Annotated in this window: 134 protein-coding genes, 1 tRNA gene, 1 other RNA gene and 11 pseudogenes (2 of these 147 running past the window's edge); 78 read left to right on the plus strand and 69 right to left on the minus strand. The window is 33.1% G+C overall.

The genetic code is table 11. The features are described 5' to 3' along the window. Nucleotides 1–418, minus strand: the 5' portion of a protein-coding gene (atpH, locus tag AAHN00_RS02750) for an ATP synthase F1 subunit delta (RefSeq protein WP_342272051.1). 134 nt of this gene lie to the left of the window's left edge; only the first 418 of its 552 coding nucleotides appear in the window; the start codon lies at nt 416–418; its stop codon lies beyond the left edge, outside the window. Between the two features lie 346 nt (nt 419–764). Between atpH and AAHN00_RS02755 the strand changes: the two genes are divergently transcribed. Then, the gene (locus tag AAHN00_RS02755; RefSeq protein WP_342272052.1) at nt 765–965 is read left to right on the plus strand and encodes a hypothetical protein; all 201 of its coding nucleotides are present in this window, start codon (nt 765–767) and stop codon (nt 963–965) included. A gap of 212 nt (nt 966–1,177) precedes the next feature. Here the strand turns inward: AAHN00_RS02755 and lpdA are convergent, their stop codons facing one another. Together lpdA and AAHN00_RS02765 are read right to left on the minus strand one after the other, a co-directional pair. Further along, complete coding sequence (gene lpdA, locus AAHN00_RS02760) at nt 1,178–2,566, minus strand: dihydrolipoyl dehydrogenase (protein WP_342272053.1); 1,389 nt, start codon at nt 2,564–2,566, stop codon at nt 1,178–1,180. A 60-nt stretch (nt 2,567–2,626) separates the two neighbouring features. Continuing rightward, nucleotides 2,627–3,595: a Fic family protein gene (locus tag AAHN00_RS02765; RefSeq protein ID WP_342272054.1), complete on the minus strand. Its 969-nt coding sequence runs from the start codon at nt 3,593–3,595 to the stop codon at nt 2,627–2,629. 58 nt (nt 3,596–3,653) lie between these two features. Between AAHN00_RS02765 and AAHN00_RS02770 the strand changes: the two genes are divergently transcribed. Continuing rightward, nucleotides 3,654–4,346: a SprT family zinc-dependent metalloprotease gene (locus tag AAHN00_RS02770; protein WP_342272055.1), complete on the plus strand. Its 693-nt coding sequence runs from the start codon at nt 3,654–3,656 to the stop codon at nt 4,344–4,346. Here the strand turns inward: AAHN00_RS02770 and rpe are convergent. Beyond that, complete coding sequence (gene rpe, locus AAHN00_RS02775; protein ID WP_342272056.1) at nt 4,335–4,985, minus strand: ribulose-phosphate 3-epimerase; 651 nt, start codon at nt 4,983–4,985, stop codon at nt 4,335–4,337. The genes AAHN00_RS02770 and rpe overlap by 12 nt on opposite strands. Next, entirely contained in the window at nt 4,972–5,106 is a 135-nt protein-coding gene (locus tag AAHN00_RS02780) for a hypothetical protein (RefSeq protein ID WP_341751776.1), read from the minus strand. Before AAHN00_RS02780 ends, rpe begins: the two co-directional genes overlap by 14 nt. Nucleotides 5,107–5,262: 156 nt before the next feature. Here AAHN00_RS02780 and AAHN00_RS02785 point away from each other — a divergent pair, with 156 nt between their 5' ends. The 13 genes from AAHN00_RS02785 to AAHN00_RS02845 all read left to right on the plus strand — a co-directional run bounded on the left by AAHN00_RS02785 (nt 5,263) and on the right by AAHN00_RS02845 (nt 17,767). Further along, a complete protein-coding gene (locus AAHN00_RS02785; protein ID WP_342272057.1) occupies nt 5,263–6,807 on the plus strand; it encodes an acyl-CoA carboxylase subunit beta in 1,545 nt (514 codons plus the stop codon). A gap of 21 nt (nt 6,808–6,828) precedes the next feature. Continuing rightward, a complete protein-coding gene (locus tag AAHN00_RS02790; RefSeq protein ID WP_342272058.1) occupies nt 6,829–8,826 on the plus strand; it encodes an acetyl/propionyl/methylcrotonyl-CoA carboxylase subunit alpha in 1,998 nt (665 codons plus the stop codon). 175 nt (nt 8,827–9,001) lie between these two features. Next, the gene (locus tag AAHN00_RS02795) at nt 9,002–9,178 is read left to right on the plus strand and encodes a hypothetical protein (protein ID WP_342272059.1); all 177 of its coding nucleotides are present in this window, start codon (nt 9,002–9,004) and stop codon (nt 9,176–9,178) included. Further along, nucleotides 9,150–10,997 carry a PAS domain-containing sensor histidine kinase gene (locus AAHN00_RS02800; RefSeq protein ID WP_342272726.1) on the plus strand — a complete coding sequence of 616 codons (1,848 nt, stop codon included), beginning with the start codon at nt 9,150–9,152 and terminating at the stop codon, nt 10,995–10,997. Before AAHN00_RS02795 ends, AAHN00_RS02800 begins: the two co-directional genes overlap by 29 nt. A 321-nt stretch (nt 10,998–11,318) precedes the next feature. Continuing rightward, the gene (locus AAHN00_RS02805) at nt 11,319–12,686 is read left to right on the plus strand and encodes an IS5 family transposase (protein ID WP_342272060.1); all 1,368 of its coding nucleotides are present in this window, start codon (nt 11,319–11,321) and stop codon (nt 12,684–12,686) included. 303 nt (nt 12,687–12,989) lie between these two features. Continuing rightward, a complete protein-coding gene (locus AAHN00_RS02810; RefSeq protein ID WP_342272061.1) occupies nt 12,990–13,169 on the plus strand; it encodes a hypothetical protein in 180 nt (59 codons plus the stop codon). 36 nt (nt 13,170–13,205) lie between these two features. Further along, nucleotides 13,206–13,688: a transposase gene (locus AAHN00_RS02815; protein ID WP_342272062.1), complete on the plus strand. Its 483-nt coding sequence runs from the start codon at nt 13,206–13,208 to the stop codon at nt 13,686–13,688. Beyond that, complete coding sequence (locus AAHN00_RS02820) at nt 13,655–14,413, plus strand: hypothetical protein (protein WP_342272063.1); 759 nt, start codon at nt 13,655–13,657, stop codon at nt 14,411–14,413. Before AAHN00_RS02815 ends, AAHN00_RS02820 begins: the two co-directional genes overlap by 34 nt. After that, nucleotides 14,389–14,568, plus strand: coding sequence for a hypothetical protein (locus AAHN00_RS02825; protein ID WP_342272064.1), 180 nt, complete (start codon nt 14,389–14,391; stop codon nt 14,566–14,568). Before AAHN00_RS02820 ends, AAHN00_RS02825 begins: the two co-directional genes overlap by 25 nt. Before the next feature lie 343 nt (nt 14,569–14,911). Then, a complete protein-coding gene (locus AAHN00_RS02830; protein ID WP_342272065.1) occupies nt 14,912–15,529 on the plus strand; it encodes a hypothetical protein in 618 nt (205 codons plus the stop codon). Between the two features lie 58 nt (nt 15,530–15,587). After that, a complete protein-coding gene (locus AAHN00_RS02835; protein ID WP_342272066.1) occupies nt 15,588–16,466 on the plus strand; it encodes an IS256 family transposase in 879 nt (292 codons plus the stop codon). A 76-nt stretch (nt 16,467–16,542) separates the two neighbouring features. Continuing rightward, complete coding sequence (locus AAHN00_RS02840; RefSeq protein ID WP_342272067.1) at nt 16,543–17,433, plus strand: IS982 family transposase; 891 nt, start codon at nt 16,543–16,545, stop codon at nt 17,431–17,433. Then, nucleotides 17,420–17,767 carry a transposase gene (locus AAHN00_RS02845; protein WP_342272068.1) on the plus strand — a complete coding sequence of 116 codons (348 nt, stop codon included), beginning with the start codon at nt 17,420–17,422 and terminating at the stop codon, nt 17,765–17,767. The genes AAHN00_RS02840 and AAHN00_RS02845 overlap by 14 nt, the downstream gene beginning before the upstream one ends. A gap of 3 nt (nt 17,768–17,770) precedes the next feature. Here the strand turns inward: AAHN00_RS02845 and AAHN00_RS02850 are convergent, their stop codons facing one another. The 5 genes from AAHN00_RS02850 to rpsU all read right to left on the minus strand — a co-directional run bounded on the left by AAHN00_RS02850 (nt 17,771) and on the right by rpsU (nt 24,997). After that, a complete protein-coding gene (locus AAHN00_RS02850) occupies nt 17,771–17,938 on the minus strand; it encodes a hypothetical protein (protein ID WP_342272069.1) in 168 nt (55 codons plus the stop codon). A gap of 582 nt (nt 17,939–18,520) precedes the next feature. After that, a complete protein-coding gene (locus tag AAHN00_RS02855) occupies nt 18,521–20,401 on the minus strand; it encodes a Sca4 family protein (protein WP_342272070.1) in 1,881 nt (626 codons plus the stop codon). Nucleotides 20,402–20,473: 72 nt separating this feature from the next. After that, nucleotides 20,474–22,768, minus strand: coding sequence for a hypothetical protein (locus AAHN00_RS02860; protein ID WP_342272071.1), 2,295 nt, complete (start codon nt 22,766–22,768; stop codon nt 20,474–20,476). A 649-nt stretch (nt 22,769–23,417) separates the two neighbouring features. Continuing rightward, nucleotides 23,418–24,458, minus strand: coding sequence for a hypothetical protein (locus AAHN00_RS02870; RefSeq protein ID WP_342272072.1), 1,041 nt, complete (start codon nt 24,456–24,458; stop codon nt 23,418–23,420). 338 nt (nt 24,459–24,796) lie between these two features. Beyond that, nucleotides 24,797–24,997 (minus strand): 30S ribosomal protein S21, encoded by a 201-nt coding sequence (gene rpsU / locus AAHN00_RS02875; RefSeq protein ID WP_341748434.1) that lies wholly within the window; start codon nt 24,995–24,997, stop codon nt 24,797–24,799. A 93-nt stretch (nt 24,998–25,090) separates the two neighbouring features. Between rpsU and AAHN00_RS02880 the strand changes: the two genes are divergently transcribed. From AAHN00_RS02880 to AAHN00_RS02905, 6 genes and pseudogenes are all read left to right on the plus strand, one after another. After that, entirely contained in the window at nt 25,091–25,720 is a 630-nt protein-coding gene (locus AAHN00_RS02880; RefSeq protein WP_342272727.1) for a COQ9 family protein, read from the plus strand. Nucleotides 25,721–25,734: 14 nt separating this feature from the next. After that, entirely contained in the window at nt 25,735–29,058 is a 3,324-nt protein-coding gene (ileS, locus tag AAHN00_RS02885; protein WP_410521406.1) for an isoleucine--tRNA ligase, read from the plus strand. A gap of 150 nt (nt 29,059–29,208) precedes the next feature. Beyond that, nucleotides 29,209–29,526: pseudogene (locus AAHN00_RS02890) on the plus strand (Rpn family recombination-promoting nuclease/putative transposase); the annotation flags it as partial. A gap of 119 nt (nt 29,527–29,645) precedes the next feature. Next, nucleotides 29,646–30,077 carry an IS200/IS605 family transposase gene (gene tnpA / locus AAHN00_RS02895; protein WP_250310729.1) on the plus strand — a complete coding sequence of 144 codons (432 nt, stop codon included), beginning with the start codon at nt 29,646–29,648 and terminating at the stop codon, nt 30,075–30,077. Nucleotides 30,078–30,139: 62 nt separating this feature from the next. Further along, the gene (locus AAHN00_RS02900; RefSeq protein ID WP_410521472.1) at nt 30,140–30,403 is read left to right on the plus strand and encodes an Rpn family recombination-promoting nuclease/putative transposase; all 264 of its coding nucleotides are present in this window, start codon (nt 30,140–30,142) and stop codon (nt 30,401–30,403) included. A gap of 318 nt (nt 30,404–30,721) precedes the next feature. Continuing rightward, nucleotides 30,722–31,063: pseudogene (locus tag AAHN00_RS02905) on the plus strand (transposase); the annotation flags it as partial. A gap of 178 nt (nt 31,064–31,241) precedes the next feature. Here the strand turns inward: AAHN00_RS02905 and AAHN00_RS02910 are convergent. From AAHN00_RS02910 to queA, 7 genes and pseudogenes are all read right to left on the minus strand, one after another. Continuing rightward, entirely contained in the window at nt 31,242–31,439 is a 198-nt protein-coding gene (locus tag AAHN00_RS02910) for a hypothetical protein (RefSeq protein WP_342271377.1), read from the minus strand. A 129-nt stretch (nt 31,440–31,568) separates the two neighbouring features. Continuing rightward, a complete protein-coding gene (locus tag AAHN00_RS02915) occupies nt 31,569–32,411 on the minus strand; it encodes a transposase (protein WP_342272729.1) in 843 nt (280 codons plus the stop codon). 79 nt (nt 32,412–32,490) lie between these two features. After that, nucleotides 32,491–33,192 (minus strand): annotated as a pseudogene (locus AAHN00_RS02920) (IS982 family transposase); the annotation flags it as partial. A 232-nt stretch (nt 33,193–33,424) separates the two neighbouring features. Next, on the minus strand, nt 33,425–33,556 hold the full coding sequence (locus tag AAHN00_RS02925; protein ID WP_342272074.1) for a hypothetical protein: 132 nt from the start codon (nt 33,554–33,556) through the stop codon (nt 33,425–33,427). Between the two features lie 322 nt (nt 33,557–33,878). Next, entirely contained in the window at nt 33,879–34,697 is an 819-nt protein-coding gene (locus AAHN00_RS02930) for a transposase (RefSeq protein WP_342272730.1), read from the minus strand. Between the two features lie 65 nt (nt 34,698–34,762). After that, entirely contained in the window at nt 34,763–35,200 is a 438-nt protein-coding gene (locus AAHN00_RS02935) for a transposase (RefSeq protein WP_342270975.1), read from the minus strand. A 335-nt stretch (nt 35,201–35,535) separates the two neighbouring features. After that, nucleotides 35,536–36,586, minus strand: a pseudogene (queA, locus tag AAHN00_RS14980) (tRNA preQ1(34) S-adenosylmethionine ribosyltransferase-isomerase QueA). 167 nt (nt 36,587–36,753) lie between these two features. Between queA and AAHN00_RS02955 the strand changes: the two are divergent. The 4 genes from AAHN00_RS02955 (at nt 36,754) to AAHN00_RS02970 (ending at nt 38,501) form a co-directional block, all read left to right on the plus strand. Further along, nucleotides 36,754–37,146, plus strand: coding sequence for a hypothetical protein (locus tag AAHN00_RS02955; RefSeq protein ID WP_342272076.1), 393 nt, complete (start codon nt 36,754–36,756; stop codon nt 37,144–37,146). Beyond that, on the plus strand, nt 37,146–37,499 hold the full coding sequence (locus tag AAHN00_RS02960) for a hypothetical protein (RefSeq protein ID WP_342272077.1): 354 nt from the start codon (nt 37,146–37,148) through the stop codon (nt 37,497–37,499). The genes AAHN00_RS02955 and AAHN00_RS02960 overlap by 1 nt, the downstream gene beginning before the upstream one ends. Nucleotides 37,500–37,776: 277 nt before the next feature. Then, nucleotides 37,777–38,010 (plus strand): hypothetical protein, encoded by a 234-nt coding sequence (locus tag AAHN00_RS02965; RefSeq protein WP_250310741.1) that lies wholly within the window; start codon nt 37,777–37,779, stop codon nt 38,008–38,010. Nucleotides 38,011–38,225: 215 nt separating this feature from the next. Beyond that, a complete protein-coding gene (locus AAHN00_RS02970) occupies nt 38,226–38,501 on the plus strand; it encodes a hypothetical protein (RefSeq protein WP_342272078.1) in 276 nt (91 codons plus the stop codon). A 321-nt stretch (nt 38,502–38,822) separates the two neighbouring features. Here the strand turns inward: AAHN00_RS02970 and tnpB (AAHN00_RS14985) are convergent, their stop codons facing one another. Together tnpB (AAHN00_RS14985) and AAHN00_RS02980 are read right to left on the minus strand one after the other, a co-directional pair. Continuing rightward, nucleotides 38,823–39,011 (minus strand): IS66 family insertion sequence element accessory protein TnpB, encoded by a 189-nt coding sequence (gene tnpB / locus AAHN00_RS14985; RefSeq protein ID WP_342271559.1) that lies wholly within the window; start codon nt 39,009–39,011, stop codon nt 38,823–38,825. Continuing rightward, nucleotides 38,999–39,424: a hypothetical protein gene (locus AAHN00_RS02980; RefSeq protein WP_342271013.1), complete on the minus strand. Its 426-nt coding sequence runs from the start codon at nt 39,422–39,424 to the stop codon at nt 38,999–39,001. Before AAHN00_RS02980 ends, tnpB (AAHN00_RS14985) begins: the two co-directional genes overlap by 13 nt. A 64-nt stretch (nt 39,425–39,488) precedes the next feature. Between AAHN00_RS02980 and AAHN00_RS02985 the strand changes: the two genes are divergently transcribed. Further along, a complete protein-coding gene (locus AAHN00_RS02985) occupies nt 39,489–39,764 on the plus strand; it encodes a hypothetical protein (protein WP_342272079.1) in 276 nt (91 codons plus the stop codon). On the opposite strand, the gene AAHN00_RS02990 is transcribed toward AAHN00_RS02985, so the two are convergent. The 6 genes from AAHN00_RS02990 to rnpB form a co-directional block, all read right to left on the minus strand. Further along, nucleotides 39,740–39,937, minus strand: a complete 198-nt coding sequence (locus AAHN00_RS02990; protein ID WP_342272080.1) for a hypothetical protein — start codon at nt 39,935–39,937, stop codon at nt 39,740–39,742. The two genes, AAHN00_RS02985 and AAHN00_RS02990, sit on opposite strands and share 25 nt — an antisense overlap. A 168-nt stretch (nt 39,938–40,105) precedes the next feature. Beyond that, complete coding sequence (locus tag AAHN00_RS02995; RefSeq protein WP_342271031.1) at nt 40,106–41,428, minus strand: IS5 family transposase; 1,323 nt, start codon at nt 41,426–41,428, stop codon at nt 40,106–40,108. A gap of 221 nt (nt 41,429–41,649) precedes the next feature. After that, a complete protein-coding gene (locus tag AAHN00_RS03000; RefSeq protein WP_342272081.1) occupies nt 41,650–42,864 on the minus strand; it encodes an IS256 family transposase in 1,215 nt (404 codons plus the stop codon). A gap of 212 nt (nt 42,865–43,076) precedes the next feature. Beyond that, nucleotides 43,077–45,767 carry a DNA topoisomerase (ATP-hydrolyzing) subunit A gene (gyrA, locus tag AAHN00_RS03005; RefSeq protein WP_342272082.1) on the minus strand — a complete coding sequence of 897 codons (2,691 nt, stop codon included), beginning with the start codon at nt 45,765–45,767 and terminating at the stop codon, nt 43,077–43,079. 315 nt (nt 45,768–46,082) lie between these two features. Then, the gene (locus tag AAHN00_RS03010) at nt 46,083–47,393 is read right to left on the minus strand and encodes a hypothetical protein (protein WP_342272083.1); all 1,311 of its coding nucleotides are present in this window, start codon (nt 47,391–47,393) and stop codon (nt 46,083–46,085) included. Between the two features lie 93 nt (nt 47,394–47,486). Then, an RNA gene (rnpB, locus tag AAHN00_RS03015) (RNase P RNA component class A) lies at nt 47,487–47,888 on the minus strand. A gap of 112 nt (nt 47,889–48,000) precedes the next feature. Here rnpB and AAHN00_RS03020 point away from each other — a divergent pair. The 3 genes from AAHN00_RS03020 to AAHN00_RS03030 all read left to right on the plus strand — a co-directional run bounded on the left by AAHN00_RS03020 (nt 48,001) and on the right by AAHN00_RS03030 (nt 50,146). After that, nucleotides 48,001–48,183 (plus strand): hypothetical protein, encoded by a 183-nt coding sequence (locus AAHN00_RS03020; RefSeq protein WP_342272084.1) that lies wholly within the window; start codon nt 48,001–48,003, stop codon nt 48,181–48,183. A 317-nt stretch (nt 48,184–48,500) separates the two neighbouring features. After that, nucleotides 48,501–48,734 (plus strand): hypothetical protein, encoded by a 234-nt coding sequence (locus AAHN00_RS03025; protein WP_250310741.1) that lies wholly within the window; start codon nt 48,501–48,503, stop codon nt 48,732–48,734. Nucleotides 48,735–48,949: 215 nt separating this feature from the next. Then, complete coding sequence (locus tag AAHN00_RS03030; RefSeq protein ID WP_342270935.1) at nt 48,950–50,146, plus strand: IS66 family transposase; 1,197 nt, start codon at nt 48,950–48,952, stop codon at nt 50,144–50,146. Here the strand turns inward: AAHN00_RS03030 and tnpB (AAHN00_RS03035) are convergent. The 5 genes from tnpB (AAHN00_RS03035) to AAHN00_RS03055 all read right to left on the minus strand — a co-directional run bounded on the left by tnpB (AAHN00_RS03035) (nt 50,143) and on the right by AAHN00_RS03055 (nt 52,517). After that, nucleotides 50,143–50,496, minus strand: a complete 354-nt coding sequence (gene tnpB, locus AAHN00_RS03035) for an IS66 family insertion sequence element accessory protein TnpB (protein WP_341752109.1) — start codon at nt 50,494–50,496, stop codon at nt 50,143–50,145. The genes AAHN00_RS03030 and tnpB (AAHN00_RS03035) overlap by 4 nt on opposite strands. Continuing rightward, on the minus strand, nt 50,484–50,909 hold the full coding sequence (locus AAHN00_RS03040; protein WP_342272085.1) for a hypothetical protein: 426 nt from the start codon (nt 50,907–50,909) through the stop codon (nt 50,484–50,486). The genes tnpB (AAHN00_RS03035) and AAHN00_RS03040 overlap by 13 nt, the downstream gene beginning before the upstream one ends. Before the next feature lie 44 nt (nt 50,910–50,953). Beyond that, the gene (locus AAHN00_RS03045) at nt 50,954–51,265 is read right to left on the minus strand and encodes a transposase (protein WP_342272556.1); all 312 of its coding nucleotides are present in this window, start codon (nt 51,263–51,265) and stop codon (nt 50,954–50,956) included. 6 nt (nt 51,266–51,271) lie between these two features. Next, complete coding sequence (locus AAHN00_RS03050) at nt 51,272–52,162, minus strand: IS982 family transposase (protein ID WP_342270939.1); 891 nt, start codon at nt 52,160–52,162, stop codon at nt 51,272–51,274. A gap of 76 nt (nt 52,163–52,238) precedes the next feature. Next, nucleotides 52,239–52,517 carry a transposase gene (locus AAHN00_RS03055; protein WP_410521407.1) on the minus strand — a complete coding sequence of 93 codons (279 nt, stop codon included), beginning with the start codon at nt 52,515–52,517 and terminating at the stop codon, nt 52,239–52,241. 99 nt (nt 52,518–52,616) lie between these two features. Here AAHN00_RS03055 and AAHN00_RS03060 point away from each other — a divergent pair, with 99 nt between their 5' ends. Further along, nucleotides 52,617–52,814 carry a hypothetical protein gene (locus AAHN00_RS03060; protein WP_342272086.1) on the plus strand — a complete coding sequence of 66 codons (198 nt, stop codon included), beginning with the start codon at nt 52,617–52,619 and terminating at the stop codon, nt 52,812–52,814. Here the strand turns inward: AAHN00_RS03060 and AAHN00_RS03065 are convergent. Genes AAHN00_RS03065 through AAHN00_RS03075 form a run of 3 tightly spaced genes read right to left on the minus strand, consistent with a single transcriptional unit; the run spans nt 52,780 to nt 55,120 of the window. Next, entirely contained in the window at nt 52,780–53,760 is a 981-nt protein-coding gene (locus AAHN00_RS03065; protein ID WP_342271025.1) for a transposase, read from the minus strand. The two genes, AAHN00_RS03060 and AAHN00_RS03065, sit on opposite strands and share 35 nt — an antisense overlap. A 22-nt stretch (nt 53,761–53,782) precedes the next feature. Then, nucleotides 53,783–54,091, minus strand: coding sequence for a hypothetical protein (locus AAHN00_RS03070; protein WP_342272087.1), 309 nt, complete (start codon nt 54,089–54,091; stop codon nt 53,783–53,785). A gap of 48 nt (nt 54,092–54,139) precedes the next feature. Next, nucleotides 54,140–55,120, minus strand: a complete 981-nt coding sequence (locus AAHN00_RS03075) for a transposase (protein WP_342272088.1) — start codon at nt 55,118–55,120, stop codon at nt 54,140–54,142. Nucleotides 55,121–55,366: 246 nt separating this feature from the next. Between AAHN00_RS03075 and AAHN00_RS03080 the strand changes: the two genes are divergently transcribed. From AAHN00_RS03080 to dnaJ, 3 genes are all read left to right on the plus strand, one after another. Further along, the gene (locus AAHN00_RS03080; protein ID WP_342272089.1) at nt 55,367–55,804 is read left to right on the plus strand and encodes a hypothetical protein; all 438 of its coding nucleotides are present in this window, start codon (nt 55,367–55,369) and stop codon (nt 55,802–55,804) included. Nucleotides 55,805–55,903: 99 nt separating this feature from the next. Next, entirely contained in the window at nt 55,904–57,793 is a 1,890-nt protein-coding gene (gene dnaK / locus AAHN00_RS03085) for a molecular chaperone DnaK (RefSeq protein WP_342272090.1), read from the plus strand. A gap of 259 nt (nt 57,794–58,052) precedes the next feature. After that, on the plus strand, nt 58,053–59,180 hold the full coding sequence (gene dnaJ / locus AAHN00_RS03090) for a molecular chaperone DnaJ (RefSeq protein WP_342272091.1): 1,128 nt from the start codon (nt 58,053–58,055) through the stop codon (nt 59,178–59,180). A gap of 36 nt (nt 59,181–59,216) precedes the next feature. Here dnaJ and AAHN00_RS03095 read toward each other — a convergent pair whose 3' ends face one another. Beyond that, nucleotides 59,217–59,915 (minus strand): RlmE family RNA methyltransferase, encoded by a 699-nt coding sequence (locus AAHN00_RS03095; protein ID WP_341751850.1) that lies wholly within the window; start codon nt 59,913–59,915, stop codon nt 59,217–59,219. Next, entirely contained in the window at nt 59,905–60,390 is a 486-nt protein-coding gene (gene nusB, locus AAHN00_RS03100) for a transcription antitermination factor NusB (RefSeq protein WP_342272092.1), read from the minus strand. The genes AAHN00_RS03095 and nusB overlap by 11 nt, the downstream gene beginning before the upstream one ends. Nucleotides 60,391–60,476: 86 nt before the next feature. Here nusB and rseP point away from each other — a divergent pair, with 86 nt between their 5' ends. The 7 genes and pseudogenes from rseP to AAHN00_RS03135 all read left to right on the plus strand — a co-directional run. Then, entirely contained in the window at nt 60,477–61,544 is a 1,068-nt protein-coding gene (gene rseP, locus AAHN00_RS03105; protein WP_342272093.1) for an RIP metalloprotease RseP, read from the plus strand. An 8-nt stretch (nt 61,545–61,552) separates the two neighbouring features. Continuing rightward, nucleotides 61,553–63,901: an outer membrane protein assembly factor BamA gene (gene bamA, locus AAHN00_RS03110; protein WP_342272094.1), complete on the plus strand. Its 2,349-nt coding sequence runs from the start codon at nt 61,553–61,555 to the stop codon at nt 63,899–63,901. 81 nt (nt 63,902–63,982) lie between these two features. Next, the gene (locus AAHN00_RS03115; RefSeq protein WP_342272095.1) at nt 63,983–64,747 is read left to right on the plus strand and encodes an outer membrane protein assembly factor BamD; all 765 of its coding nucleotides are present in this window, start codon (nt 63,983–63,985) and stop codon (nt 64,745–64,747) included. 103 nt (nt 64,748–64,850) lie between these two features. After that, nucleotides 64,851–65,177, plus strand: a complete 327-nt coding sequence (locus tag AAHN00_RS14990; RefSeq protein WP_410521408.1) for a hypothetical protein — start codon at nt 64,851–64,853, stop codon at nt 65,175–65,177. Nucleotides 65,178–65,276: 99 nt separating this feature from the next. Then, complete coding sequence (locus tag AAHN00_RS03125) at nt 65,277–65,726, plus strand: helix-turn-helix domain-containing protein (protein WP_342272096.1); 450 nt, start codon at nt 65,277–65,279, stop codon at nt 65,724–65,726. Further along, nucleotides 65,720–66,280, plus strand: a complete 561-nt coding sequence (locus tag AAHN00_RS03130; RefSeq protein ID WP_342270961.1) for an IS630 family transposase — start codon at nt 65,720–65,722, stop codon at nt 66,278–66,280. The genes AAHN00_RS03125 and AAHN00_RS03130 overlap by 7 nt, the downstream gene beginning before the upstream one ends. Before the next feature lie 129 nt (nt 66,281–66,409). Next, nucleotides 66,410–67,324: pseudogene (locus AAHN00_RS03135) on the plus strand (DNA repair protein RecN); the annotation flags it as partial. 12 nt (nt 67,325–67,336) lie between these two features. Here the strand turns inward: AAHN00_RS03135 and rplS are convergent. Next, nucleotides 67,337–67,762, minus strand: coding sequence for a 50S ribosomal protein L19 (gene rplS, locus AAHN00_RS03140; protein ID WP_342259594.1), 426 nt, complete (start codon nt 67,760–67,762; stop codon nt 67,337–67,339). Nucleotides 67,763–67,895: 133 nt separating this feature from the next. Between rplS and AAHN00_RS03145 the strand changes: the two genes are divergently transcribed. Further along, nucleotides 67,896–68,039, plus strand: coding sequence for a hypothetical protein (locus AAHN00_RS03145; protein ID WP_342271733.1), 144 nt, complete (start codon nt 67,896–67,898; stop codon nt 68,037–68,039). A gap of 103 nt (nt 68,040–68,142) precedes the next feature. Further along, nucleotides 68,143–68,319 carry a hypothetical protein gene (locus AAHN00_RS03150; RefSeq protein ID WP_342272098.1) on the plus strand — a complete coding sequence of 59 codons (177 nt, stop codon included), beginning with the start codon at nt 68,143–68,145 and terminating at the stop codon, nt 68,317–68,319. Here AAHN00_RS03150 and trmD read toward each other — a convergent pair. Beyond that, entirely contained in the window at nt 68,243–68,986 is a 744-nt protein-coding gene (gene trmD, locus AAHN00_RS03155) for a tRNA (guanosine(37)-N1)-methyltransferase TrmD (protein ID WP_342272099.1), read from the minus strand. The two genes, AAHN00_RS03150 and trmD, sit on opposite strands and share 77 nt — an antisense overlap. Nucleotides 68,987–69,104: 118 nt before the next feature. On the opposite strand from trmD, the gene AAHN00_RS03160 reads away from it, so the two are divergent. The 5 genes from AAHN00_RS03160 (at nt 69,105) to AAHN00_RS03180 (ending at nt 71,700) form a co-directional block, all read left to right on the plus strand. Further along, a tRNA-Pro gene (locus AAHN00_RS03160) sits at nt 69,105–69,181 on the plus strand. Between the two features lie 103 nt (nt 69,182–69,284). After that, the gene (locus AAHN00_RS03165) at nt 69,285–69,662 is read left to right on the plus strand and encodes a hypothetical protein (RefSeq protein ID WP_342272100.1); all 378 of its coding nucleotides are present in this window, start codon (nt 69,285–69,287) and stop codon (nt 69,660–69,662) included. A 154-nt stretch (nt 69,663–69,816) separates the two neighbouring features. Further along, entirely contained in the window at nt 69,817–70,824 is a 1,008-nt protein-coding gene (gene obgE, locus AAHN00_RS03170; protein ID WP_342272101.1) for a GTPase ObgE, read from the plus strand. 176 nt (nt 70,825–71,000) lie between these two features. After that, nucleotides 71,001–71,225, plus strand: coding sequence for a hypothetical protein (locus AAHN00_RS03175; RefSeq protein ID WP_342272006.1), 225 nt, complete (start codon nt 71,001–71,003; stop codon nt 71,223–71,225). A 109-nt stretch (nt 71,226–71,334) separates the two neighbouring features. Beyond that, entirely contained in the window at nt 71,335–71,700 is a 366-nt protein-coding gene (locus AAHN00_RS03180; protein WP_342272102.1) for a hypothetical protein, read from the plus strand. Nucleotides 71,701–72,204: 504 nt separating this feature from the next. Here the strand turns inward: AAHN00_RS03180 and fdxA are convergent. The 7 genes from fdxA to lnt all read right to left on the minus strand — a co-directional run bounded on the left by fdxA (nt 72,205) and on the right by lnt (nt 77,087). Next, nucleotides 72,205–72,525, minus strand: a complete 321-nt coding sequence (gene fdxA, locus AAHN00_RS03185) for a ferredoxin FdxA (protein WP_341751859.1) — start codon at nt 72,523–72,525, stop codon at nt 72,205–72,207. Beyond that, nucleotides 72,522–73,223, minus strand: a complete 702-nt coding sequence (locus AAHN00_RS03190; protein ID WP_342272103.1) for a heme ABC transporter permease — start codon at nt 73,221–73,223, stop codon at nt 72,522–72,524. The genes fdxA and AAHN00_RS03190 overlap by 4 nt, the downstream gene beginning before the upstream one ends. Next, nucleotides 73,208–74,074, minus strand: a complete 867-nt coding sequence (locus tag AAHN00_RS03195) for a metal ABC transporter substrate-binding protein (protein WP_342272104.1) — start codon at nt 74,072–74,074, stop codon at nt 73,208–73,210. Before AAHN00_RS03195 ends, AAHN00_RS03190 begins: the two co-directional genes overlap by 16 nt. Nucleotides 74,075–74,128: 54 nt before the next feature. Next, a complete protein-coding gene (locus AAHN00_RS03200) occupies nt 74,129–74,407 on the minus strand; it encodes a hypothetical protein (protein ID WP_342272105.1) in 279 nt (92 codons plus the stop codon). 13 nt (nt 74,408–74,420) lie between these two features. Further along, nucleotides 74,421–74,684, minus strand: coding sequence for a hypothetical protein (locus tag AAHN00_RS03205; RefSeq protein WP_341755757.1), 264 nt, complete (start codon nt 74,682–74,684; stop codon nt 74,421–74,423). 158 nt (nt 74,685–74,842) lie between these two features. Next, entirely contained in the window at nt 74,843–75,550 is a 708-nt protein-coding gene (locus AAHN00_RS03210; RefSeq protein ID WP_342270905.1) for an IS6 family transposase, read from the minus strand. A gap of 13 nt (nt 75,551–75,563) precedes the next feature. Next, the gene (gene lnt / locus AAHN00_RS03215) at nt 75,564–77,087 is read right to left on the minus strand and encodes an apolipoprotein N-acyltransferase (RefSeq protein ID WP_342272106.1); all 1,524 of its coding nucleotides are present in this window, start codon (nt 77,085–77,087) and stop codon (nt 75,564–75,566) included. Between the two features lie 158 nt (nt 77,088–77,245). On the opposite strand from lnt, the gene AAHN00_RS03220 reads away from it, so the two are divergent. Together AAHN00_RS03220 and AAHN00_RS03225 are read left to right on the plus strand one after the other, a co-directional pair. Next, on the plus strand, nt 77,246–77,464 hold the full coding sequence (locus AAHN00_RS03220) for a hypothetical protein (RefSeq protein ID WP_342272107.1): 219 nt from the start codon (nt 77,246–77,248) through the stop codon (nt 77,462–77,464). Further along, on the plus strand, nt 77,419–78,228 hold the full coding sequence (locus AAHN00_RS03225) for an enoyl-ACP reductase (protein WP_342272108.1): 810 nt from the start codon (nt 77,419–77,421) through the stop codon (nt 78,226–78,228). The genes AAHN00_RS03220 and AAHN00_RS03225 overlap by 46 nt, the downstream gene beginning before the upstream one ends. A 202-nt stretch (nt 78,229–78,430) precedes the next feature. Here the strand turns inward: AAHN00_RS03225 and AAHN00_RS03230 are convergent, their stop codons facing one another. Further along, entirely contained in the window at nt 78,431–78,868 is a 438-nt protein-coding gene (locus AAHN00_RS03230) for a DUF2163 domain-containing protein (protein ID WP_342272109.1), read from the minus strand. Nucleotides 78,869–78,930: 62 nt separating this feature from the next. Here AAHN00_RS03230 and AAHN00_RS03235 point away from each other — a divergent pair, with 62 nt between their 5' ends. After that, the gene (locus AAHN00_RS03235; RefSeq protein WP_342270912.1) at nt 78,931–80,115 is read left to right on the plus strand and encodes an IS3 family transposase; all 1,185 of its coding nucleotides are present in this window, start codon (nt 78,931–78,933) and stop codon (nt 80,113–80,115) included. Between the two features lie 50 nt (nt 80,116–80,165). Here the strand turns inward: AAHN00_RS03235 and AAHN00_RS03240 are convergent, their stop codons facing one another. From AAHN00_RS03240 to AAHN00_RS03260, 5 genes and pseudogenes are all read right to left on the minus strand, one after another. Then, a complete protein-coding gene (locus tag AAHN00_RS03240; protein WP_342272110.1) occupies nt 80,166–80,567 on the minus strand; it encodes a hypothetical protein in 402 nt (133 codons plus the stop codon). A 247-nt stretch (nt 80,568–80,814) separates the two neighbouring features. Then, on the minus strand, nt 80,815–81,411 hold the full coding sequence (locus tag AAHN00_RS03245; protein WP_342272111.1) for a TIGR02217 family protein: 597 nt from the start codon (nt 81,409–81,411) through the stop codon (nt 80,815–80,817). A 263-nt stretch (nt 81,412–81,674) separates the two neighbouring features. Continuing rightward, nucleotides 81,675–81,956, minus strand: a complete 282-nt coding sequence (locus tag AAHN00_RS03250; protein WP_342259582.1) for a nucleotidyltransferase domain-containing protein — start codon at nt 81,954–81,956, stop codon at nt 81,675–81,677. After that, a complete protein-coding gene (locus tag AAHN00_RS03255; RefSeq protein ID WP_342272112.1) occupies nt 81,953–82,339 on the minus strand; it encodes an HI0074 family nucleotidyltransferase substrate-binding subunit in 387 nt (128 codons plus the stop codon). The genes AAHN00_RS03250 and AAHN00_RS03255 overlap by 4 nt, the downstream gene beginning before the upstream one ends. A gap of 309 nt (nt 82,340–82,648) precedes the next feature. Further along, nucleotides 82,649–82,852, minus strand: a pseudogene (locus AAHN00_RS03260) (transposase); the annotation flags it as partial. A gap of 113 nt (nt 82,853–82,965) precedes the next feature. Here AAHN00_RS03260 and AAHN00_RS03265 point away from each other — a divergent pair. Beyond that, nucleotides 82,966–83,415: a helix-turn-helix domain-containing protein gene (locus AAHN00_RS03265; RefSeq protein ID WP_342271056.1), complete on the plus strand. Its 450-nt coding sequence runs from the start codon at nt 82,966–82,968 to the stop codon at nt 83,413–83,415. Beyond that, the gene (locus tag AAHN00_RS03270) at nt 83,409–83,969 is read left to right on the plus strand and encodes an IS630 family transposase (RefSeq protein ID WP_342270961.1); all 561 of its coding nucleotides are present in this window, start codon (nt 83,409–83,411) and stop codon (nt 83,967–83,969) included. The genes AAHN00_RS03265 and AAHN00_RS03270 overlap by 7 nt, the downstream gene beginning before the upstream one ends. A 13-nt stretch (nt 83,970–83,982) precedes the next feature. On the opposite strand, the pseudogene tnpA (AAHN00_RS03275) reads toward AAHN00_RS03270, so the two are convergent. Then, nucleotides 83,983–84,243: pseudogene (tnpA, locus tag AAHN00_RS03275) on the minus strand (IS200/IS605 family transposase); the annotation flags it as partial. Then, a complete protein-coding gene (locus AAHN00_RS03280) occupies nt 84,215–84,358 on the minus strand; it encodes a hypothetical protein (RefSeq protein WP_342272113.1) in 144 nt (47 codons plus the stop codon). The pseudogene tnpA (AAHN00_RS03275) and the gene AAHN00_RS03280, both read right to left, overlap by 29 nt. Nucleotides 84,359–84,399: 41 nt before the next feature. On the opposite strand from AAHN00_RS03280, the gene AAHN00_RS03285 reads away from it, so the two are divergent. The 5 genes from AAHN00_RS03285 (at nt 84,400) to AAHN00_RS03305 (ending at nt 90,295) form a co-directional block, all read left to right on the plus strand. After that, nucleotides 84,400–85,107, plus strand: coding sequence for an IS6 family transposase (locus AAHN00_RS03285; protein WP_342272114.1), 708 nt, complete (start codon nt 84,400–84,402; stop codon nt 85,105–85,107). Between the two features lie 171 nt (nt 85,108–85,278). Next, nucleotides 85,279–87,855, plus strand: coding sequence for an ATP-dependent chaperone ClpB (clpB, locus tag AAHN00_RS03290; RefSeq protein ID WP_342272115.1), 2,577 nt, complete (start codon nt 85,279–85,281; stop codon nt 87,853–87,855). Between the two features lie 12 nt (nt 87,856–87,867). Continuing rightward, nucleotides 87,868–88,896 (plus strand): mitochondrial fission ELM1 family protein, encoded by a 1,029-nt coding sequence (locus tag AAHN00_RS03295; RefSeq protein WP_342272116.1) that lies wholly within the window; start codon nt 87,868–87,870, stop codon nt 88,894–88,896. After that, entirely contained in the window at nt 88,896–89,678 is a 783-nt protein-coding gene (locus AAHN00_RS03300; RefSeq protein ID WP_410521426.1) for a TatD family hydrolase, read from the plus strand. Before AAHN00_RS03295 ends, AAHN00_RS03300 begins: the two co-directional genes overlap by 1 nt. Nucleotides 89,679–89,695: 17 nt before the next feature. After that, nucleotides 89,696–90,295 (plus strand): FAD-dependent oxidoreductase, encoded by a 600-nt coding sequence (locus AAHN00_RS03305; RefSeq protein WP_342272118.1) that lies wholly within the window; start codon nt 89,696–89,698, stop codon nt 90,293–90,295. Here AAHN00_RS03305 and AAHN00_RS03310 read toward each other — a convergent pair. The 5 genes from AAHN00_RS03310 to AAHN00_RS03330 form a co-directional block, all read right to left on the minus strand. Beyond that, nucleotides 90,241–90,471, minus strand: coding sequence for a hypothetical protein (locus AAHN00_RS03310; protein ID WP_342272119.1), 231 nt, complete (start codon nt 90,469–90,471; stop codon nt 90,241–90,243). The two genes, AAHN00_RS03305 and AAHN00_RS03310, sit on opposite strands and share 55 nt — an antisense overlap. Nucleotides 90,472–90,507: 36 nt before the next feature. Then, entirely contained in the window at nt 90,508–90,651 is a 144-nt protein-coding gene (locus AAHN00_RS03315) for a hypothetical protein (protein WP_342271455.1), read from the minus strand. 170 nt (nt 90,652–90,821) lie between these two features. After that, the gene (locus AAHN00_RS03320) at nt 90,822–90,980 is read right to left on the minus strand and encodes a hypothetical protein (protein WP_342272012.1); all 159 of its coding nucleotides are present in this window, start codon (nt 90,978–90,980) and stop codon (nt 90,822–90,824) included. Nucleotides 90,981–91,067: 87 nt separating this feature from the next. Next, entirely contained in the window at nt 91,068–91,901 is an 834-nt protein-coding gene (locus AAHN00_RS03325; RefSeq protein ID WP_342272120.1) for an IS982 family transposase, read from the minus strand. A gap of 113 nt (nt 91,902–92,014) precedes the next feature. Then, nucleotides 92,015–92,722 (minus strand): IS6 family transposase, encoded by a 708-nt coding sequence (locus tag AAHN00_RS03330; protein ID WP_342272121.1) that lies wholly within the window; start codon nt 92,720–92,722, stop codon nt 92,015–92,017. Nucleotides 92,723–92,813: 91 nt separating this feature from the next. On the opposite strand from AAHN00_RS03330, the pseudogene AAHN00_RS03335 reads away from it, so the two are divergent. Both AAHN00_RS03335 and AAHN00_RS03340 read left to right on the plus strand, forming a co-directional pair. Then, a pseudogene (locus tag AAHN00_RS03335) lies at nt 92,814–93,035 on the plus strand (DDE-type integrase/transposase/recombinase); the annotation flags it as partial. A gap of 149 nt (nt 93,036–93,184) precedes the next feature. Then, a complete protein-coding gene (locus AAHN00_RS03340; protein ID WP_342272122.1) occupies nt 93,185–94,084 on the plus strand; it encodes an Rpn family recombination-promoting nuclease/putative transposase in 900 nt (299 codons plus the stop codon). Nucleotides 94,085–94,103: 19 nt separating this feature from the next. On the opposite strand, the gene AAHN00_RS03345 is transcribed toward AAHN00_RS03340, so the two are convergent. Beyond that, the gene (locus AAHN00_RS03345) at nt 94,104–95,078 is read right to left on the minus strand and encodes an IS110 family transposase (protein WP_342271057.1); all 975 of its coding nucleotides are present in this window, start codon (nt 95,076–95,078) and stop codon (nt 94,104–94,106) included. A gap of 430 nt (nt 95,079–95,508) precedes the next feature. Here AAHN00_RS03345 and AAHN00_RS03350 point away from each other — a divergent pair. Beyond that, nucleotides 95,509–95,796: pseudogene (locus tag AAHN00_RS03350) on the plus strand (IS6 family transposase); the annotation flags it as partial. On the opposite strand, the gene AAHN00_RS03355 reads toward AAHN00_RS03350, so the two are convergent. Then, complete coding sequence (locus AAHN00_RS03355) at nt 95,776–95,949, minus strand: hypothetical protein (protein ID WP_342271197.1); 174 nt, start codon at nt 95,947–95,949, stop codon at nt 95,776–95,778. The pseudogene AAHN00_RS03350 and the gene AAHN00_RS03355 sit on opposite strands and share 21 nt — an antisense overlap. Before the next feature lie 99 nt (nt 95,950–96,048). Between AAHN00_RS03355 and AAHN00_RS03360 the strand changes: the two genes are divergently transcribed. Next, nucleotides 96,049–96,477, plus strand: coding sequence for an IS6 family transposase (locus AAHN00_RS03360; protein ID WP_410521409.1), 429 nt, complete (start codon nt 96,049–96,051; stop codon nt 96,475–96,477). A gap of 131 nt (nt 96,478–96,608) precedes the next feature. Here AAHN00_RS03360 and AAHN00_RS03365 read toward each other — a convergent pair whose 3' ends face one another. The 3 genes from AAHN00_RS03365 to AAHN00_RS03375 all read right to left on the minus strand — a co-directional run bounded on the left by AAHN00_RS03365 (nt 96,609) and on the right by AAHN00_RS03375 (nt 98,331). Continuing rightward, entirely contained in the window at nt 96,609–96,857 is a 249-nt protein-coding gene (locus AAHN00_RS03365) for a hypothetical protein (protein WP_342272123.1), read from the minus strand. Nucleotides 96,858–97,009: 152 nt separating this feature from the next. Then, nucleotides 97,010–97,927: a transposase gene (locus AAHN00_RS03370; protein WP_342272124.1), complete on the minus strand. Its 918-nt coding sequence runs from the start codon at nt 97,925–97,927 to the stop codon at nt 97,010–97,012. Beyond that, the gene (locus AAHN00_RS03375; RefSeq protein ID WP_342272125.1) at nt 97,894–98,331 is read right to left on the minus strand and encodes a transposase; all 438 of its coding nucleotides are present in this window, start codon (nt 98,329–98,331) and stop codon (nt 97,894–97,896) included. Before AAHN00_RS03375 ends, AAHN00_RS03370 begins: the two co-directional genes overlap by 34 nt. Nucleotides 98,332–98,646: 315 nt before the next feature. Here AAHN00_RS03375 and AAHN00_RS03380 point away from each other — a divergent pair, with 315 nt between their 5' ends. The 6 genes from AAHN00_RS03380 (at nt 98,647) to AAHN00_RS03405 (ending at nt 103,142) form a co-directional block, all read left to right on the plus strand. Then, nucleotides 98,647–99,261, plus strand: coding sequence for a 50S ribosomal protein L25/general stress protein Ctc (locus AAHN00_RS03380; protein ID WP_342272126.1), 615 nt, complete (start codon nt 98,647–98,649; stop codon nt 99,259–99,261). 379 nt (nt 99,262–99,640) lie between these two features. Then, complete coding sequence (gene pth / locus AAHN00_RS03385; protein WP_342272127.1) at nt 99,641–100,222, plus strand: aminoacyl-tRNA hydrolase; 582 nt, start codon at nt 99,641–99,643, stop codon at nt 100,220–100,222. Nucleotides 100,223–100,284: 62 nt separating this feature from the next. After that, complete coding sequence (locus tag AAHN00_RS03390; RefSeq protein WP_342272128.1) at nt 100,285–100,650, plus strand: GNAT family N-acetyltransferase; 366 nt, start codon at nt 100,285–100,287, stop codon at nt 100,648–100,650. Then, on the plus strand, nt 100,647–101,744 hold the full coding sequence (gene ychF / locus AAHN00_RS03395; RefSeq protein WP_342272129.1) for a redox-regulated ATPase YchF: 1,098 nt from the start codon (nt 100,647–100,649) through the stop codon (nt 101,742–101,744). The genes AAHN00_RS03390 and ychF overlap by 4 nt, the downstream gene beginning before the upstream one ends. A gap of 9 nt (nt 101,745–101,753) precedes the next feature. Further along, complete coding sequence (locus AAHN00_RS03400) at nt 101,754–102,422, plus strand: glutathione S-transferase family protein (RefSeq protein ID WP_342272130.1); 669 nt, start codon at nt 101,754–101,756, stop codon at nt 102,420–102,422. Nucleotides 102,423–102,488: 66 nt separating this feature from the next. After that, nucleotides 102,489–103,142 (plus strand): hypothetical protein, encoded by a 654-nt coding sequence (locus tag AAHN00_RS03405; RefSeq protein ID WP_342272131.1) that lies wholly within the window; start codon nt 102,489–102,491, stop codon nt 103,140–103,142. Between the two features lie 12 nt (nt 103,143–103,154). Here the strand turns inward: AAHN00_RS03405 and AAHN00_RS03410 are convergent, their stop codons facing one another. Then, nucleotides 103,155–104,135, minus strand: coding sequence for a uracil-DNA glycosylase family protein (locus AAHN00_RS03410; protein ID WP_342272132.1), 981 nt, complete (start codon nt 104,133–104,135; stop codon nt 103,155–103,157). 30 nt (nt 104,136–104,165) lie between these two features. On the opposite strand from AAHN00_RS03410, the gene AAHN00_RS03415 reads away from it, so the two are divergent. The 8 genes and pseudogenes from AAHN00_RS03415 to AAHN00_RS03455 all read left to right on the plus strand — a co-directional run bounded on the left by AAHN00_RS03415 (nt 104,166) and on the right by AAHN00_RS03455 (nt 109,518). Further along, on the plus strand, nt 104,166–105,104 hold the full coding sequence (locus tag AAHN00_RS03415) for an RluA family pseudouridine synthase (protein WP_342272133.1): 939 nt from the start codon (nt 104,166–104,168) through the stop codon (nt 105,102–105,104). After that, nucleotides 105,101–105,964 (plus strand): peptide chain release factor N(5)-glutamine methyltransferase, encoded by an 864-nt coding sequence (prmC, locus tag AAHN00_RS03420; protein ID WP_342272134.1) that lies wholly within the window; start codon nt 105,101–105,103, stop codon nt 105,962–105,964. The genes AAHN00_RS03415 and prmC overlap by 4 nt, the downstream gene beginning before the upstream one ends. A gap of 425 nt (nt 105,965–106,389) precedes the next feature. Further along, on the plus strand, nt 106,390–106,566 hold the full coding sequence (locus AAHN00_RS03430) for a hypothetical protein (RefSeq protein WP_342272135.1): 177 nt from the start codon (nt 106,390–106,392) through the stop codon (nt 106,564–106,566). A 75-nt stretch (nt 106,567–106,641) separates the two neighbouring features. Further along, nucleotides 106,642–107,508, plus strand: coding sequence for an IS3 family transposase (locus tag AAHN00_RS03435; RefSeq protein ID WP_342272136.1), 867 nt, complete (start codon nt 106,642–106,644; stop codon nt 107,506–107,508). A gap of 103 nt (nt 107,509–107,611) precedes the next feature. After that, complete coding sequence (locus tag AAHN00_RS03440) at nt 107,612–107,842, plus strand: hypothetical protein (RefSeq protein ID WP_342272137.1); 231 nt, start codon at nt 107,612–107,614, stop codon at nt 107,840–107,842. Then, a pseudogene (locus AAHN00_RS03445) lies at nt 107,767–108,087 on the plus strand (transposase); the annotation flags it as partial. The gene AAHN00_RS03440 and the pseudogene AAHN00_RS03445, both read left to right, overlap by 76 nt. 12 nt (nt 108,088–108,099) lie before the next feature. Continuing rightward, nucleotides 108,100–108,966 carry an IS982 family transposase gene (locus AAHN00_RS03450; protein ID WP_342272138.1) on the plus strand — a complete coding sequence of 289 codons (867 nt, stop codon included), beginning with the start codon at nt 108,100–108,102 and terminating at the stop codon, nt 108,964–108,966. Nucleotides 108,967–109,056: 90 nt separating this feature from the next. Beyond that, nucleotides 109,057–109,518 (plus strand): DNA polymerase III subunit chi, encoded by a 462-nt coding sequence (locus tag AAHN00_RS03455; protein WP_342272139.1) that lies wholly within the window; start codon nt 109,057–109,059, stop codon nt 109,516–109,518. 383 nt (nt 109,519–109,901) lie between these two features. Here the strand turns inward: AAHN00_RS03455 and AAHN00_RS03460 are convergent, their stop codons facing one another. Next, on the minus strand, nt 109,902–110,132 hold the full coding sequence (locus tag AAHN00_RS03460) for a hypothetical protein (protein WP_342272736.1): 231 nt from the start codon (nt 110,130–110,132) through the stop codon (nt 109,902–109,904). A gap of 287 nt (nt 110,133–110,419) precedes the next feature. Between AAHN00_RS03460 and AAHN00_RS03465 the strand changes: the two genes are divergently transcribed. The 3 genes from AAHN00_RS03465 to AAHN00_RS03475 all read left to right on the plus strand — a co-directional run bounded on the left by AAHN00_RS03465 (nt 110,420) and on the right by AAHN00_RS03475 (nt 112,045). Then, nucleotides 110,420–110,653, plus strand: coding sequence for a hypothetical protein (locus tag AAHN00_RS03465; RefSeq protein WP_250310741.1), 234 nt, complete (start codon nt 110,420–110,422; stop codon nt 110,651–110,653). Between the two features lie 215 nt (nt 110,654–110,868). After that, the gene (locus AAHN00_RS03470) at nt 110,869–111,234 is read left to right on the plus strand and encodes a hypothetical protein (protein ID WP_342272140.1); all 366 of its coding nucleotides are present in this window, start codon (nt 110,869–110,871) and stop codon (nt 111,232–111,234) included. 28 nt (nt 111,235–111,262) lie between these two features. Further along, a complete protein-coding gene (locus AAHN00_RS03475) occupies nt 111,263–112,045 on the plus strand; it encodes an IS66 family transposase (RefSeq protein WP_342272557.1) in 783 nt (260 codons plus the stop codon). On the opposite strand, the gene tnpB (AAHN00_RS03480) is transcribed toward AAHN00_RS03475, so the two are convergent. The 5 genes and pseudogenes from tnpB (AAHN00_RS03480) to AAHN00_RS03500 form a co-directional block, all read right to left on the minus strand. Next, nucleotides 112,042–112,395: an IS66 family insertion sequence element accessory protein TnpB gene (gene tnpB / locus AAHN00_RS03480; protein WP_341752109.1), complete on the minus strand. Its 354-nt coding sequence runs from the start codon at nt 112,393–112,395 to the stop codon at nt 112,042–112,044. The genes AAHN00_RS03475 and tnpB (AAHN00_RS03480) overlap by 4 nt on opposite strands. Then, a complete protein-coding gene (locus tag AAHN00_RS03485) occupies nt 112,383–112,808 on the minus strand; it encodes a hypothetical protein (protein WP_342271013.1) in 426 nt (141 codons plus the stop codon). Before AAHN00_RS03485 ends, tnpB (AAHN00_RS03480) begins: the two co-directional genes overlap by 13 nt. Nucleotides 112,809–112,976: 168 nt before the next feature. Continuing rightward, a pseudogene (locus tag AAHN00_RS03490) lies at nt 112,977–113,657 on the minus strand (IS256 family transposase); the annotation flags it as partial. 195 nt (nt 113,658–113,852) lie between these two features. Next, nucleotides 113,853–114,500: a transposase gene (locus AAHN00_RS03495; protein ID WP_342270936.1), complete on the minus strand. Its 648-nt coding sequence runs from the start codon at nt 114,498–114,500 to the stop codon at nt 113,853–113,855. 176 nt (nt 114,501–114,676) lie between these two features. Further along, nucleotides 114,677–114,880, minus strand: the 3' end of a protein-coding gene (locus AAHN00_RS03500) for an IS5 family transposase (RefSeq protein ID WP_342271031.1). It continues 1,119 nt past the right edge of the window; the window shows 204 of its 1,323 coding nt (coding positions 1,120–1,323); the start codon falls outside the window, past its right edge; the stop codon is at nt 114,677–114,679.

A 114,880-nucleotide genomic window follows, 5' to 3' on the forward strand; every position in this document is an offset into this window, starting at 1 on the left:
CAACCTTCTGCTGAAACTCATCTGCTAAATATTTTGTTAACCATTCTTTCTCTCTAGTTTGCAAAGATTTAGAAGAAGTTACTTTTACCATTTTAATATTTCTGCTGTTATTAAGTAGTTGTTGGTATAATACTATTATGTTTGATAAAATAGGCATACGTGAATGCCTTAGTAATATTAACAAAAACCGCTTAACTATAGATTCGATATTAAAGGTTTCTGTAATTAACTCAATTATTTTACATTTGTCAATATCCTTTACTATCGGAGAAAATATAACAGCCTTGATTTGCGGATTATCCTCGATAAATTGATTAATAATGGTAATCTGCTGTAATATTTTATCTTCCAAGCTACTTGCCAATGCATTATCAAATAAAGCAGAAGTATAGTTACGTACTAATTTATTGTTCATCATTATGTTTTTATATCCATAAAATTCTATAATCTTAGCGTCTTATACTCAGGTAGAACTTCAAGAATTGGCGTTCCCGCGACCAAATATCCCCGCTTCCTAGTTACTCATGTACGCTACGCTGCTCGACTTTGCTACTGCCTAGCTCTTCTTGAAATTATACTATCGTCTACCAACTCTTCATTTACGAGCAGTATATATATGATCCGTTTTTATTATGCTAAAACTAAATCAAACAATAGTTAACCACTCTGCACTGCAAGTGCAGAGCTTAATATTACGGCATGAATGCCTAATGTATGTACTAACTTAAAAGTTAGAAACTATTTGTATATGGCTCATTTAGAAAGTGTCACAACACAAAAAGAATATATCTGTGAAGTGTAAGATTTTGTTAAAAAATATCTGTATGATTCATTCTTATCTTTTCTTGATAAGATATTTAAAATTTATGTTGAAACGACGCACTGCAAGTGCGGGGTTTTTCTCCCAAAGTGGGACAATAAACCACATACAGCCAAGAAAACAAGCCATGCACGATTGCCCATAATACAGAATGGTTTATATTAAATGAAATAGCCATAGCAAGTGCCGCACCAAATGACACGCCATGCTGCATAACAATGCTTATTCTCCTCCTTGGTGGATAAACTCCATAATCTTCACGGTTCATTTTACTCATTTTTTTTCCTCATATTAATTCTAGGACAATTTATAACATAATTTATGCTTACCACTAAGTAACAAAAAGAATTTTTTTAATTATATATGAATAGCTCTACCATAAGCCTGCAATACTGACTCACCCATCATTTCAGATAAAGTTGGATGAGGGAAAATAGTATTGATTAAATCAAGCTCTGTACCTTCCATAGTTCTAGCAATCACATAACCTTGAATTAGTTCAGTAACCTCTTCGCCTATCAAATGGGCTCCTAACAATTCACCAGTCTTTACATCAAAAATCGTTTTAATCATCCCTTCAGTACAACCATCAACCAAGGCTTTACCATTAGCGATAGATGGGAATCTGCCAATTTTTACTTGGTAACCAGCTTTTTTCGCTTGTTCTTCAGTAAGTCCTACACTAGCAATCTGCGGTGAGGAATAAGTACAGCCTGGAATATTACGTTTTTCTATAGGATGAGCTTTAAGCCCTGCAATAGTTTCTACAGCAATAATACCTTCATGACTTGCTTTGTGGGCAAGCCATGGTGCTGATGTGACATCGCCTATTGCATAAATTCCCTGTTCATCAGTTTGCATAAACTGATTGGTAATAATATGACCTCTATCTATTTTGATATTAGTTTTTTCTAGATTAAGATTTTCCGTATTGCCAACTACACCAACTGCCATCAGCAAAGTTTCAGCTTGTATCTTGTGATTCTTGCCTTCTATCTCAACTTCAATCGTGATATGATCTTGTGTTTGGCTATGATTTAACAATTTGCTATTAGTATGAATTTTTATACCCTTTTTTTCAAAAGTTTTTCGTGCCATTAAAGAAATTTCTTCATCTTCAGCCTGTAATATCCTATTTTGCACTTCAATTACAGTGACATTTGTTCCTAAAGCATTATAAAATGAAGCAAATTCTATACCAATCGCTCCTGATCCAACGATAATCATAGATTTTGGTAATTTATCAAGAACCATAGCCTCTTTGGAGGTAATAACTTGCTTGCCATCCGGCTCAAATCCATCTAAGATTCTAGACCTTGCACCTGTTGCAATTATTATGTCCTTTGCTTTAATCAAAATTTTTTGACCATTATTATTGATCTCTACTACCTTGCCTGTTCCTAGGCTAGCCGTGCCATCAATTATCGTAACCTTATTTTTTTTTAGCAGAGATTTAATACCAGATGTTAACTGCGTCGATATATCTCTAGAACGCTGTACTATTTTTTTTAGGTCAAAACTTGCTTCACCTACTATAATACCATAATCTTTAGCATGTTTAATTTTTTGAAATAATTCAGCTGATTTAAGCAATGCTTTTGTTGGTATACAACCCCAATTTAAGCAAACTCCCCCTAAATGCTCCTTCTCAATCAACACAACTTTTTTATTTAGTTGTGCGGCCCTAATTGCAGCCACGTAACCACCTGGTCCACCACCAATAATCGCAAGATCATAATTTTCCATTAATATATCCACTCATTCTTTCTAGATTTCTTTTATAACTTAATTTAACGGAAGAGTCTATTATTGAAATTTATAACAAGTTTGATTTTTTATACCTTTATGAGTTAGGATACCTTCCTTAACCCCAAAGATTAGATCACGACTGGCCGACGCAGAAGAAATATCCTTATGTAACAGAATATAATCTTTCCTTGAAAACCAACTATTTGGTAATTTTATTTTAGCAAATTCTAACCTAGACTTAGGAGTTTTGACTTGCGATACTACATTATTAACATATAGTTGCAGAGCTCTTAGTATCTGTGTTGCCATAAATTCAATGAATAAGGTAGACTCCCCTACTTTATCACACTCAGCTAAAACGTCATAGTACTCACTTTGTTCGTTTTTTATTAGTACCTCTACCGAAATATATTTAAAAATTGGATTTGCTTTCATTAATAATAATTGTTGCCATAACCTACCCATTCGTCCATTACCATCTGAGAAAGGATGGATAAATTCTAGCTCATAATGAAATACGCAAGCTTTAATTAGCCACGGAATATCCTTATTTTCTTTTATGAACTGAAATAATTTATCAATTAATAATGGAACACGATTAGCTTTAGGAGCTATATGAGCTATTTGATTGCCTTTAAATATGCCAACTCCGCTGGCTCGAAAATAGCCATTATCAACTATTAACTCTTGCATCAATAATCTATGTGCCTCTAATAAACAATCTATTGATAATGGATTTAATTTATGTAAATTATTGTATAATTTAATGGCATTGTTAACTTCAATAATATCATTTTTAGGACCTAGCACCGGTTTTCCATCAATTATATCGGTTATTTGGTCTAAACTTAAACTATTGCCTTCAATTGCTAAAGAAGAATGGATAGTCTTTATTTGGTTACTTTTTCTAAGTTTTACTGCAGGCAAAGAAAGATTAGCTCCGGATAGAATACCAAGCTCATATGCAATATCTTGTAGTAATGTAAGTATTTTATTACTTACTTGAAAAGGTGGTTTTTTACTCATAAAATGATAGTATCATATGATACTATCATTGGCTATAAAATAATATTAGATTTCAAACATGAAACATCAGCAGATTACTTTAGATAAACTAGGGTCTGATATTAACATTCCAGTAAGATATAGTACTAAAGCTAAACGAATTAGCATTAGAATAAACCACAAAGGAGCTGAATTAGTTTTACCTAATAAAAATTTTAATACAGGATATAAATTTTTGTTAGAAAAAGAATCTTGGGTTAGGCAAAAACTGCAAAAATTCTTAAACAAGCCCCCCTTTGATTATAACACAATAACAGTCTTTGACGAAGTATATTCGTTATTAAATATTGATGCAGATTATAAAAAAGTACAAATCACGGATGATGTTATTCAGATATATTCTTTACCCTCACAACACAAAAGTACTTTAGTAAGGTTTTTAAAAGATATGTTGTTACTAGAAACCACAAAACTGGCTACTATTCTAGCAAAAGAACATAATATAAACTTTACTAAAATTAAAATTATGAATAATAAGGGCAAATGGGGAAGCTGCTCTAGTAAGGCTGTACTTGCTTGTAATTGGCGTCTTATTTTTGCTCCAAAAAAAATATTAAAATACTTAGTGACCCATGAAATATGTCATATAATTGAAATGAATCACAGTCCTCGTTTTTGGAATTTAGTAGCAAGACTTTATCCTGACTATAAGTTGGCTAGATTATGGCTTAAGGAACATGGCAATACTCTCCATCAATATTTAATGTCTTAGTAAGTCTATTTGTTTTTGATAATCTTTTGATTGGAAAATAAAATTACCTGATACTAAAATATCAGCTCCAGCTTTTATACAGTTCTTACCGGTAACATCATTTATTCCTCCATCTACAGAAAGCAATATATTTTTGCTAGAATTTTTAATTTTTTCCGAAATAATTTTGACTTTCTCTAGCTGATTCTCTATAAACTTTTGGCTAGAAAAACCGGGGTTTACGGTCATTGCTAGAATTATATCTACTTTATCAATAATATAATCTATAGAATTTGGGCTTGTAGAGGGAAGTAATGCCACCCCAGCTTTTAACCCTAAATTTTGAATAGTACTTAAAGTTCTGTCAAGATGGATAGTGGTTTCAGGATGGATAGTGATAATATCCGCTCCGCTACTGGCATACTCTTTAATCGAATATTCTGGGTTATTAATCATTAAATGTACGTCAAATGGTAATGTAGTGTGAGGTCTTAAAGCTTTTATTATAGGAGGTCCAAATGTTAAGTTAGGTACAAAATGTCCATCCATAACGTCTATATGGATCATATCAGTGCCAGCTTCTTCCAAAGAACTGATTTCTTTTTGCAAATTAGCAAAATCTGCTGACAGTAACGAAGGTGCGATCTTAATTATTTTCACTTTTGTTTTTATCCTCAATATGAACTTTTTGGCTATTTTTTCTTCTTGCTATATTCTGTTTTAAAGCACTAGACAGTTTTTGAAATTTACTCTCACTAAATTTACTCCCACTATTTTGCAATTTCTGCTGCTTTTCCTTTGTTATAAAACCCTTCCTATAAACTTGTTTAAGTTTTTCACTGCATTCTATAACTATTCAAATAAATTTCTACTATCTTTTCGACATTTTATTATTATACTACAGGTTATGATTTTATAATGAACTAGTATAGCCATAATGAATCAACATATTGTAAACTCTCCTGAATCACTTGATGAAAAACGTAATAATGCCCGTCAAGGTGGGGGAGGAGAGAGAATCGCCTTACAACATAAAAAAGGTAAGCTTACTGCAAGAGAAAGAATAGAAGTATTGCTAGATCCTGAGAGTTTTGAAGAAACAGGAATGTTTGTTGAACATAGATGCAGTAATTTTGGCATGAACGACAAAAAATTTCTTGGGGACGGTATAATAACTGGACATGGCACCATAAATGGTAGATTGGTTTTTGTGTATAGCCAAGATTTTACGGTATTCGGTGGATCCCTTGGTGAGTATCATGCTAAAAAAATATGTTCCCTACTCGATTCTGCTCTGGCGGTAGGAGCCCCAGTTATTGGGATAAATGATTCGGGAGGAGCAAGAATCCAAGAGGGAGTCGATGCTCTCGCTGGTTATGGTGAATTATTCCAACGCAATGTAATTGCTTCCGGTATTATTCCACAAATCACCTTAATTATGGGACCTTGTGCTGGTGGTGCTGTTTATTCTCCCGCCTTAACAGATTTCATATTCATGGTTAAAAATACTTCTTATATGTTTGTAACAGGACCAGACGTAGTTAAAACTGTTACAGGTGAAGAAGTAAGCCAAGAACAACTTGGCGGAGCAAAAATGCATACTACAAAGAGTGGTGTTGCTGACCTTGCTTTTAAAAATGATATAGAGCTACTTCTAGAAACTAGAAGGTTTTTTAATTTTTTACCTCTATCAAATCGTAGTCCCCTACCACATCGTCGTACCGAAGACCCAGCTGATCGGGTTGATATGTCCCTAAACACCTTAGTCCCAAGCATTCCGAACAAAGCTTATGACATGAAAGAATTAATTGAGCGTATTGTTGATGAAGGAGAATTTTTTGAGCTGCAACCAGATTTTGCTAGAAACATTATAATCGGCTTTGGTTATATGGAAGGAAGACCTATAGGATTTGTTGCGAATCAACCATTACATTTAGCTGGCTGTTTGGATATTAACGCATCAAGAAAGGCAGCAAGGTTTGTTCGTTTTTGTGATGCGTTTAATATCCCAATAGTAACTTTAGTTGATGTACCAGGTTTTTTACCTGGCACTGATCAAGAGCATAACGGAATTATTAAACATGGAGCAAAATTGTTATATGCGTACGCTGAAGCAACTGTACCAAAAATTACTATAATTACTAGGAAAGCTTATGGTGGAGCTTATATAGTTATGAACTCAAAACATCTTCGTGGTGATGTGCATTACGCGTGGTTCAACTCAGAAATTGCAGTACTTGGAGCTGAAGGAGCTGCTGAAATAATATTTAAAGAAGAATGCAAAGATACAGAATCAAAAAAACGAAAAATCCAAGAGTATAAAGATACTGTTACTTCTCCTTTCACTGCAGCATCTAGAGGATACTTAGACGATATTATAAAGCCTCAAAATACTAGATGGCGTATATGTAAAGCACTAAACTTTCTTCAAAACAAAAAAATACAATTACCATGGAAGAAGCATGATAACTTACCACTTTAGTATACTTAAGCACGAGATTTTATGACTAAACCATTATTTGATAAAATTTTAATCGCCAATCGTGGTGAAATAGCTTTGAGAATAATGCAAACCCTAAAGAAGATGAGTATTAAATCAGTTGCCGTATATTCTGAAGCAGATACACATTCAATGCATGTACAATATGCTGATGAAGCTTATTACATCGGCAATTCTCCTGCCACTGAGAGCTATTTGTCAATTAAAAATATTGTAAATGCTATTAGAGCAAGTGGTGCTTCAGCAGTACATCCAGGATATGGATTTTTATCAGAAAATTCAAATTTTGCAAATATCTTAAAAAGGGAAGGAGTTGCCTTAATAGGTCCCAATGCTTCTGCTATTAAGAAAATGGGTGATAAAATTGAAGCAAAAAAAATCGCTATGGAAGCAGGAGTCAGCACTGTCCCTGGCTATATTGGTACTATCAGCAACATAAATCAGGCCATAGAAATTGCAGAAAAAATAGGTTTCCCTGTTATAGTTAAGGCAACAGCTGGCGGTGGTGGTCGTGGAATGAGAGTAGTAAAAAACTCTGAAGAAATGGCTAATGCCTTTGAATCAGCTAAGCTTGAGGCAGTAAATAATTTTAGCGATGGTAGATTATTCATTGAAAAATTGATTCAGTCCCCTAGGCATATTGAAATACAATTATTAGCTGATCAGTATGGTAACAGTGTTTGTCTTGGTGAGCGAGAATGTTCAATTCAACGTTATCATCAAAAAGTGATTGAAGAAGCCCCAAGCTCCTTTATTACTGAGGAAATACGGCAAAAAATGTATAAAGAGACCATAGCTTTATCTAGCAAGGTAGGTTATTACTCAGCCGGGACAGTTGAATTTATAGTTGATTTAGATAAGAATTTTTATTTCCTTGAGATGAATACTAGGTTACAAGTTGAGCATCCAGTAACTGAACTGATCACTGGTATTGACATAGTAGAAGAGATGATAAAAATTGCTGCTGGTGAAAAATTATCATTTTCTCAAGAAGATATAAAATTAAAAGGGCATGCGTTTGAATCTAGAATTTGTGCAGAAAACCCCATGCGTGGATTTCTGTCGTCTAGCGGTAGAATTACTGAATATTCAGAACCGCCAAAGAATGCTAACATTCGTGTGGATACTGGTTTCGGACTTGGAGGGGAAGTCAGTATGTTTTATGATTCAATGATTGCAAAGCTTTGTACTTACGGAGAGACTAGAGAACAAGCTATTGAGGTTATGCGTTCTGCTTTAAGTGCTTACATAATACAAGGTATTTCTCATAATATTAGTTTCTTAGAAGCAGTAATATCACATCCTCGTTTTATAGCAGGTGATATAAATACTGCATTTATAGAAGAAGAATATCCAGATGGTTTTTCTGGAGCAAGCTTAACTTCTGAAATCACTAAAATATTCCTAGCTACAGCCATTTTTGTTTATATTGCGGAGCAAAAACGTGCTTCGTTAATTTCTGGTCAAATAGTCGATCAAACTAATAAAATCGGTACTAGATGGGTTGTATCAATTGATGATAAACTATTTCCAGTTTTAATTAAATCAGTAGATTATGGTTATAATATAAGACAAGAAAATGATAGAATTTATATCCGTAGTAACTGGAACTTAGGTAGTAGACTTTTTTCCTGTATTGTAAATGGTAGAAAAGCCAATGTAAAAATTGGCAATATCTTAACAGGTTATATGTTATCACATTCAGGTATTACTGTTAAAGCCTATGTCCGTTCTCCACGGATGTCTGAACTAGAAGCGTTGATGATTACAAAAAATATCCAAGAAGAGCAAACAGAGCTGCATGCCCCGCTTGCAGGACAAATTATTGCAATTAAGGTTCAAGAAGGTTGTAAGGTAGTTATTGGTCAAGAGATTATGGTTTTAACTGCTATGAAAATGGAAAATATACTTGTTGCTGAACGTAATGGGAAAATTGCTAAAATCTTAGTTAATGAGAAAGATCAGGTGGTTAGTGGGCAGGTGTTACTTGAATTTGCTTAGGTTTAAACTAGATATAATAATAGCTTAAAAATTAATTGTAACTAGCATACTCAAATGATTTTGAATAGTTAACCACTCTGCACTGCAAGTGCAGAGCTTAATATTACGGCATGAATGCCTCATGTATGTACTAACTTAAAAGTTAGAAACTATTTGTGTATGGCTCATTTAGAAAGTGTCACAACACAAAAAGAATATATCTGTGAAGTGTAAGATTTTGTTAAAAAATATCTTATCTTATCTTTTCTTGATAAGATATTTAAAATTTATGTTGAAACGACGCACTGCAAGTGCGGGGTTTTTCTCCCAAAGTGGGACAAAAAATGTTGAATTACTTTTATCGAGATCTTAAAAAATATTGTAGTAGCGGTAAATTAATATTTGTTCTAATAATTGTAGCCATTATATTGGCTTGCTCGACTTATTATGTGATTTCAATTGAGTCGAAATCTCTTGGTCCAGACCCAAGTAGAGTTATAGGGCTTATATTAGTAGATCTTGCTGTATTCTTACTTTTAGGCATTTTATTAGCTCGTAAATTTTTACGAGATTTTATTGATAAAGGTGAAAGGGAGACGTCTTCGAAATTACAAAATCGTATCATTATTGCCTTTAGCTTAATTGCTACAATCCCAACCATTATTGTTTCAGTCTTTTCAGCATATTTTTTTAATTTTGGCATTCAATCTTGGTTCGATAAAAAGATTTCTGCTGTGCTTGATCAGTCGATAATAGTCGCCGAATCTTATATAGACGAACATAAACTGCAGTTACGAGAAACAGCATTATCTGTCGCTGATGATTTAACTGAGATGTATTATAATCTAATACATAATCCCCTTTCATTTAATGAAGCATTAAATACTGAAGTTGAGATGCGTTCTCTTGATGAAGCTATAGTTTTTCATAGACCTACTAATACTGTTATTGCTAATACATTCTTAAGTTTCGCAATTTCATTTGCTACTATTCCAGCTCATTTAATGAAAAGAGCTGAGCTAGGAGAAATTGTTGAGATAAAATCTGATCCTAAAAAGATTCGAATGCTTACAAAACTTAAAGATCATAATGATATATATTTGTTGGTAGGTAGATTGATTGATGCTAAAATTATTGATCATATTAATAAAACTAACGGTGCAGCTGAAGAATATTATCGTCTTAAAAAACATATATCCAGTATGCAGATCAAATTTTCTATAGTATTTATTTTTATTGCTTTATTACTGCTATTAGCTGCAATAAGCTGGGGGATGATTTTTGCTACAAAGATAGTAAAGCCTATTCGGAAATTAGTGATTGCTACTGAAAAGGTTAAAAATGGTGACTTAACTATTCAAGTACCAGAAGACCTTGTTAATAAAGATGAAATAAGCGTTTTATCCTCAGCTTTTAATAGGATGATTAAACAAATTGACCATCAACAAAGAGATCTAGTTATAGCTCAGCGTGCACTTGCTTGGTCTGACGTAGCAAGAAAAGTAGCTCACGAGATTAAGAATCCTTTGACACCTATTCATCTTGCCTCCGAAAGATTACTTAGGAAATTTAGTAATCAAGTTGAAGATAAGACAGAGTTCAACAAATACATACAGATGATTGTACGTCATACTGACGATATTAAGAAAATTGTCTCTGAATTCGTTAATTTTGCAAGACTACCAGCCCCAATATTTATGGATTGCGATCTAGTAATTCTTATAAAGAATATGGTTGAATCACGAAAATTAATTAATGATAAAATATTATATAAATTCATCACAACTGATCAACACATAGATTTTATCTGTGATACAACTCAAATTAATCAGATTATGGTTAATTTATTAAAAAATGCCGAAGAATCTATAGGGCTTACTAGATTTCAACAAGGTGTTATTGCTGTTTCTATAACCAAGTCTAACCATCAGATCACTATTACAGTAAATGACAATGGAGTAGGATTTCAAGCAAATTTAATTGATAGGGCTACAGAACCCTATATAACAACTAGATCTAAAGGAACTGGTTTAGGACTAGCCATTATCAAAAAAATAGCACAAGATCATTGTGCAACACTAGAGTTAGCAAACAAGTACGAGGGGGGAGCGATTGTCAACATAACATTCAACCTTGATGAATTAAAATTAAAGATCAATAATTCGAAGTCGATAAATCACATTTTCACTTAATATTCTTTCCTTACTTTACCTCTTTCTTGGCAACTCTCTTATATTTAAAGTCATGCTTTATAACAATATACTTAATCTGTAATCGTGATTTTTATCACATATTAGTAAATCTCTCTTTAAAAATAAAATTATAAATACAGTTTTTACTTTCCCTCTCTATGACAATTGCATTAACATTAATTAATCTTTAATAAATAAATTAACTGATAGGTAGTTAACCACTCTGCACTGCAAGTGCAGAGCTTAATATTACGGCATGAATGCCTCATGTATGTACTAACTTAAAAGTTAGAAACTATTTGTGTATGGCTCATTTAGAAAGTGTCACAACACAAAAAGAATATATCTGTGAAGTGTAAGATTTTGTTAAAAAATATCTGTATGATTCATTCTTATCTTTTCTTGATAAGATATTTAAAATTTATGTTGAAACGACGCACTGCAAGTGCGGGGTTTTTCTCCCAAAGTGGGACAATAAATTGGTCTGGTCTAGAAGAATGGTTATCAAAAAATGTTTCTATTAAGAGATTTGGTAGAAATAGAAAATGTCATAGAGTGATGCTTGGTGTAACGATGCTACAAGCAATGTATAATTTTTCAGATTCATTAGCAGAGGAAGAACTAAAAGAAAACATGTATTGGCAATATTTCTGTGGGTGGGAATATATAGAAACAGATATAGCGATGTCGGAAACTAGCATAAGAAGATTTCGTAATTTATTAGGTGAATCTGGATATAACGAGATATTAGCAGAGTTGATAAGAGTTGGAATAAGAACTAACACAATTAAAAAAAAAGATTTGGAATTGATAATTGCTGATACAACGGTACAAATTAAGAATATCAAGCACCCACATGATGTTTATTTAATGGATAAAGCTAGGCTTAGTATTGTGAAGCTTTGCCAAAGTTTGGGTATAAGTTTAAACGAAACCTACGCTAGAACCTATAAGCGAGATATAATAAAGCTCTGGAAGTATAAAGAGCATAGCAAAGCCAAGAAGCGTTGGAAAATAATGAAGCATTTAAAAACGTTACTTGGTCGTTTGGTTAGAATATGTGAGCGTGAGATAAAAAATCAGAAATTAAACTTATCTATCAGAGATCAAGAAGTATTGAAAAAAGTAAAACAAATACATAGCCAATCTGTTTTAAAAAGAGAAGAGAAAAAGCAATACAAAGAACAGAATAAAATATTGTATAGTTTTCATGCCCCTGAGGTAGAGTGTATAGGGAAGGGAAAACGAAACAAGCCATATGAGTTTGGCAATAAAGTTGCGGTAGTAGTCAGTGGTCGTAGAAATTTTGTACTGTCAGCAAAATCGTTTCATAATAATCCTTATGATGGTCATACATTGCAGCAGAGTTTTGAAGCGGTAGAAAATGTAACTGGAATAAAGATAAAAAAATCGTTTGTTGATCTTGGTTATACTGGCAGCAATGTTAAAGAGAAGAGTAAGGTATATACCCCAAAAACTCGGAAAAAGTTATTGAAAGAAGACAAGTGTATGATCAGGAGACGCAGTGCTATAGAACCAATAATAGGGCATTTGAAACAATATGGCAGGATGGGCAGAAACTTCTTGAAGGGTGTGATAGGAGATGTGATCAATCCAATAATCTCTGCTATAGGTTTGAATTTACGATGTATTGCCAATCATTTACACATCATGCCTAACTCTACATAAAAAAATTATCATTAAAAAACTTGCTAAACGATTAAAAAAAATCGTTAACAATAAGCTCATGTAAAAATTTTACTAAAACAGAAATTTTTCAATAAAATTGAAAACAATTTTTAATTTTAGTGCAAATATTAGAATTTTTTTTGTAAAAATTTTATTCAATCATAGATTATGGGGGGCTTTAAATAGTCTCCCCGTCAAAAGTCTAGAAGGATAATATATAATATGCTTAGCAGATAAAAATATATAGAGAATCCATAAGAAAAAGCTATAATATTGGCAAAAAACTTAAGGATTATCTGATTAATGCCGATAGAAAATATAACAAAGTTGCAAAGACAAGGACAACTTTTTGGTTACAAACTGACCGAAGAATTAAACCACAATAATAAATTATATAAATTAAGATCATTAGTTAACCACTCTGCACTGCAAGTGCAGAGCTTAATATTACGGCATGAATGCCTCATGTATGTACTAACTTAAAAGTTAGAAACTATTTGTGTATGGCTCATTTAGAAAGTGTCACAACACAAAAAGAATATATCTGTGAAGTGTAAGATTTTGTTAAAAAATATCTGTATGATTCATTCTTATCTTTTCTTGATAAGATATTTAAAATTTATGTTGAAACGACGCACTGCAAGTGCGGGGTTTTTCTCCCAAAGTGGGACAATAAATTGGTCTAGTTTAGAGGAATGGTTGTCAGCAAATGTTGATATTAAGAAATTTGGTAGGAATCGCAGATGTCACCGCCTGTTACTTGGGGTGACTATGCTGCAAGCGATGTATAACCTGTCAGATGCAGCGACTGAGGAAGAGTTAAGAGAGAACGTATATTGGCAGTATTTTTGTGGTTGGGAATATTTGCAGAAAGATGCTGAAATATCAGAAGATAGTATCCGTCGGTTTCGTACTATATTAGGAGAAGATGGCTACAATGAGATATTAAAGGAGCTGATAAGAATCGGATGCAAAGCAGGTGTAGTAAAAAAAAAGACTTAGCATCGATAATAGTTGATACTACTGTACAAATTAAGAATATTAAGTATCCCCATGATGTGTACTTGATGGATAAGGCAAGAATAGAGCTAGTAAAGCTATGTCATGCCTTAGGCATCAAGTTAAATGAAACATATGCCAAGCAATATAAAAGAGATATATTAAAATTATGGAAATATAAGGATAATAGTAAAGCCAAGAAGCGTAAGAAAATAATGAGGCATTTAAAAGTATTACTGGGTCGTTTAGTTAGGATATGTCAGCGAGAAATAGCTAAAGCAAAGTTAAGTTTATCGGCAAGACAACAAGAAATACTGAATAAGATAAAAAAGATACAAGTACAATCTATATTGAGTAAAGCAGAAAAAGAACAATATAAAGAAGAGAATAAAATATTATATAGTTTTCATGCACCGGAGGTAGAGTGCATTGGTAAAGGGAAATTAAACAAGCCATACGAGTTTGGTAATAAGGTTTCGATAGCAGTAAGTGGTCGGGGTAACTTTGTATTAGGGACAAAATATTTTCATGGCAATCCATATGATGGGCATACATTATCGGAGACTGTAGAGATTGTAAAAGAATTAACAGGAGTTGAAGTAGCAAGAACCTTTGTTGACTCAGGTTACAAGGGGAATAATTTTAAGGAGAAGGGCAAAGTAGCCCATATTGCAAGAAGAAACTATCGTCAGATGATAAGGCAATGCTCAAGAGACGGAGTGCCATAGAACCGATAATAGGGCATCTTAAAAGTTATGGTAGAGTTGGCAGAAACTACCTGAAAGGGGTAATAGGAGATGTCATTAATCCGTTAATTTCCGCTGTAGGATTGAACTTACGGTGTATTGCGAATCATTTACTCAAAACAAATTTTTCTACATAGAAATTAGTCAGTAAAAAAATAATCAAATAATTACAAAATCGTTAATAAATCATCATGCAAAAATTCTCTAAAAATCATCTTTTTGTACCAAAAATTTAAATCAAAAAAATTAAACTCTCAAATTTTATACAAGAATTTTTGGCTAAGGTATTAAATTTTGAATTTTTCTTAATTTTTAGCACTTTTGACGGGGAGACTAAATATTTTTGGCGGACGGACTAGCAATAATTTTGCAAGCTTATAAATGCGTTCTATTATAAAAATAATTTATTTGCTTTTTAGTGCTATTCTATCACCGAATTATATTCGGCACTTTGTAAATTGCAACATTTTTTAGCATATTTTGCCAAAGTGGCACTTCATCGCACGTTCCCTAACACTCCGCCCATTAGCACCATTCGATCCACAATATTATTCAAGAAGATCATCAGATACCTCAAATCTTGATTCTAGTGATGAATCCTTAGATAGTAAACTAGATGACGAAGAATCTAAACCGCCAAGATTATATAGAAGATATTCTTCAACTCTTCCTATATTACAATCTCAAGCTCTAGAAATAGATAGAACTCAAAATGAAACATCTGATCAAGATGTTGCATCCTCTCAAAATAGTACTGAAGTAGCAGTAGTAACATTTCCCCTACCAATAACTCAAGAACAATCTTCAACAATGCACGCAGTAGTTGAGCAAGTTGTAATATACAATGTGGACAATAAACAAGGGGTAAACGAAAACAACTTAGAGCTACATGAATATTATAATCCACCGAAACTTCATAAAACTAAAAGGCAGAAAAGGAGTATAGCTGTACATGATATATTCGATGAAGATAATCTTGGATTAGAAGAATTATTTAAAGAAGAGGCTGTGCCAATAGTAGCTTATGAGCAACTTCTTGAGGCTGAACATGATGCAGATGAACATCTTGTAGCTGATCATCAGGCTCTGTACAAATAAGTGTGTAAATTTTTCAAAGGTTATATAAAAATATAATATAACAAAAGGAGAAATTATAATGCACCAAAAACAAAATGAAGCAATGAATCAAGCGATAGATTTATTAATAAATAATGATACAGATATATCAACATTACTTAAAGAGGATGGTTTATTAAAACAATTAACCAAACGGCTTGTAGAGAAGGCATTGCAGTCAGAGATGAATAATCATTTAGGATATGATAAATATTGTCATACTGATAGTGATAATGTTCGTAATGGTAGGAATGTAAAGAATCTAGTAACAAATAATGGAGTTGTAGAGATTGAGGTTCCAAGGGATAGAAGTAGTACATTTGAACCTGCATTAATTCCGAAGCGTCAAAGACGTATTGAAGGATTTGATGATAAAATAATATCATTATACGCTAAAGGAATGAGCTTATCTGATATTAAGATTCAAATGCAAGAATTGTATGGAGCTGACGTTAGCGAAAGTTTGATAAGTCAAATTACTGATGATGTAATTGAGGATGTCAAGATATGGCAAAGCCGACCATTGGATCGAGTATATGCTATAGTATTTTTTGACTGTTTAGTAGTAAAAGTACGTCAAGATAAACGAATTATCAATAAGTCTGTATATGTAGCATTAGGTATTGATTTATCTGGAAGGAAGGATATTTTAGGATTGTGGATCAGTGAAAATGAAGGAGCGAAATTTTGGCTTGGTAATTTTACTGAGATGAAGAACAGAGGTATGCAAGACATGCTTATTGCTTGCAGTGATAATTTAACCGGTATGTCTGAGGCAATAGAAGCAGTTTTTCCGAAAACCGAACATCAATTATGTATTGTACATCAGATTAGAAATAGTTTAAAATATGTATCATATAAAGACCGAAAAGAATTAGCGGCTGATTTAAAGCCTATATATAACCTGAGTTTGACGTAAGAAAGAACATTTGAAAATTAAGAAGGGAGGGATTATAAAGTTCTCTAATAATAATGACAAAATTGGAGAATATATTATGATCCCTCTTACGGAGATTTTCTGCTTAATTGATGATTTTTGCAAGCATTTTGATACGGAGCGAAATAAATATATATTACTAAATCCTAACCGTAAGCGTAAAGTGGGCTGCAGTATAGGACTCTCAGAGATTATTACTATTATAGTAATGTTTCACTTGAGTCACTACCGTACCTTTAAAGATTTTTATTTATGCTGCCTATGCCAAAGTTATAGAAAGGAATTTCCAAAACTTGTGAGCTATAGTCGTTTTGTTCAGTTAATGCCAATGAGCTTCATGCCCATGGTGTTACTGCTAAAAAGCCTAACAGGAAAACAAACTGGTCAATATTATATCGACTCTACTAAACTTCCTGCTTGCCATAATTTAAGAATTAATAGACATAAAGTATTCAAAGACATAGCAAAAAGAGGTAAGACTTCCACTGGGTGGTTCTTTGGCTGTAAGCTACATATTGTCATTAACAGTTGCGGAGAGATTATGAGTTTTTCTTTAACTCCTGGAAATGTCGATGATAGAGCAGTGGTGGAAAATTTAGTAGATAAATTACAAGGCTGGCTTTTTGGTGATCGTGGGTATATCAGTAAAAAACTCACTCAATCCCTTGCTAATCAAGGTTTAGAACTAATAACAAAAATTAAAAGTAATATGAAAGAAAGAATAATAGATCCTATTAAAAAGCAGTTTTTAAATAAAAGGCACATTATTGAAACCATTAATGATCAATTGAAAAACCTTTTTCATATAGACCATACAAGGCATAGATCTGTTATGAATTTTCAAACTAATGTATTAGCTGGGCTACTTGCCTATGTTTTCAAACCTAATAAAATTTCTGTAGCTTTTGGAAAATTAAACAATCTCAACCTTCATCTTGCATCAAACTGAGGTTATATATACTGCTAGCACAGAGGAAGAAGCACATCTTGCTTTAGAATCTTTTGAAGCTAAATGGAGTAAACAGTATCCACAAATTGCTAAATCTTGGTATGTTCATTGGGAAAATTTAATGGTTTTTCTAGGATACCCTGAGGCGATAAGGAAAGTAATATACACAACTAATAGTGTAGAATCTATCAATAGCCAATTACGTAAGGTTACTAAGAATAAACGGGTTTTTCCAAATGATAATGCCGTTTTTAAGACCTTGTATTTGGCAATTGATTATATGACCAAGAAATGGGTTAGAGTCTTTCTAATTAAGTGTGTAAATTTTTCATAGGGCTTAAATTCTACCTTCAAATTTTATTGTCCCACTTTGGGAGAAAAACCCCGCACTTGCAGTGCGTCGTTTCAACATAAATTTTAAATATCTTATCAAGAAAAGATAAGATAAGATATTTTTTAACAAAATCTTACACTTCACAGATATATTCTTTTTGTGTTGTGACACTTTCTAAATGAGCCATACACAAATAGTTTCTAACTTTTAAGTTAGTACATACATGAGGCATTCATGCCGTAATATTAAGCTCTGCACTTGCAGTGCAGAGTGGTTAACTAATAAATCTATCGCTTGATTCATTGCTTCATTTTGTTTTTGGTGCATTATAATTTCTCCTTTTGTTATATTATATTTTTATATAACCTTTGAAAAATTTACACACTTATTTGTACAGAGCCGGAATTGATTTCAGTAAACGCATTTTAGTAAGAAATATTTCAATTATTCCTAAGGTACACTTTAAACTAGATCAGACTGTTCTACTAAATAATTCAACCGACATCATTAATTTTACTAGCATAGAACACAATACTCAAACAGTAGCTATCACAAAATCTCTAAGACCATCTCCAAAGAATGTTATGTACACTTTAGGAGGTTGTATAAACATGCAATCTGTATCAGCACTTGAATTAGGTGCTGGTTACGATTATAGTTTAAAGAAAAGTTTTACTACCCACTCTTTCTATGTTAATGGATCAGTGAAATTTTAATATAAGTTGCTAATTATTATATAATTAGCAACTTTCGTTAAGGATTTCTACTACCACCTACATTTCGGTTAGGTTTTTTATGAGCAAGTCCTTTCATATCTAGAGAACCATCTAGAGCAGGGGTGGCATTAGCATCATGTAATAGCTGAGACGCATCCTTAAAAAGAGGGTCAGCTGTTACACGATCAGGTTGCAACCCGTGAACAGCAGCTGAATTTACCCTAATATTACCTTGGGCATTTTTAACTATTCCTACATATTCTCCTTTGTTTTTAAGGACTTCTTGCTCAAGTTGCTCAAGAGTGCTTTTATCTACTGGTAAAGTATAAGTTTTACCCTTACGTTTCAAATATAAAGGTGACTTATTGTCATCAGAACAAGAAAATATTTCTGTAGGTTTGGTTAGATGCACCAACTTGCCATTCTTATAGTGAGCAGTCAAATATACAGCATCTTCTTTACCAATATTACGTCCATTTGTATCTTGCACTGCAAAAGACATATGACATGCCCCCTGCATATCTATAGATAACGGTATATTTACCATACGAGCATTTTTAATTTCTTCTCCCTCTCTAGTTTTATATTTAGCATTTTTGTCATCATGACTTACATCATAACTCAATGTTGTTTCATTTATTGTCACAACATCCTTACCGTTTTGCTGCAAACTAAAGCTTTTACCTGATTCTTTTTCTTGCCATGCAATATCTTTATATTCAGCTGCAAATTTTTTATGAATATCTGTATAGCCTCTTTGTTCAATATTTTCTATCTCTCGTAGTACTTCTGAGTCCCGAAATGCTTTGGATAATCCATCAACATTTTCTTGGGCAAATTGAGCAAAACTGCTTGTAGATTGCAAAGAAAATTTATTAACAATTGGCTGAACTTGGTCTCTTGACAACTCCTTAAAAGCTTGCAATATTTTATCATCGTCATAAACATTACCCTTAGTCTTATCCTGAACTAATACTTTATCTACAGACACGCCACTATCCATCACTGGTCTATACTCTGCACCTACTGATTGATACAATTTTTGCCTATTATCTGTTTGGCTATCAACTGCTCTAAACTCTTTAGTAATAGTCTCTGTTTCCGTACCTATTGACTTACCAGCTATATTATCCGTTTGAATCCCAACTTCGTATGCTTCTGGCTTAATTTGCAACTTTTCCAATTGACTTAGAAGTGCGGCATTTTGCCTTGCAAGAGCAGCTATCCTAATATCCTTATCTCTAAGCTCTGTTACCCTAGCCTGTTCATCTTCTTGGATTCTTTGGGCATGTTCCTTAGCAACCTCCAACCTCCCCCAAAGTTCATCTATATCCCCTTTTTGTTTTGTTACTAAAGCAGTATACTTTAATTCTTCTGCTGCACTAAGTGTTTCTGGCTGATTTTTTGTATCTTTTTTTATTTTTTCTAACTGAGATTTTAACCCCTCATTCTCGTCGGTTACTTTATTTAGCTGAGTTTTAAAGTTTTTATTTTGGTCATCAGAAATAAGTTTATCCAACGTTAGGTCTTCTTGAACTTCGGTTAATTCTTTTTGAATTTTCTTTAGCTCTGCCTGTTGTTTTTTGTATTCTGCCTCTAAATAATTATACTCTAAATCTTTTTTTCCACTAAGTGTTTCTAACTGTTTTCTTTCATTTTCTATTTTTTCTAACTGAGTTTTTAAACTATTATTCTCATTGGTTAACCCACCTACCTGATCTTGTAAATTTTTAGCCTGCTCGCTTTCTTTTCCATGCAATTTTTCAGCTTCAAGCAATTTCTCATTAGTACTGGTTAATTCTTCTTTCGTCCTTTGTAGCTCTGCCTGTTTTTCTCGCTGCTCTGATTTTAGTTGTAATAATTCCTCGTTTATTGTTTGCAATTCTACTGCAGCTGCCTCTGATTGTCCTTTAAGCATTGCTTCATAGACCAATCGTGCTGCCTGTAAGTCGAGAGTTGCTGATTCTTTTTCTTTAGTAAGTCCTGCTATTCAACTTTCTGCCCCTTCTCTTGTTTCTTCTAGCTCAATCTTTAGTTGACTTTGAGCCTTGCTTAACTCCTCTACCTGATCTTGTAGTTTTTTAGCCTGCTCGCTTTCTTTTCCATGCAATTTTTCAGCTTCAAGCAATTTCTCATTAGTACTGGTTAATTCTTCTTTCGTCCTTTGTAGCTCTATCTGTTTTTCTTGCTGCTCTAATCTTAGTTGAGATAATTTCTCGTTTATTGTTTGCAATTCTACTGCAGCTGCCTCTGATTGTCCTTTAAGCATTGCTTCATAGACCAATCGTGCTGCCTGTAAGTCGAGAGTTGCTGATTCTTTTTCTTTAGTAAGTCCTGCTATTCGACTTTCTGCCCCTTCTCTTGTTTCTTTTAAGTTAGTTGTTAATTGATGCTGAGCCTCGGTTAATTCCTCTACCTGATCTTGTAAAATTTTAGCCTGCTCACTTTCTTTTCCATGCAATTTTTCAGCTTCAAGCAATTTCTTACTAGTACTGGTTAATTCTTCTTTTGTTCTATCTAGCTCTGCCTGTTTTTCTTGCTGCTCTAATCTTAGTTGAGATAATTCCTCGTTTATTGTTCGCAATTCTACTGCAGCTGCCTCTGATTGTTCTTTAAGCATTGCTGCATAATTTTCTTTTGCTACCTGTAATTCCGAATTGGCGGCTTTTTTTGCTTCAGTAAGAGCCTTTATCTGACTTTCCTTCTCCTCTCTTGTTTCTTTTAACTCAGTCGTTAATTGATGCTGAGTCTTGCTTAATTCCTTTACCTCATCTTGTAGTTTTTTAGCCTGCTCACTTTCTACACCATATTTTTGCTCAGCTGCCTTTAGGCTTTCTTGAACAGTTATTAATTCTTGTTGTGTTGCATCTAGCTCATTCCGACTCTTTTGCAATTCTTCTTTAGCTAGTTCCGATTGTCTATTAAGTTCCTTCATATTTTCTTGCACTATCTGTAACTGGCTATCCGCTAAAGTTTTTTCTGCAATATTTGCCGCTAATTGCTCGATTACATTTTTCTCTGTCTCTTCTAACTTAGCTCTTAAATTATCATTTTCACTGGTTAACTTATCTATCTGATCTGACAAAGATCCATCTGATTCACTTAGCTCCTGTAGTTCATCTGCCCAATTTTTCTCATTAGTAGGCATACTAAATTGTTTCTGCTCTTTTTCTCCTTTCAGACCTATAATCTCGTCTTGGAGGTCATCTATTAATTTTTGATGTGCTTGTATTTCTTGCTTTGTAGACAATTGTAGCTGTGTTAATTGCTGGTCTAAATTATCTGCTCTTTCTTTTTCAACACTAGTCAGTTCTTTTTGCTGTTTTATCAGTTCATTAATCTCAATTTGACGTTTCAGTGACGCTTCAACATCATTAGCTCTTTCTTGTAATATAGGATAATGACTGACGGAATCTTCTTGTTGTTGTTTTGCACTGGATAGAGGGGGGTAAGATTTTTGTTCCAATTGCTTTAATTCTTCAAACAACTGCTCTTCTTTTTGCTTGCTTTGCTCAATGATTTGAGTTTTTTGCTCTATTTGACCTTGGATTGTCTTTATTTCTTTTTCCTGGAGTATTATATTCTCATATTGTTTTGCTAGTATAGGATCTTGTTCTATCTCCGCTTGCCGCTCCTTAAACAATTGTTGTAGTATTGGCTGAGCATCAACTGCCAAATTATCAGCTAAATCTTTCTTTTGTAACTCCTTTTGTTGCTCGATTAAATTTCTATCTCTTTTTTCTAAATTCTGCATACTGGCATTAAGCTCGGTCATAAGCTGCAAATTTTTCTCAAGTAACTCTTTTTTGTCATCTTCTTTAAGTAATTCACTTCCTTCAAGAAATTTAGCAAATGCCTCTTTGTGTTCAATGCTCCTATGAGAAGTATCTTGTCCATCTTCACGTAAAAACTGCTCAAACTCTTGGCATATCTTAAGATTTAATGCAATATTTTCATATTGCTGCTTGATCAGTTCTAACTCTAAATCTATAAATTCATTTTGTTCTTGAACTGCTTGTATTATTGCGTCTGCTGATTGAGCAGCTAGGTGTCCTTTTATTTTTTCCTGCTGTTTCCAAAGTTTTCCCAACAATTCTGATGCATCATTATCTTCTTGCTGCAAATCCTCTCTTAGAGTATCTAATGCTTTTTGCTTGTCTTGAATATCTTTTTGTAAACCTTTAAGGTCTGTATCAGCTTTTTCAAATATACCCTGTTCAGTTTTCACCTTTTCTTTAAGTTGTTTTATTGCGGATAAAATTTCTTCTGATTCTGGTAATGACATTTTATTTACCCATAGTTTAAATTATCTAAATTAATCTTATAAAATTATTTGAGTATAACTATAACTTCAAAAGTTGTTAAAAACAACTTTTAGAAGTAAAATCTTTAGATTATTGGAAATTCTCTATCAGGAGTTTCGCACTTTATATATAGTGCTCGTAAATGAAGAGTTGGTAGACGATAGTATATGCCACAAAGTATATATCTCCTTAGCTATATTCTCACTAGCAGAATAATACTTAGCTCGCATATTATTAGGTATATTAGGTAAATGAAGATGCATATTCTCATCAATAATTGATACTCTTCCTTCATTAAACTCGTTTTTTATAGTCACCTTTTTGGTTAAAACCCCCAGCTTCAGCTGGGAAAGACTTCAGTCCTTGTTCTAATATTTCAATTCACTATAACTTGAATATATGATATTTTAATATACATGAAGAGCTTGCTCTTATGTATATTAAAATATCATATATGACAGATTATAACAAGACTAGCCACACTGTATTTTACCATCGCTTTCATGTTGTTTGGATCACTAAATATCGCTACAAAGTATTGCAAGGGTAACTTATAAGAATTAGGATCAGAGAGATAGCCCAGGCATTAGTAATATCTCTTTAGAGTAATAGCGACTTCCAGTCTAGATATCAACCCACCAGCTTCAGCTGGTTGTTATTGAGATGTCTTTTATGGGTTTCGTTCATTGTGGAGTTATAATACACCGTAACAGTTTTAGCAGGTAACATATCTACGGTTTCCGAGATCATAGAAGTAGACTCACCTGGTACTATAATCAAACTATGCTTGTTATATAAAACAGCTCCAAGAATAGCCTTATACATACTTGGTTGTCCTTTCTTAAAGTCAAATAATTTAAAGGGTACTCGATTCTCTTGTAAAACCCTTTGGAAACTTGATGTCACCATGTCCATTATACTATCTTTTTCATGTACACTAAGTTCTTTATTGTTTTGACAATCATATTTTCCTGTACGTGGTCCATTGGATACTAATACGAAATAATTATTTTTTAATGCAAGATTACTAACATATTCGGCTAACTTCTCGGCTTCTTTATTTGTGTAGCAATGATATGTACCATTTTCCGGGACATCCCCTGCTAAAATCACCGCTAAATATTTATCAAAGGAAGAGAACATTGATTTAAATGCACCATATTCTGATTCAATATCAGAGACCTGCATATTATGAGCTACCCCATTAGTAGTAATTAGTATAGTGTTCACGCCAGTAAGCTTAACATTATGCTTATCTAATGCATGGTTAGGCAATGCTATTATGTCTGCACCAAAAAAATTATCACGTTTTTCTTGAACAAGTTGCTTGTGTGAGAAAGTGCCATTATCTAATAATTGGTGAGAAAGATGTACTGCGATAATCTTTTTTGCCAGTTCAGGATCTGATTTTAATTTAGTTATTGATTCTATGCCGTAATAACCAACTGAAACTATAATGGCAAGATTTTTGTTACTGCTAATTTGATCCTTAACGGTTTCTAATTGAGATTTATCGTATTCCTCAACATTCAGCATAACAGACTTGCTTTTAAAGTATTTCTCCCTTTCTCTTGCTACTCCTAGAAATTGACTACGATCCCCAACAAAAGCTTTATCGCTTATAATATACAAATTAGCACTCTTTGTTTCAGCTGCGTGAGTATGCATCATAAAAGATGATATTATTAAAACTATAAAAAAAATATAGCAAAAATATGTTCTAATAATCATAATATCTCAAATATTAGACTTGATTGCAGGAAAGAAACGATGTAACCACGGCAACACGATGTCATTTACCACGTAAATTACTAGTATACTCAGGTAGAACTTCAAGAATTGGCGTTGTCGTGTCTAAAGATCGAAGCTGCTCACGTACTAATGTACGCTACGCCGCTCGACTTTGCTACTGCCTAGCTCTTCTTGAAGTTATACTATCGTCTACCAACTCTTCATTTACGAGCAGTATACAACCCCTGCGTAAACAGGGGGGTAAAAAATAATAACCATCAGCCTTCCATCAGTTGTTTACGAGCAACTTTTCTTTTCCTTCTTTCTGTTTCTTGATCTTTACGAACACGTTTTACTGAAGGAGGTTCATAGAAACGCGACATTTTCATTGAACGAAAAACAAGCTCTCTTTGCATTTTTCTTTTCAAATTTTTAATTGCTTGTTCACCATTCCCAGCATGAACATTTACTAGTATCACTTTTAATTACCCCCTTTTAGCATATTAGACTATTGAATGATAGTAACATTATCTATATACTAGGTTTATATGTCAAGATTAAAAGATGCATTTATGACTATTGAAGAGAAATATCATAGTTTAAAAGTACAATTTGTACAAACTTTACCAAAGCTACTAGCTTTTAATCAGTGGAATAATAAATTATTAGCAGATACCGAGGAAGAATGTGGGTTTGTTAAAGGATATTGTCATATAATCTTTCCGGGTGGCATAAGGGAAATAGTTGATTTCTTTGAAAATTGGCAAGACCAGAATATGCTTGATTTGCTATCTCAACAAGAAACTCCGATTAAAATAAGGGATAAAATTGATTTAGCTTTAAGAATTAGAATAAAAGATTGTACACCTAAACTTATACATTTGAAGAATCGCAGTTATTTTACCACACCATCAAACAGCATATTCGCAACAAAAATAGCTTTTCGTACATGTGACTTAATTTGGCGTTATGTAGGTGATAAGTCTATAGATTATAATTATTATACTAAGAGAGGTCTGTTACTCAGTGTTTATATAACTTCAATACTTTATTATATTCAAGATGAGTCGGAAAATAATGTAGATACTGATCAATATATTACTAAATCCTTATCCAATATTATAACTATGACCTCTAATTTTAAGAATATGTTAAAGTTACCAAACCCTGTCGATATACCAATTATTCGACTATTTTTATAATCAATATTACAAACATGACTAAAAAATACTACCCCGATATTCAATCTAATGTTGATTTTCCAACAGTGGAAAAAAAGATTCTAGCTTATTGGCAGAAGCACAATATTTTCCAAAAAACTATAGATGCTAGACCATCAATAAATAATGGGCAAAATAATGAGTTTGTATTTTATGATGGCCCGCCCTTTGCTAATGGATTACCACATTATGGACATTTGCTAACTGGTTTCATCAAAGATGTGTATGCACGTTATCAAACCAGTAAAGGCAAAAGAGTTGAGCGACGCTTTGGTTGGGATTGTCATGGACTACCTGCCGAGATGCAAGCAGAAAAGGAGTTGGGTATTTCTGGTAGAACTGCCATCATCAATTTTGGTATTGATAAATTTAACGAGCATTGTAGATCATCGGTCATGAAATATGCTGATCAGTGGCAGGAATATGTCAATAGGCAAGCAAGATGGGTAGATTTCAATAATTCCTATAAAACCATGGATAAAGCCTTTATGGAATCTGTTTTGTGGGCTTTTAAAGAGTTATACAAAAAAGGACTTCTCTATGAATCGATGAGGGTAATGCCTTATTCTTGGGCATGTGAGACACCTTTATCTAATTTTGAGACTAGGCTAGATAATTCATATAGAGAAAGAACTGATAAGGCGGTTACGGTAAGTTTTGTACTTAATGAGAAATTGCCAAGTTCTGTACCCTATAATGAGTATAGAATGCTGGCATGGACTACGACGCCATGGACTTTGCCGGCTAATTTAGCATTAGCCCTTGGAGAAAATATTGAATATGCTTTAGTGCCAAATGGTCAGGTTTGTTATATTTTGGCTAAATTTGCTTTGGAAAAATATTCCAAAGAATTAGGGCTTAGTGCTGACACAAATTATGATATAATTGAAGGTAAGTGCCTATTAAACCTGAATCTTACTTACCGACCATTATTCGATTATTTTTCCAACCATCCTGGTAGTTTCAAAGTTCTCTCCGGAGATTTTGTAGTTGAAGGAGATGGCACCGGTATCGTCCATATGGCTCCCGGCTTTGGTGAAGACGATCAGATTCTTTGTCAATCTCAAGGAATAGAACTCGTTTGTCCTGTAGATAATGCTGGAAAATACACCAAAGAAATCTATGACTTTGTTGGTTTACAAGTATTTGATGCTAATGATCAAATTATTATTAAGCTAAAAAATCAGGGTAATTGGCTTAAAACCGAGCAATATATTCATAATTATCCGCATTGTTGGCGTACTGATACCCCTCTTATATACAAAGCAGTTCCTTCTTGGTATGTAAAAGTTACCGAATTTAAAGACAGAATGGTTGAATTAAACCAACAAATTAACTGGATACCCTTGCATATCAGGGATAATCTATTTGGCAAATGGTTAGAAAATGCTAGAGATTGGTCAATTAGTCGCAATAGATTTTGGGGGACGCCTCTACCAGTATGGAAATCGGATGATCCGGCTTATCCAAGAATTGATGTATATGGGTCAATAGAGGAGCTAGAGAAAGATTTTGGAGTGACAATCGTTGATTTACATAGACCTTTTATTGATCAGCTAACTAGAAAAAATCCAGACGATCCAACCGGTAAATCAATGATGGTTAGACTAGAAGATGTTTTTGATTGTTGGTTTGAAAGCGGCTCTATGCCTTATGGACAAGCACATTACCCATTTGAAAATAAAGAGTGGTTTGAAGGACATTTTCCTGCTGACTTTATAGTGGAATATTCAGCACAAACACGTGGTTGGTTCTATACTCTGATGGTATTGTCAACTGCTTTATTTGACCAACCACCTTTTTTAAATTGTATTTGTCATGGAGTTATATTAGATAGCACCGGACAAAAATTATCAAAGCGTCTTAATAATTATGCTGATCCATTAGAATTATTTGATAAATATGGTTCTGACGCTCTAAGAGTCACCATGCTCTCTACCAATATAGTTAAAGGTCAGGAATTATTGATCGATAAAGATGGAAAAATGGTTTATGAGAGCCTACGTTTATTTATCAAACCCATTTGGAATGCCTACCACTTCTTTACTTTGTATGCTAATAGCGATCAGATCAAAGCTGAGCTAGACTTTAATTCTCAAAATGTGCTAGATCGTTATATTTTATCAAAACTAAAAATATCAGTACAAAAAATTCAGCATGGGTTAGATAATTTTGACAGTCAAATAGCTTATAGTAGCATTGCCGATTTTTTTGAAGTATTAAATAATTGGTATATTAGAAGAAGTAGGAATCGTTTCTGGAAAAGTGAAAAAGATCAAGATAAGAAAAACGCTTATAATACCTTGTATACTTGTCTTGAAATAATGTCTATTGCTCAATCCAGTTTATTGCCATTAATTTCTGAGGAAATTTATTTGGGACTCACAGGGCTAGAACAGAAAAGTGATAGTAGACTTTCTGCAAAAGTCGCTTATGCTGAGGGATTTGAAGGAGACGCGGAACGCAGAACCGCAGCGTACTCTAATGTACGTGAGGATTCGAGTACCGCATCGACGTACAAATCACCAGCAGAAGTAGAGTTTTGTAGAAAGTCTAGTGTTCATTTAGCAGATTTTCCTATACTTGATACGATAGAAGTCGATTATGATTTGGTCAGCACTATGGATCAAATATTAGATATTTGTAGTAATGCTTTATTCATTAGAAGTAGTGAAAATATTCGGACTCGACAACCACTGAGCAGCTTAACAATCATTAGCAACAATAATGAATTATTGATAAAATTTGAAGAATTGATTAAAGATGAGATCAATGTTAAAAAAGTAATTTATAGAGATGATGTAGAAAATTATGCTGATCATAAATTATCGATTAACTTTCCTAATTTAGGCAAGCGTCTACCTCATAAAGTCAAAGATATCATAATAGCTTCTAAAAATCATCAATGGCAGCTTACCTCTGAGCATCTAATAATAGCAGGAGAGCAACTGAATAAAGACGAGTTCTCTCTAGTCTTACAACCTAAAAATGTTAAAGGTACAAAATCTTTAGCCAATAATCATGGACTAATATTGCTAGATTTAGACATAACAAAAGAATTATACGAAGAAGGTATAGCAAGAGATTTGGTACGCTTTATTCAACAAGCAAGAAAAGATGCCAATTTTGCTATAAGTGACAGAATCTTTCTAGAAATTATTGGTGAACCAGATTTTATGCTAATAGTCCAGCAGCACAGTCAATTTATTCTCGAACAAACCTTAAGTGAATTTGCTAGCAATTTTACGCCAGAATATATGACTAATATTGAATTAAATTCAGACATAATAAATATAAGGGTAGCAAGAGTTTCTAAGTAACCTCAAATATAGTCAATTCAGGAGAATTGGATAGCAAGAACGATGGAGCGAAGCCTATAGATAATAGGCGAGTGATCGAAGACGACGTCACTAAATTCTCATCAATGAACTATATAGAACTTGTAAGATTTGTTAAAATAGGTAAGGAAAATGGCTGGACGCTTAAAGCATGATCAAATCTTTCGTAAAGCTATGGAAAATCCACTAGTAGCACATGAATCTTTTGATGCCCATTTACCTAAACATATTAAGGATTTAGTAGATTTCACTAGCCTAGAAATGGACAATACAACTTTTGTTGAACCAAATTTAAGAGATACTATCTCAGACGTGTTGTTTTATACTAAATTTGGTAAGCAAGATGGTTATCTGTACCTGCTCGTCGAGCATCAAAGCAGCCCTGATCATTTCATGGCTTTCCGTCTCTTCAAATATATGATGAATATTTGTGACAGATATTTAACTCAATGATAGGTAAGCCACTAGTTTGACTAGTGAGACCATCAAGGCTTGGCCTTTAGATTTAGTATAAAATAAAAAGTTATCATATATAACTTCTTTGGCTTGACGGTCAAAGGAGAAAATATATGACAACATACGAAAGTTTAAATCATTCTAAATGGGATTGCAAATATCATATTGTGTTTATTCCAAAGTGTCGTAAAAAAGAATTGTACGGGAAGGTTAGAAAATATCTTGGGAACGTATTCCATGAGTTAGCTTTTCAACGTGGGAGCAAGATCATAGAGGGGCATATGGTACAAGATCATGTGCATATGCTCATCAAGATTCCTCCTAAATATTCTGTAGCTGAAGTAATAGGCTATATCAAGGGGAAAAGTGCTATAGCCGTTGCTAGGCAGTTTGGTGGACGAAAACGTAATTTTAATGGAGAAAAGTTGTGGGCTAGAGGTTATGCGGTCTCAACTGTAGGATTTGAAGAGAATCAGATCAAACACTACATTAAGAATCAAGAGCAACTTGATAGTTTAGGCTCTGACGAATCAGGAGAATTTTAATTAACAATGGCAGCCCTTTGGGCTGCTCATAACCGTCAAGCCCCTCGCTTTGCGAGGGCGTTCTGACTGAGAATCCTAAAACCAAAACTTTACCGTTAGTCTATCCGTTAATATTTTTTAACGGCACAAGAAAATATAATGTGTCTCGTAATTTGTGGAGTTTATTTGACAATAGTAAATTAATTAGGGATATTTGGGCAAATGATTATCAACTAGTAAATGTGCATGATATTGCTGATGAGGAACTGAAAAAAAGAGTGTGGTCAGGCATTCTCGAATTTTTTATGAAACATCTCAATAACAACCAGCTGAAGCTGGTGGGTTGATATCTAGACTGGAAGTCGCTATTACTCTAAAGAGATATTACTAATGCCTGTGCTGTCTCTCTGATCCTAATTCTTATAAGTTACCCTGCAATACTTTTGTAGCGATATTTAGTGATCCAAACAACATGAAAGCGATGGTAAAATACAGTGTGGCTAGTCTTGTTATAATCTGTCATATATGATATTTTAATATACATAAGAGCTTGCTCTTATGTATATTAAAATATCATATATTCAAGTTATAGTGAATTGAAATATTAGAACAAGGACTGAAGTCTTTCCCAGCTGAAGCTGGGGGTTTTAACCAAAAAGGTGACTATAAAAAAACGTAATCTATTAAAGAAATGGCAGGAAATAGCCAATATTTTACCTGAATTTACCAAAGTGACTATAGGTTATAACTATATTGAAATGATTCTTTCTTACACTTTGACAAAAATAGATCAATCGGATAAAATAGAGTTGGAGAAATTATTAACCAGTAAGTTAAATCAACAAACAGGTACAAAACTTATGGGTAGTTTAGCACAACATTGGGAACAAATAGGTGAAGCTAGAGGTGAAGCTAGATTAGTAAAAACGATGATAAAAAGTGGTAGTTCTATTGAAGAAATCTCTAGAATGACCAAATTATCTAGTCCGTCCGCCAAAAATATTTAAAGCCCCCCATAATCTATGATTGAATAAAATTTTTACAAAAAAAATTCTAATATTTGCACTAAAATTAAAAATTGTTTTCAATTTTATTGAAAAATTTCTGTTTTAGTAAAATTTTTACATGAGCTTATTGTTAACGATTTTTTTTAATCGTTTAGCAAGTTTTTTAATGATAATTTTTTTATGTAGAGTTAGGCATGATGTGTAAATGATTGGCAATACATCGTAAATTCAAACCTATAGCAGAGATTATTGGATTGATCACATCTCCTATCACACCCTTCAAGAAGTTTCTGCCCATCCTGCCATATTGTTTCAAATGCCCTATTATTGGTTCTATAGCACTGCGTCTCCTGATCATACACTTGTCTTCTTTCAATAACTTTTTCCGAGTTTTTGGGGTATATACCTTACTCTTCTCTTTAACATTGCTGCCAGTATAACCAAGATCAACAAACGATTTTTTTATCTTTATTCCAGTTACATTTTCTACCGCTTCAAAACTCTGCTACAATGTATGACCATCATAAGGATTATTATGAAACGATTTTGCTGACAGTACAAAATTTCTACGACCACTGACTACTACCGCAACTTTATTGCCAAACTCATATGGCTTGTTTCGTTTTCCCTTCCCTATACACTCTACCTCAGGGGCATGAAAACTATACAATATTTTATTCTGTTCTTTGTATTGCTTTTTCTCTTCTCTTTTTAAAACAGATTGGCTATGTATTTGTTTTACTTTTTTCAATACTTCTTGATCTCTGATAGATAAGTTTAATTTCTGATTTTTTATCTCACGCTCACATATTCTAACCAAACGACCAAGTAACGTTTTTAAATGCTTCATTATTTTCCAACGCTTCTTGGCTTTGCTATGCTCTTTATACTTCCAGAGCTTTATTATATCTCGCTTATAGGTTCTAGCGTAGGTTTCGTTTAAACTTATACCCAAACTTTGGCAAAGCTTCACAATACTAAGCCTAGCTTTATCCATTAAATAAACATCATGTGGGTGCTTGATATTCTTAATTTGTACCGTTGTATCAGCAATTATCAATTCCAAATCTTTTTTTTTAATTGTGTTAGTTCTTATTCCAACTCTTATCAACTCTGCTAATATCTCGTTATATCCAGATTCACCTAATAAATTACGAAATCTTCTTATGCTAGTTTCCGACATCGCTATATCTGTTTCTATATATTCCCACCCACAGAAATATTGCCAATACATGTTTTCTTTTAGTTCTTCCTCTGCTAATGAATCTGAAAAATTATACATTGCTTGTAGCATCGTTACACCAAGCATCACTCTATGACATTTTCTATTTCTACCAAATCTCTTAATAGAAACATTTTTTGATAACCATTCTTCTAGACCAGACTAATTTATTAATTCTCTTAATTTATATAACCCTAGTTGCCAATTAATTTGGTATATCAAAAAGTTCTATAGGCAGCAAAGTTTTGATAGAAGGTTTGTTTTCTAGCAACTGATAATTGATTAGGCAGGATAGCATATGACTAAATGCATTTGTAACTGATCTATGTCTAGAATGCTCCAATTTATCAAGAAATTTAAGTTTGCCTATTACGGTTTCTATCAAAGTTCTTTTGAGCAACATAACCTTATCTGTAATAGGGAGTAATATATTTTTCATATTCTTTTTAACCCGAGTAATAAGTTGGATGCCTTTGTCATGCAAATCATCAAATAATTCTTTAGATATATAACCGCGATCGCCAAAAACTTTGCCATATATACCAGATATCATTCCTTTAAGCCCTTTCCTATCATCCTTATTACCACTGCTGAAAGATACCTTTATCAGATTACCTTCGGTATCTATGATTAAATGTAACTTTAGTCCATAAAACCACCCCTTAGTGGTTTTTCCTCTTGCCGCTATTCCTTTAAAAACCTTATGTGAACTTATACGATAATTCTTACATACGGCTATACCTGTAGCATCTACAAAAGACAGACCTGTGCATTCAGCAAGCAAATGATTCAGTAATATTGCTAAATAAGGCATACTTCTACCTATCAATTTAGTAAAATGTTCATAGCTAACAAGTTTAAAATCTTCTGTATAATTATGTAAGATTACTTGTTTGTAATAATGCTTAAAACAATCACAATATGAATCATATTAACCAATTAATATGGTTACTACTTCGCTTATTGATAAATAATTACTTACACCAGGTTTAAATTTACTACTATTAATTGTAGGCAAATTATTTTCCAAATTCTTTATAAAATCGTCGACAAAACAGTAAATTGCGGTAAAATCTTTTTTCATAGGTTATTTTGTTATTGGTTGAAAAAGATAAAATAACCTATGTCCCTTTTAAAATCTACCTTTCATCTCTCCTATTTAATTGGCAACTGGGGTTATATAGCTTATTATTTGAGTTTAATTCTTCTTTTAATTTATAACCAAAAAGTTTTCCTTGTTTTTGTGATTTGATAATATTTTCTATTGGCATATTGACTGAAATCCATAAGGTTTATTAGCATATTTTAACATTTTCTTATGGATTTCTTTATTATTTTCTGCCATTAAACCCTATTATCTATAAGACTTATAGAGTTTTGCCGGACAGACTATCTAGTCTCCCCGTCAAAAGTGCTAAAAATTAAGAAAAATTCAAAATTTAATACCTTAGCCAAAAATTTTTGTATAAAATTTGAGAGTTTAATTTTTTTGATTTAAATTTTTGGTACAAAAAGATGATTTTTAGAGAATTTTTGCATGATGATTTATTAACGATTTTGTAATTATTTGATTATTTTTTTACTGACTAATTTCTATGTAGAAAAATTTGTTTTGAGTAAATGATTCGCAATACACCGTAAGTTCAATCCTACAGCGGAAATTAACGGATTAATGACATCTCCTATTACCCCTTTCAGGTAGTTTCTGCCAACTCTACCATAACTTTTAAGATGCCCTATTATCGGTTCTATGGCACTCCGTCTCTTGAGCATTGCCTTATCATCTGACGATAGTTTCTTCTTGCAATATGGGCTATACACTTTGCCCTTCTCCTTAAAATTATTCCCCTTGTAACCTGAGTCAACAAAGGTTCTTGCTACTTCAACTCCTGTTAATTCTTTTACAATCTCTATAGTCTCCGATAATGTATGCCCATCATATGGATTGCCATGAAAAGATTTTGTCCCTAATACAAAGTTACCCCGACCACTTACTGCTATCGAAACCTTATTACCAAACTCGTATGGCTTGTTTAATTTCCCTTTACCAATGCACTCTACCTCCGGTGCATGAAAACTATATAATATTTTATTCTCTTCTTTATATTGTTCTTTTTCTGCTTTACTCAATATAGATTGTACTTGTATCTTTTTTATCTTATTCAGTATTTCTTGTTGTCTTGCCGATAAACTTAACTTTGCTTTAGCTATTTCTCGCTGACATATCCTAACTAAACGACCCAGTAATACTTTTAAATGCCTCATTATTTTCTTATGCTTCTTGGCTTTACTATTATCCTTATATTTCCATAATTTTAATATATCTCTTTTATATTGCTTGGCATATGTTTCATTTAACTTGATGCCTAAGGCATGACATAGCTTTACTAGCTCTATTCTTGCCTTATCCATCAAGTACACATCATGGGGATACTTAATATTCTTAATTTGTACAGTAGTATCAACTATTATCGATGCTAAGTCTTTTTTTTTACTACACCTGCTTTACATCCGATTCTTATCAGCTCCTTTAATATCTCATTGTAGCCATCTTCTCCTAATATAGTACGAAACCGACGGATACTAGCTTCTGATATTTCAGCATCTTTCTGCAAATATTCCCAACCACAAAAATACTGCCAATATACGTTCTCTCTTAACTCTTCCTCAGTCGCTGCATCTGACAGGTTATACATCGCTTGCAGCATAGTCACCCCAAGTAACAGGCGGTGACATCTGCGATTCCTACCAAATTTCTTAATATCAACATTTGCTGACAACCATTCCTCTAAACTAGACCAATTTATTAATGATCTTAATTTATATAATTTATTATTGTGGTTTAATTCTTCGGTCAGTTTGTAACCAAAAAGTTGTCCTTGTCTTTGCAACTTTGTTATATTTTCTATCGGCATTAATCAGATAATCCTTAAGTTTTTTGCCAATATTATAGCTTTTTCTTATGGATTCTCTATATATTTTTATCTGCTAAGCATATTATATATTATCCTTCTAGACTTTTGACGGGGAGACTATATAGCAATAATGTGGCAAAATCTAATGTAGCTGGTTAGGAATAACAATTATATTTATTATCGTAGATATTTACGATAACAAACCTTTAAGCAGTTGGTCTGAATATTGCTATATGAATAGAAAAGCGGCATATTTTGTATTTTTACCATGGATAGTTCTTAATGCTTTTAAAGCCTTAAGAATTCTTTGTAAGAAAGATAAGAATTAATAATTCTTATCTTTCTTCTAGCTTTCTATAAAGAAGCATCGCATCACCATAACTAAAAAACCGCATTCTCGTATCTATAGCATATTTGTAGATATCAGTTATTTCCTTATAACCAGCAAAGGCACAAACTAACATGAATAATGTTGATTTTGGTAAATGGAAATTGGTAACTAACATATCAACAATTTGAAATTTAAATCTCGGTCTAGTTAACCACTCTGCACTGCAAGTGCAGAGCTTAATATTACGGCATGAATGCCTAATGTATGTACTAACTTAAAAGTTAGAAACTATTTGTGTATGGCTCATTTAGAAAGTGTCACAACACAAAAAGAATATATCTGTGAAGTGTAAGATTTTGTTAAAAAATATCCTATCTTTTCTTGATAAGATATTTAAAATTTATGTTGAAACGACGCACTGCAAGTGCGGGGTTTTTCTCCCAAAGTGGGACAATAAAAGCAGTTTCAATATTTTTTGCTTTAATTAATGCAAGTAATTCATCAGAGAAATGTAGCCCTGCAGTTGGGGAGGCTACTGCTCCAGGTTTTTTACTATAGACTGTTTGATATCTATTATTATCCTCTAGTAAATTTTCGTGCCTCTTTATATAAGGAGGTAGCGGGATTTCACCATATTTCTCTAGAAATTCAAAAACTGAAATATTATCTAGAACAAACGTGACTTCAACCTGTCCCATCCCAAGTTTTTTACTTATAATAATCTTATTACCAGCAAAATCAAACTGATCTTCAATATCAAGTCTTTTGGACGGCTTGGCAAAGCCATGCCAATAATTATCACTTATTGGCTTATTTAGGTATAAATCGATCTTTTTTCCATCTTTATTCAATAGCAATTTGGCTTTAATAACTTTAGTATCATTAAATACCATTAAATCACCAGGGCATAGATAGTCAATTATATCATAAAACTTGGTCTGCACTAAGTTTTTGTTTGGTGCTACTGCCAATAAATTAGAGTTCTCTCGTTTTTTTTCTGGTTTCTGAGCGATTAACTCAGTCGGTAAGGTAAAATCAAAATCAGATAATTTCATTGTACCTCTCATATAAATTTGGGGGCGATTATGTTTTAATATAATCTGCTCGTCAATGATTATTTCACAAATCCCTTGTGTTACTGTAATATTAGCTAGACAATTATAGGTTTCTTTTCTACTATTCTATACCAATTATTATATTTTAACCTATTAAAACAGGTTCTATGTGCTTATCTAAGGTTAAAATACTTATAGCAAAGGTGCTATTTGTAATATCTGCATTAGGGACTGTAATTATTATACCAATTACGGTATATGGAACTGGTGATTCCTCTAGGCATAAGGCTGTAGAACTTTTTAATACTCCATTGGTTATTAATGAAAAACGAGCATTGGAACAGTTTAAAAAACATTTGGGTGTTAACCGACCCAATTCTTACCTAACTAATGCGGCTAAATTTTTTCGTAAAAAAACACAAGGGCAAAATGAATTCGAACTAGAAGAGCTGAATGTTGAATTTACTTCCTCTGAATTTTATGATGATATAGCCCCTGATGAACCTTATGTGAATATAGAAAAAATAAAAAGAATACAACCGATGGACAACAACCAATAGTGCCAGTAACTAATGTACCACAACAAGCAGGATTAGAAGGAGTTGGATCAGGATATAATCCTGCCCCACTTCTATTTCCTAATAATGGAGTACCGCCAGCAAGGGGAGATGGAGCTGTTGGAGTAGCACCAGCAGGGGAAGATGGAGCTGTTGAAGTACTGCCAGCAAGGGGAGATGGAGCTGCTGGGGCAGCAGCTCCAGCAAGGAGAGATGGAGCTGTTGGAACAGTACCAGAAGGGGAAGATGGAGATGCTGGAACAGTACCAGCAAGGCGAGATAGAGCTGCTGGAACAGCACCAGCAAGGGGAGATGCAGCTGCTAGAGCAACGTATACTTGCAGCAAAACTGCGTAACACTATCTAATTTTTTTGCTAGTATGAATTTATTGTATAAATTTGGGTTTCTACTATGCAAATATCACCGATTAATCAAAACTTACGCTATGTTTTATGATAAGTGGCTTTGTACTGAGATATTATTAAAATTCTTTACTATGAAAAAATGGCTTTCAGCCAAGGTTTTTAGTCATACTTGAGATAACATAGCGTAAGTTTTGTAATAAAAACTAGTTGAAAAAGTATCAGTTATATTATAACATTTGAAATATTAATAATAATGATAATTAATCAAATGAAAAAACCAAAAGTAGCGACCTTAAGTGCTGAAGAACGAGAAGAACTAATACAACATGTCAAGGAAAGTTCATTAACGGGAGATGAACAGCAAACGATAGTAGAACTTGTGAAATTTTGTAATGAGCTAATAGACAAGCTAGCATCATCAAATATCAGTATAAATAAGCTTAAGGAAATGCTGATTGGTTTTAAGGCAGATAACAAAAAAAAGATAGTTCAGATTCATTAAAAGAACCGCCAAGTGAATCTGATAACGGGAATGGTGGTAATGAAGAAGAGTGCGATAAGCCCAAAAAGATAGATCGTAGTAATTGGCAAGGTAAATATGGGTTTGATGATTATAAGGATGCGAATACCAGCTATTTAACTCCTGAGAATTTTTGTAGTGGTGATAGCTGTCCTCACTGTTGTAATGGCAAACTATATAATAGTGAAGCTAGAAAATTGCTACAATTTACAGGTAATGCTCCAATTACAGTCAACAGATATGTAAAGAAAACGCTACGTTGTAATGCTTGTGATTATATAGTTATGAACAATAAAAATATCAACAAATGGACAAATAGTAGCAGAAGTGCAATAGTGTTACAAAAGACCTATGGTACTCCTTTCTACCGTTTATCTAGGCTGCAAAGTTTAAGTGGTGTTCCTGTGGCATATAGCTCGCTCTGGCAACAATATTTAGATGTTTGGCAAGAAGGTGGTGGAGCTGAAATTTAGGCTCTGTACAAATAAGTGTGTAAATTTTTCAAAGGTTATATAAAAATATAATATAACAAAAGGAGAAATTATAATGCACCAAAAACAAAATGAAGCAATGAATCAAGCGATAGATTTATTAGTTAACCACTCTGCACTGCAAGTGCAGAGCTTAATATTACGGCATGAATGCCTAATGTATATACTAACTTAAAAGTTAGAAACTATTTGTGTATGGTTCATTTAAAAAGTGTCACAACACAAAAAGAATATATCTGTGAAGTGTAAGATTTTGTTAAAAAAATATCTTATCTTATCTTTTCTTGATAAGATATTTAAAATTTATGTTGAAACGACGCACTGCAAGTGCGGGGTTTTTCTCCCAAAGTGGGACAATAAAAACAAGGAACCATTAAGAGGGTCAGAAGAAAGTTTTTGTCTACAAACAGCGATTAAGCCATCGATACCCTTGCGAAAATCGATGGCAATAGTGGCAACAAAAATAACTGACGCCGGGGTTAGTTGCAGCATAAAAATGTCTGAATTATGGTTTTTGGTTCTAGTGTTTGGATAATAAGTTTGGTACCATTTGGTTTAATAATGTGACAAGTATAGTGATTTTGTTTGGGGGCAGCTACAGGATCGGTATCTATAGAATTTAATAGTTGAAATGGGAGAAAATTAATATTTTGTTGTAGAGCTTGATTTGAAGTTGAGACAGGAGAAGTTTTGAGGGTAGGCTCATGGGCTTTTTTAATTGAACTGATTGTTGCTTTATTAATATTAAGATGTTTAGCTATCTCTTGGTAAGAATAATGATGGAGTAATTGGTAAACTAATTCCTTTAGATGGTTTGGTATAGGATCAAACTTATTAGTTTTAGTTTGACGCCAGGCTTTAAATTGCTGAGCTACTTGCTCAATAGTAATTGATGGTATTTGCATAGTATGAAACCCAAATGTATAAAAAATTCATACTAGCAAAAACATTAGATAAAGTTATGCAGTTTTGCTGCAGGTATACACAGCACCAGCAAGGGGAGATGCAGATGCTAGAGCAACACTACCAGTAGGGGAAGCAGCACCACCAGCAGAAGCTATAGTGCCACAAGAAAAAGTTGAACAGATAGCAAGGGAAACAGTGGCATTAGCGGTAGAATTATTACAAAAACAAAAAGAAACAGTAAGAAATATTGCCTTAGCACTGAATGAAATAATTCTCTTGTCTCATGAATTCGCAAACTCATCTATTGATTTACGTCAATTCGGGATAAGGATATTGTGAACATGTAGATTAAAATCAAATTTTGTTGAAGGTTTATTTTTCTTTAATGAGTAAGCAACAAGAGTAGATAATATATGGACAAAGGCATTTATTGGTGATCTATGTCTAGTATGTTCAAGGTTCATTTTATTTTTTAGATAGTCCGTCCGCCAAAAATATTTAAAGCCCCCCATAATCTATGATTGAATAAAATTTTTACAAAAAAAATTCTAATATTTGCACTAAAATTAAAAATTGTTTTCAATTTTATTGAAAAATTTCTGTTTTAGTAAAATTTTTACATGAGCTTATTGTTAACGATTTTTTTTAATCGTTTAGCAAGTTTTTTAATGATAATTTTTTTATGTAGAGTTAGGCATGATGTGTAAATGATTGGCAATACATCGTAAATTCAAACCTATAGCAGAGATTATTGGATTGATCACATCTCCTATCACACCCTTCAAGAAGTTTCTGCCCATCCTGCCATATTGTTTCAAATGCCCTATTATTGGTTCTATAGCACTGCGTCTCCTGATCATACACTTGTCTTCTTTCAATAACTTTTTCCGAGTTTTTGGGGTATATACCTTACTCTTCTCTTTAACATTGCTGCCAGTATAACCAAGATCAACAAACGATTTTTTTATCTTTATTCCAGTTACATTTTCTACCGCTTCAAAACTCTGCTGCAATGTATGACCATCATAAGGATTATTATGAAACGATTTTGCTGACAGTACAAAATTTCTACGACCACTGACTACTACCGCAACTTTATTGCCAAACTCATATGGCTTGTTTCGTTTTCCCTTCCCTATACACTCTACCTCAGGGGCATGAAAACTATACAATATTTTATTCTGTTCTTTGTATTGCTTTTTCTCTTCTCTTTTTAAAACAGATTGGCTATGTATTTGTTTTACTTTTTTCAATACTTCTTGATCTCTGATAGATAAGTTTAATTTCTGATTTTTTATCTCACGCTCACATATTCTAACCAAACGACCAAGTAACGTTTTTAAATGCTTCATTATTTTCCAACGCTTCTTGGCTTTGCTATGCTCTTTATACTTCCAGAGCTTTATTATATCTCGCTTATAGGTTCTAGCGTAGGTTTCGTTTAAACTTATACCCAAACTTTGGCAAAGCTTCACAATACTAAGCCTAGCTTTATCCATTAAATAAACATCATGTGGGTGCTTGATATTCTTAATTTGTACCGTTGTATCAGCAATTATCAATTCCAAATCTTTTTTTTTAATTGTGTTAGTTCTTATTCCAACTCTTATCAACTCTGCTAATATCTCGTTATATCCAGATTCACCTAATAAATTACGAAATCTTCTTATGCTAGTTTCCGACATCGCTATATCTGTTTCTATATATTCCCACCCACAGAAATATTGCCAATACATGTTTTCTTTTAGTTCTTCCTCTGCTAATGAATCTGAAAAATTATACATTGCTTGTAGCATCGTTACACCAAGCATCACTCTATGACATTTTCTATTTCTACCAAATCTCTTAATAGAAACATTTTTTGATAACCATTCTTCTAGACCAGACCAATTTATTAATTCTCTTAATTTATATAGCTTATTATTTGAGTTTAATTCTTCTTTTAATTTATAACCAAAAAGTTTTCCTTGTTTTTGTGATTTGATAATATTTTCTATTGGCATATTGACTGAAATCCATAAGGTTTATTAGCATATTTTAACATTTTCTTATGGATTTCTTTATTATTTTCTGCCATTAAACCCTATTATCTATAAGACTTATAGAGTTTTGCCGGACAGACTAGATAATCAAAAACTGTTTCAATTAAGTTACGCTTTCGAAGTAAGATTTTTTCTTTCAAATCCGAGCCTTTCTAATTAAGTGTGTAAATTTTTCATAGGGCTTAAATTCTACCTTCAAATTTTATCAAAAAGTGAGCCATAGCTGCGTTCCAGTTTGGAATCGGCATAACCCATTTCTTGGTCATATAATCAATTGCCAAATACAAGGTCTTAAAAACGGCATTATCATTTGGAAAAACCCGTTTATTCTTAGTAACCTTACGTAATTGGCTATTGACAGATTCTACACTATTAGTTGTGTATATTACTTTCCTTATCGCCTCAGGGTATCCTAGAAAAACCATTAAATTTTCCCAATGAACATACCAAGATTTAGCAATTTGTGGATACTGTTTACTCCATTTAGCTTCAAAAGATTCTAAAGCAAGATGTGCTTCTTCCTCTGTGCTAGCAGTATATATAGGCTTTAAATCAGCCGCTAATTCTTTTCGGTCTTTATATGATATATATTTTAAACTATTTCTAATCTGATGTACAATACATAATTGATGTTCGGTTTTCGGAAAAACTGCTTCTATTGCCTCAGACATACCGGTTAAATTATCACTGCAAGCAATAAGCATGTCTTGCATACCTCTGTTCTTCATCTCAGTAAAATTACCAAGCCAAAATTTCGCTCCTTCATTTTCACTGATCCACAATCCTAAAATATCCTTCCTTCCAGATAAATCAATACCTAATGCTACATATACAGACTTATTGATAATTCGTTTATCTTGACGTACTTTTACTACTAAACAGTCAAAAAATACTATAGCATATACTCGATCCAATGGTCGGCTTTGCCATATCTTGACATCCTCAATTACATCATCAGTAATTTGACTTATCAAACTTTCGCTAACGTCAGCTCCATACAATTCTTGCATTTGAATCTTAATATCAGATAAGCTCATTCCTTTAGCGTATAATGATATTATTTTATCATCAAATCCTTCAATACGTCTTTGACGCTTCGGAATTAATGCAGGTTCAAATGTACTACTTCTATCCCTTGGAACCTCAATCTCTACAACTCCATTATTTGTTACTAGATTCTTTACATTCTTACCATTACGAACATTATCACTATCAGTATGACAATATTTATCATATCCTAAATGATTATTCATCTCTGACTGCAATGCCTTCTCTACAAGCCGTTTGGTTAATTGTTTTAATAAACCATCCTCTTTAAGTAATGTTGATATATCTGTATCATTATTTATTAATAAATCTATCGCTTGATTCATTGCTTCATTTTGTTTTTGGTGCATTATAATTTCTCCTTTTGTTATATTATATTTTTATATAACCTTTGAAAAATTTACACACTTATTTGTACAGAGCCTTAAAATTATCGTTTTAGGCTCAACTATTAAACCAAAGGAGTGTCAAAGTCGAGCAGCGTAGCGTACATGAGTAACGGAGCAGCGGATATCTTTAGACACGACAACGCCAATTCTTGAAGTTCTACCTGAGTATATTATCATTCGAATATATCCACATCCACCTCTTCCTCAGGGCTATCAGCAATCAATGCGGTAGAAACTACTTTTTCTCCTTGTTCGGTTTTGAATAATATTACACCACTAGTATTACGACCAGTTATACGTACAGATTCAAGTTTACACCTAATTAGTTTGCCATTATTAGTAATTAACATCAACTCATCAGACATATCAACCGGCATTACTACAACAACTAATCCAGTTTTGTCAGACACATCCATATTAACAATACCACTACCACCACGGTTAGTAATCCTATATTCGTATGCAGAACTTCTTTTTCCAAAACCATTTTCACTAACAGTAAGAATAAATTCTTCTGAAACAGCCATTTCTAAAATCTGTTCTTTATTTAACTGTACACCAAATTCTTCTGGAGTGAATTCCTTGCCATCAGCGATTAACAACCTATTTTCTATAGGAATTGATAAATAGGCTTCCCTTTCCTCCATTGTACATGCTATGCCTTTTAATATTGTCATAGAGATAACGTAGTCACTAGCAGCAATCCTCATACCTCTTACACCATCAGAAGTACGGCTTTTAAATACCCTAACTGAACTAGCTGGGAATCTTATAGCTTTACCAGCTTTGGTTGCCAGTAAAACATGGTCTTCATCCTTACAAACTTTAACATCTATTAAATGGTCATTATCATCAAGCCTAATAGCAATTTTACCATTTGATTGAATACGTTTAAAGTCTGATAAATCATTCCTTCTAATGTTACCTTTGCTTGTAGCAAAAATAATATTCAAATTATCCCACTCATCCTGATTTTCAGGCAATGGCATAATATTATTTATACGTTCTCCTTCTTTTAAAGGTAAAATGTTGACTATTGGTCTTCCTTTACTCTGAGGATTACCAAGTGGCAGTTTATATAATTTTAAGCTGTATACCTGCCCGGTATTTGAGAAAAACAACATCGGTGTGTGAGTACTGCCAACAAATATTTGAGTGGTAATATCTTCGTCCCTCATTGACAGCCCTGCCCTCCCCTTTCCTCCTCGTTTCTGTGCTCTATAGGTAGCAAGAGGTACACGTTTAATATAACCGCCCAATGTCACGGTCACAACCATTTCTTCTCTTTGGATAAGATCCTCAATATCTTGATCAAAGTCACCTAATTCAATGCTAGTAAGCCGGGAAGTAGCGAATTCATCTTTGATTCTAATTAACTCATTTTTTAGGATATCTAGAAGTTTCTCACGTGATGCTAGAATGTCAGTATACCCCCTAATCTCCGTAGCTAGTTCTGCAAGATCATTTTCTAATTTATTTTTCTCCATAGCAGTTAAACGTTGCAATCGCATTTCAAGAATTGCTTTTGTTTGTGTTTCAGTAAAATAACATTTACCATCATCTGCTATCATTGCTCTATCATCAACAAGTTTTACTAGATCTATTATAGATGACGCATCCCAAGTTCTTTGCATTAGTTGCTCTTTAGCACTTGCTGGATCATTTGAAGATTTAATTATTCTAATAACCTCATCAATACTACTAACAGCAATCATTAGTCCCAATAAAATATGTGCCTTATCACGAGCCTTATTTAACAAATATATCGTCCTGCGAGTTATTACTATTTCTCTAAAATTGACAAAAGCAGCTATCACTTCTTTTAAGTTCATAACTTTTGGTAGCCCATCTCTTAGAGCTAACATAATCACACCAAAACTAGTTTGCAGCTGAGTATAGGAATATATTTGATTTAGCACCACTTCTGCTACAACATCTTTCTTTATTTCAATTACTACTCGAATACCATCTTTATTTGATTCATCTCTAAGATCACTGATACCTTCAATACGTTTTTCCTTGACCAGTTCGGCAATTTTCTCAACCAATTTAGCTTTATTAACCATATATGGTATTTCTGTAATAATAATAGCCTGTCTATTATTAGCAATCTCTTCAATTTCGCTACGTCCTCTAGTTAGAATACTACCCCTACCTGTTAAATAAGCTGACCTAATACCGCTTGTACCAAGTACGATACCAGCAGTAGGAAAGTCAGGACCTTTAACTACTGACATAAGTTCTAATATTTCTACATCATTATTATCAACATATAGGCAACAAGCATCTATTATTTCTCCAAGATTATGAGGTGGAATATTGGTAGCCATGCCAACAGCAATACCATTAGTTCCGTTCACCAAGAGATTGGGAAACATTGATGGTAGTACCAATGGTTCTTTTTCAGAACCATCATAATTTGGCGTAAAATCAATGGTTTCTTTATCAATATCTTCAAGCAATGTATGAGCAACTTTAGCAAGTCTTGACTCTGTATACCTCATAGCAGCGGCAGCATCACCATCTCTTGAACCAAAATTACCCTGCCCATCAACGAGCAGTACTCTTAAAGAAAAGTCCTGTGCCAGCCTCACTAATGAGTCATAAATTGCAGCATCACTATGCGGATGGTATTTACCCATTACATCACCGACAGTTCTTGCTGATTTACGATAAGGTTTGTTAAAGTAATTAGATGCTTCATACATTGCATAAAGGATTCTGCGATGCACTGGCTTCAGACCATCACGTACATCTGGAATGGCTCTACTAACGATTACACTCATAGCATAATCTAAGTAAGAGCCTTTCATCTCATCTTCAATGCTAATAGATATTAAGTTTTGACGATCTAAATTAGTCACAGTTAGAACCTACATTTATTAAAGTAATATTAGAATAGTTTAAGTATATTACATATTCAGAAAAAAATCTATTGCTGAATGAGCATAGACTAGCTGGAAAAGCTATTTTTTTCCAAGTGTAGCTATAACCCGAAGAACAGATTCCCCAGTTGAGGAAAAAAAAGGAATTAAATAGATAGGGACAAGTTTAAAAGCTCGAGACGTCATTGCGAGGAGCTGCGATGCAGCAGACGAAGCAATCCATTTTTAATCACTTTTATGGATTGCTTCGTCGGCTCATGCCTCCTCGCAATGACGCCATTTTACTATGGTTAGCTATACATAACATCTTTTTTTAGATTGCCTGAATTTCAAATAAATCGGCAGGCTAAATAATGTTACAATTCTTATAACATAGTAATAACGGTAATCACATGCCATGGTAGCAAAAAATAGTACTATTGAAAAAACAATAGATATTGCTACGATATATGCCAAAATAACTTTCTCGGGACTATTAGATTGTTTATTTGTTAGAATAGATATTAAATACACAAATGTTAGTATAAAACTAATAAGATTTATTGTTAAAATCTTTGGATATAATTTTAAATATTTAATTGTCCAATTTTTTAAGTAATTCTTTTTAATATCCATACCATGTTTTTGAGCTTCGTTAAGTTCAATAAAGGCGTAATGATAGAATCCCCAGTTTTTCATTAACATAACAAAATTCATTGTACGATGTTTAAGAAAATCTAGTGGATAGTGAGTAATGGCTTGTTTATAAGCAGATTCCATTTCTTGTAACTTTATAGGATCTGCTGTAGAGGCATAAATCCTAGTATCACCAAAAATTAATGGATCAACCCATCTAGGAGTGTAATGAACTTTAAGCTTCTCAAAACTATATAAATCTTGGTCTTCTTTAACATATTTTGGCACTAAATCATCATTATTGATAGCAACACTTACTCCAGCAATATCAAATAATTGACGTAATTGCTCTGCATGACTTTCAGTGGAAAAATGCTTAGTAAGTTTAGCATTACCATATATTATTAATAGCGAAATTATGCAGGTGAGTATTATTCTTATTAACAAGCTAGTTTTAAGATAAATTGACAATACAAACAAAATCAAAATTGGAGCTATAAATTGTGCTTGAAATTTAACACCAACAACATAAAAAACAATTAATAGTAATCCTGTAATCACCCAAAGAGGGGCAGGGTTTTGACGGTAAGTATGAAAAATACAAGTAGCTACTACAAAGAAACTACCAAAGGCAAAGGCAAAAGCTACATCTTTCCAAATTGTTCCAGATTGGGATAATATATTAGGTAGAAATGGTATTAATAAGTAAAGCCATCTGTATTTATTCTGTGAATCAGCATAGAAAAGCAGCAATACTCCACCCCCCAACAGTCCTAAATTAAGCAAGAGCATCGTCTGCGGACCTTGGTAAATATAATGAAACAAGGACCATACCATTGACATTAACGGTGGGTGATGTGAAAAATAGTTTTTATTGATACTCTGCCCATATTGATCAAAACTATCAAACGACATACCCCCAGGATAGGCAGAGGCAAAATGTAAAGACATTAAGAATAAACACAAAATGACAGGGTAATATTTACGCAAAAACTCTGTACAGCAATTCATGTTCACAATTTATTCTGATATTCCAGCCAGTTTTGGATTAAAATTTTTAATTTTAATCCAAAACTGAGGTTTCAAATATGATGGTCTATAAGCCGGATTTTGTATAAATAATATTTCTATTATCTACTGCAGTTATTTATCTAGGATAAATATTACCATTTATCTCAAGCGATCCACCCACATTACTTCTAGTCAGAGATGCCTAGGAACAGGTAAGTTCTGTAATGCCTATTTGATCTTGCTCTTGGTGGGGTTTACCATGCGTAGCTTGTTACCAACCTACCGGTATGCTCTTACCACACCATTTCACCCTTACCAAAATTTGATAACAAAGTTTGGCGGTATATTTTCTGCGGCACTTTCCCTAAAAGATTACTCTTCCGCTGGACGTTAACCAGCACCATATCTCTGTAGAGTCCGGACTTTCCTCGTAAATTCTAGTATAGATTTTTACGCAACTGCACGACCATCGAGATGATTATGTTTTAATATAATTGTCTCGTCAATGATTTTTTTTACTAGAACACTTAGTGCTAGCTAAAAACATGTTATTAATAATCTTTTCAAGATAATAATAGTTAAATTTATGGTAGTGAGTATAAAATTTGCCGCTGAATTACGGGATAAATTATATGGATTAAATCTTTCTGACCCAAAACATCTACAATTTTACCAAGAAATGGTATTTATTTTTATTAAAGGTAATGAAAATGAAATATTACAAGTATATAAAGACATTAAACGTCAATTCGGGATAAGGATATTGTGAACATGTAGATTAAAAGTATACTTGCAGCAAAACTGCGTAACACTATCTAATTTTTTTGCTAGTATGAATTTATTGTATAAATTTGGGTTTCTACTATGCAAATATCACCGATTAATCAAAACTTACGCTATGTTTTATGATAAGTGGCTTTGTACTGAGATATTATTAAAATTCTTTACTATGAAAAAATGGCTTTCAGCCAAGGTTTTTAGTCATACTTGAGATAACATAGCGTAAGTTTTGTAATAAAAACTAGTTGAAAAAGTACCAATTATATTATAACATTTGAAATATTAATAATAATGATAATTAATCAAATGAAAAAACCAAAAGTAGCGACCTTAAGTGCTGAAGAACGAGAAGAACTAATACAACATGTCAAGGAAAGTTCATTAACGGGAGATGAACAGCAAACGATAGTAGAACTTGTGAAATTTTGTAATGAGCTAATAGACAAGCTAGCATCATCAAATATCAGTATAAATAAGCTTAAGGAAATGCTGATTGGTTTTAAGGCAGATAACAAAAAAAAGATAGTTCAGATTCATTAAAAGAACCGTCAAGTGAATCTGATAACGGGAATGGTGGTAATGAAGAAGAGTGCGATAAGCCCAAAAAGATAGATCGTAGTAATTGGCAAGGTAAATATGGGTTTGATGATTATAAGGATGCGAATACCAGCTATTTAACTCCTGAGAATTTTTGTAGTGGTGATAGCTGTCCTCACTGTTGTAATGGCAAACTATATAATAGTGAAGCTAGAAAATTGCTACAATTTACAGGTAATGCTCCAATTACAGTCAACAGATATGTAAAGAAAACGCTACGTTGTAATGCTTGTGATTATATAGTTATGAACAATAAAAATATCAACAAATGGACAAATAGTAGCAGAAGTGCAATAGTGTTACAAAAGACCTATGGTACTCCTTTCTACCGTTTATCTAGGCTGCAAAGTTTAAGTGGTGTTCCTGTGGCATATAGCTCGCTCTGGCAACAATATTTAGATGTTTGGCAAGAAGGTGGTGGAGCTGAAATTTACGGGGTATTATTGGAAATGGCTGCCGAATGTAGTTCACTGAACCTTGATGATACTAGAGCTAGGATTTTAGAAATTACTATAGCCAATAAGAAATTACGTACTCAAAATAAGAAAGGACGCAGCTGTTATACTACTACAATATGTGCTAAGACTGCAAATAATGAGGTGATAGTTTTATATTTTACCGGTAATAGGCATGGTGGAGAAAATATAGGTAACGTACTAAAGAATCGTAAGAATAGAACAGATTCTATCCAATTAATGACTGACGCAAGTAACAATAATAACCCGGTATTATCAGAAGCAGATCAAGAATTACTGGCAATAATAGTGATGATCAATTGTTTGTCACATGGTCAGAGAAAATTTACAGAGAATGAACTATATTACCCTGAAGAATGCGGATATTTTCTCAAACAAACACGAGGGATTTACCACAATGAACATCAATGTAAAGAGATGAGTCCTGAAGAAAAACTTGGGTATCATCAGGAACATAGCAGTAAATATATAGAAAACATATATAACAAAATAGACGAATTATTTAACGACAAGAAAGTTGAGCCTAATAGTAGGCTTGGACAAGCTATGAAATATTGGATAAATAATAAAGAAGGTTTGACCCAATTTTTAAAAATCCCAGTTAGCAATCTTGATAATAATTGGGCTGAGAGATCACTGCGTACCATTATTTTACAAAGGAAGAATTCATTATTCTTTAAAACAATCAATAGTGCTGAGATACATAGTGGTCTGTATAGTATAGTAAAGACTTGTAGTGAGAACGAGATCAATGCCTTTAAATATTTAAATTGGCTACAAGAGCAGAGTAGCAAAGCAAAGAAGCGTCCTGCGAATTATACGCCTTTTGCCTATGCAAGATATATGAATAATACGGAATTAATCGAGACAGCAGCTTAAACGACAGGAAGCCAATCATTAGAGAATTTGGCAGAACTAGGATCACCATTATGAATAAGAATGTGTAAGGTTCTATAACAAATTTGATAAGATGAATTATCAGATGGGAAAAGTTTTGCGGTAAATTTACCTTTGGATAGGCGTTTAGAGCATAGCCAAAAGCCTTGACCGTCAAAGGACAAAATTTTAATGGCAGTTCTGTTTTTATTATAGAATAAAAACAAGGAACCATTAAGAGGGTCAGAAGAAAGTTTTTGTCTACAAACAGCGATTAAGCCATCGATACCCTTGCGAAAATCGATGGCAATAGTGGCAACAAAAATAACTGACGCCGGGGTTAGTTGCAGCATAAAAATGTCTGAATTATGGTTTTTGGTTCTAGTGTTTGGATAATAAGTTTGGTACCATTTGGTTTAATAATGTGACAAGTATAGTGATTTTGTTTGGGGGCAGCTACAGGATCGGTATCTATAGAATTTAATAGTTGAAATGGGAGAAAATTAATATTTTGTTGTAGAGCTTGATTTGAAGTTGAGACATGAGAAGTTTTGAGGGTAGGCTCATGGGCTTTTTTAATTGAACTGATTGTTGCTTTATTAATATTAAGATGTTTAGCTATCTCTTGGTAAGAATAATGATGGAGTAATTGGTAAACTAATTCCTTTAGATGGTTTGGTATAGGATCAAACTTATTAGTTTTAGTTTGACGCCAGGCTTTAAATTGCTGAGCTACTTGCTCAATAGTAATTGATGGTATTTGCATAGTATGAAACCCAAATGTATAAAAAATTCATACTAGCAAAAACATTAGATAAAGTTATGCAGTTTTGCTGCAGGTATACGATTAAAATCAAATTTTGTTGAAGGTTTATTTTTCTTTAATGAGTAAGCAACAAGAGTAGATAATATATGGACAAAGGCATTTATTGGTGATCTATGTCTAGTATGTTCAAGGTTAATTTTATTTTTTAGATAATCAAAAACTGTTTCAATTAAGTTACGCTTTCGAAGTAAGATTTTTTCTTTCAAATCCATTAATTTATTTTCCATATTCTTCTTAATTCCATGAATCATTTTTAAGCCTCTTTCATATAAATTTAAGAACAAATTTTGCTTAATATAACCTCAGTTTGATGCAAGATGAAGGTTGAGATTGTTTAATTTTCCAAAAGCTACAGAAATTTTATTAGGTTTGAAAACATAGGCAAGTAGCCCAGCTAATACATTAGTTTGAAAATTCATAACAGATCTATGCCTTGTATGGTCTATATGAAAAAGGTTTTTCAATTGATCATTAATGGTTTCAATAATGTGCCTTTTATTTAAAAACTGCTTTTTAATAGGATCTATTATTCTTTCTTTCATATTACTTTTAATTTTTGTTATTAGTTCTAAACCTTGATTAGCAAGGGATTGAGTGAGTTTTTTACTGATATACCCACGATCACCAAAAAGCCAGCCTTGTAATTTATCTACTAAATTTTCCACCACTGCTCTATCATCGACATTTCCAGGAGTTAAAGAAAAACTCATAATCTCTCCGCAACTGTTAATGACAATATGTAGCTTACAGCCAAAGAACCACCCAGTGGAAGTCTTACCTCTTTTTGCTATGTCTTTGAATACTTTATGTCTATTAATTCTTAAATTATGGCAAGCAGGAAGTTTAGTAGAGTCGATATAATATTGACCAGTTTGTTTTCCTGTTAGGCTTTTTAGCAGTAACACCATGGGCATGAAGCTCATTGGCATTAACTGAACAAAACGACTATAGCTCACAAGTTTTGGAAATTCCTTTCTATAACTTTGGCATAGGCAGCATAAATAAAAATCTTTAAAGGTACGGTAGTGACTCAAGTGAAACATTACTATAATAGTAATAATCTCTGAGAGTCCTATACTGCAGCCCACTTTACGCTTACGGTTAGGATTTGGTAATATATATTTATTTCGCTCCGTATCAAAATGCTTGCAAAAATCATCAATTAAGCAGAAAATCTCCGTAAGAGGGATCATAATATATTCTCCAATTTTGTCATTATTATTAGAGAACTTTATAATCCCTCCCTTCTTAATTTTCAAATGTTCTTTCTTACGTCAAACTCAGGTTAATATAACCTTTATCAGCTGCTATAATTCCAGTTAATCTTTTTGTTAACTCCGGTACTGGAACCCTATCATCTACATTGCCTTTGGTCACTTTTAATGCCATAAACTCCCCTTTATTATTGATTATTACATGTAATTTAAAACCATAAAAATACCCCATAGAGGATTTACTATGTTTGGCTAATCCTTTAAAAACTTTATTGCTATAACGCCTTTTATTGTGACAAGCTTTAATCGTTGTAGAGTCAATAAAGTTAACCACTCTGCACTGCAAGTGCAGAGCTTAATATTACGGCATGAATGCCTCATGTATGTACTAACTTAAAAGTTAGAAACTATTTGTGTATGGCTCATTTAGAAAGTGTCACAACACAAAAAGAATATATCTGTGAAGTGTAAGATTTTGTTAAAAAATATCTTATCTTTTCTTGATAAGATATTTAAAATTTATGTTGAAACGACGCACTGCAAGTGCGGGGTTTTTCTCCCAAAGTGGGACAATAAATACCTCAGGAGTTTCGCAGTTAGCAAAATTGCGAATCAGCTAAAAGGCATCTAATGTTGTTCTGAATTGATGTTTTTATAACTTCCCAAGTTTGTTGATATAAAGTAATTTTTTCATTTATCCTCCTTTTGTTCATATCGAGCCAAGCAAATACGGCAAGGCAAATATGATTTCTCTGAGCTCGACCCGTGCGTGCCTGACAGCGTTCAATACCACAAGTTTGTTTTAATTCTCGATGATAAACTTCTATAGACCACCGTGCCTTAACAATTTTCTCTATTTGTTCACGTGTTGGATTTTCTAAGTTAGTTGTTATGTAATCAATGCGACCATTTTTTGCCACAAACTTAAATACCGTAACCCAACCGTATCCACGTAGGTGAATTTTTAGTCCCTCATCAGGAATCTCTAAACTTTCTAAGCTAACATTATGATTAACTTTTCTATTTTTTCTTAGGTTACTAACCCATGTCCAACCTAAATTACGTATATGTTTCAAATTCTCCAAACCGCTATACCACGCATCCATTACTACTGCATCAGGATTGATCCCTCTTTCCTTAGCTAAAGTAAGCATATCACAAAAATGCTCATTCTTTGTTTTTCCATCAGTTTCTTTATCATATATTCTATAATCTACAGGGGTAGATTGATCAGTTTTAGCATTGTAATGCAGTAAGTTGACCATCCCTATACCAGGTATAACATCATGTACAGCTCCAGAATATTGATAATGTACAAGCTCAATTTTCTTACTGTATTGCTTTGACAATAACGTGTCATCTCCCACTAATAAACAAGAAGCTTCCCTATCAATATATTTTGACACTTCTCTGTAGATCCCGCTAGGGCGGAAATCCTTACTATTTAACCATCGACTTGCACTATCATGAGATAGGTTTATTGGACTTACTTCAGATAATGCTTTACCACTATATCTTACGCTACTTGCTTGTAAAAATGATTTATATAAGTCTTTGCTACATTTTGATCTTGCCATGCTTAACTAAAACTCTTTCTTGCTAGATTAACATATTTTTTGCTAAGTGCGAAACTCCTGTACCTGTTTCCTCACCAAACAACAAATGAATCAACATATTTAGCGGTATGAATAATCGTGCCATTAATTCAACAAATCTATTATAACTCAAGGCTTTGGGAAAATCATCCTTATGCATGCACTCTATATAACTTTTATAGAAAAATTTAAAATTCTTAGCATAGGATGTATGCAACATAATTATTATTGTTAACATTTCACTTAGACTCATGCTACAACAGCGATTTCTTTGCTTATTTGATGGTAATAACTTTCTCTGTTCATACTCCAAATAAATTTTACAAAAATCATCTATAAAACTATATCAGGAGTTTCGCAGTTAGCAAAATTGCGAATCAGCTAAAAGGCATCTAATGTTGTTCTGAATTGATGTTTTTATAACTTCCCAAGTTTGTTGATATAAAGTAATTTTTTCATTTATCCTCCTTTTGTTCATATCGAGCCAAGCAAATACGGCAAGGCAAATATGATTTCTCTGAGCTCGACCCGTGCGTGCCTGACAGCGTTCAATACCACAAGTTTGTTTTAATTCTCGATGATAAACTTCTATAGACCACCGTGCCTTAACAATTTTCTCTATTTGTTCACGTGTTGGATTTTCTAAGTTAGTTGTTATGTAATCAATGCGACCATTTTTTGCCACAAACTTAAATACCGTAACCCAACCGTATCCACGTAGGTGAATTTTTAGTCCCTCATCAGGAATCTCTAAACTTTCTAAGCTAACATTATGATTAACTTTTCTATTTTTTCTTAGGTTACTAACCCATGTCCAACCTAAATTACGTATATGTTTCAAATTCTCCAAACCGCTATACCACGCATCCATTACTACTGCATCAGGATTGATCCCTCTTTCCTTAGCTAAAGTAAGCATATCACAAAAATGCTCATTCTTTGTTTTTCCATTAGTTTCTTTATCATATATTCTATAATCTACAGGGGTAGATTGATCAGTTTTAGCATTGTAATGCAGTAAGTTGACCATCCCTATACCAGGTATAACATCATGTACAGCTCCAGAATATTGATAATGTACAAGCTCAATTTTCTTACTGTATTGCTTTGACAATAACGTGTCATCTCCCACTAATAAACAAGAAGCTTCCCTATCAATATATTTTGACACTTCTCTGTAGATCCCGCTAGGGCGGAAATCCTTACTATTTAACCATCGACTTGCACTATCATGAGATAGGTTTATTGGACTTACTTCAGATAATGCTTTACCACTATATCTTACGCTACTTGCTTGTAAAAATGATTTATATAAGTCTTTGCTACATTTTGATCTTGCCATGCTTAACTAAAACTCTTTCTTGCTAGATTAACATATTTTTTGCTAAGTGCGAAACTCCTGTATATAATTCTGTGATATCTTTTCTCATGCCTGTAGTTTGTTTTTTTGTTTAAAAATATAAATACTGCAGGCACTCCTTTTTGACAATCCTTTTATCTATTACTATTTCATCTATTACTATTTCATCTATATCTTATCCCGAACTGACGTATTAAGGGATACAACACTATAGGGATAGGCTTTAACATGGATAATCCAAGAGCAAAAATTGTGTGGCAGACAATATTCCAAGGTTCTTTATCATTTGACAAAGTTTATAATGGCGATAAAGCTATTACAATACAACAATCTCGAATGATATATGATCGTAAGAGTGCTGTTAATCGCCTAGAGCTAAAAAATATTTATGGCAAGTCTTGGGATAAGTTAAAACCTAACGAGATGTCGATGATTGAGGATATGTATTGGAATGGTGGTAATAAGCTAGTAGGTAAATATACCAAGTTTTTTAAACATATGATCCTTTATACTGAAAGTTCTAGATTAAAATATCTTATACAAGGATTAATCGAGGTAAGAGAAAATTCTAATAAAGAGAGAATTAGGGGTATTCAAAATCGTAGAAATGTACAAAGTGAAATAGGTGACTCGTCCAAATGTTCTGCTCCGGCGATAAGGACATGATATAACTTTTTTTTCACAGCTACCTCTTGTAAAATTGACGAGAAGACACTATATCAAAACTTATCAAGTTGATTTATTAAATTGGGATTAGGAGTGTATATGGCAAAGATCATAGGTATAGATTTAGGAACAACAAATTCTTGCGTTGCGGTAATGGAAGGAAAAGAACCAAGAGTTATAGCAAATGCTGAAGGAGTTAGGACTACTCCTTCAATGGTAGGATTTGGTAATGACGGTGAAAAATTAATTGGCGATCCAGCAAAACGTCAGGTTGTAACCAATCCACAAAATACTTTATATGGTATTAAAAGATTGATAGGTAGAGGTTTCTCTGATCCTATGGTAAAAAAAGACCAATATCTTGTACCATACAAGATAGTAAAAGCTGCTAATAACGATGCTTGGGTTGAAGTTAAAGGAGAAAAATATTCTCCTAGTCAGATTAGTGCTTATATTCTACAGAAAATGAAAGAAACAGCCGAGAATTATCTTGGTGAGAAGGTAACACAAGCAGTCATTACTGTACCGGCATATTTTAATGATGCACAACGTCAAGCAACCAAAGATGCTGGTAAAATTGCTGGTTTGGAAGTATTAAGGATAATCAATGAACCAACAGCAGCCGCTTTAGCATATGGTTTTGATAAAGCTGAGAGCAAAATAATTGCAGTTTATGATCTTGGTGGTGGTACGTTCGATGTATCAATTTTAGAGATAGGTAACGGTGTATTTGAAGTTAAATCTACCAACGGTAATACTTTCCTTGGCGGAGAAGATTTTGATTCGAGAATTCTAGATTATTTAATTGATGAGTTTAAGAAAGAAAGTGGTATGGATTTACGCAAAGATCCTTTAGCTTTACAACGTCTGAAGGAAGCTGCGGAAAAAGCTAAAAAAGAATTATCCTCTGTAGCTCAAACTGATGTTAATTTGCCATATATTACGGCTGATAGCTCGGGTCCTAAGCATTTAAATATAAAATTTACTAGGGCGAAATTAGAATCCTTAGTGGCAACGTTAATTGATGATACAATAGAACCATGTAAGAAAGCTTTAAAAGATGCTGGGCTAAAAGCTTCGGATATTCAAGAAGTAGTACTTGTTGGTGGTATGACTAGAATGCCAAAAGTTATTGAGAAAGTAAAGGAATTCTTTGGTCGTGAACCACATAGAGGAGTTAACCCTGATGAAGTCGTGGCTCTAGGTGCTGCTATTCAGGGAGGAGTGTTAAATAAAGAAGTTACTGATATATTATTGCTAGATGTCACCCCTTTATCTTTAGGTATTGAAACTCTTGGTGGGGTATTTACTAGGCTGATTGATCGTAATACTACTATTCCGACTAAAAAGAGTCAGGTATTCTCTACTGCTGATGATAATCAGCATGCTGTAACGATTAGGGTATTCCAAGGTGAACGGGAAATGGCATCTGATAATAAGATACTTGGTCAATTTAATCTTGATGGCATTCCGCCTGCACCACGAGGATTACCACAAATTGAAGTAACTTTTGATATAGACGTTAATGGTATAGTTCATGTTTCTGCCAAGGATAAAGCTAGTGGTAAGGAACAAAAAGTAACTATTCAAGCTTCTGGAGGTCTTAGTGATACAGAAATTGAACAAATGGTAAAAGATGCTGAGAAAAACGCTGAGGATGATAAAAAGCGTCGTGAATTAATTGAGGCTAGAAATAGTGCTGATAGCTTAATTTATTCAACTGAAAAAACTCTAAAAGAACACGATAGTAAAATATCAGCTAGTGATAAACAAGAAGTAGAAAATAGCATAACAGAGTTAAAAGCAGCTTTAGAGTCAGATAATCTTGAAGAAATTAAAGCAAAAACTGACACTCTGATGGCTAGTAGTATGAAAATAGGAGAAGCTATGTATAAATCTTCGTCAGGCGACGATAATAATGCGGAATCTGAAGCAAGTAATGACGATAAAGTAGTTGATGCTAATTACGAGGATGTAAGCAATAAGTAATTACTAGACTTGCTGCATAAATCAAAGATAGTTGAGGGATTTTTAGGAGAAACGAAGCCGGCTACCTTCGCGTACACAGACGTACGTGAGGAGCGGAGGCGAGTTTCGACGACAAAATCACCAACTAGATTGACTTATGTGCAGTAAGTCTACTAATGAATGTAGATTGCTTAGTCGCCGCTAAAGTGGTTCCTCGCAATGACGAGTAACGCTATTCGAGTTAGCTAAAAGGAAAATTTAAAATAAGATATACTTAATTATGTCGACAAAAGATTATTACCAAATACTTGGGGTTAGTAAAACTGCTACCCAGGAAGAGCTAAAAAAAGCTTATCATAAATTGGCGATGCAATATCATCCTGACCGTAATACACAGGATAAACAAGCAGAAAAAAAGTTCAAGGAAATAAGCAGTGCTTATGATATCCTAAAAGATGAACAAAAAAGAGCTGCCTATGATCGTTTTGGACATGATGCCTTTCAGAATTCAGGTGGAGCATCGTCAGCTGGAAGACATAACAATAGTGGACCTGATATAAATGATATATTTGGTGAGTTTTTTAATGATTTTATGGGCAGCGGGACAAGAAGACAACGACCATCAACTAATATTAGAGGTTCAGATCTAAAATATGATATCACAGTTACTTTGCAAGAAGCATTTCGTGGTATCGACAAAAATATTAGTTTTACCAGTGAAGTAAAATGCCAAACATGTAACGGCAACGGGTCAGAAAGTAATGCCGGAATGACCAAATGTGACGCTTGTGCAGGACAAGGGGTTACTAGAAGACAACAAGGCTTCTTTACATTAGAACAAACTTGTGCAAAATGCCAAGGTGCAGGAAAAATAATTAAAAATCCATGCAAAAAATGTCATGGTCAGGGGCGTTACTCACAACATAGAAATTTATTAGTAAATATTCCAGCTGGTATTGAAGAAGGTACTAGAATAAGGCTTACTGGTGAAGGAGATGCCGGAGTGCGAGGAGGAAATAACGGAGATTTGTATATTTTTGTTACTATTAAACCGCATGACCTCTATAAAGTTGATGGAATTAATTTGCATTGCAGACTACCAATTAGCTTTATTAAAGCTGTTTTAGGTGGAGAAGTAGAAGTTCCCGATATAGAAGGCGGTAAGGTAAAATTACAAATACCCGCTGGCACACAAAATGGCGAACAACTTAGGCTAAAAGGCAAAGGTATGTCTAAGGTTAGATCAAGCATTAGAGGTGATATGTTTGCTCACATACATATTGAGATACCAAAGAATCTTAATAAAAAACAAAAAGAATTACTAGAATTGCTGGATAAAGAATTTACAAGCGACAAAGATGAGGATGATGCTAGTTTTTTTAATAAAATGAAAAACTTATGGTCATGAAATTTTATCCATTTTACTCGATAATCAAGTTTTTCCTTAACTGTCTTCAGATTTCTTATTTAAAGCAATTAAATAAACCTCTACTGACTCTTTACGACTAGAAGATGGTTTAAAATGCTTGACCTTATGAAAATTAAGTTTAACTCTGTTTAGCACATTATTCTCCGTACCACCTCGAAAAATTTTAGCAATAAAATGTCCACCCGGTCTTAAAATTTTTAAGGCAAAGTCAATCGCATGCTCACATAAGTCAAGAGTCCGAATATGGTCAGTTGTTGCATGACCCGTCGTGTTCGCAGCCATATCACTCATTACCACATCAGCACTACCATCGAGCATCTTTATAATAATCTCTTTAGTATCTTCAGCATAGAAGTCTTTTTGTAAGCAATGTACACCAATAATTGGTTCGATGTCAAGTAAATCAACTGCAATTATCACGCTATTATTACCACGTGACTCATCAGATTTAATAATTCTGCTAGCCACTTGACTCCATCCACCTGGTGCAGCACCTAAATCGACTAATTTCATCCCTGGTTTTAACAGATTAAATTTTTCATGGATTTCCAGCAACTTATAAGCTGATCTAGATCTATAACCATCAAGCTTTGCTTTAGAAACATATGGATCGTTTAATTGCCGTGCAAGCCACTGTTTTGACGAATTTTTACGCTTTTTTGCAGTTTTAACGGCAACAAATTTACCTCTAAATCCTAATATATTAGATGTCATGACACATGATCTCGCTAGATTTTTTAGCAATTCTATCCAATACAGAATTAACAAAACCAACCTCATTTTCATTCAACATATCACTTGTAATATCGGTGAATTCATTAATTACCACTTTACTTGGAACATTTGGAAAAAATTGTAATTCACAAATTGCCACACGCAAAAGAGCAAGAAGCAGAACAGGTAAGCTAGTAATTTGCCATTCCGATGTCAAATGCCTTGATATCATCTTATCAATTTGAGGTAAATTTAGAATTACAGACTTTACTAATAATTCAAAATAACTTATACTTAACTTCACTTTTATTGGTTTGTTTAAATCATTAGCTACTCGTTCATCTTGATAGAATTGAACAATTTGTTGCATGATCCGATCTATGTTTTGATCAGGACTCTCCGGTTTATACTGATAAATTGCCTGTACCGCAGCAATACGTGCTATGGTTTTGGTACTAATCTTGGTTGAGGTCATAAAAACTTTGATGTATTGGTATTTAATTTATTAGCTATAGCAAAAAAGCATAACTTAGTAAACCTCTTTAAAAAATAATGAGTTGTATGTTATCAATATTCGGATTTATTCTAACAATCAGCTTATTAGTCTTTATTCATGAGTTTGGTCATTATTACATAGCTAAAATATTTGGAGTAAAGGTTGAAGAATTCTCGATAGGTTTTGGTAAGGAACTCTTCTCTAAAATAGACAAAGATGGCGTAAAATGGCAAATTTGCACCCTACCCTTCGGTGGTTACGTTAAAATTTATGGATTTGACCCTGCAACACTTAAAAATACTCAGGATAATAGACCACTCACTTTTCTTAGCAAGCCTCTTTGGGTTCAATTCTTAATTATAGCTGCTGGACCTATAGCTAATTATTTGTTAGCCATTCTCATATTCACAACTATTTATTTTTCTCATGGTCAAGTAGAAATACCTCCTATAATTGGTGAAGTAGCGGTCAATTCACCTGCTGAATTAGCTGGGCTTAGAGAAAATGATAAAGTTATTATGATTGGTACTAATAAAATTGATAGTTTTGTCGATTTACAGAGAAATATATTCATGAGCGGAACTAAACCCATCAATTTTTTAGTTGAAAGGCATGATGAGATTATTGATATTGTTATAACTCCAAAAGAGATTAGTCAAAAACTGGATAATCAACCTGAGATAAAAAGACCTTATATAGGAGTTATTGCTAAGAATGAACCTATTTACATTAAAATGAATATTTTCCAAAGTATATATCAAGGTTCTGTAGATGTTGTTTATATCTCAGGTTTAATTTTAAGACACTTTGGACAAATGCTAATGGGAACAAGATCGTTAAATGAAATTGGTGGACCAATTACCATTGCCAAGGAATCAGGAAAATCTTTAGAACAAGGGGTAGCAAATTTTGCCCTATTTGTTGCCATGATATCAATTAATCTAGGTCTACTTAATTTGCTACCGATTCCAGTTCTAGATGGTGGACATTTAATGTTCATAATATATCAAACAATTTTTGGAAAAACACTTAGTGGGGCAATAAAAAATGCTATACTAAGATTAGGTATGGGGATAATTATTTTTCTTATTGTAATTTCCTTGTCAAATGATATAAAAAACTTAGTATTTTAAATTTTAGTATGACTTATAAAACCAAACAAAAGAAGGTTCTTGTGAAAACAAACTTCAAATCAACTATTAAACTAGCTATTTTGGCAACAACTGTTTTATATAATACATCAGCTTTATCGGCTGAGTATATTAAAAAAATAACTATTCAAGGTAATAAAATAATCGAAAAATCGACTATTGAAAATTACTTAAAGCTTCAAGTAGGAGAAGAATATAATACATCCAAAGGAGATGAAGCAATCAAAAACCTTTACTCAACGTCTTTGTTTGACAATATAAGTATTACACTAGGCAATGGTGGTAATTTGATAGTTACTGTATCAGAAACTCCGTTTATTACTAAAGTAGTGTTTACAGGTAATTCTAAAATCAAAACATCCTCATTATCAAAAGAATTGCTTACCATGTCTGGTGAATCAATGAGTCCAGCTAAAATCCAATTAGATGTGGAAAAAATTAAAGAGATATACAAACGTTCAGGTCGTTTTTCTACAACCGTAACGCCAAAAATTGAGAGACTTGAGAATGACAGAGTAAAAGTTACTTTTGATATTGCAGAAGGACCTAAAACAACTGTTAAAAAAATCTATTTCAGTGGAAATAATAATTACCGTAGTACAGAACTACAATCTGTTATCCTAACAAAACAGTCAAAATGGTTTAACTTTTTAGAAACAAATGATATCTACGATCCAGACCGCCTAGAGTATGATAAAGAATTGTTAAAGGAATTCTATCAGTCAGTAGGATTTGCCGATTTTCGTGTTATTTCTGTTACAGCAGAACTCAATCCAACCAAAGAATATTTTACCATTACTTACTCTATTGAAGAAGGGGCAAAATATAATTTTGGCAACATTACTATTGACAATAAATTACCTAATATTGATATAAATGAAATTAAAAAATATATTAATGTTAAGTCGGGTGATACATTTAATATTAATAGTTTAAATAAAATAGCAAATAAAATCTCTTCACATTTTGCAAGTAAAGGTTATCCAGGAATTAGTGTTTATCCGGATACAAGTGGTAAAAACCCTGATAATACTGCTGATATTAAATTTGTTATAGATAAGGCAGAAAAAGTATTTATTAATCAAATTAATATTATGAATAATCTAAAAACTGAAGATAAAGTTATTAGACGAGAATTTAAAATTTCTGAAGGAGATATATTTAACCGTTCTTATATAGAAAAAGGTCATCAGAATCTACGTAATTTGGATTATTTTGAAAAAGTACTTATTAGCGTTACACCAACAACACGAAAAGACAAATATGATATTAATATTGACGTTGAGGAAAAATCAACATCTTCAATTAGTTTTGATGCTGGCTATAACACAGCGGGAGGACCATTTGGACGTATATCATTTTTGGAACGTAATTTAATTGGTACTGGAAAAGTGTTACATGCTGGAGTACAAGTAGGAAGAAAGAGTGTTAGTTACTATGCTGGCATAACCGAACCTCATTTTCTTGATAAAGATGTATCGCTAGGTTTTAATGTTTTCAATAATTATAGCGGTCGTGGGACTTCATTTCTTTCACAAGGAGAACAAAATTATACGTTAAAATCTATAGGACTCAAACCTTCTCTTGGTTATGATATTGCGGAAGACTTAAGACATGAAATTGACTATACTCTTAAGAGAGATGTATTAAGCTCTCCAGGTAATTCAAGCTCTATATTCTTAACTGAACAGATGGGAAAATTCATCACATCAGCCATCGGACATACTATCACTTATGATCAGCTTGATAGTAGTATTATTCCTAAAAATGGTTATGTTATTAGCGGCACTCAGGAATTTGCTGGTGTTGGGGGTAATAATAAATATTTAAAACATGAACTAGACGGTAAATATTTTAAATCTTTTATCAATAATAAATTCACTTTAAAACTTTCAAGTAGTGTCGGTGATATTATGGGTGTAGGAGGTAAAACTGTAAGAATTTCTGATCGGTTTAATTTGGGTGATTATAGCCTTAGAGGATTTGCTGCTAGTGGAATAGGTTCTAGAGAAAAAACAACAAATGAAGGTCTTGGCGGAGAAAAATATTATACATTTTCAACAGAACTCAACTTTCCAACTGGTTTACTAGAAGATTTTAATTTAACTGGAGCTGTTTTTATGGATGCTGGTAGTCTTTGGGGTGTAGGATTAAATTCTAAAAGTATTTATAAATCTGATAGTTTTTATAATGATAAATCACTTCGTGCTTCTGTTGGGGTGGGTTTTATATGGGTTACTCGCTTTGCCCCTATCAGAATGGATTGGGCTTGGCCAATTAAAAAGAAACCTTATGATGAAAAGCAACTTTTCCATCTAAAGTTTTCTACACATTTTTAATATTGTAACCTGAGTTCGATATAATATAGTAAAATCCTATATAATTAAGAGATTAAATTTAAAAAAACTTGTAAGCTCTATATGAAATTAACAAAATTATTATTTTATACCATCACTACCTGCTTAGCTTTATCTAGCTGTAAAACTAAGAAGATAGATGAAGATTTAATTGTTCCAGCTCCTGAATTATACAATAATGGCATTGTTTTACTGGAAAAACAAAAATATTTGAAAGCTGCCGAGGAATTTTCTAGAATTTTTTATCAAGATCCTGGTAATAAAATGACTCCTCAAGCTGAGTTAATGCAAGCCTATTCTTTATTTTTAGCATGTCAGTATGAGGAAGCGGTAGATGTACTTGATACTTTTATTAAGCTTCATCCAATGCATGAAGATATTGCATATGCGTATTACCTAAAGGCATTATCGTATTATATGCAAATCTCAAATGTACAGCTTGATCAATCAAGAACCCTTTTAGCTAAAGAAAGTTTTGAAGATGTTATAAAACTTTTCCCTAAAACAAAATATTCAATTGATGCATCTTTAAAAATTGATTTAGTAAATGATCATTTAGCCGGTAAGGAAATGGATGTAGGTCGTTATTATCTCAGTAGAAATAACCCGATAGCTGCTATCAATAGATTTCAGCTTATTGTGGATAATTACCAAACTACATCACATATACCAGAAGCACTTTATCGTTTAGTGGAAAGTTATTTAATGTTGGGACTTAACATTGAAGCAAAGAAATATGCTGCAGTACTTGGTCACAACTATCCGGATAGTAACTGGTATAAATATTGTCAACCGTTTATTAACAACTTTCCAAAGGGACCAAGTTAACCACTCTGCACTGCAAGTGCAGAGCTTAATATTACGGCATGAATGCCTCATGTATGTACTAACTTAAAAGTTAGAAACTATTTGTGTATGGCTCATTTAGAAAGTGTCACAACACAAAAAGAATATATCTGTGAAGTGTAAGATTTTGTTAAAAAATATCTTATCTTTTCTTGATAAGATATTTAAAATTTATGTTGAAACGACGCACTGCAAGTGCGGGGTTTTTCTCCCAAAGTGGGACAATAAAGTCATAAAAGATAAAGATGCTATAGAACAAGAGATAGATTATTTAAATTTTGTAACCAAAGAATTAAAAACTCTTGATTATCAAGTAGGAGAAGAAGAAAAACTTACCACTATAAGACGCAGTTTACAAAATCGTGATAAAGAAATACAAGTAACTCAAGATATATTATACCAATTGCAATAATTAACGCAGTGTTATAAAATGGTTTTTTAACTGATAAAAGGTAATCAAATAGCTAGGTTAATATTACCGCAAGGTTTTGAAGGTCATGATTTTATAAAAATGATGAAACATGAGCCGCATGGTCGAAATCGTATACGTTTATTGGCGATGTATCACCTTCAATTAGGCAAATCTTTTAAAGCCATATCTGAAATAGTGAAGTCACACTGGAAAACTGTGCAATCATGGCTCAGAAGATTTAGGAATCATGGTTTTGAAGGATTATTTGAATCACAAAGCAGCGGTGCCCCTAGCAAGATTAACACTATACAAGAGTCTGCTCTTTTTGATAAAATCAATACGCTCAGTGAAAGTAAAACTGGTGGGTATATAACTGGAAAGGAGTTACATATCATGTTACTTGAGGAATATGGTGCTAAATGTGCTTTAAAAACAGTCTACAATACTATGCACCGCCTTGGTTTTAGCTGGATTACTTCTCGTTCAATGCATCCAAAGTCAAATCAAGAGACTCAAAATACATATAAAAAAACTTTCCAGATATGTTAACAGAATTATTACCAAAAAATATCGATAGATGTAAAGTTGATATATGGTCTCAAGATGAAACTCGAGTTGGGCAACAAGGTAGCTTAACTCGTATATGGGCTAAGCGTGGCACTAGACCCCGTAAAGTTCGGCAACAGCAATTCATTTCAACATATATTTATGGAGCTGCTTGCCATGATACAGGAGAAGCTTTTGCATTAATTTTACCATATGCAAACACACAGGCAATGAATAAATTCTTAGAAGACCTTTCTCGCAGTATTCAAGGCAACCGACATATAGCTTTACTAACGGATAATGCAGGTTGGCACACAGCCAAAAAACTAACTGTGCCAAGCAATATCACTTTGATACCGCTTCCGCCCTATGCACCGGAACTTAATGCAATGGAACAAGTTTGGGAATGGATCAAGAATCATTACTTGTCTAACCAATGTTATGGTGTATATGAAGATATCGTCACTATGGCTTGTTACGCTTGGAATCAACTTGCTCATAATGTAGATTTAGTAAAATCAATTATGTATAGAGACTGGATAAATACACCGTGTTAATTATTGCAATTGGTATTATCACATCTTGAAACTCCTGAAATTAATAAGTCCATTACTAATGTTCAACATTTAATAGCCCGTAACTTACAGGAAAATGAAGAATTTGCCTCTATTTCATTAAATTTAGATGATTGTTATAATAGTCTAGAAGAAGCACGTATAAAATTACAAAACATTATTAATAACTTCGATACAAATGAATTTAACTTAGATGAAGTGGAAGAAAGGCTGTTTAAAATTCGTGACATAGCACGAAAATATAATATTTCTTGCGATAAAATACCTGAATTTGTTGACAATTCTAACCAACAACTAAATGCCCTGAAGGATAAAATTAATAACGTTAAAATCCTAGATATTAATAAGCTAGCTGGTCATAAAAAATATTTTGAACTAGCTGAAACTTTATCGCATCAGCGTTCTAAAATAGCCAAGAACCTAGAATTAGCTATGCAAAAAGAGCTTGAACAACTTAAAATGGAAAAGGCAATTTTTAAAGTAGAAATAGTACCTAAGGATAATATTGCAAACCAAACTGACAATAAACACTTTTTGGAAGACAGGGATACTTCTCAAGTAATGTTATGTAGGGTATCAGATAATGGTATCGATAATGTGCGTTTCGTTGCCTCAACTAACCCTGGTATACAACTTGCTCCTATTGATACAATTGCTTCTGGTGGTGAATTATCAAGATTTATGTTAGCACTAAAAACTTGTCTTTTTGATAAACTACTTAAGGAAACTATTATTTTTGATGAAATAGATACGGGAATTGGCGGTATCGTAGCCGATAAAGTAGGAGAAAAACTAAAAAAGCTTAGCTCTATTGCCCAAGTTATCGCAGTTACTCACCAACCGCAAGTGGCAGGTAAGGCAGATCAGCATATTGTCGTTAACAAGCTACAATTGAATGAAAGTACTAAAATTACTATAAAAAATCTAAATCTTCAAGAGAGGCAGGTCGAACTTGCTCGCATGATCTCAGGCAAATCTATTACCGATGCGAGTTTGAAGGCAGCTAAAGAGTTTCTACATCCTTAGCCCCCTTCCCTCTTAAGCAACCACCTTTTTCTTAATTACTTTATTAGGATTTACTTGAAGTTTTTCTTTAATTCTAGCTGCTTTACCACTTAGATTTCTTAAATAATATAGTTTAGCACGACGTACTACACCATATTTAACAACTTCAATCGAATGTACAATTGGTGAGAAAATCATAAATCGTCTTTCTACACCTTCACCATGACTGACCTTACGAACTACAAAAGAAGATGCAACACCACTATTTCTTCTAGCAATTACTACACCTTCATACATTTGAAATCTTTCTAGTAATTTTTCCTTACCATCTTTTTCAACTGCTCGATCAATTATTTTTACAGTAACCTTTACAGTATCCCCTGCTTTAAAGTCAGGAATCTTTTTATTTTCCGTTAGTTTTAGAATTTGCTGTTGTTCAAACTCTTCAATAATATTCATTACCTTAAACTCCTATAAATATTTAGTTAACCACTCTGCACTGCAAGTGCAGAGCTTAATATTACGGCATGAATGCCTCATGTATGTACTAACTTAAAAGTTAGAAACTATTTGTGTATGGCTCATTTAGAAAGTGTCACAACACAAAAAGAATATATCTGTGAAGTGTAAGATTTTGTTAAAAAATATCTTATCTTTTCTTGATAAGATATTTAAAATTTATGTTGAAACGACGCACTGCAAGTGCGGGGTTTTTCTCCCAAAGTGGGACAGTTAACCACTCTGCACTGCAAGTGCAGAGCTTAATATTACGGCATGAATGCCTAATGTATGTACTAACTTAAAAGTTAGAAACTATTTGTGTATGGCTCATTTAGAAAGTGTCACAACACAAAAAGAATATATCTGTGAAGTGTAAGATTTTGTTAAAAAATATCTGTATGATTCATTCTTATCTTTTCTTGATAAGATATTTAAAATTTATGTTGAAACGACGCACTGCAAGTGCGGGGTTTTTCTCCCAAAGTGGGACAATAAATCCGACCTACGTTTTTTAGTAATCTCTAAAGATTGCTTGCTTTTCCAATCTTTAATTAATTGATGATTACCAGACAACAAAATACTCGGAACTTCTCTATTTTTCCACTTTGCCGGTCTCGTATATAGAGGACATTCAAGCAATCCAGCGAACTCTCCATTTTCCTCAAAAGATTCTGATTGCAATGTGTCTTGATTCAGTAATACATTCGGAAGTAATCTAATCAAGCAATCAAGAATAGCAAGAGCTGCCACCTCACCACCAGATAAAATATAATCCCCTATACTAATTTCCGTCATATTATACTCTTCAATTACACGTTCGTCAACCCCTTCAAAGCGACCACATAAAATTATTATTTGCTTTTCTTGTATAATTTCACGAGCAATATTTTGGTTAAATAGCTTTCCTCTTGGTGAGGGATAATATATTTTGGCATTAGGATTTGAAGACAAAACATGATCTATACAACTACCCACCACATCTGGACGCATTATCAGTCCGTTACCACCACCATAAGGCTCATCATCAACATTTTTATGCCGAGTTAATCCAAAATCTTTTATATTAACCACATTATAAGACCATATACCCTTTTCTAAGGCTTGCCCTGCAAGGGAATATTGCAAAAATCCAGGGAACATTTCTGGAAATATGGTTAATATTGATGCATGTAATGAAGACATTTAATAAATATGATGAAATTTTAAAATAAAAAAATTGATTTGACTTATATTATAGTTTATATAATTAGGCAATATGAATCCATTAACACTTTATTGTTAATCTTCATCATTTATTTTTCGGAGCATGGCGCAGCCTGGTAGCGCATTTGGTTTGGGACCAAAGGGTCGGGAGTTCAAATCTCTCTGCTCCGACCACAAATTTCATTGTATTTAACATTTAATACCTCCTTTACTATTAAACAAATGTGGGCTGATATGGGGTATCAGTCTAAAGATTTAAAGGGTCAAGATAATTGATATGCCATTTGGATATTTAAATGGCATATCAAGCAAATATGAAAAATTACCCAAAAAAGAGAAAAGAAGAACAAGGCTAATAGCTGTAGAAACAGAGAATGTATTAATGATTACTAGCTTAGAGAAAAAGTCTAGTCCAAAAGAATTGTTAAAATTTAACGGAAGTCATTGGTCATGCGAAAATAATTTAAACTGGATAAAAGATAAGGTTTTTGAAGAAGATAAGTCAACTATTAGTATTGGAGAAGCTCCGTTAATAATGTCATTATTGAGGACAACAACTCTTTCTATAATAGCTCTATTTTCAAACAAAATTACTGAAACTAGAGAAAATTTTAACAATTATAGACATAGGTTATTTAAATTATTCTCAACTTAAAGTTGGAATTTTTAAACTGCCCTGATTGGATATAGACAAAGGAGTGTTTTACATGACAGCCATATTATGGTATACTGATGCCAAGGTGTACTCAGTCACCAAATTCTCATCAATTGACTATAAATATCAAGTTTATAACTTACAATAATATATTATGAATTTTATCGATGAAGCTAAAATATACTTAAAAGCCGGTGATGGTGGTGATGGGGTGATTAGTTTTCATCGAGAAAAATATATTGATATGGGTGGACCTGATGGCGGTGATGGTGGTCGTGGTGGTAGCATTATTTTTAAGTGCAATTCTCATCTTAATACTTTAGTAAATTTTAGGCATAAACTGCATTTTAAAGCAGAAAATGGTGAGAATGGTAAAGGCTCAAACCGTAGTGGGAAGTCTAAACCTGCTTTACTCTTAGAAGTACCAGTAGGAACACAAATATTCTCAGAACATGGCGATGTTCTACTATATGATTTCACTTCTGATGAACAAACTTTTGAAATTCTTAAGGGAGGCAAAGGCGGGCTTGGTAATAGCCATTTTAAGTCATCTACCAATCAAGCTCCACGGCGTAGGACTGAAGGTGTTGTTGGAGAAGAGATGTGGGTAAATTTACAACTCAAACTACTTTCAGATGTTGGTCTTATAGGTCTACCTAATGCAGGAAAATCGACTTTTCTTGCAACCACGACATCAGCAAAACCTAAAATTGCTGATTATCCATTTACCACACTAAGCCCTAATCTTGGTGTGGTTTATGTAGATGATGAAGAATTTGTGATGGCTGATATCCCAGGTTTAATAGAAGGGGCTCACTTAGGACATGGACTCGGTGATAAGTTCCTAAAACATATTGAGAGATGTAATTTATTGATTCATTTGATATCAGCAACAAGTGATAATTTGATTGCTGATTATAGAACTATTAGGAACGAGCTTGAATCATATTCGAGCTTATTAAAAAATAAGCTTGAAATAATTTGTTTGAATAAGTGCGATGTTTTGTTAGAAGAAGAAATTAAAGACAAAATTATAGAATTGCAAAAAATTACTAGTGAGGAAATTTTTTTAGTGTCTAGCTATACAAGAACTGGATTAAATAGGGTAATTAAAAAAGCTCTTGAAAACGTAAAAAACACAAATCCTCCCAATTTGGGATAAGAATTAGTTAGTCTGTCCGGCAAAACTCTATAAGTCTTATAGATAATAGGGTTTAATGGCAGAAAATAGTTAACCACTCTGCACTGCAAGTGCAGAGCTTAATATTACGGCATGAATGCCTAATGTATGTACTAACTTAAAAGTTAGAAACTATTTGTGTATGGCTCATTTAGAAAGTGTCACAACACAAAAAGAATATATCTGTGAAGTGTAAGATTTTGTTAAAAAATATCTGTATGATTCATTCTTATCTTTTCTTGATAAGATATTTAAAATTTATGTTGAAACGACGCACTGCAAGTGCGGGGTTTTTCTCCCAAAGTGGGACAGTTAACCACTCTGCACTGCAAGTGCAGAGCTTAATATTACGGCATGAATGCCTCATGTATGTACTAACTTAAAAGTTAGAAACTATTTGTGTATGGTTCATTTAAAAAGTGTCACAACACAAAAAGAATATATCTGTGAAGTGTAAGATTTTGTTAAAAAAATATCTTATCTTATCTTTTCTTGATAAGATATTTAAAATTTATGTTGAAACGACGCACTGCAAGTGCGGGGTTTTTCTCCCAAAGTGGGACAATAAAGATAAAAAAATCGTTTGTTGATCTTGGTTATACTGGCAGCAATGTTAAAGAGAAGAGTAAGGTATATACCCCAAAAACTCGGAAAAAGTTATTGAAAGAAGAAAAGTGTATGATCAGGAGACGCAGTGCTATAGAACCAATAATAGGGCATTTGAAACAATATGGCAGGATGGGCAGAAACTTCTTGAAGGGTGTGATAGGAGATGTGATCAATCCAATAATCTCTGCTATAGGTTTGAATTTACGATGTATTGCCAATCATTTACACATCATGCCTAACTCTACATAAAAAAATTATCATTAAAAAACTTGCTAAACGATTAAAAAAAATCGTTAACAATAAGCTCATGTAAAAATTTTACTAAAACAGAAATTTTTCAATAAAATTGAAAACAATTTTTAGTCGCTCCGCCAAAACTCTACAAGCCTTATAGACAAAGGGGTTTTAAGACAAAAAGTAATAGTAAAATCCATAAGAAAATGAAGGGTTTTATATCAAAAGCTTATGGAAATACAAAAAAATGGTAACGAGCAAATTGAGTATGTTTTGGGAAATAGGGTGTTTTTTGATACAAAAACTTGAAATTAGCTCTCGAAATCATACTAATTTAGTCTAAAATCATACAGTTTTTGGAAATTAGTGCCACAAGTGGTATTTTTTGGGTTTTGGCGGACGGACTTTTTAATTTTAGTGCAAATATTAGAATTTTTTTTGTAAAAATTTTATTCAATCATAGATTATGGGGGGCTTTAAATATTTTTGGCGGACGGACTAGTTAATTCTTATCTCAAATTAGCTCCCTTCCATATATTTTTCAAACTTATTTTTCTCATCCCGATATTTATCTGCATCCGGTAGGGCTGGTTTTCTAACGGCAATATTTGGCCAAATGCTTGAGAAAAATTTAGCTCTCTCTATCCAGTCAATCAACTGTTCTGACTCTGGCTTAATAGCTTTAACCGGACACTCAATCTCACACACTCCACAATCAATACATTCATCAGGATTAATTACCAACATTAACTCCCCTTCATAGAAGCAATCGACAGGACATACTTCTACACAATCAGTATATTTACATTTTACGCATTCATCGGTAACAACATAAGTCATAAATTGTTATACTCCTTGAACTTGGTGATTAAAACGCAAGTTCTTAAACCCAATACTAATAAAAAATACAGTATAGCACTTATCAACATTAGCACTAAGGGCAATAACATAGAATTATCAATTGTCGGACTACCCAGCCTTAAAACACTTGCTGGCTGGTGTAAACTATACCAAATATTTACCGAAAATTTTACTATAGGAACATTGATAAAACCAATCAGAGCAATCACCGAAGCTGGTTTTTCAGTACGGCTTATCCTATCACCACTATTCACCACTACGATATAACTTAAATAGAGCAAGAATAGTACGAATATTGAGGTAAGTCTAGCATCCCAAACCCACCAAGTCCCCCAAATAGGCTTTCCCCATAATGCCCCCGTCACCATACTAATCATGCAAAAAACTGCACCAATAGGGCTACTGGCCACTGCCATTAAGAACGACATTTTAGTCTTCCACACTAGGTTAGACAAACTACAAATAGCTATGAATGTGTAAATCCCTAGTGCCATCCAAGAAGCTGGTACATGAACATACATAATCCTGACCATATCACCTTGTTGGTAATCTGGCGGTGAGACTATCAAAGCTTGATATAACCCCACCCCCATTGTTACCAACATTGCAACTAGCAATAATGGTAGCATGGTTCGTACTAACTTACTAAAAAAATAAGGGTTTAGTAATTTAAACATTTAGACATTTGATTAATTATTTTTAAATATTGATTATAAAATAAATCACTATTGATGTTAGTCACTTGCCAATTCTCACTTTCAATTGCCACTACTTCTACTTTAAAATTTTTATAAAGAGCAACATCTTGATCGAGACTTAGCAATAAACATTTACTATGGGACATGCTTAATAAATGCTCAAGATTACTAATATATTTAAGGCTTTTTTGATCAGAGCTATATAATTTTGCAACTCTTTTTTGGCTATTATCAAAAAAATATTCTAAACTATCGCTAAGCAAGATCACATCCGTTAAAGACGCTAATCTTTGATGTTTGATTTTCGCAAGATCATCTATTTGTTTTTTTGCCTCTTCAAAATTTTGGTAAACAGCTGAACTAATCTCAGGAAATCGTCCCACTAATATCTGAGACAATTGTTCTAATAGTATTTTTACATTATCTAAATCAAGCCAAATATGCCAATTACTATAGGAGTCATTACTAATAATTTTTAGCCTATTAAAATTACTAATTTTAATGACATTTTTACTATGACCATTCATTAATTTGCCAGCAAAGCCATCAAATTGCTCATCTATATAAAATACAATATCTGCATCTTTGACTTTTTTAAGATCGCTAGGTCTCAAATTATAGTGATGTGGACAATCATTGTTATTGGCAATAGCAACAATTTCTGCTTGCTCTTTCACTAACATCGCTATAATGCTTGCTAGTGGAGTTATGCTAGTAACAATTTTTATCCTACCTACGTTAGCAAAAGATACCTGACTAAGTAATATCATAATTATAGCAATAAAAATGCTAGCACTAATATTAATTTTCATTTTTTTCTTAATTTTCACCGTTATTTTTCAATGCCTTGGATGTTTTATTTTTTTCCAAGTATACTTTGGGAATTATTCATAAGCACTATCATGATCTGTATGTAAAGTTAGTAAACGTAAGTAAGATCCTTCTCTTAGAGCCAATGCTCGACATTTTTGTAAAAACCTAAAAGAGTAAATCTGATACTTATTTTTAGTTATTTTGGACACGATTACTTCCCATTTTAAACCTTGATTCCTATATAACTCATCCCAAGTTAAATGACTTATTTTTTTTAACACTTTAATTAATGCTAATTGATTATTTTTTTCAAGAGCAAACAAATCTTTTTGAAACTCTAGATTATTCATATCTATTTTTATTTTAGACATGTTCAATTTTCTCAACAATTTCTTGTAAGTTATCTTTTGGTTTATTTCTTTCTGCCCACGATAATGCTTTATCTAGTTTAGTTAAAGTATCTCCTTGAGATAACCATTTTTCTGAGGTTGGAACAAATTTTCCTGTCTTAATGATCCATGTGCCATTATCTAATTGTTCGATTAATACCATTTGTCCTGCAAATACTTTGCCAAGCGATAGTTGACCGTTACTACCTATTACTTTCACTTGTTGATTTTGATTCATAATATTTTCCTAATTTAGTACCTTAGGAATTTACTATACAATAATTATATTATTTTATCAATAGAGCCTAGGAGGCTGTCGGAAATAACTAATTCAAGGGTTTTGTCGCATCTATAAATCATACTACATCAAGATTGTTAAAACTAAGGTTTTGGACATTATGATGCCATTAACATAGCAAAATTCTCAAAAGTAGAAAGATTATCATTAGCTCCAATTATTTGTCTTTTTTGCATCATACGAATATTTTCTATACCGGTAATAGTCATTTCTGCAGAATGAAAACTCTTAAAACCAAGCATTGGCTTTGTACGTTTTTTGATAAACCTATGATCTTGTTCTACAAGATTATTCAGGTATTTGGTCTGAATAACCTTAATTTTATAATCTTTAGGAACTTCTGTATTCAAATCATTAAGAGCAGCCGTATTACTACCGCTTTTATCAATTACTACTTTCTCAGGAAAATTATTCTCTCTAAAGGCTTTACGAAAAAATGCAAGTGCTGCAGGCTTGTCTCTATGCTTACGTAGCAGAAAGTCTACAGTATTACCAAGACTATCTAGTGCTCTATATAAATAAACCCATTTACCGTTTAATTTAATATAAGTCTCATCCATTCTCCAACTACTACCAACTGGCTTCTTTCTTTTTCTAACCACCTGATCTATCAATGGTACAAATTTTATAACCCATCTTTGTAATGTAGAGTGATCAATTTTTGCTCCCCTTATACTCATCATTTCTTCCAAATCTCGATAACTTAAAGAAAATCGGCATTTCATATAGACAAATAACATTATTATTTCGGGTGAAGAACAAAATCCTTTGAAATATGATAATAATCTTGCAGTAATACGAAACATCTTAACATCTTTTTTAGATCATTATATCAATCTTTTTTCTATTGTCCAACATATGCAACAGAACCGGTCCATACATATAGCTAATTAGGATAAATATTATTGCTAATAAAGCACTTATATCCCCAAATTGGGAGTATAAAGTTTCATATTCTAGCTTATTTGGTAATAAACTATCTATATAACCTACTTCATTGAGAGCTCGTTGTTGAATAATTCTGCCTACTGGATCTATTATGGCAGATATACCATTATTAGCCGTTCTAAGCATAGGAAGACCATTCTCTATACTACGCATACGACTAATCTGTAAATGTTGGTATGGACCAGAGGAATTTCCATACCATGTATCGTTAGTGACATTAATAATCACATCTGAAAGTTTATTACTCGTTTGAACAAGGTTTGGAAAGATCGCTTCATAACAAATAAGCGGTTTTATGATTATATTAGGTTTATTAAGACTAACGAGTTGTCTGCTCCCTTCAGTATAATCTAACAACCCAGGGGTTAATTTCTTCAATGGTAATATCCATTTAAGAGGCATATATTCACCAAATGGTACTAAATGAGACTTATGATATTCAAATAATTTATCCCCTTCTTTTGTTAAAGCGTATAAGCTCGTGTAAATCTCAAAATTATCCCGTTTTTTACCATTATTTGTTATACCACCAGTAATTAAAATTGCTTTTTTCCTTTCCAACATTTTTGATAGTTTCACTTTGATCGGTTTATAATCATACGGTACTACCATAGCGGCTTCTGACCATATAATTAGGTCTACGTCGCCCGGCTCTTTAGACAATGTGATATGAAGATTTAAATTTTTCCAAAATTCTTCAACATCCCATTTAGCAGTTTGTGGGATACTCGGCTGAACTAATCGAACTTTTACATTTGAGAAACTGGTAGGGTTGTTATGCAGCCTTAATAAACCATAGGAAGTTATCAGAGACATTATTAGCAATGAATTTGCTAATGATATTTTTAGTAGATTATATCGTTTAGTAAATAGGTGATAAAAACTTGTTGATATATATACTACAATAAAACTTAAACCATATACTCCTATAATACTAGAAGGTTGGATAAGAGTATCAGAAAATGAAAAAGCGTATCCAAGCAAATTCCAAGGTAATCCGGTAAATATCCATGATCTTACCCATTCAAAAAATACCCAATAAAGGCAAAAGATAAACTGATACAAACCATGATTCTTTGCTAAAAACCCTAGACCGCAGGTTACAGAAATAAAACAAGCTAGAATAATTGGAAAGCCAAATAATGCCAGTGGTACTGCCCACCAAAATTCATCAATATATACAGTAACTCCTATACTAATCCAGTACATATTGACTAAAAAATGCCCAAAACCAAATATAAAGCCTAATATAGAGGCTTCTTTCCAGCTATTAGCAATTTGTACTTGATAACATAGCAGTGCCAAGGCAAATAATCCAGGTATAAAGAAAATTGGAGCAAAAACTAAACCACTAATCATACCTGAAATCAGGGTGAATATTTTGGATGAGAACATTAATGTTACTTTGATAAAAATTGTTTACAAAAATATACATCATGCTATTGTTTGGGCAAGGTTTTAGTTAACCACTCTGCACTGCAAGTGCAGAGCTTAATATTACGGCATGAATGCCTCATGTATGTACTAACTTAAAAGTTAGAAACTATTTGTGTATGGCTCATTTAGAAAGTGTCACAACACAAAAAAATATATCTGTGAAGTGTAAGATTTTGTTAAAAAATATCTTATCTTTTCTTGATAAGATATTTAAAATTTATGTTGAAACGACGCACTGCAAGTGCGGGGTTTTTCTCCCAAAGTGGGACAATAAAAATAAGGAATATGTATGCAAGTTAAAGTCACTGCTTTGCTTGATGGTAAGAAAGGATTAATTACAGGTGTCGCTAATAATTTATCAATATCTTGGGCTATTGCTCAAATTGCCAAAGAACATGGTGCAAACTTAGCCCTTACCTATCAAGGAGAAGTGCTTGAGAAACGCGTTATACCACTTGCTGAAGAAATTAAGTGTGATTTCGTTGTTCCATGTGATGTAACAGATGAAGAATCACTTGATAATTTGTTTAAAATTATTGAGCAAAAGTGGGGGAAACTCGATTTTTTGGTTCATTCTATAGGTTTCTCTGACAGGAATGAATTAAAAGGCAGATATATAGATACCTCATTGTCTAACTTTCTTAATACCATGAATATATCATGTTATTCTCTAATTGCCTTGGCAAAACGTGCAGAACCTTTGATGAAAGACGGTGGTAGTATCCTTACCCTAACTTATTATGGCTCACAAAAAGTAGTTCCTAATTATAATGTCATGGGGCCTGCTAAAGCTGCGTTAGAATCTAGTGTAAAATATCTTGCAACTGATATGGGATCAAATAACATCCGAGTAAATGCCATATCAGCTGGGCCTATAAAAACTCTAGCATCTAGTGGTATTAATGATTTCAAAACTATGTTAGCTCTCCATGAAGCTGCATCGCCGTTACGCAGAAACACTTCTCAGCGTGATGTTGCAGGGTCTGCATTATATTTACTGAGTAACTTAGCAGAAGGAGTTACTGGTGAAATACATTATGTAGATTGTGGCTATAACACTACAGTAGGGATGGGTACAGGTTCTAGTAATTGTCATTAACTATTAGACTTACTGCATAAGTCAATCTAGTTGGTGATTTTGTCGTCGAAACTCGCCTCCGCTCCTCACGTACGTCTGTGTACGCTGCGGTGCTCGGCTTCGTTTCTCCTAAAAATCCCTCAACTATCTTTGATTTATGCAGTAAGTCTATTGGTCGTGGGAACGGCAATTCTTGAAGTTCTACCTGAGTATATTCGGTTTCCTAAATCACTTTGATAAAGTTATCATCAGGAATCAATGGCTCTCCTCTGAAATTTACTGCATTGTTGAACTTATTGCAACAAGTTGTAAATTTTTTATCACAACCTACAGTAAGTAAAACAATTTTACTATGCTTCATACTATCGGGAATTGTTTTATCCAGTGTAATTAAATTCTCAGAATGACTAAGGATTTTACTATAAAACTGAACATCAGCTTGATCATCAACTAAAGTAGCATCCCCGTAATTGAAATAACCATTTTCTTTATCAAGGTTTGAGATAATTATAGTTCTACCAAACATTTCCTTAATATTATATATCTGACTATAAACTGTTTTATCTATTTTGCATTTCAAATCACCAAAATTAGCACGACAATTTTTACTAAAAGATTGCAGTAACGATTGATTATATAATGGACTGAAAAAATTAGACAAAGAAGCAGGTATTTTTGTTTCTCAATAAGTATAGAATAATAAATAAAATTAAAGAGAAACAAATGGGTAAAAAACAAATTAAAAATTTTAGTGCAGAAGCAAAAACTAAAATAGTATTAGAGATGTTAAAAGAAGAATCAACAATAGGTCAGTTATCGGTCAAATATGAAGTAACGGCTAAAACTATGCAAAACTGGAAACGACAATTTTTAGATAATGCGTCATTGGCATTTGAGCCAGCAAAAGCTGTTAGTGAGTACAAAGGGCAGATTAGTGAACTTAAGAATCAAAACGATGAACTTGCAAAAGCATTAGGTAAGGCTACAGTCGAGAGGGACTGGGCGGTGGGAAAGCTAAACAGCTTGGACTTATCAAATAAGAAAAGTCTTGTCGACCCCAAGCTGAGTACGTTAGCAAAGACAAGGCAATGTGAACTATTAAAGATAAGCAGATCTGGAGTATATTATAAAGCTAAAGTAATGAGCTTATATAATCTTGATATTTTAAATAGAATAGATGAAATATATACGGATAACCCTGAGTATGGTTATCGTTATATATACAAACAATTATTGGAAGACGGCTTTAATGTGGGCAGAGATAGGGTGCTTAAATATATGGGAATAATGGGTATAGAAGCTATTCATCCTCATAAAAAGCAATCTACTTCTGTGAAGGATGGTCAACATAAAATTTATAGCTATTTGCTTGAGCCGTACTGGCACAAATCAGGAACGAATAGAACTATTCATGTACCTTATGTTAATCAAGTGTGGAGTGGTGACATTACTTATATTAGAACTAACGGAGGATTTATGTATCTTGTGGCGATTATAGATTGGCATAGTAAGGCAATACTAAGTTATAAAGTATCTAATTCTATGGATGCATCACTTGTAACCGATGTATTAAAAGATGCACTGAATAAATACCCTGCACCACAAATATTCAATAGTGATCAGGGTAGTCAATATACTGGACATGAGCATACGGGAATTCTAAAAGAGAATAATATACAAATCTCAATGAACGGTAAGGGTAGAAGCATTGATAATATTGTGATTGAAAGATTTTTTAGAACTTTAAAATATAATTGTATATTTATAAATGATTTTAAAAATATCGCAGAACTTAAAGATGGTATTGATAAATACATGGATAAATATAACAATCAAAGATTCCATTCAAGTATTGGTTATAAAAAACCGATGAACGTGTATCTTGATTACTTACAAAATGCAGCTTAAAAATTATGTAAAATGGGAAACAAAATTAGTGAAAAATTTGTCTTGAAAAATCAGTCCAGTTTCTTATATACATCTATATTTGGCTCTAAACGTAAAGTAAAATCTAAATCTCTTTTAGTATAAGTGATGCAACGATAAGTAACAAAATGCCTACAAGAATTAGCAAAACAAACATATATCTTGACTATAGCCTGTGTTAAATCATAATGTTGCTTTACTCCCCCATTCTCAAAAACTCCTTCTAAGATAATGTAATTTTGGGCAGAATCATTAAATCCTCCTTCCTTTAAAGTTACTCCAGAATTCGGAACAAATATTACAGTATCAATTGATAAATATCTATCAGACTCGGTAAGATACAACTCAAAACCATCCTGTAACGTGATATGGAAACAATAAGTAAACCCTTGTAATTCAGCTATGGGATTATCAATATTTTCTGCTATTGTCATATAACCTCCAATAATTCTATGGGAGATAATTCTATTGACCCGTCAGAAGAGTTAACCACTCTGCACTGCAAGTGCAGAGCTTAATATTACGGCATGAATGCCTCATGTATGTACTAACTTAAAAGTTAGAAACTATTTGTGGCTCATTTAGAAAGTGTCACAACACAAAAAGAATATATCTGTGAAGTGTAAGATTTTGTTAAAAAATATCTGTATGATTCATTCTTATCTTTTCTTGATAAGATATTTAAAATTTATGTTGAAACGACGCACTGCAAGTGCGGGGTTTTTCTCCCAAAGTGGGACAATAAAAATATTCAAAACTATCACTAGCAAATCGCACAGCTACATCAAAAGTGAAATTACCTATTAAAATTTGCCCCTTATCTAATGGTCTTGGTAGGGTTATTAATCCGGTATTATAGTCAACTTCAACCTCTGTATTAATATTATTAACATAGAATTCTCCACTACCAAATACCAGTTTACTAATTGTCCTAGCATAGGGCAAAATTGGGTCTTCATATAGTTTAACCAGTTGGAATTGAGTTAATTCCCCATCACCTTTACCAATAATTTGCCTTGATACTTGATAATCGACATTATCTCTAAAGCGGAAGGCAAAATTCCCTCCTCTTCTTGCTCTAAAGAAAGAACTAAACTGTTCAAATTCGAGACTACTCAGACGACAATTTTTAATCAAATATTTTTGTTTAGCATATTCTCTATCTAAATTTCTTACTTCTCTGCCCGATAATGTCATAGCACAAGAAGTAGCAAATTCTGGTCTGCCAACAGCAAAAGTTTCAATAAATTTTGGCATACGTATATCATGAAAATTCATAATTGCTCCTATAAACCTCAATTTCGGATTAATTTTATTAATCCGAAATTGGAATGAGAATGTAAACAATCAGGCTTAAAGCGGTTTGACGCCTGATTGTTAAATATTTTATTTGCTAATAATCTTATTTTTATACCAATAAAAATAAGATTATTAGCGATAATAGATTAAAATGCATTCGTACTAGCCGCTTCAAGAATGCATTTTTCTGATATTCTAGCCAGTTTTGGATTAAAATTTTTAATTTTAATCCAAAACTGAGGTTATAAATGTATCAAATCTTTTTCTATCAACGACCTAAAATCCTCATTCATATCAACAAGCCATCTTTTAACATCTACTTTAATTGGCAAATTAGATTCTTCTAATTCCTCTTGCAAGTTAAGTAATTCTTCATCACTTATTAGTTCCATAACACAGAGGTCAAGATCAGAAAATTTCCTGTGACTACCTTTAACACGAGAACCGTATGCTTGAAATGTATACGGATATTTCTTTAGGATAGATTTTAATAACAAAAAGTCTTTCTGCTCAAGATTGATCATTTCAATCTCTGCAAATTTCTAAAAAAATCATGTAACATGCCAAAAAAATCATCAAAAGTTGCAATAACTTGCTCTACATTCTTGACGTCATAAGTATGTACTGTAAGATTTCTAATCTTGATACAATCAAACCAAGCAGCAGGATCTGAAATTAACCCGGCAGCAGCTGATTCACGAAATACTTCACGTGGGGTGTAAACATTTTTACCTTGAACCTCTAACAATCGCTTCATTGTTTTCCAAGCTAACTCATAACAATATTCAAATGCTTGAATAGCCCCGGCTTTATTTTGTTCAGTATCCAAATTAAGACGAAAATCCTCAAACTTGCTACGTGCCTTTAATAAATTATTAATATCAATATTGTCAATCAAATATACCATTTTCTACCTTTAAATTATTTAGTTTTAATAGCCCCCCACCTCTTGGCAATAGACGTTTTTTAGACTTATATAGCTAACCATAATAAGTTATTGATATCTCAAGCATCATTGCAAGACCACGTGAGTGTAGTGGTAATCCATTGCTAATCACACCTTCCTAGATTGCTTCGTCACCACTGAAGTGACTCCTTGCAATGACGTAAAGGCTATCTAAAACCTTAACGGGTTAGCTATAGTTCTTAGTCAGAACGCCCTCGCAAAGCGAGGGGCTTGACGGTTATGAGCAGCCCAAAGGGCTGCCATTGTTAATTAAAATTCTCCTGATTCGTCAGAGCCTAAACTATCAAGTTGCTCTTGATTCTTAATGTAGTGTTTGATCTGATTCTCTTCAAATCCTACAGTTGAGACCGCATAACCTCTAGCCCACAACTTTTCTCCATTAAAATTACGTTTTCGTCCACCAAACTGCCTAGCAACGGCTATAGCACTTTTCCCCTTGATATAGCCTATTATACCAATTGCAATAATTAACGCAGTGTTATAAAATGGTTTTTTAACTGATAAAAGGTAATCAAATAGCTAGGTTAATATTACCGCAAGGTTTTGAAGGTCATGATTTTATAAAAATGATGAAACATGAGCCGCATGGTCGAAATCGTATACGTTTATTGGCGATGTATCACCTTCAATTAGGCAAATCTTTTAAAGCCATATCTGAAATAGTGAAGTCACACTGGAAAACTGTGCAATCATGGCTCAGAAGATTTAGGAATCATGGTTTTGAAGGATTATTTGAATCACAAAGAAGCGGTGCCCCTAGGAAGATTAACACTATACAAGAGTCTGCTCTTTTTGATAAAATCAATACGCTCAGTGAAAGTAAAACTGGTGGGTATATAACTGGAAAGGAGTTACATATCATGTTACTTGAGGAATATGGTGCTAAATGTGCTTTAAAAACAGTCTACAATACTATGCACCGCCTTGGTTTTAGCTGGATTACTTCTCGTTCAATGCATCCAAAGTCAAATCAAGAGACTCAAAATACATATAAAAAAACTTTCCAGATATGTTAACAGAATTATTACCAAAAAATATCGATAGATGTAAAGTTGATATATGGTCTCAAGATGAAACTCGAGTTGGGCAACAAGGTAGCTTAACTCGTATATGGGCTAAGCGTGGCACTAGACCCCGTAAAGTTCGGCAACAGCAATTCATTTCAACATATATTTATGGAGCTGCTTGCCATGATACAGGAGAAGCTTTTGCATTAATTTTACCATATGCAAACACACAGGCAATGAATAAATTCTTAGAAGACCTTTCTCGCAGTATTCAAGGCAACCGACATATAGCTTTACTAACGGATAATGCAGGTTGGCACACAGCCAAAAAACTAACTGTGCCAAGCAATATCACTTTGATACCGCTTCCGCCCTATGCACCGGAACTTAATGCAATGGAACAAGTTTGGGAATGGATCAAGAATCATTACTTGTCTAACCAATGTTATGGTGTATATGAAGATATCGTCACTATGGCTTGTTACGCTTGGAATCAACTTGCTCATAATGTAGATTTAGTAAAATCAATTATGTATAGAGACTGGATAAATACACCGTGTTAATTATTGCAATTGGTATTACTTCAGCTACAGAATATTTAGGAGGAATCTTAATGAGCATATGCACATGATCTTGTACCATATGCCCCTCTATGATCTTGCTCCCACGTTGAAAAGCTAACTCATGGAATACGTTCCCAAGATATTTTCTAACCTTCCCGTACAATTCTTTTTTACGACACTTTGGAATAAACACAATATGATATTTGCAATCCCATTTAGAATGATTTAAACTTTCGTATGTTACGTCAATTTGGGATAAGGATATTGTGAACATGTAGATTAAAATCAAATTTTGTTGAAGGTTTATTTTTCTTTAATGAGTAAGCAACAAGAGTAGATAATATATGGACAAAGGAATTTATTGGGGTTCTGTTGCATATGTTGGACAATAGAAAAAAGATTGATATAATGATCTAAAAAAGATGTTAAGATGTTTCGTATTACTGCAAGATTATTATCATATTTCAAAGGATTTTGTTCTTCACCAGAAATAATAATGTTATTTGTCTATATGAAATGCCGATTTTCTTTAAGTTATCGAGATTTGGAAGAAATGATGAGTATAAGGGGAGCAAAAATTGATCACTCTACATTACAAAGATGGATTATAAAATTTGTACCATTGATAGATCAGGTGGTTAGAAAAAGAAAGAAGCCAGTTGGTAGTAGTTGGAGAATGGATGAGACTTATATTAAATTAAACGGTAAATGGGTTTATTTATATAGAGCACTAGATAGTCTTGGTAATACTGTAGATTTTCTGCTACGTAAGCATAGAGACAAGCCTGCAGCACTTGCATTTTTTCGTAAAGCCTTTAGAGAGAATAATTTGCCTGAGAAAGTAGTAATTGATAAAAGCGGTAGTAATACGGCTGCTCTTAATGATTTGAATACAGAAGTTCCTAAAGATTATAAAATTAAGGTTATTCAGACCAAATACCTGAATAATCTTGTAGAACAAGATCATAGGTTTATCAAAAAACGTACAAAGCCAATGCTTGGTTTTAAGAGTTTTCATTCTGCAGAAATGACTATTACCGGTATAGAAAATATTCGTATGATGCAAAAAAGACAAATAATTGGAGCTAATGATAATCTTTCTACTTTTGAGAATTTTGCTATGTTAATGGCATCATAATGTCCAAAACCTTAGTTTTAACAATCTTGATGTAGTATGATTTATAGATGCGACAAAACCATATACTGCTCGTAAATGAAGAGTTGGTAGACGAAGGTCAACTTCAAAAAGAATAATAATTATTCTTACATCGATATTTGAGATTAATTTAAAATTTATAAGGTTATTGAAATGGACATGAATAAATTTACTACACATGCAAAATCTGTTATCTCTAATGCCCAAAGCTTAGCAGCAAAGAATGATCATCAGCAAATATTGCCATTACATATATTGGCAAGCTTATTAAACGATGATAGTGGTGTTATTACTAATCTCATTAATATTTTGGGTAGTAGCTTAGACGATTTAAATAGAACTTTAACTATAGAATTAAACAAAATCCCAAAAGTACAAATTGAGGGAGGAGGACAGCTTTACCTATCATCGGAAGCACTAAAATTACTTGATAAAGCATCAGAGCTTGCCAAGAATAATGCTGATAGTTTTGTGACTATTGAGCGAATTTTTGAAGGCTTATCATATGACAAAACCTCTGCTGGTAAAATTTTATCGGATAATTCAATAACTAATAAGAAAATAAATGTAGCAATTTTACAGTTAAGAAAAGGTAAAAAAGCAGATAGCGAATCTTCTGAAAGTAGTTACGATGCCCTAAAAAAATACGGTAGAGATGTAACCGAGCTGGCAGAACTTGGTAAACTTGATCCAATAATTGGCAGAGATGAGGAAATTAGAAGAACAGTGCAAGTTTTGTCGAGAAGAATGAAAAATAACCCCGTGCTGATAGGAGAGCCAGGAGTTGGTAAAACAGCCATAATAGAAGGGTTAACCCAAAGAATATTTAGCCAAGATATTCCTGAAACTTTAGCAAATTGTCGTATCATTGAACTTGATATGGGAGCTTTAATTGCTGGGGCTAAATATCGTGGAGAATTTGAAGAACGACTAAAAGCTGTATTAAATGAGATTAAAAACTCTAGTGGGGAAATTATTTTATTTATTGATGAGCTACATCTTTTAGTAGGAACTGGTAAGACAGACGGAGCTATGGATGCATCAAACTTACTAAAACCCATGCTTGCTAGAGGAGAACTCCATTGTATTGGTGCTACCACTTTAGATGAATATCGTAAATATATTGAAAAAGATGCAGCTCTTGCTAGAAGATTTCAACCAGTTTACGTTAGCCAGCCAACAGTAGAAGATACTATTTCAATTCTACGTGGCATTAAGGACAAATATGAATTACATCATGGTGTAAGAATTGCTGATAGTGCTATAGTTGCTGCCAGTACTTTATCTAACAGATATATTACTGATCGTTATTTACCAGATAAAGCCATTGACTTAATTGATGAAGCATGTAGTCGGTTAAAAATAGAATTATCTAGTAAACCGGAAGAATTGGATGAACTTGATCGCCGTATTATTCAAATAAAGATTGAATTAGCAGCTCTAAAAAAAGAAAATGATGAACATTCAAAAAAGAAAATTATCCTCTTAACCGATGAATTAGAAAAACTTGAATCTCTTTCTTATGATATGAGTGCTAGCTGGCAAGCTGAAAAATCCAAAATACATATTGAACAAAAATTAAAAGAAGAGCTAGAAAAAGCTAAAGCAGAACTTGAAAGAGCAGAAAGAAGTAGCGATCTTGCCCGAGCTAGTGAGCTGAAATATGGTATTATTCCTGATTTAACTAAGAAACTACAACAAGCAATGGAAGGTGGAGATAACAAACTATCAAAAGAAGTCGTATCGGAAAACGATATAGCTATAATCATATCTAGAATTACTGGTATACCGATTGATACAATGCTATCAAGCGAGCGTGAAAAGCTACTAGCGATGGAAGATAAACTGCGTCAATCGGTGATTGGTCAAGATGAAGCTATAAAAGGAGTCAGTGATGCTGTACGTCGTTCTCGTGCTGGTTTGCAAGATATTAACAGACCACTTGGGTCATTTTTATTCTTAGGTCCCACTGGTGTTGGTAAAACCGAACTAACCAAGGCTTTGGCACTTTTTTTATTTGATGATCGTAATGCCATACTCAGAATTGACATGTCTGAATATATGGAAAAACACTCTATATCACGTTTGATTGGAGCTCCTCCAGGGTATGTTGGTTATGAGCAGGGAGGTATCTTAACCGAAGCAGTACGTAGGAGACCTTATCAAGTCATTTTATTTGATGAAGTGGAGAAGGCTCATTCAGATATTTTTAACATCATGCTGCAGATTTTAGATGAAGGACGACTAACCGATAGTCAAGGGATAGTCGTTGATTTTAAAAATACCATTATTGTTCTTACTTCTAATCTTGGAGCTGAAATACTTATTAATCAACGAGAAGAAGATGACCAACATAAAATCAAAGAACAAGTAATGGAATATGTACGAGCCGTATTTAAACCAGAATTCTTAAATAGGCTAGATGAGATTATTTTATTCCATAAACTAACTCGTGCCAACATCCATGATATTGTCAAAATACAACTGGATAATCTGAAAAAAATTCTTTTGCAACAAAATATTACATTGCAATTTGATGAATCATCTATAAATTACCTTGCTGATAAAGGCTATGATTCAATGTTTGGTGCTAGACCATTAAAGAGGGTTATTCAACGAGAACTACAGAATCATTTTGCCAAAATGATTCTTTCGAGTAGTATCATGAGCGGTGATACGGTAAACATCAAATCAACTGGTAGTGAACTAGTTATTAATAAAGTAGCCTAAATAGAAAAGAATATGATAGATACTACTAAACCTAAAATTTGGGTGCTGACTGACAGTAGCGTCGGTAATGCCAATCAAGCCATAGCTCTAGCAGAAAATATCAAGCTTGGTTATGAATTAAAACCTATTGAATATAATTTTTGGGGTAATTTACCAAATTTCTTACTCCGATTCAGCCCTATCCATGTAAAAAAGGAACTATTACAATCGTGGAAAATTATTACAGACAGGCAAGGATTCCCAGACTTAATAATTTCTGCCGGAAGAAGAACTGCTTCTTTAGCGAGTTATTTAAAACATAAGTCTAATGGTAGAATAAAAATTGTTCAAATTATGCACCCTAACCTGCCGTTTAAACAATTTGATCTAATTATTTTACCACACCATGATAAAGTTAGTAAGGAAGAACTAAATATGCACTCCAGTGATTCGAGTATATTGAGAATTACTGGGGCTTTAAACAATGTTCAAGAAAAAATACAGGATGGTGGCATTGAATTACGTAAAAATCATCCAAAACTTGGGAAATTTATCTCAGTAATTATCGGTGGTAATAGTAAAAATTATACTTTTACCGATGATAATGCTCGCCAAATTGCAACAATATTATCTAATCTTATACAAAAAGGCAAAGAATATAACTTGTTTATTAGCTTTAGTAGACGCACCCCCAATTCAGCAAAAGAAATTATTAAAAACAATGTATCTTCCTCTGCCATTATTTATGATCCAACAGAGGAAAACACTAAACCTAACCATTATTTTGGTATGTTATCACAGGCAGATTACATAATTTCCACTGCTGATTCGATTTCAATGTGTAGTGAGGCAGCTTCTACTGGTAAACCGCTTTATATATTCTGTCCTAGTAATTTTAAATTACCTAAACATCTATCATTTACACAAAATTTGGTAGAATTAGGAATAGCGAAAATATTAGACGAATCTGTAACTCAGCTTGAACAGTATAATTATGTCCCACTTAATGAAGTAGAAAAAATTGCTAATATAATAGTCTCAAAAAATTGGACACGCTCATGATATTAATTGATTCTCATTGCCATTTAAACATGTTGAAAGAATATCTATCAACAATAATAGCTCGGGCTAAGGATAATGCTGTTCAGTACATGCAGACTATCTGTACTACCCTTGAGGAACTACCAGGCATTTTAGAAATAGTCGAAAAATACAGCAACATCTTTGCTTCATGCGGCGTACATCCTAATGAAGTTAAAGAAATCACTATGTGTAAAACTATTGAGGATTATTCTAATCACCGCAAAATTATTGGTATTGGTGAAACTGGTCTTGATTATTATTACCAAACATCTGACAAAAATAAACAGATTAGCTCTTTTGAGCAGCATATACAAGCATCTCAAAGTACCGGATTACCAATTATAGTACATACAAGAGAAGCAGAAGAAGACACTATTGATATTTTAAGCAGTGAAATGCAAAATGCACCATTTACCGGTCTTATTCATTGCTTTACCTCCTCAAAACATTTGGCAAAAAAAATGCTTGATCTTGGTATGTATATATCGGTTGCTGGAATTGTAACCTTTAAAAATGCAGCTAGTTTACAGGATATAGTACGTTATATTCCACTAGATAGATTATTAATTGAAACAGATTCTCCTTACTTAGCCCCCGTTCCAATGCGTGGAAAGCAAAATGAGCCAGCTTTTGTTAAATATGTAGCAGAAAAAATAGCTGAAATAAAGGAAACAAACCTAGAAACAGTAGCAAGTGGCACTTCTAAAAATTTTATGTCTTTATTTACTAAAACACATCTTATATATTCAACTACTGTTTGAAAGGAAATGGTCATATATTGCTAATAAAAATTTTAATTAATGAGTTAAATATGTTTGTCACCTTATTAAAGTTACTACCTCCTACTCTATTGGTTAATTCTGTTAAATCTTTTGCTATGGTTCTAATATTTATGTTACCAACGGTGTACGCTCAACAACAACCTCAACCTGAAATACGAAAAATTGCCCCACTAAAACTAGAAGCTGTTAATCTTGGTCAAAAAATTATATGTTATCGCCCTACGAGGCATGGTATACCAAATATGACTGTTACTAAGCTAGGTGATAAAGTTATTGTCCATAATTATGGTCATAGTGGTAGTGGTTGGACACTAGCACCAGGAGCTATTGCTTATGTTAATGAATTATTGCAAAAATCAGAATATGCTACTGATTTAAAACCCGATACTCCCATTACTATTATCGGAGCTGGTGTTATGGGGTTATGGAGTGCTTATGATCTAATTGAAAGGGGATATAATAACATCACTATTATTGCTGACCAATTTGATGGACTACCTTCTAATAATGCTGGTGGATTGCTTAAGCCTTCTTTCATGGATTATCCACCAAATGCAAGACCTATGATACGTGAATTCGGGATAAGGATATTGTGAACATGTAGATTAAAATCAAATTTTGTTGAAGGTTTATTGTCCCACTTTGGGAGAAAAACCCCGCACTTGCAGTGCGTCGTTTCAACATAAATTTTAAATATCTTATCAAGAAAAGATAAGATATTTTTTAACAAAATCTTACACTTCACAGATATATTCTTTTTGTGTTGTGACACTTTCTAAATGAGCCATACACAAATAGTTTCTAACTTTTAAGTTAGTACATACATGAGGCATTCATGCCGTAATATTAAGCTCTGCACTTGCAGTGCAGAGTGGTTAACTGTCCCACTTTGGGAGAAAAACCCCGCACTTGCAGTGCGTCGTTTCAACATAAATTTTAAATATCTTATCAAGAAAAGATAAGATATTTTTTAACAAAATCTTACACTTCACAGATATATTCTTTTTGTGTTGTGACACTTTCTAAATGAGCCATACACAAATAGTTTCTAACTTTTAAGTTAGTACATACATGAGGCATTCATGCCGTAATATTAAGCTCTGCACTTGCAGTGCAGAGTGGTTAACTGTCCCACTTTGGGAGAAAAACCCCGCACTTGCAGTGCGTCGTTTCAACATAAATTTTAAATATCTTATCAAGAAAAGATAGGATATTTTTTAACAAAATCTTACACTTCACAGATATATTTTTTTGTGTTGTGACACTTTCTAAATGAGCCATACACAAATAGTTTCTAACTTTTAAGTTAGTACATACATGAGGCATTCATGCCGTAATATTAAGCTCTGCACTTGCAGTGCAGAGTGGTTAACTTTTCTTTAATGAGTAAGCAACAAGAGTAGATAATATATGGACAAAGGCATTTATTGGTGATCTATGTCTAGTATGTTCAAGGTTCATTTTATTTTTTAGATAATCAAAAACTGTTTCAATTAAGTTACGCTTTCGAAGTAAGATTTTTTCTTTCAAATCCATTAATTTATTTTCCATATTCTTCTTAATTCCATGAATCATTTTTAAGCCTCTTTCATATAAATTTAAGAACAAATTTTGCTTAATATAACCTTTATCAGCTGCTATAATTCCAGTTAATCTTTTTGTTAACTCCGGTACTGGAACCCTATCATCTACATTGCCTTTGGTCACTTTTAATGCCATAAACTCCCCTTTATTATTGATTATTACATGTAATTTAAAACCATAAAAATACCCCATAGAGGATTTACTATGTTTGGCTAATCCTTTAAAAACTTTATTGCTATAACGCCTTTTATTGTGACAAGCTTTAATCGTTGTAGAGTCAATAAAATAAATACCTGTTTCCTCACCAAACAACAAATGAATCAACATATTTAGCGGTATGAATAATCGTGCCATTAATTCAACAAATCTATTATAACTCAAGGCTTTGGGAAAATCATCCTTATGCATGCACTCTATATAACTTTTATAGAAAAATTTAAAATTCTTAGCATAGGATGTATGAAACATAATTATTATTGTTAACATTTCACTTAGACTCATACTACAACAGCGATTTCTTTGCTTATTTGATGGTAATAACTTTCTCTGTTCATACTCCAAATAAATTTTACAAAAATCATCTATAAAACTATATAATTCTGTGATATCTTTTTTCATGCCTGTAGTTTGTTTTTTTGTTTAAAAATATAAATACTGCAGGCACTCCTTTTGGTTTTGTCGCATCTATAAATCATACTACATCAAGATTGTTAAAACTAAGGTTTTGGACATTATGATGCCATTAACATAGCAAAATTCTCAAAAGTAGAAAGATTATCATTAGCTCCAATTATTTGTCTTTTTTGCATCATACGAATATTTTCTATACCGGTAATAGTCATTTCTGCAGAATGAAAACTCTTAAAACCAAGCATTGGCTTTGTACGTTTTTTGATAAACCTATGATCTTGTTCTACAAGATTATTCAGGTATTTGGTCTGAATAACCTTAATTTTATAATCTTTAGGAACTTCTGTATTCAAATCATTAAGAGCAGCCGTATTACTACCGCTTTTATCAATTACTACTTTCTCAGGAAAATTATTCTCTCTAAAGGCTTTACGAAAAAATGCAAGTGCTGCAGGCTTGTCTCTATGCTTACGTAGCAGAAAGTCTACAGTATTACCAAGACTATCTAGTGCTCTATATAAATAAACCCATTTACCGTTTAATTTAATATAAGTCTCATCCATTCTCCAACTACTACCAACTGGCTTCTTTCTTTTTCTAACCACCTGATCTATCAATGGTACAAATTTTATAACCCATCTTTGTAATGTAGAGTGATCAATTTTTGCTCCCCTTATACTCATCATTTCTTCCAAATCTCGATAACTTAAAGAAAATCGGCATTTCATATAGACAAATAACATTATTATTTCTGGTGAAAAACAAAATCCTTTGAAATATGATAATAATCTTGCAGTAATACGAAACATCTTAACATCTTTTTTAGATCATTATATCAATCTTTTTTCTATTGTCCAACATATGCGACAGAACCATAAAAACTTACCTCAGGCACAAAAGATAAAAATACTCCAAAATAAATATCTCAACAATCTGATAGAGCAAGATCATAGATTTATTAAAAAACGAACTAAGCCAATGCTAGGTTTTAAGAGTTTTCGTAGTGCTAAGATTACTATCGCTGGTATAGAAAATATTCGTATGATTCAAAAAGGACAAATAGTGGGAGCTAGTAATCTTGTATCTACTTTCGAGAATTTTAAAATGCTAATGGCAGCATAATATCTAAAATCTTAGTTTTAGTAAAAATCATGAAGATGGTGTATAAATGCGACAGAACCTTTATTTAACTTGACGGTGCCATTTTTATAACTTACTTTTTTATATTTTGTATTATAATACAATGCACATACAAGTATTGGTAACTAATCATGGCAGTTTCAAAGTTCCTAGATCCTAAAAATGATGTCGCCTTCAAGAAAATCTTTGGTTCTGAAAAAAACAAAGATATTCTTATTCACTTTATCAATGATATCATGGAATTTAAAGATGATGACCAAATACAAGATGTGACTTTCTTAAGTCCTGTCCAAGATCCTGATATTGCTTATAAAAAACAATCTCTCGTCGATGTCCTTTGTAAAGCTCAAAATGGTACGCAAATCATCGTAGAAATGCAAGTCTCCCCTTCTAAAGGCTTTGAGAAAAGAGCTCAATATTATGCCGCTAAAGCTTATTCACGACAACTATACCAAGGACAAAAACAAGATGGTCTCTATGCTAACCTTAAGGAAATCATCTTTATTGCTATTAGTGATTATATTATCTTCCCTGATAAAGCTGATTATATCTCTCATCATGTTATCCTAGATAAAATTACTTTTGAACATGACTTAAAGGATTTCTCTTTTAGCTTTATTGAACTACCAAAATTTAATATAGATAAAATTGAAGACTTAAAAACTATTACCGAAAAATGGTGCTATTTTTTTAAATATGCTGCTAACACAAGTGAAGCTGACCTGCAGAAAATTATAGGTAGTGATCTTGTAGTAGGGCGTGCTTATGAAGCATTAAATCAGTTTAACTGGAATGAAGCAGAACTCCTTGCTTATGAGCAGGAAATTAAACGCATCATGGATAACAAAGCTGTCGAAGATTTCATGATTGAATCCGCTGAAGCTAGAGGAAAAGCTGAGGGAAAAGCTGAGGGAAAAGCTGAAACCATGACATTAGTTGCTAAGAACTTATTAGCTCAGAATATAGATATTAATACTATATCTATTGCTACCGGTTTATCTATTGCTGAAATCAACAAACTAAGAAATTAAGAAAGGTTCTGATACTGTCTTAGGAGTCAAGCACTAAATTTGGATTAAATGAGGTTTTATTTTTTACAACTCCAAAGATTATGTGTAATAGCTTTCTCATGATAGCAACAATGATAACTTTAGCAGGTTTACCCTTACTAGATAATTTTTGAGTAAATTCCTTGAATAGTGGGTTATGCTTTTTAGCAACTATAGCAGGAAAGTATAAGGCTTTACGCAAGTTAGAAGAACCAATTTTTGAGATAGAAGTTTTTCCTCTGACAGATGTGCCAGAAGTTTTATGTTTTGGAGTAAGTCCTGCATAAGCAGCTAATTGTCTAGCATTACTGAAAGATTCTAAGTCAGGAGCTTCTGCAAGAATAGCTACAGCTGTAGCCTTACCTATGCCTGGAATAGTTTGCATGTTATCTGCCTTCTGTTTTAGAGATGTGTTATTAGTCAATATCTTGTCTATCTCAAGTTCAATATTTTCAATCTCTTTCTTAATATGCTTAGCAAGTTTAGCATAACTAGTGCATATTGATTTTGGTAAGTGCTGTTTGTGTTCAAGGTAGTTTTGAGTTTGTGCGTGTTGCTTCTTGAGATTTTGCATACAACGATATAGATCCTGTAGATATTGCAATGCTTTATCTGTAGGAATATACGGTGTCAGATCATTCTTAATTGCGAATTCTGCAATGATCATACTGTCTACTTTATCAGTCTTATGGCGTGATAACTTGCTTTTTGCAAAGGCATTGATGCATGAAGGGTTTACTACACTTACCTCATGACCATTATTATATAAAAAATCAGCAAATGATTTACCATAACTACCAGTAGCTTCCATACATGCAGCTACCTTAGTAACATCATGTTTTTCAAGCCACCTAACAAACATCTTAAAACCTTGTTGATTATTATCTATTTTTGTTTGATAATATTTTTTATCAACGAGTAGTGCTATTGATAAATCTAACTTTGAGACGTCAACTCCTAGGATTGGTTTGGACATTTACTCCTCCTTGATAAACCGTTGATTTGAAGTACTAGAAGGCTTTAGCTAACCATGTTTATACAGAATAAGCATAAGCTTTTCTTAAGATACTGTTCAGCTTTAGGAGATATGAAAGAGGGCTCTTATCAGAACCGCAGACTTAGTATCTAGTCGCATCTACAGAGTCACCTCTTTCTGCCTTCAGAAGTAAGCTAACTCCTCTGAAGACGTTTTTGCAAGTACTAAATTTGACCTGCAGTTACAAGATACATGTCGCATCTATTGCCAAGTATGATGATATGTGGTATATGGAGCTAAAAAATAGCATTATGGTATTCCAAATATCGCCAAAACTTTTGAAGTATTTTAAAGGATTTTGCTCTGGTTCTGTCGCATATGTTGGACAATAGAAAAAAGATTGATATAATGATCTAAAAAAGATGTTAAAATGTTTCGTATTACTGCAAGATTATTATCATATTTCAAAGGATTTTGTTCTTCACCAGAAATAATAATGTTATTTGTCTATATGAAATGCCGATTTTCTTTAAGTTATCGAGATTTGGAAGAAATGATGAGTATAAGGGGAGCAAAAATTGATCACTCTACATTACAAAGATGGGTTATAAAATTTGTACCATTGATAGATCAGGTGGTTCGAAAAAGAAAGAAGCCAGTTGGTAGTAGTTGGAGAATGGATGAGACTTATATTAAATTAAACGGTAAATGGGTTTATTGTCCCACTTTGGGAGAAAAACCCCGCACTTGCAGTGCGTCGTTTCAACATAAATTTTAAATATCTTATCAAGAAAAGATAAGAATGAATCATACAGATATTTTTTAACAAAATCTTACACTTCACAGATATATTCTTTTTGTGTTGTGACACTTTCTAAATGAGCCATATACAAATAGTTTCTAACTTTTAAGTTAGTACATACATTAGGCATTCATGCCGTAATATTAAGCTCTGCACTTGCAGTGCAGAGTGGTTAACTTATATAGAGCACTAGATAGTCTTGGTAATACTGTAGACTTTCTGCTACGTAAGCATAGAGACAAGCCTGCAGCACTTGCATTTTTTCGTAAAGCCTTTAGAGAGAATAATTTTCCTGAGAAAGTAGTAATTGATAAAAGCGGTAGTAATACGGCTGCTCTTAATGATTTGAATACAGAAGTTCCTAAAGATTATAAAATTAAGGTTATTCAGACCAAATACCTGAATAATCTTGTAGAACAAGATCATAGGTTTATCAAAAAACGTACAAAGCCAATGCTTGGTTTTAAGAGTTTTCATTCTGCAGAAATGACTATTACCGGTATAGAAAATATTCGTATGATGCAAAAAAGACAAATAATTGGAGCTAATGATAATCTTTCTACTTTTGAGAATTTTGCTATATTAATGGCATCATAATATCCAAAACCTTAGTTTTAACAATCTTGATGTAGTATGATTTATAGATGCGACAAAACCAATACCTCCTTATTAACTCTAGTAAATAGTCTCCCCGTCAAAAGTGCTAAAAATTAAGAAAAATTCAAAATTTAATACCTTAGCCAAAAATTCTTGTATAAAATTTGAGAGTTTAATTTTTTTGATTTAAATTTTTGGTACAAAAAGATGATTGTTAGAGAATTTTTGCATGATGATTTATTGTCCCACTTTGGGAGAAAAACCCCGCACTTGCAGTGCGTCGTTTCAACATAAATTTTAAATATCTTATCAAGAAAAGATAAGATATTTTTTAACAAAATCTTACACTTCACAGATATATTCTTTTTGTGTTGTGACACTTTCTAAATGAGCCATACACAAATAGTTTCTAACTTTTAAGTTAGTACATACATTAGGCATTCATGCCGTAATATTAAGCTCTGCACTTGCAGTGCAGAGTGGTTAACTAACGATTTTGTAATTATTTGATTATTTTTTTACTGACTAATTTCTATGTAGAAAAATTTGTTTTGAGTAAATGATTCGCAATACACCGTAAGTTCAATCCTACAGCGGAAATTAACGGATTAATGACATCTCCTATTACCCCTTTCAGGTAGTTTCTGCCAACTCTACCATAACTTTTAAGATGCCCTATTATCGGTTCTATGGCACTCCGTCTCTTGAGCATTGCCTTATCATCTGACGATAGTTTCTTCTTGCAATATGGGCTATACACTTTGCCCTTCTCCTTAAAATTATTCCCCTTGTAACCTGAGTCAACAAAGGTTCTTGCTACTTCAACTCCTGTTAATTCTTTTACAATCTCTACAGTCTCCGATAATGTATGCCCATCATATGGATTGCCATGAAAAGATTTTGTCCCTAATACAAAGTTACCCCGACCACTTACTGCTATCGAAACCTTATTACCAAACTCGTATGGCTTGTTTAATTTCCCTTTACCAATGCACTCTACCTCCGGTGCATGAAAACTATATAATATTTTATTCTCTTCTTTATATTGTTCTTTTTCTGCTTTACTCAATATAGATTGTACTTGTATCTTTTTTATCTTATTCAGTATTTCTTGTTGTCTTGCCGATAAATTTAACTTTGCTTTAGCTATTTCTCGCTGACATATCCTAACTAAACGACCCAGTAATACTTTTAAATGCCTCATTATTTTCTTACGCTTCTTGGCTTTACTATTATCCTTATATTTCCATAATTTTAATATATCTCTTTTATATTGCTTGGCATATGTTTCATTTAACTTGATGCCTAAGGCATGACATAGCTTTACTAGCTCTATTCTTGCCTTATCCATCAAGTACACATCATGGGGATACTTAATATTCTTAATTTGTACAGTAGTATCAACTATTATCGATGCTAAGTCTTTTTTTTTACTACACCTGCTTTGCATCCGATTCTTATCAGCTCCTTTAATATCTCATTGTAGCCATCTTCTCCTAATATAGTACGAAACCGACGGATACTAGCTTCTGATATTTCAGCATCTTTCTGCAAATATTCCCAACCACAAAAATACTGCCAATATACGTTCTCTCTTAACTCTTCCTCAGTCGCTGCATCTGACAGGTTATACATCGCTTGCAGCATAGTCACCCCAAGTATCAGGCGGTGACATCTGCGATTCCTACCAAATTTCTTAATATCAACATTTGCTGACAACCATTCCTCTAAACTAGACCAATTTATTAATGATCTTAATTTATATAATTTATTATTGTGGTTTAATTCTTCGGTCAGTTTGTAACCAAAAAGTTGTCCTTGTCTTTGCAACTTTGTTATATTTTCTATCGGCATTAATCAGATAATCCTTAAGTTTTTTGCCAATATTATAGCTTTTTCTTATGGATTCTCTATATATTTTTATCTGCTAAGCATATTATATATTATTCTTCTAGACTTTTGACGGGGAGACTAAATAGTAGGGTAAGCAAAAAAGATATCGTACCCGTTTTTAGTTAGGCAATGATATTTTTTTAGCATTGATTACAATTTTGAAATTACCCTGTGGCATTAATGTAAGCAGCTTTAAAGTTGCTTGTCAAATTAATACTTGAATTTTTTAACATTTAGTACTATCATCTATGCTTTAAAAGCTCTTAGGAGAAAAAGATGAGTGAACTATTAGAACTTGCAGCAGAAATGCGGGAGAAATTTGGTACGGGAGTCGCAAGAGAACTACGTAGGAAAGGTATGGTTCCAGCCATAGTTTATGGAGCAGGTAAAGAAGCCTTAGCCGTTTCTATCGAAGAAAAAGAGATAACTAAGCATTATAGAAAACCCGGTTTTATCTCTACAGTTATTCAAATTAAAGTGGGTAGTAAAACGCATAAAGTGTTACCAAAGGCTGTAGAATTGCATCCTATCACTGACATAGTTAGGCATGTTGACTTTGTCCATTTAGAGGAAAAAACCCAAAGAATGGAAGTACCAATAGTCTATGAAGGTAAAGAAAGAGCTTTGGGAGTTAAAAGAGGGGGATTCTTCAATATAATAAAAAGAACTATAACTCTTTTATGTGATGTCAATAATATACCTAAAAATATTAATATTGATGTTACCAACATGCATATCGGTCAGTCTTTAAAAGCAAAAAGCATTAAACTTCCTGAAGGAGTCCAGCTAGCTAGTAACAATGATTTTATTATGGCTACTATAATCGGTCGTAAGGGTAGTAAGTCAGAAGATGAAGAAGCTGTAACTGAAGAAGTGAAGCCGACAAAGTAGTTGTTGTTGAAGCTATAAGGTATACTCGGTGAACTTCAAGAATTGGCGTCGTCGTGTCTAAAGATCTCCGCTGCTCACGTACTAATGTACGCTCCGCTGCTCGACTTTGACACTCCTAGCTCTTCTTGAAGTTGACCTTCGTCTACCAATTCTTCATTTACGAGCAGTATAACGAAAAACGATACCATCCTGAATTGACTATACTGCTTAAATTTAAGTCGGTGTTATCATATAGGATGAAGTCCATGCAACCCCTGTATCGATGTCATCCATGCTTCGTAGGTATGGCATCGGTGCAGGGACACCCTAGGCTATTTATAACCGATGTCTTACATGAGGTTAAATATAAGTGCAAATCGCTCTCTAATGATATTATAATATGCTTAAATCTGAAGACAAAGGATATATACTTGTTGTAGGTTTAGGAAATACCGGCAAGGAGTATCAAAATACTCGCCATAATGTTGGCTTCATGGCTGTTGATTATTTATCAGAATATTATAAAATTTCTTGGAATACCAAAGTTAAATTTCATGCAGAACTTGCACAAGGGACAATAGACGGACATAAGTTACTATTAGCAAAGCCTCTAACTTATATGAACCTTTCTGGAAAGGCAGTACAAGCAATATGTTCTTACTATAATATCAAACCACTAAATATTTTCGTTTTACATGATGATATAGATTTAGAAACTGGTAGAATAAAATATAAATTGGCTGGTGGTAGTGGTGGACATAATGGTCTAAAATCATTGGATCAGTGTATAGGAAATGATTATCACCGTATCAGAATTGGGGTAGGAAGACCGGTTGCTAAAGATGATGTATCTGATTACGTCTTATCTGCTTTTTCTAAAGAAGAGTATAAAATTATTGTTAATTCCATTGAGGTAATAATTAATAATTTCCGTTTATTGCTTTCAGGTGAAATGGAAGAGTTTAAAAGAAGCATCGTTTAAATATGAAACAACAATTAACTTGTGTCTATGCAGATGACATGGATGCATAATATTCAAAGACAATGCAGAATGGGTTAGATGAAATTGCTAAAAACAAGAAGGGTCTTGATGCTGTCCAATCATTTTCCTTCTCATGTTTTGATAAGGATAAAAACTTTGTTGCTGGTGTAAAAGGTGTACTTATGTATGGTTGTTTACACGTTGATACGTTATGGGTTTCTGAAGATTTTCGAGGTCAGAATTATGGTACTTTTCTAATGTCCAAGGCAGAAAATCTAGCACGAGAGCGTAATTGTAAATTTATGACTTTAAATACTGCTGATTGGCAGGTCAAACCATTTTATGAAAAATTAGGTTTTAAATTAGAGCTTGTAAGAAGTGGCTATGATAAAGATTCGGAAGCATATTATTTAAGGAAAGATTTATGACACTAAGATGTGGTATTGTTGGTTTACCAAATGTAGGAAAATCAACTTTATTTAATGCTTTAACTTCTAGTATTGCAGCAGAAGCGGCTAATTATCCTTTCTGCACTATAGAACCAAATTCTGCTATAATATCAGTACCGGATGATAGGCTAAATGAGTTGGCAGCTATTGCTAATTCTACTAAAATTATTCCTACTTATATAGAAGTTGTCGATATTGCCGGTTTGGTAAAAGGGGCAAGTAAAGGCGAAGGACTTGGTAATAAGTTTTTATCTCACATACGAGAGGTTGATGCTATTTTGCACGTACTACGTTGTTTTGAAGATATAGATATTACTCATGTGCATAATAAGATCGATCCAATATATGATGCTGAGATAATAGAAACAGAATTAATTTTAGCAGATCTTGAATCGGTAGAAAAACGCTTAACAAATTCTGAGAAACGTTTGAAAACAGGCGATAAAGCTTTAAAAGAGCAAGTAGAATTATTAAAAGAGATTCAAGCAACTCTCGCAATAGGTAAACCAGTCCGTAGCATGCTCAAGACTTATAGTAAAGAGGCTTTAGATCAATTGCAATTATTGACTTCTAAGCCGGTTTTATATGCTTGTAATGTTTTGGAAAATGATGCAATTACTGGCAATAAATTTACTGATCTTGTAGCAAAAAAAGCTGAAAAAGAAGGTGCAAAACATGTTCTCATCTCATCAAAAATTGAAGCAGATATTGCGGTTTTGGAAAGTAAAGAAGAAAAAATTGAGTTCTTAAATAGTATAGGGCTTGTGGAGACAGGTCTGAGCAAAATTATAAAAGAAATGTATAATTTATTAGATCTAAAAAGCTTTTTTACTGTTGGTCCCAAAGAAACACATGGCTGGACTTTTCGTAACGGTACGCTAGCTCCTCAAGCAGCCGGTATTATTCATACTGATTTTGAGAAAGGTTTTATCCGGGCTGAAGTTATTAGCTATCAGGATTATATAAAGTGTAATGGGGAAGTAAAAGCCAAAGAAATGGGTAAAATGCGTTTAGAGGGCAAGGAGTATAAAATGCAGGATGGGGATGTGGTGCATTTTAGATTTAATGTTTAAATAAGGAATATGAGAAAATTATACCATTATCCTATTTGTCCATTATCACGTCAAGTTCGGCTGTATTTAAAAGAGCTAGATGTGCAGTTTACTATGGTTAAGGAGGATTATTGGCTTCGAGATAAGGAATTTTTATCTTTAAATCAGGCGGGGACGACACCTGTCTTACAAGAGGTGTCCACTCTAATTATAGCAGGAATTTATCCCATCACTGAGTATTTACATGAAAAATATCCAAATTTTAATTTTATCGATGAAGATATTGATATTAAATGTGAAATTCGTAGGTTGCTCTGTTGGTTTAATGAAAAATTTTACCGTGAAGTAACAAAAATTATTATCGATGAAAAAATAGTAAGGTCATCCTGCCAATTAGGTGGTCCTAGAACCGATTTTCTTAGAGCAGCAAAAAATAATCTATCACACCATTTAAACTATATGTCAAATTTATTTGAAAAGCGTAGCTTTATTGCCTCAAATTCCTTAAGTTGTGCAGATATAGCTGCTGCCTGTCATATATCAGTTCTAGATTATTTCGGCGAAATTAATTGGGACAAATGGCTGTCTATTCGTCATTGGTATGCAATCATCAAATCTAGACCTGGCTTCCGCTCCTTATTACATGACCAAATACCAGGTTTCACTCCGCCACCTTGTTATGCTGATTTAGATTTTTAGTGGTTGCGGTGCAGTTACTTTTATGATAGCTTCTAGGTGAATAGTATAATTAAAATAGAGGATATTATGAGTGAAAGTGACGATAATAATACAAAAGTGGATTCTCTACCGTCTCATAAGGAAGAAGCTACGGGGGTAAGTATAACCCCGACTCATGACCAAGGCGTGGGAACAAGAAGCGGTGTTGGCCCATTTGAAGATTTAAACATAGCATTAAGTGAAATTGCAAATTATTTACAAAATGCAGAAGAAAATTTGCAGAAAATTGCACAATTAAAAGGATTGGAGAAATTGAAAGGTGAACAAGCACAAGAAGCTTTTCAAGCTTTTAAGAAGGGTTTTGATAAAGTAAGACAAGGGGTGACAGATTATACTGATACTGTGCATGCCTCTCCTATCAAAGCTTTTGCTGATGAACAGAGTAGAGAAAATTATGAAAAGAGTCCAATTGGACGCCTAGAAAAATTTGCCAAAGATCAATTAATGAAAGTTGGAAAAATATTTGAAGGTTCAGCTGATGCAGTTAGAAATAATCCATTTTTAAATGCAGTAGGCAAGGTGATGGAAGCTGCATGTAATGCGGTTGTTACTCTAGCTAAAAGTACTTTAAACAATGCGATAGCTACTGGAGAACTTGCTAAAAGTGTTGTTAATCTAGGTGTAGTAATAAAAGATAGCATTGTAGGAAAAGGAGTGAAACAAGCAACTAGGAGTGTTTAGTTTGACAACACCCTATATCCCACTTGTATTGATATATTCATGGATTTTTAGTAAATCATACCAAGTGGTTTTTTTCTGCATTGGTTGTCTAAGCAAATAGGCAGGATGGAAGATAGAAGTGGTTTGAATTGGCTTGCTAAGATACTGATTGGTATATAAATAATATTCTAGTCTGATTTTACTTATACCAGCATTTTTGCCAAGTAAGCTGGTTGCCGCGACATTTCCCACTAAAACAATTAGTTTTGGGTTTATTAAAGCAATATGTTTTTCAACAAAAGGTCGGCAAATATCTATTTCTTCTTGCGTTGGTTGGCGGTTGGCTGGTGGTCGCCAAAATACAGTGTTAGTAATATAAGCGTTATGTTCTCTTGAAATATTGATAGAGGCTAAGACATTATCGAGTAACTTACCACTTTCACCGCAAAATGGTATCCCTTGTGCATCTTCGCTACTACCCGGTGCTTCCCCAATAAACATTATAGAACTTTGTGGATTGCCATCAGCAAATACGGTTTTATTAGCTAATTTCTTTAAACCACAACCATCAAAATCCATTAGTAGTTTTTTTAATTCTTCTAAATTGCGAGCTGAGTCAGCTAAAGTTCTAGACAAGGAAATGATGTCATCCTGTTTTTGTACATGCTCTGGCTTCTTACCTACGTGGGAATGACTAGGATCGCTGGAATAATTAGAGATGGATTGCTTCGCTGCCACTAAAGTGGCTTCTCGCAATGACGTGTGGGTAAAAGTACTTTCGTCATTGCGAGGAGGCGTAGCCGACGAAGCAATCCATATAGGGCATGAAGAATTGCGGGAATGACTAAGAGTGTTGGAGCTAGGTAGAGCTGGTGGAATACTAATCGGCTTAGCTTTAATATTAGAATTAATCTGTATTTTTTGCTGATTAATAGTTGATTCTGACAAATAATAATCTATACCAATTGTTTGCAACCATTTTAGTTGATTGATTTTTTTTGTTAAATGAGTCATTTTATTATTTTAAAAAATATTTCGTAGTAGATGGAAGAATATAACGTACCTAACAATCTAGATGGGTTTAGACTTGATAAGGCTTTGGTAAGCCTTATCAGTAAAACATCTAGAAGCCAAGTCCAGAAAAGTATAAATGACTTCCAAGTACAAGTTAATGGTTTGATTATTTCTGATTCTAACTTTAAGGTCAAGGAGAATGACCTTATTTCAGTATTTTTTAAAGCCCCTGATCCATTAACAATGCAGGAAGCTGATATTAAACTTGATATTTTTTATGAAGATGAAGATTTAATGGTGATCAATAAAGCAGCTGGTATGACAGTCCATCCTGGTAGTGGTAACCACCAGGATACTTTGGTAAATGCCTTATTACACCATGCAAAATCTTTATCTAGCATAGGAGGGTTAGAAAGACCTGGCATAGTTCATCGTTTGGATAAAGATACATCAGGTCTTATGGTGGTAGCAAAGAATAATTTTGCCCATGTACAGCTTGCAAAACAAATAGAAAGCCGTAATCTTATACGCAAATATAAAGCACTCGTTTGGGGTATTATCAATCCGCAAGAGGGAGTTATAAGAAATAATATTGGTAGAGACCGTATTACACGGCAAAAAATGACTATTCTAAAATTTGGTGGCAAAGAGGCGGTTACTCATTATAAAACAGAGGAAATATTTTTTGATGGTATTATAAGTATGGTAGAATGTCGACTTACTACTGGGCGAACTCATCAAATCAGAGTGCAGTTGAGTCATTTAAAACATTCGGTAGTAGGAGACCAAACTTATGGCAAAAATAGCAGGAAAGTTAACTCTAATTTTAGCATAGTACCACAAAAATTAATGGATTTCAAGAGGCAAGCATTACATTCTTGGTATATAAGTTTTTCCCACCCGGTAAGTGATAAATTATTAGAATTTGAATCACCTTTGCCACAGGATATTGTAGAAATAATTGCATGAATATAAAAGAATCCTTAATTTATGCTGCTAGCAAATTACAAACAGTAGGTATTAAATCAGCCAGCTTAGAATCACGCATATTGATTCAACATGCGACTGATAAACCTATTGAATATTTATTAGCAAGGTCAGAAGAAGAATTGACACAACAAGAGCAAATTATTTTTGAGGATTTGGTTAATAGGCGTACATTACTAGAGCCAATAGCCTATATTGTAGGATATAAAGAATTTTATAGTTACCAGTTTATTATAAATGATAAAGTACTTATTCCTCGGCAAGATACTGAGATTATTGTAGATGCAATTTTAAGCGATATAAAAATAAATGCAGAGCTAGCAATATTGGAACTTGGTACTGGTAGTGGCTGTATTGCTGTAAGCTTATTATTGGAAATGCTAATAAATGATAATATCAATGTAACTGCGACTGATATAAGTAACGAAGCTATTATTATTGCTCGTCAAAATGCCATAAAACATAAAGTTATTGATAGATTGAAAATAATTAATAGCAACTGGTTTGATAATCTAGAAAAGCAAGAATTTGATATCATCGTAAGTAATCCACCATATATTTCTTTTGATGATACTGTGTATATGTCTCCTGAGACCCTGAAATATGAACCCCACTTAGCCTTATTTGCTGAAGATAATGGATTAGCTTCATATTACATAATCGCTAAAGAAGCCAAGGGATTTTTAAAACAAAATGGTAAATTATTCTTAGAGATTGGTTTTAATCAATTGACAGCTGTTACAGAAATTTTTATTAGTTATGCTTATACGGTTAAGCAAGTTTATAAGGATTTGGAGGGTAGAGATAGAGGGATTCTAATAACCTCCCCCCATTCGGGATAAAAATTAGTTAATTCTTATCCCGAATTCGCCTATTATACCAATTCCCGAAATTAATTTCTTTTGGTAATTTGTACGTGATACCGGTGCTCAAATCCTCACGTACGTCTTTGTAGGTTGCAGTTTTGTGCTCCGTATCTCTTTCAAATTCCTTAGAATAACCTGAGTTTGACGTAAGAAAGAACATTTGAAAATTAAGAAGGGAGGGATTATAAAGTTCTCTAATAATAATGACAAAATTGGAGAATATATTATGATCCCTCTTACGGAGATTTTCTGCTTAATTGATGATTTTTGCAAGCATTTTGATACGGAGCGAAGTTAACCACTCTGCACTGCAAGTGCAGAGCTTAATATTACGGCATGAATGCCTAATTTATGTACTAACTTAAAAGTTAGAAACTATTTGTGTATGGCTCATTTAGAAAGTGTCACAACACAAAAAGAATATATCTGTGAAGTGTAAGATTTTGTTAAAAAATATCTGTATGATTCATTCTTATCTTTTCTTGATAAGATATTTAAAATTTATGTTGAAACGACGCACTGCAAGTGCGGGGTTTTTCTCCCAAAGTGGGACAATAAATATATATATAATGGACTGAAAAAATTAGACAAAGAAGCAGGTATTTTTGTTTCTCAATAAGTATAGAATAATAAATAAAATTAAAGAGAAACAAATGGGTAAAAAACAAATTAAAAATTTTAGTGCAGAAGCAAAAACTAAAATAGTATTAGAGATGTTAAAAGAAGAATCAACAATAGGTCAGTTATCGGTCAAATATGAAGTAACGGCTAAAACTATGCAAAACTGGAAACGACAATTTTTAGATAATGCGTCATTGGCATTTGAGCCAGCAAAAGCTGTTAGTGAGTACAAAGGGCAGATTAGTGAACTTAAGAATCAAAACGATGAACTTGCAAAAGCATTAGGTAAGGCTACAGTCGAGAGGGACTGGGCGGTGGGAAAGCTAAACAGCTTGGACTTATCAAATAAGAAAAGTCTTGTCGACCCCAAGCTGAGTACGTTAGCAAAGACAAGGCAATGTGAACTATTAAAGATAAGCAGATCTGGAGTATATTATAAAGCTAAAGTAATGAGCTTATATAATCTTGATATTTTAAATAGAATAGATGAAATATATACGGATAACCCTGAGTATGGTTATCGTTATATATACAAACAATTATTGGAAGACGGCTTTAATGTGGGCAGAGATAGGGTGCTTAAATATATGGGAATAATGGGTATAGAAGCTATTCATCCTCATAAAAAGCAATCTACTTCTGTGAAGGATGGTCAACATAAAATTTATAGCTATTTGCTTGAGCCGTACTGGCACAAATCAGGAACGAATAGAACTATTCATGTACCTTATGTTAATCAAGTGTGGAGTGGTGACATTACTTATATTAGAACTAACGGAGGATTTATGTATCTTGTGGCGATTATAGATTGGCATAGTAAGGCAATACTAAGTTATAAAGTATCTAATTCTATGGATGCATCACTTGTAACCGATGTATTAAAAGATGCACTGAGTTAACCACTCTGCACTGCAAGTGCAGAGCTTAATATTACGGCATGAATGCCTAATGTATGTACTAACTTAAAAGTTAGAAACTATTTGTGTATGGCTCATTTAGAAAGTGTCACAACACAAAAAGAATATATCTGTGAAGTGTAAGATTTTGTTAAAAAATATCTGTATGATTCATTCTTATCTTTTCTTGATAAGATATTTAAAATTTATGTTGAAACGACGCACTGCAAGTGCGGGGTTTTTCTCCCAAAGTGGGACAATAAATACCCTGCACCACAAATATTCAATAGTGATCAGGGTAGTCAATATACTGGACATGAGCATACGGGAATTCTAAAAGAGAATAATATACAAATCTCAATGAACGGTAAGGGTAGAAGCATTGATAATATTGTGATTGAAAGATTTTTTAGAACTTTAAAATATAATTGTATATTTATAAATGATTTTAAAAATATCGCAGAACTTAAAGATGGTATTGATAAATACATGGATAAATATAACAATCAAAGATTCCATTCAAGTATTGGTTATAAAAAACCGATGAACGTGTATCTTGATTACTTACAAAATGCAGCTTAAAAATTATGTAAAATGGGAAACAAAATTAGTGAAAAATTTGTCTTGAAAAATCAGTCCAGTTTCATATTACCAAATCCTAACCGTAAGCGTAAAGTGGGCTGCAGTATAGGACTCTCAGAGATTATTACTATTATAGTAATGTTTCACTTGAGTCACTACCGTACCTTTAAAGATTTTTATTTATGCTGCCTATGCCAAAGTTATAGAAAGGAATTTCCAAAACTTGTGAGCTATAGTCGTTTTGTTCAGTTAATGCCAATGAGCTTCATGCCCATGGTGTTACTGCTAAAAAGCCTAACAGGAAAACAAACTGGTCAATATTATATCGACTCTACTAAACTTCCTGCTTGCCATAATTTAAGAATTAATAGACATAAAGTATTCAAAGACATAGCAAAAAGAGGTAAGACTTCCACTGGGTGGTTCTTTGGCTGTAAGCTACATATTGTCATTAACAGTTGCGGAGAGATTATGAGTTTTTCTTTAACTCCTGGAAATGTCGATGATAGAGCAGTGGTGGAAAATTTAGTAGATAAATTACAAGGCTGGCTTTTTGGTGATCGTGGGTATATCAGTAAAAAACTCACTCAATCCCTTGCTAATCAAGGTTTAGAACTAATAACAAAAATTAAAAGTAATATGAAAGAAAGAATAATAGATCCTATTAAAAAGCAGTTTTTAAATAAAAGGCACATTATTGAAACCATTAATGATCAATTGAAAAACCTTTTTCATATAGACCATACAAGGCATAGATCTGTTATGAATTTTCAAACTAATGTATTAGCTGGGCTACTTGCCTATGTTTTCAAACCTAATAAAATTTCTGTAGCTTTTGGAAAATTAAACAATCTCAACCTTCATCTTGCATCAAACTGAGGTTAGAATAAATTAATTTCAGGAATTGGTATTACTATGCCTTAAAGCTTTTCGTGTTAGCTATAAATTTTAAATATTAAGAGAATTATCATGCAACAATTTAGTCTTTATCATACTACCGAAGGATCGCTATATAAAACAACCTGTCTTTTAGTAGAAAAATCTTATCATAGCAATTTAAGAATTGTCGTTTTAGCTCCAGATATTGAAGTCCAAGAATCACTAAACAAGATGATATGGACTTATTCTAGAAAACAGTTTATTCCGCATGGTAGTAAGCTTGATCCATTACCAGAAAAACAACCAGTCTATATTACTCATCAGTTAGAGAATCCTAATCAAGCTACGATTCTAATAATCATTGCCCCATTTGATATACAAGAAATTCTTAATAACAAACACTATGTTGCACATTTTCAAAGAATAATTATAATATATGATGGTTTGGATAATTTAAGTCTAATAGTTAAAGCAATAAATGAACTAACTATTGCGACACCGATGATTGACTGTTATAAACAGAGTTCAGTAGGAACATGGAGTAAGATTTAACCATTTCTATCAACTGTACAAATTACCAAAAGAAATTAATTCCGGGAATTAGTATAACTTAAGCAACCTCGGTGTTATTCCAGTATAGGCTTTGCTAACGTGAATCAAAAAGCCAACGTAAGTCATGATACCTATAGAACTAAAAACGATGTCATTCCTGCAAAGGTAGCGGAGTCTAAAAAGTCCGTCCGCCAAAAATATTTAAAGCCCCCCATAATCTATGATTGAATAAAATTTTTACAAAAAAAATTCTAATATTTGCACTAAAATTAAAAATTGTTTTCAATTTTATTGAAAAATTTCTGTTTTAGTAAAATTTTTACATGAGCTTATTGTTAACGATTTTTTTTAATCGTTTAGCAAGTTTTTTAATGATAATTTTTTTATGTAGAGTTAGGCATGATGTGTAAATGATTGGCAATACATCGTAAATTCAAACCTATAGCAGAGATTATTGGATTGATCACATCTCCTATCACACCCTTCAAGAAGTTTCTGCCCATCCTGCCATATTGTTTCAAATGCCCTATTATTGGTTCTATAGCACTGCGTCTCCTGATCATACACTTGTCTTCTTTCAATAACTTTTTCCGAGTTTTGTATACTTGCAGCAAAACTGCGTAACACTATCTAATTTTTTTGCTAGTATGAATTTATTGTATAAATTTGGGTTTCTACTATGCAAATATCACCGATTAATCAAAACTTACGCTATGTTTTATGATAAGTGGCTTTGTACTGAGATATTATTAAAATTCTTTACTATGAAAAAATGGCTTTCAGCCAAGGTTTTTAGTCATACTTGAGATAACATAGCGTAAGTTTTGTAATAAAAACTAGTTGAAAAAGTACCAATTATATTATAACATTTGAAATATTAATAATAATGATAATTAATCAAATGAAAAAACCAAAAGTAGCGACCTTAAGTGCTGAAGAACGAGAAGAACTAATACAACATGTCAAGGAAAGTTCATTAACGGGAGATGAACAGCAAACGATAGTAGAACTTGTGAAATTTTGTAATGAGCTAATAGACAAGCTAGCATCATCAAATATCAGTATAAATAAGCTTAAGGAAATGCTGATTGGTTTTAAGGCAGATAACAAAAAAAAGATAGTTCAGATTCATTAAAAGAACCGCCAAGTGAATCTGATAACGGGAATGGTGGTAATGAAGAAGAGTGCGATAAGCCCAAAAAGATAGATCGTAGTAATTGGCAAGGTAAATATGGGTTTGATGATTATAAGGATGCGAATACCAGCTATTTAACTCCTGAGAATTTTTGTAGTGGTGATAGCTGTCCTCACTGTTGTAATGGCAAACTATATAATAGTGAAGCTAGAAAATTGCTACAATTTACAGGTAATGCTCCAATTACAGTCAACAGATATGTAAAGAAAACGCTACGTTGTAATGCTTGTGATTATATAGTTATGAACAATAAAAATATCAACAAATGGACAAATAGTAGCAGAAGTGCAATAGTGTTACAAAAGACCTATGGTACTCCTTTCTACCGTTTATCTAGGCTGCAAAGTTTAAGTGGTGTTCCTGTGGCATATAGCTCGCTCTGGCAACAATATTTAGATGTTTGGCAAGAAGGTGGTGGAGCTGAAATTTACGGGGTATTATTGGAAATGGCTGCCGAATGTAGTTCACTGAACCTTGATGATACTAGAGCTAGGATTTTAGAAATTACGTACTCAAAATAAGAAAGGACGCAGCTGTTATACTACTACAATATGTGCTAAGACTGCAAATAATGAGGTGATAGTTTTATATTTTACCGGTAATAGGCATGGTGGAGAAAATATAGGTAACGTACTAAAGAATCGTAAGAATAGAACAGATTCTATCCAATTAATGACTGACGCAAGTAACAATAATAACCCGGTATTATCAGAAGCAGATCAAGAATTACTGGCAATAATAGTGATGATCAATTGTTTGTCACATGGTCAGAGAAAATTTACAGAGAATGAACTATATTACCCTGAAGAATGCGGATATTTTCTCAAACAAACACGAGGGATTTACCACAATGAACATCAATGTAAAGAGATGAGTCCTGAAGAAAAACTTGGGTATCATCAGGAACATAGCAGTAAATATATAGAAAACATATATAACAAAATAGACGAATTATTTAACGACAAGAAAGTTGAGCCTAATAGTAGGCTTGGACAAGCTATGAAATATTGGATAAATAATAAAGAAGGTTTGACCCAATTTTTAAAAATCCCAGTTAGCAATCTTGATAATAATTGGGCTGAGAGATCACTGCGTACCATTATTTTACAAAGGAAGAATTCATTATTCTTTAAAACAATCAATAGTGCTGAGATACATAGTGGTCTGTATAGTATAGTAAAGACTTGTAGTGAGAACGAGATCAATGCCTTTAAATATTTAAATTGGCTACAAGAGCAGAGTAGCAAAGCAAAGAAGCGTCCTGCGAATTATACGCCTTTTGCCTATGCAAGATATATGAATAATACGGAATTAATCGAGACAGCAGCTTAAACGACAGGAAGCCAATCATTAGAGAATTTGGCAGAACTAGGATCACCATTATGAATAAGAATGTGTAAGGTTCTATAACAAATTTGATAAGATGAATTATCAGATGGGAAAAGTTTTGCGGTAAATTTACCTTTGGATAGGCGTTTAGAGCATAGCCAAAAGCCTTGACCGTCAAAGGACAAAATTTTAATGGCAGTTCTGTTTTTATTATAGAATAAAAACAAGGAACCATTAAGAGGGTCAGAAGAAAGTTTTTGTCTACAAACAGCGATTAAGCCATCGATACCCTTGCGAAAATCGATGGCAATAGTGGCAACAAAAATAACTGACGCCGGGGTTAGTTGCAGCATAAAAATGTCTGAATTATGGTTTTTGGTTCTAGTGTTTGGATAATAAGTTTGGTACCATTTGGTTTAATAATGTGACAAGTATAGTGATTTTGTTTGGGGGCAGCTACAGGATCGGTATCTATAGAATTTAATAGTTGAAATGGGAGAAAATTAATATTTTGTTGTAGAGCTTGATTTGAAGTTGAGACAGGAGAAGTTTTGAGGGTAGGCTCATGGGCTTTTTTAATTGAACTGATTGTTGCTTTATTAATATTAAGATGTTTAGCTATCTCTTGGTAAGAATAATGATGGAGTAATTGGTAAACTAATTCCTTTAGATGGTTTGGTATAGGATCAAACTTATTAGTTTTAGTTTGACGCCAGGCTTTAAATTGCTGAGCTACTTGCTCAATAGTAATTGATGGTATTTGCATAGTATGAAACCCAAATGTATAAAAAATTCATACTAGCAAAAACATTAGATAAAGTTATGCAGTTTTGCTGCAGGTATACACAAAAAAAATTCTAATATTTGCACTAAAATTAAAAATTGTTTTCAATTTTATTGAAAAATTTGAGTCAATCATTTAATTTGTGTAAGTTCATTTTTTATTTTCCAATAAATCATATTTAAAATCTCCACAAAGTATTTCAAATTGATTTAAAGCTAAAGACCAATCTTTAATAGGCATGGTCCATTTTTTGGCTGCATTTTGTAGGGATAAAAATATTATTTTTTGAATTGACTTATCATCTGGAAACACCCCCTTATTTTTGATAATTTTTCTAATTTGACGATTTACAGATTCTATAGTGTTAGTAGTATAAATTACCTTTCTGATCTCTTCAGGAAAGGCAAAAAACGGTATTATCCCAGACCAATTACGTTGCCAAATATCAGAAATTACCGGATATTTTTTATCCCATTTTACACCAAATTGCTGAAGTTTTAAACGTGCCATTTCGTCATTATTAGCTGTATAAATTTGTTTTAGATCTGATGTGACCTCTTTTAAATCTTTATATGACACATACTTTACTGAATTGCGAACCATATGTACAATACATAATTGTACTATAGTACTCGGGAATACACTGCTTATAGCTTCTGGAAAGCCCTTTAAACCATCCACACAAGCAACATAAATTTGTTCAATTCCTCGATTCTTTAACTCAGTAACTACTTGCATCCAAAATTTAGCACCTTCATTTTTGCCTATCCAAATGCCAAGTAACTCCTTTTTCCCTTCTATATTTACAGCAAGTGCTAAATATACTGCTTTATTTATTGTCCCACTTTGGGAGAAAAACCCCGCACTTGCAGTGCGTCGTTTCAACATAAATTTTAAATATCTTATCAAGAAAAGATAAGAATGAATCATACAGATATTTTTTAACAAAATCTTACACTTCACAGATATATTCTTTTTGTGTTGTGACACTTTCTAAATGAGCCATACACAAATAGTTTCTAACTTTTAAGTTAGTACATACATGAGGCATTCATGCCGTAATATTAAGCTCTGCACTTGCAGTGCAGAGTGGTTAACTACTATGTGATTGTCTCTAGATTTTACATAGATACAGTCCAAGTATAATATTGGATACACCCTATCTAAACAACGATTTTGCCACCTAGTTACTTCTTCTATCACCCCATCTGTTATGGTGGATATCAAGTCACCAGATACATCAGTTTGATATATTTCTTCTAAATGCCCTCGGATCTCGCTGACTGTCATACCGCGACCATAAAGGGATATCACTTTCTCATCAAATCCATTAAATCTCCTCAGCCCTTTTGGTATTAATTGAGGATTATACTCTCCTTCCCGATCTCTTGGTACTTCTACTGTCAGCTTACGACCATCCCCATCAATTACTGTCTTCTCATAGCTACCATTACGACGATTATTATCTACTTTTGGCATCTTGCTATGTTTTGAATATCCTAATTCATGATCCAACTCACTTGCTAATATTTTCTCAACTATTTGCTTCTTTAGCTGTTGAAATAAACCATCTCGACCAAATAACTCCGATGGATCTGCTTTTGATAATAATTCTTCTACTAGCTGATTACTGATGTCTAATGTATCTTTATCTGTATCTAATTTTTTAGCCATAATTCCTCCTTGCTTGCTTAAGTTACTTTTTTTACAGTAATCTCTTACTGCTTTCTTTGCAACTTACACAAACTATAGGACAGACTCAAAAATTTCTGTTTTAGTAAAATTTTTACATGAGCTTATTGTTAACGATTTTTTTTAATCGTTTAGCAAGTTTTTTAATGATAATTTTTTTATGTAGAGTTAGGCATGATGTGTAAATGATTGGCAATACATCGTAAATTCAAACCTATAGCAGAGATTATTGGATTGATCACATCTCCTATCACACCCTTCAAGAAGTTTCTGCCCATCCTGCCATATTGTTTCAAATGCCCTATTATTGGTTCTATAGCACTGCGTCTCCTGATCATACACTTGTCTTCTTTCAATAACTT

Source organism: Candidatus Tisiphia endosymbiont of Parasteatoda lunata (assembly GCF_964030955.1).
Taxonomy (GTDB): Bacteria; Pseudomonadota; Alphaproteobacteria; order Rickettsiales; family Rickettsiaceae; genus Tisiphia.

Excerpts from the sequence above, each read along its gene's own strand:
- tnpB (WP_342271559.1), bottom strand. The coding sequence starts at position 39,011 with ATGCTGCAACTAACCCCGGCGTCAGTTATTTTTGTTGCCACTATTGCC.
- clpB (WP_342272115.1), top strand. The coding sequence starts at position 85,279 with ATGGACATGAATAAATTTACTACACATGCAAAATCTGTTATCTCTAAT.
- AAHN00_RS03495 (WP_342270936.1), bottom strand. The coding sequence starts at position 114,500 with ATGGCTAAAAAATTAGATACAGATAAAGATACATTAGACATCAGTAAT.
- AAHN00_RS03220 (WP_342272107.1), top strand. The coding sequence starts at position 77,246 with ATGGCTCATTTAGAAAGTGTCACAACACAAAAAAATATATCTGTGAAG.
- AAHN00_RS03125 (WP_342272096.1), top strand. The coding sequence starts at position 65,277 with ATGATGAAACATGAGCCGCATGGTCGAAATCGTATACGTTTATTGGCG.
- AAHN00_RS03270 (WP_342270961.1), top strand. The coding sequence starts at position 83,409 with ATGTTAACAGAATTATTACCAAAAAATATCGATAGATGTAAAGTTGAT.
- AAHN00_RS03130 (WP_342270961.1), top strand. The coding sequence starts at position 65,720 with ATGTTAACAGAATTATTACCAAAAAATATCGATAGATGTAAAGTTGAT.
- AAHN00_RS03040 (WP_342272085.1), bottom strand. The coding sequence starts at position 50,909 with ATGCAAATACCATCAATTACTATTGAGCAAGTAGCTCAGCAATTTAAA.
- nusB (WP_342272092.1), bottom strand. The coding sequence starts at position 60,390 with ATGACCTCAACCAAGATTAGTACCAAAACCATAGCACGTATTGCTGCG.
- AAHN00_RS02880 (WP_342272727.1), top strand. The coding sequence starts at position 25,091 with ATGACTATTGAAGAGAAATATCATAGTTTAAAAGTACAATTTGTACAA.
- prmC (WP_342272134.1), top strand. The coding sequence starts at position 105,101 with ATGAATATAAAAGAATCCTTAATTTATGCTGCTAGCAAATTACAAACA.
- AAHN00_RS02860 (WP_342272071.1), bottom strand. The coding sequence starts at position 22,768 with ATGTCATTACCAGAATCAGAAGAAATTTTATCCGCAATAAAACAACTT.
- AAHN00_RS02935 (WP_342270975.1), bottom strand. The coding sequence starts at position 35,200 with ATGCCGATAGAAAATATAACAAAGTTGCAAAGACAAGGACAACTTTTT.
- AAHN00_RS03320 (WP_342272012.1), bottom strand. The coding sequence starts at position 90,980 with ATGGCTCATTTAGAAAGTGTCACAACACAAAAAAATATATCTGTGAAG.
- AAHN00_RS02995 (WP_342271031.1), bottom strand. The coding sequence starts at position 41,428 with ATGCCAATAGAAAATATTATCAAATCACAAAAACAAGGAAAACTTTTT.
- AAHN00_RS03410 (WP_342272132.1), bottom strand. The coding sequence starts at position 104,135 with ATGACTCATTTAACAAAAAAAATCAATCAACTAAAATGGTTGCAAACA.
- AAHN00_RS02955 (WP_342272076.1), top strand. The coding sequence starts at position 36,754 with ATGTGCTTATCTAAGGTTAAAATACTTATAGCAAAGGTGCTATTTGTA.
- AAHN00_RS03205 (WP_341755757.1), bottom strand. The coding sequence starts at position 74,684 with ATGAATCAAAATCAACAAGTGAAAGTAATAGGTAGTAACGGTCAACTA.
- tnpA (WP_250310729.1), top strand. The coding sequence starts at position 29,646 with ATGACAACATACGAAAGTTTAAATCATTCTAAATGGGATTGCAAATAT.
- AAHN00_RS03115 (WP_342272095.1), top strand. The coding sequence starts at position 63,983 with ATGAAATTAACAAAATTATTATTTTATACCATCACTACCTGCTTAGCT.
- AAHN00_RS02855 (WP_342272070.1), bottom strand. The coding sequence starts at position 20,401 with ATGCTTAAAGGACAATCAGAGGCAGCTGCAGTAGAATTGCAAACAATA.
- AAHN00_RS03285 (WP_342272114.1), top strand. The coding sequence starts at position 84,400 with ATGTTTCGTATTACTGCAAGATTATTATCATATTTCAAAGGATTTTGT.
- AAHN00_RS03345 (WP_342271057.1), bottom strand. The coding sequence starts at position 95,078 with ATGTCCAAACCAATCCTAGGAGTTGACGTCTCAAAGTTAGATTTATCA.
- AAHN00_RS03200 (WP_342272105.1), bottom strand. The coding sequence starts at position 74,407 with ATGAATAATCTAGAGTTTCAAAAAGATTTGTTTGCTCTTGAAAAAAAT.
- AAHN00_RS03025 (WP_250310741.1), top strand. The coding sequence starts at position 48,501 with ATGAAAAAACCAAAAGTAGCGACCTTAAGTGCTGAAGAACGAGAAGAA.
- AAHN00_RS02870 (WP_342272072.1), bottom strand. The coding sequence starts at position 24,458 with ATGATGCATACTCACGCAGCTGAAACAAAGAGTGCTAATTTGTATATT.
- AAHN00_RS03415 (WP_342272133.1), top strand. The coding sequence starts at position 104,166 with ATGGAAGAATATAACGTACCTAACAATCTAGATGGGTTTAGACTTGAT.
- AAHN00_RS02835 (WP_342272066.1), top strand. The coding sequence starts at position 15,588 with ATGCACCAAAAACAAAATGAAGCAATGAATCAAGCGATAGATTTATTA.
- AAHN00_RS03065 (WP_342271025.1), bottom strand. The coding sequence starts at position 53,760 with ATGGCAAGATCAAAATGTAGCAAAGACTTATATAAATCATTTTTACAA.
- pth (WP_342272127.1), top strand. The coding sequence starts at position 99,641 with ATGCTTAAATCTGAAGACAAAGGATATATACTTGTTGTAGGTTTAGGA.
- AAHN00_RS03255 (WP_342272112.1), bottom strand. The coding sequence starts at position 82,339 with ATGGTATATTTGATTGACAATATTGATATTAATAATTTATTAAAGGCA.
- rplS (WP_342259594.1), bottom strand. The coding sequence starts at position 67,762 with ATGAATATTATTGAAGAGTTTGAACAACAGCAAATTCTAAAACTAACG.
- AAHN00_RS02770 (WP_342272055.1), top strand. The coding sequence starts at position 3,654 with ATGAAACATCAGCAGATTACTTTAGATAAACTAGGGTCTGATATTAAC.
- dnaJ (WP_342272091.1), top strand. The coding sequence starts at position 58,053 with ATGTCGACAAAAGATTATTACCAAATACTTGGGGTTAGTAAAACTGCT.
- AAHN00_RS03050 (WP_342270939.1), bottom strand. The coding sequence starts at position 52,162 with ATGATCCCTCTTACGGAGATTTTCTGCTTAATTGATGATTTTTGCAAG.
- AAHN00_RS03465 (WP_250310741.1), top strand. The coding sequence starts at position 110,420 with ATGAAAAAACCAAAAGTAGCGACCTTAAGTGCTGAAGAACGAGAAGAA.
- AAHN00_RS03380 (WP_342272126.1), top strand. The coding sequence starts at position 98,647 with ATGAGTGAACTATTAGAACTTGCAGCAGAAATGCGGGAGAAATTTGGT.
- AAHN00_RS03075 (WP_342272088.1), bottom strand. The coding sequence starts at position 55,120 with ATGGCAAGATCAAAATGTAGCAAAGACTTATATAAATCATTTTTACAA.
- AAHN00_RS03190 (WP_342272103.1), bottom strand. The coding sequence starts at position 73,223 with ATGTTTAAATTACTAAACCCTTATTTTTTTAGTAAGTTAGTACGAACC.
- fdxA (WP_341751859.1), bottom strand. The coding sequence starts at position 72,525 with ATGACTTATGTTGTTACCGATGAATGCGTAAAATGTAAATATACTGAT.
- AAHN00_RS02810 (WP_342272061.1), top strand. The coding sequence starts at position 12,990 with ATGCCGATAGAAAATATAACAAAGTTGCAAAGACAAGGACAACTTTTT.
- AAHN00_RS02965 (WP_250310741.1), top strand. The coding sequence starts at position 37,777 with ATGAAAAAACCAAAAGTAGCGACCTTAAGTGCTGAAGAACGAGAAGAA.
- AAHN00_RS02825 (WP_342272064.1), top strand. The coding sequence starts at position 14,389 with ATGCTCAAGAGACGGAGTGCCATAGAACCGATAATAGGGCATCTTAAA.
- AAHN00_RS02930 (WP_342272730.1), bottom strand. The coding sequence starts at position 34,697 with ATGGATAAGGCAAGAATAGAGCTAGTAAAGCTATGTCATGCCTTAGGC.
- AAHN00_RS03235 (WP_342270912.1), top strand. The coding sequence starts at position 78,931 with ATGGGTAAAAAACAAATTAAAAATTTTAGTGCAGAAGCAAAAACTAAA.
- AAHN00_RS03245 (WP_342272111.1), bottom strand. The coding sequence starts at position 81,411 with ATGAATTTTCATGATATACGTATGCCAAAATTTATTGAAACTTTTGCT.
- AAHN00_RS03295 (WP_342272116.1), top strand. The coding sequence starts at position 87,868 with ATGATAGATACTACTAAACCTAAAATTTGGGTGCTGACTGACAGTAGC.
- AAHN00_RS02820 (WP_342272063.1), top strand. The coding sequence starts at position 13,655 with ATGCAAAGCAGGTGTAGTAAAAAAAAAGACTTAGCATCGATAATAGTT.
- obgE (WP_342272101.1), top strand. The coding sequence starts at position 69,817 with ATGAATTTTATCGATGAAGCTAAAATATACTTAAAAGCCGGTGATGGT.
- AAHN00_RS03265 (WP_342271056.1), top strand. The coding sequence starts at position 82,966 with ATGATGAAACATGAGCCGCATGGTCGAAATCGTATACGTTTATTGGCG.
- rseP (WP_342272093.1), top strand. The coding sequence starts at position 60,477 with ATGTTATCAATATTCGGATTTATTCTAACAATCAGCTTATTAGTCTTT.
- AAHN00_RS03390 (WP_342272128.1), top strand. The coding sequence starts at position 100,285 with ATGCAGAATGGGTTAGATGAAATTGCTAAAAACAAGAAGGGTCTTGAT.
- AAHN00_RS03340 (WP_342272122.1), top strand. The coding sequence starts at position 93,185 with ATGGCAGTTTCAAAGTTCCTAGATCCTAAAAATGATGTCGCCTTCAAG.
- AAHN00_RS02980 (WP_342271013.1), bottom strand. The coding sequence starts at position 39,424 with ATGCAAATACCATCAATTACTATTGAGCAAGTAGCTCAGCAATTTAAA.
- AAHN00_RS03330 (WP_342272121.1), bottom strand. The coding sequence starts at position 92,722 with ATGTTTCGTATTACTGCAAGATTATTATCATATTTCAAAGGATTTTGT.
- AAHN00_RS03000 (WP_342272081.1), bottom strand. The coding sequence starts at position 42,864 with ATGCACCAAAAACAAAATGAAGCAATGAATCAAGCGATAGATTTATTA.
- ychF (WP_342272129.1), top strand. The coding sequence starts at position 100,647 with ATGACACTAAGATGTGGTATTGTTGGTTTACCAAATGTAGGAAAATCA.
- AAHN00_RS03375 (WP_342272125.1), bottom strand. The coding sequence starts at position 98,331 with ATGCCGATAGAAAATATAACAAAGTTGCAAAGACAAGGACAACTTTTT.
- AAHN00_RS02790 (WP_342272058.1), top strand. The coding sequence starts at position 6,829 with ATGACTAAACCATTATTTGATAAAATTTTAATCGCCAATCGTGGTGAA.
- AAHN00_RS03020 (WP_342272084.1), top strand. The coding sequence starts at position 48,001 with ATGGTAGTGAGTATAAAATTTGCCGCTGAATTACGGGATAAATTATAT.
- AAHN00_RS03225 (WP_342272108.1), top strand. The coding sequence starts at position 77,419 with ATGCAAGTTAAAGTCACTGCTTTGCTTGATGGTAAGAAAGGATTAATT.
- AAHN00_RS03455 (WP_342272139.1), top strand. The coding sequence starts at position 109,057 with ATGCAACAATTTAGTCTTTATCATACTACCGAAGGATCGCTATATAAA.
- tnpB (WP_341752109.1), bottom strand. The coding sequence starts at position 50,496 with ATGCTGCAACTAACCCCGGCGTCAGTTATTTTTGTTGCCACTATTGCC.
- lpdA (WP_342272053.1), bottom strand. The coding sequence starts at position 2,566 with ATGGAAAATTATGATCTTGCGATTATTGGTGGTGGACCAGGTGGTTAC.
- AAHN00_RS03165 (WP_342272100.1), top strand. The coding sequence starts at position 69,285 with ATGCCATTTGGATATTTAAATGGCATATCAAGCAAATATGAAAAATTA.
- AAHN00_RS03095 (WP_341751850.1), bottom strand. The coding sequence starts at position 59,915 with ATGACATCTAATATATTAGGATTTAGAGGTAAATTTGTTGCCGTTAAA.
- AAHN00_RS02840 (WP_342272067.1), top strand. The coding sequence starts at position 16,543 with ATGATCCCTCTTACGGAGATTTTCTGCTTAATTGATGATTTTTGCAAG.
- trmD (WP_342272099.1), bottom strand. The coding sequence starts at position 68,986 with ATGTCTTCATTACATGCATCAATATTAACCATATTTCCAGAAATGTTC.
- AAHN00_RS02785 (WP_342272057.1), top strand. The coding sequence starts at position 5,263 with ATGAATCAACATATTGTAAACTCTCCTGAATCACTTGATGAAAAACGT.
- ileS (WP_410521406.1), top strand. The coding sequence starts at position 25,735 with ATGACTAAAAAATACTACCCCGATATTCAATCTAATGTTGATTTTCCA.
- tnpB (WP_341752109.1), bottom strand. The coding sequence starts at position 112,395 with ATGCTGCAACTAACCCCGGCGTCAGTTATTTTTGTTGCCACTATTGCC.
- AAHN00_RS03080 (WP_342272089.1), top strand. The coding sequence starts at position 55,367 with ATGGATAATCCAAGAGCAAAAATTGTGTGGCAGACAATATTCCAAGGT.
- bamA (WP_342272094.1), top strand. The coding sequence starts at position 61,553 with ATGACTTATAAAACCAAACAAAAGAAGGTTCTTGTGAAAACAAACTTC.
- AAHN00_RS03400 (WP_342272130.1), top strand. The coding sequence starts at position 101,754 with ATGAGAAAATTATACCATTATCCTATTTGTCCATTATCACGTCAAGTT.
- AAHN00_RS02925 (WP_342272074.1), bottom strand. The coding sequence starts at position 33,556 with ATGCCAATAGAAAATATTATCAAATCACAAAAACAAGGAAAACTTTTT.
- AAHN00_RS02800 (WP_342272726.1), top strand. The coding sequence starts at position 9,150 with ATGTTGAATTACTTTTATCGAGATCTTAAAAAATATTGTAGTAGCGGT.
- AAHN00_RS03405 (WP_342272131.1), top strand. The coding sequence starts at position 102,489 with ATGAGTGAAAGTGACGATAATAATACAAAAGTGGATTCTCTACCGTCT.
- AAHN00_RS03370 (WP_342272124.1), bottom strand. The coding sequence starts at position 97,927 with ATGCAAAGCAGGTGTAGTAAAAAAAAAGACTTAGCATCGATAATAGTT.
- AAHN00_RS03435 (WP_342272136.1), top strand. The coding sequence starts at position 106,642 with ATGGGTAAAAAACAAATTAAAAATTTTAGTGCAGAAGCAAAAACTAAA.
- AAHN00_RS02765 (WP_342272054.1), bottom strand. The coding sequence starts at position 3,595 with ATGAGTAAAAAACCACCTTTTCAAGTAAGTAATAAAATACTTACATTA.
- AAHN00_RS03325 (WP_342272120.1), bottom strand. The coding sequence starts at position 91,901 with ATGAAAAAAGATATCACAGAATTATATAGTTTTATAGATGATTTTTGT.
- AAHN00_RS02990 (WP_342272080.1), bottom strand. The coding sequence starts at position 39,937 with ATGGGGGGCTTTAAATATTTTTGGCGGACGGACTATCTAAAAAATAAA.
- AAHN00_RS03250 (WP_342259582.1), bottom strand. The coding sequence starts at position 81,956 with ATGATCAATCTTGAGCAGAAAGACTTTTTGTTATTAAAATCTATCCTA.
- lnt (WP_342272106.1), bottom strand. The coding sequence starts at position 77,087 with ATGTTCTCATCCAAAATATTCACCCTGATTTCAGGTATGATTAGTGGT.
- AAHN00_RS03240 (WP_342272110.1), bottom strand. The coding sequence starts at position 80,567 with ATGACAATAGCAGAAAATATTGATAATCCCATAGCTGAATTACAAGGG.
- AAHN00_RS03210 (WP_342270905.1), bottom strand. The coding sequence starts at position 75,550 with ATGTTTCGTATTACTGCAAGATTATTATCATATTTCAAAGGATTTTGT.
- AAHN00_RS03450 (WP_342272138.1), top strand. The coding sequence starts at position 108,100 with ATGGGAAACAAAATTAGTGAAAAATTTGTCTTGAAAAATCAGTCCAGT.
- dnaK (WP_342272090.1), top strand. The coding sequence starts at position 55,904 with ATGGCAAAGATCATAGGTATAGATTTAGGAACAACAAATTCTTGCGTT.
- AAHN00_RS03485 (WP_342271013.1), bottom strand. The coding sequence starts at position 112,808 with ATGCAAATACCATCAATTACTATTGAGCAAGTAGCTCAGCAATTTAAA.